At 58.6% G+C, this 91,436-nt stretch carries 77 protein-coding genes and 4 pseudogenes; 34 read left to right on the top strand and 47 right to left on the bottom strand.

Features of this window, described 5'->3' with window-relative positions; translation table 11 throughout:
* Positions 1-156 precede the first annotated feature (156 nt).
* From NKH13_RS26040 to NKH13_RS26030, 3 genes are all read left to right on the top strand, one after another.
* A protein-coding gene (locus NKH13_RS26040; RefSeq protein WP_352915419.1) for an IS630 family transposase occupies positions 157-1,105 on the top strand; the annotation gives its coding sequence in 2 pieces (ribosomal slippage) (positions 157-492 and positions 494-1,105; 948 coding nt in all).
* An 827-nt stretch (positions 1,106-1,932) separates the two neighbouring features.
* Positions 1,933-2,832 carry a 3-dehydrocarnitine:acetyl-CoA trimethylamine transferase BcoG gene (gene bcoG / locus NKH13_RS26035; protein ID WP_352915405.1) on the top strand — a complete coding sequence of 300 codons (900 nt, stop codon included), beginning with the start codon at positions 1,933-1,935 and terminating at the stop codon, positions 2,830-2,832.
* Between the two features lie 90 nt (positions 2,833-2,922).
* Complete coding sequence (locus NKH13_RS26030) at positions 2,923-4,440, top strand: carnitine 3-dehydrogenase (RefSeq protein WP_352915404.1); 1,518 nt, start codon at positions 2,923-2,925, stop codon at positions 4,438-4,440.
* Between the two features lie 362 nt (positions 4,441-4,802).
* On the opposite strand, the gene proX (NKH13_RS26020) is transcribed toward NKH13_RS26030, so the two are convergent.
* The 7 genes and pseudogenes from proX (NKH13_RS26020) to NKH13_RS25990 all read right to left on the bottom strand — a co-directional run.
* Entirely contained in the window at positions 4,803-5,813 is a 1,011-nt protein-coding gene (gene proX, locus NKH13_RS26020; protein WP_352915403.1) for a glycine betaine/L-proline ABC transporter substrate-binding protein ProX, read from the bottom strand.
* A gap of 140 nt (positions 5,814-5,953) precedes the next feature.
* A complete protein-coding gene (locus NKH13_RS26015; protein WP_352915400.1) occupies positions 5,954-7,186 on the bottom strand; it encodes an NAD(P)/FAD-dependent oxidoreductase in 1,233 nt (410 codons plus the stop codon).
* Positions 7,187-7,236: 50 nt separating this feature from the next.
* Positions 7,237-7,560 (bottom strand): 2Fe-2S iron-sulfur cluster-binding protein, encoded by a 324-nt coding sequence (locus tag NKH13_RS26010; RefSeq protein WP_352915398.1) that lies wholly within the window; start codon positions 7,558-7,560, stop codon positions 7,237-7,239.
* 120 nt (positions 7,561-7,680) lie between these two features.
* Complete coding sequence (locus NKH13_RS26005; RefSeq protein ID WP_352915395.1) at positions 7,681-8,520, bottom strand: sterol desaturase family protein; 840 nt, start codon at positions 8,518-8,520, stop codon at positions 7,681-7,683.
* A 178-nt stretch (positions 8,521-8,698) separates the two neighbouring features.
* Positions 8,699-9,547 (bottom strand): 3-methyl-2-oxobutanoate hydroxymethyltransferase, encoded by an 849-nt coding sequence (locus tag NKH13_RS26000; RefSeq protein ID WP_352915394.1) that lies wholly within the window; start codon positions 9,545-9,547, stop codon positions 8,699-8,701.
* A 323-nt stretch (positions 9,548-9,870) separates the two neighbouring features.
* Complete coding sequence (locus NKH13_RS25995; protein WP_352915393.1) at positions 9,871-10,809, bottom strand: LysR substrate-binding domain-containing protein; 939 nt, start codon at positions 10,807-10,809, stop codon at positions 9,871-9,873.
* A gap of 829 nt (positions 10,810-11,638) precedes the next feature.
* Positions 11,639-11,998, bottom strand: a pseudogene (locus NKH13_RS25990) (thiolase family protein); the annotation flags it as partial.
* 691 nt (positions 11,999-12,689) lie between these two features.
* Here NKH13_RS25990 and NKH13_RS25985 point away from each other — a divergent pair.
* Positions 12,690-15,665: an NAD(P)-dependent oxidoreductase gene (locus NKH13_RS25985; RefSeq protein ID WP_352915392.1), complete on the top strand. Its 2,976-nt coding sequence runs from the start codon at positions 12,690-12,692 to the stop codon at positions 15,663-15,665.
* Between the two features lie 1,179 nt (positions 15,666-16,844).
* Here NKH13_RS25985 and NKH13_RS25980 read toward each other — a convergent pair.
* From NKH13_RS25980 to NKH13_RS25965, 4 genes are all read right to left on the bottom strand, one after another.
* Positions 16,845-18,149 (bottom strand): amidohydrolase family protein, encoded by a 1,305-nt coding sequence (locus NKH13_RS25980; RefSeq protein WP_352915390.1) that lies wholly within the window; start codon positions 18,147-18,149, stop codon positions 16,845-16,847.
* Between the two features lie 173 nt (positions 18,150-18,322).
* Positions 18,323-18,685, bottom strand: a complete 363-nt coding sequence (locus NKH13_RS25975; protein WP_352915388.1) for a response regulator — start codon at positions 18,683-18,685, stop codon at positions 18,323-18,325.
* 441 nt (positions 18,686-19,126) lie between these two features.
* Complete coding sequence (locus tag NKH13_RS25970) at positions 19,127-19,504, bottom strand: SemiSWEET family sugar transporter (RefSeq protein WP_352915386.1); 378 nt, start codon at positions 19,502-19,504, stop codon at positions 19,127-19,129.
* A 379-nt stretch (positions 19,505-19,883) separates the two neighbouring features.
* The gene (locus NKH13_RS25965) at positions 19,884-20,066 is read right to left on the bottom strand and encodes a tautomerase family protein (protein WP_352915384.1); all 183 of its coding nucleotides are present in this window, start codon (positions 20,064-20,066) and stop codon (positions 19,884-19,886) included.
* Positions 20,067-20,533: 467 nt separating this feature from the next.
* Here NKH13_RS25965 and NKH13_RS25960 point away from each other — a divergent pair, with 467 nt between their 5' ends.
* From NKH13_RS25960 to NKH13_RS25950, 3 genes are all read left to right on the top strand, one after another.
* Complete coding sequence (locus tag NKH13_RS25960) at positions 20,534-21,295, top strand: SDR family NAD(P)-dependent oxidoreductase (protein ID WP_352915383.1); 762 nt, start codon at positions 20,534-20,536, stop codon at positions 21,293-21,295.
* 9 nt (positions 21,296-21,304) lie between these two features.
* On the top strand, positions 21,305-22,117 hold the full coding sequence (locus NKH13_RS25955; RefSeq protein WP_352915380.1) for an SDR family NAD(P)-dependent oxidoreductase: 813 nt from the start codon (positions 21,305-21,307) through the stop codon (positions 22,115-22,117).
* 160 nt (positions 22,118-22,277) lie between these two features.
* On the top strand, positions 22,278-24,320 hold the full coding sequence (locus tag NKH13_RS25950; protein WP_352915417.1) for a hydantoinase/oxoprolinase N-terminal domain-containing protein: 2,043 nt from the start codon (positions 22,278-22,280) through the stop codon (positions 24,318-24,320).
* Between the two features lie 175 nt (positions 24,321-24,495).
* Here the strand turns inward: NKH13_RS25950 and NKH13_RS25945 are convergent, their stop codons facing one another.
* From NKH13_RS25945 to NKH13_RS25910, 8 genes are all read right to left on the bottom strand, one after another.
* Positions 24,496-25,551, bottom strand: a complete 1,056-nt coding sequence (locus tag NKH13_RS25945; protein ID WP_352915378.1) for a GlxA family transcriptional regulator — start codon at positions 25,549-25,551, stop codon at positions 24,496-24,498.
* Positions 25,552-25,760: 209 nt separating this feature from the next.
* Positions 25,761-27,281: a trimethylamine methyltransferase family protein gene (locus NKH13_RS25940; protein WP_352915376.1), complete on the bottom strand. Its 1,521-nt coding sequence runs from the start codon at positions 27,279-27,281 to the stop codon at positions 25,761-25,763.
* Between the two features lie 315 nt (positions 27,282-27,596).
* Entirely contained in the window at positions 27,597-28,364 is a 768-nt protein-coding gene (locus NKH13_RS25935; protein ID WP_352915373.1) for an SDR family NAD(P)-dependent oxidoreductase, read from the bottom strand.
* A gap of 135 nt (positions 28,365-28,499) precedes the next feature.
* Entirely contained in the window at positions 28,500-29,552 is a 1,053-nt protein-coding gene (locus NKH13_RS25930; protein ID WP_352915370.1) for a quaternary amine ABC transporter ATP-binding protein, read from the bottom strand.
* Positions 29,553-29,627: 75 nt separating this feature from the next.
* On the bottom strand, positions 29,628-30,659 hold the full coding sequence (gene proX / locus NKH13_RS25925) for a glycine betaine/L-proline ABC transporter substrate-binding protein ProX (protein ID WP_352915367.1): 1,032 nt from the start codon (positions 30,657-30,659) through the stop codon (positions 29,628-29,630).
* Positions 30,660-30,678: 19 nt separating this feature from the next.
* The gene (locus tag NKH13_RS25920; protein WP_352915365.1) at positions 30,679-31,662 is read right to left on the bottom strand and encodes an ABC transporter permease; all 984 of its coding nucleotides are present in this window, start codon (positions 31,660-31,662) and stop codon (positions 30,679-30,681) included.
* Between the two features lie 316 nt (positions 31,663-31,978).
* Positions 31,979-32,989 carry a LysR substrate-binding domain-containing protein gene (locus tag NKH13_RS25915; RefSeq protein ID WP_352915364.1) on the bottom strand — a complete coding sequence of 337 codons (1,011 nt, stop codon included), beginning with the start codon at positions 32,987-32,989 and terminating at the stop codon, positions 31,979-31,981.
* Between the two features lie 364 nt (positions 32,990-33,353).
* Positions 33,354-34,274, bottom strand: a complete 921-nt coding sequence (locus NKH13_RS25910) for a GlxA family transcriptional regulator (protein ID WP_352915415.1) — start codon at positions 34,272-34,274, stop codon at positions 33,354-33,356.
* 227 nt (positions 34,275-34,501) lie between these two features.
* On the opposite strand from NKH13_RS25910, the gene NKH13_RS25905 reads away from it, so the two are divergent.
* From NKH13_RS25905 to NKH13_RS25890, 4 genes are read left to right on the top strand one after another with little or no spacing between them, the layout of a single operon-like run.
* Positions 34,502-35,206, top strand: a complete 705-nt coding sequence (locus NKH13_RS25905) for a GntR family transcriptional regulator (protein WP_352915363.1) — start codon at positions 34,502-34,504, stop codon at positions 35,204-35,206.
* 37 nt (positions 35,207-35,243) lie between these two features.
* The gene (locus NKH13_RS25900) at positions 35,244-36,731 is read left to right on the top strand and encodes an aldehyde dehydrogenase (RefSeq protein WP_352915362.1); all 1,488 of its coding nucleotides are present in this window, start codon (positions 35,244-35,246) and stop codon (positions 36,729-36,731) included.
* A gap of 1 nt (position 36,732) precedes the next feature.
* On the top strand, positions 36,733-37,623 hold the full coding sequence (locus NKH13_RS25895) for a dihydrodipicolinate synthase family protein (RefSeq protein WP_352915360.1): 891 nt from the start codon (positions 36,733-36,735) through the stop codon (positions 37,621-37,623).
* Positions 37,620-38,957, top strand: coding sequence for an NAD(P)/FAD-dependent oxidoreductase (locus NKH13_RS25890; RefSeq protein ID WP_352915357.1), 1,338 nt, complete (start codon positions 37,620-37,622; stop codon positions 38,955-38,957). Before NKH13_RS25895 ends, NKH13_RS25890 begins: the two co-directional genes overlap by 4 nt.
* 36 nt (positions 38,958-38,993) lie before the next feature.
* Here NKH13_RS25890 and NKH13_RS25885 read toward each other — a convergent pair whose 3' ends face one another.
* On the bottom strand, positions 38,994-39,482 hold the full coding sequence (locus NKH13_RS25885; protein WP_352915356.1) for a transposase: 489 nt from the start codon (positions 39,480-39,482) through the stop codon (positions 38,994-38,996).
* Between NKH13_RS25885 and NKH13_RS25880 the strand changes: the two genes are divergently transcribed.
* Complete coding sequence (locus tag NKH13_RS25880; RefSeq protein ID WP_352915353.1) at positions 39,445-39,708, top strand: hypothetical protein; 264 nt, start codon at positions 39,445-39,447, stop codon at positions 39,706-39,708. The genes NKH13_RS25885 and NKH13_RS25880 overlap by 38 nt on opposite strands.
* Before the next feature lie 558 nt (positions 39,709-40,266).
* On the opposite strand, the gene NKH13_RS25875 is transcribed toward NKH13_RS25880, so the two are convergent.
* The 5 genes and pseudogenes from NKH13_RS25875 to betI form a co-directional block, all read right to left on the bottom strand.
* Positions 40,267-41,613, bottom strand: a complete 1,347-nt coding sequence (locus NKH13_RS25875; RefSeq protein ID WP_352915352.1) for an ISNCY family transposase — start codon at positions 41,611-41,613, stop codon at positions 40,267-40,269.
* A gap of 237 nt (positions 41,614-41,850) precedes the next feature.
* Positions 41,851-42,888 (bottom strand): IS110 family RNA-guided transposase, encoded by a 1,038-nt coding sequence (locus tag NKH13_RS25870; protein ID WP_352754028.1) that lies wholly within the window; start codon positions 42,886-42,888, stop codon positions 41,851-41,853.
* A 285-nt stretch (positions 42,889-43,173) separates the two neighbouring features.
* Positions 43,174-43,549: pseudogene (locus NKH13_RS25865) on the bottom strand (transposase).
* A gap of 14 nt (positions 43,550-43,563) precedes the next feature.
* Positions 43,564-43,932: a transposase gene (locus tag NKH13_RS25860; RefSeq protein ID WP_352915351.1), complete on the bottom strand. Its 369-nt coding sequence runs from the start codon at positions 43,930-43,932 to the stop codon at positions 43,564-43,566.
* Positions 43,933-44,121: 189 nt separating this feature from the next.
* On the bottom strand, positions 44,122-44,718 hold the full coding sequence (gene betI / locus NKH13_RS25855) for a transcriptional regulator BetI (RefSeq protein ID WP_352915349.1): 597 nt from the start codon (positions 44,716-44,718) through the stop codon (positions 44,122-44,124).
* A 169-nt stretch (positions 44,719-44,887) separates the two neighbouring features.
* On the opposite strand from betI, the gene NKH13_RS25850 reads away from it, so the two are divergent.
* The 5 genes from NKH13_RS25850 to NKH13_RS25830 are packed head-to-tail and all read left to right on the top strand — an operon-like array spanning position 44,888 to position 49,420.
* On the top strand, positions 44,888-45,565 hold the full coding sequence (locus NKH13_RS25850; RefSeq protein ID WP_352915346.1) for a cysteine hydrolase family protein: 678 nt from the start codon (positions 44,888-44,890) through the stop codon (positions 45,563-45,565).
* Positions 45,566-45,593: 28 nt separating this feature from the next.
* Entirely contained in the window at positions 45,594-46,646 is a 1,053-nt protein-coding gene (locus tag NKH13_RS25845) for an ABC transporter substrate-binding protein (RefSeq protein WP_352915344.1), read from the top strand.
* Between the two features lie 3 nt (positions 46,647-46,649).
* Complete coding sequence (locus NKH13_RS25840) at positions 46,650-47,729, top strand: ABC transporter ATP-binding protein (protein WP_352915343.1); 1,080 nt, start codon at positions 46,650-46,652, stop codon at positions 47,727-47,729.
* Between the two features lie 4 nt (positions 47,730-47,733).
* On the top strand, positions 47,734-48,627 hold the full coding sequence (locus NKH13_RS25835) for an ABC transporter permease (RefSeq protein WP_352915340.1): 894 nt from the start codon (positions 47,734-47,736) through the stop codon (positions 48,625-48,627).
* Entirely contained in the window at positions 48,620-49,420 is an 801-nt protein-coding gene (locus NKH13_RS25830) for an ABC transporter permease (protein ID WP_352915337.1), read from the top strand. Before NKH13_RS25835 ends, NKH13_RS25830 begins: the two co-directional genes overlap by 8 nt.
* A 75-nt stretch (positions 49,421-49,495) precedes the next feature.
* Here NKH13_RS25830 and pyc read toward each other — a convergent pair whose 3' ends face one another.
* Both pyc and NKH13_RS25820 read right to left on the bottom strand, forming a co-directional pair.
* Positions 49,496-52,966, bottom strand: coding sequence for a pyruvate carboxylase (pyc, locus tag NKH13_RS25825; RefSeq protein WP_352915335.1), 3,471 nt, complete (start codon positions 52,964-52,966; stop codon positions 49,496-49,498).
* A gap of 1,186 nt (positions 52,967-54,152) precedes the next feature.
* Positions 54,153-54,263, bottom strand: a complete 111-nt coding sequence (locus NKH13_RS25820; protein ID WP_352915412.1) for a Fic family protein — start codon at positions 54,261-54,263, stop codon at positions 54,153-54,155.
* Positions 54,264-54,469: 206 nt separating this feature from the next.
* Here NKH13_RS25820 and NKH13_RS25815 point away from each other — a divergent pair, with 206 nt between their 5' ends.
* A complete protein-coding gene (locus NKH13_RS25815; protein WP_352915334.1) occupies positions 54,470-54,826 on the top strand; it encodes a hypothetical protein in 357 nt (118 codons plus the stop codon).
* 649 nt (positions 54,827-55,475) lie between these two features.
* Complete coding sequence (locus NKH13_RS25810; protein WP_352915331.1) at positions 55,476-56,726, top strand: M24 family metallopeptidase; 1,251 nt, start codon at positions 55,476-55,478, stop codon at positions 56,724-56,726.
* A gap of 63 nt (positions 56,727-56,789) precedes the next feature.
* Here NKH13_RS25810 and NKH13_RS25805 read toward each other — a convergent pair whose 3' ends face one another.
* Complete coding sequence (locus NKH13_RS25805; RefSeq protein ID WP_352915328.1) at positions 56,790-57,557, bottom strand: hypothetical protein; 768 nt, start codon at positions 57,555-57,557, stop codon at positions 56,790-56,792.
* 557 nt (positions 57,558-58,114) lie between these two features.
* On the opposite strand from NKH13_RS25805, the gene NKH13_RS25800 reads away from it, so the two are divergent.
* Entirely contained in the window at positions 58,115-59,539 is a 1,425-nt protein-coding gene (locus tag NKH13_RS25800; protein WP_352915325.1) for an ISNCY family transposase, read from the top strand.
* Between the two features lie 41 nt (positions 59,540-59,580).
* On the opposite strand, the gene NKH13_RS25795 is transcribed toward NKH13_RS25800, so the two are convergent.
* The 5 genes from NKH13_RS25795 to NKH13_RS25775 form a co-directional block, all read right to left on the bottom strand.
* A complete protein-coding gene (locus NKH13_RS25795; RefSeq protein ID WP_352915322.1) occupies positions 59,581-59,958 on the bottom strand; it encodes a hypothetical protein in 378 nt (125 codons plus the stop codon).
* Between the two features lie 718 nt (positions 59,959-60,676).
* Entirely contained in the window at positions 60,677-60,928 is a 252-nt protein-coding gene (locus NKH13_RS25790) for a hypothetical protein (protein WP_352915320.1), read from the bottom strand.
* A 468-nt stretch (positions 60,929-61,396) separates the two neighbouring features.
* Complete coding sequence (locus tag NKH13_RS25785; RefSeq protein WP_352915317.1) at positions 61,397-63,040, bottom strand: MFS transporter; 1,644 nt, start codon at positions 63,038-63,040, stop codon at positions 61,397-61,399.
* 671 nt (positions 63,041-63,711) lie between these two features.
* Positions 63,712-64,170, bottom strand: a complete 459-nt coding sequence (locus NKH13_RS25780) for a hypothetical protein (protein WP_352609043.1) — start codon at positions 64,168-64,170, stop codon at positions 63,712-63,714.
* A gap of 75 nt (positions 64,171-64,245) precedes the next feature.
* Positions 64,246-64,827, bottom strand: coding sequence for a hypothetical protein (locus tag NKH13_RS25775; protein WP_352915314.1), 582 nt, complete (start codon positions 64,825-64,827; stop codon positions 64,246-64,248).
* A 118-nt stretch (positions 64,828-64,945) separates the two neighbouring features.
* Between NKH13_RS25775 and NKH13_RS25770 the strand changes: the two genes are divergently transcribed.
* Positions 64,946-65,473, top strand: coding sequence for a helix-turn-helix domain-containing protein (locus NKH13_RS25770; protein ID WP_352915311.1), 528 nt, complete (start codon positions 64,946-64,948; stop codon positions 65,471-65,473).
* Between the two features lie 494 nt (positions 65,474-65,967).
* Here NKH13_RS25770 and NKH13_RS25765 read toward each other — a convergent pair whose 3' ends face one another.
* Positions 65,968-66,894 carry a LysR family transcriptional regulator gene (locus NKH13_RS25765; protein WP_352915308.1) on the bottom strand — a complete coding sequence of 309 codons (927 nt, stop codon included), beginning with the start codon at positions 66,892-66,894 and terminating at the stop codon, positions 65,968-65,970.
* A gap of 114 nt (positions 66,895-67,008) precedes the next feature.
* On the opposite strand from NKH13_RS25765, the gene NKH13_RS25760 reads away from it, so the two are divergent.
* From NKH13_RS25760 to NKH13_RS25735, 5 genes are all read left to right on the top strand, one after another.
* Complete coding sequence (locus NKH13_RS25760) at positions 67,009-68,001, top strand: NAD(P)H-dependent flavin oxidoreductase (RefSeq protein ID WP_352915305.1); 993 nt, start codon at positions 67,009-67,011, stop codon at positions 67,999-68,001.
* A gap of 52 nt (positions 68,002-68,053) precedes the next feature.
* On the top strand, positions 68,054-69,409 hold the full coding sequence (locus NKH13_RS25755) for an MFS transporter (RefSeq protein WP_352915302.1): 1,356 nt from the start codon (positions 68,054-68,056) through the stop codon (positions 69,407-69,409).
* 62 nt (positions 69,410-69,471) lie between these two features.
* Positions 69,472-69,852 (top strand): tautomerase family protein, encoded by a 381-nt coding sequence (locus NKH13_RS25750; protein WP_352915299.1) that lies wholly within the window; start codon positions 69,472-69,474, stop codon positions 69,850-69,852.
* Between the two features lie 111 nt (positions 69,853-69,963).
* The gene (locus NKH13_RS25745; RefSeq protein ID WP_352915296.1) at positions 69,964-70,860 is read left to right on the top strand and encodes an alpha/beta hydrolase family protein; all 897 of its coding nucleotides are present in this window, start codon (positions 69,964-69,966) and stop codon (positions 70,858-70,860) included.
* Between the two features lie 659 nt (positions 70,861-71,519).
* The gene (locus tag NKH13_RS25735; RefSeq protein WP_352915293.1) at positions 71,520-71,849 is read left to right on the top strand and encodes a hypothetical protein; all 330 of its coding nucleotides are present in this window, start codon (positions 71,520-71,522) and stop codon (positions 71,847-71,849) included.
* Between the two features lie 56 nt (positions 71,850-71,905).
* On the opposite strand, the gene NKH13_RS25730 is transcribed toward NKH13_RS25735, so the two are convergent.
* From NKH13_RS25730 to NKH13_RS25720, 3 genes are all read right to left on the bottom strand, one after another.
* Entirely contained in the window at positions 71,906-72,151 is a 246-nt protein-coding gene (locus tag NKH13_RS25730) for a hypothetical protein (RefSeq protein WP_352915291.1), read from the bottom strand.
* A gap of 206 nt (positions 72,152-72,357) precedes the next feature.
* Positions 72,358-72,600 (bottom strand): EamA family transporter, encoded by a 243-nt coding sequence (locus NKH13_RS25725; RefSeq protein ID WP_502914584.1) that lies wholly within the window; start codon positions 72,598-72,600, stop codon positions 72,358-72,360.
* 1 nt (position 72,601) lies between these two features.
* Complete coding sequence (locus NKH13_RS25720; protein ID WP_352915285.1) at positions 72,602-73,195, bottom strand: hypothetical protein; 594 nt, start codon at positions 73,193-73,195, stop codon at positions 72,602-72,604.
* A 213-nt stretch (positions 73,196-73,408) separates the two neighbouring features.
* Here NKH13_RS25720 and NKH13_RS25715 point away from each other — a divergent pair, with 213 nt between their 5' ends.
* Positions 73,409-74,008: a helix-turn-helix domain-containing protein gene (locus NKH13_RS25715; protein ID WP_352915283.1), complete on the top strand. Its 600-nt coding sequence runs from the start codon at positions 73,409-73,411 to the stop codon at positions 74,006-74,008.
* Between the two features lie 299 nt (positions 74,009-74,307).
* On the opposite strand, the gene NKH13_RS25710 is transcribed toward NKH13_RS25715, so the two are convergent.
* The 3 genes from NKH13_RS25710 to pdxR form a co-directional block, all read right to left on the bottom strand.
* Positions 74,308-75,258, bottom strand: coding sequence for a PDR/VanB family oxidoreductase (locus tag NKH13_RS25710; protein ID WP_352915280.1), 951 nt, complete (start codon positions 75,256-75,258; stop codon positions 74,308-74,310).
* Between the two features lie 6 nt (positions 75,259-75,264).
* Positions 75,265-75,756: an MOSC domain-containing protein gene (locus NKH13_RS25705; RefSeq protein WP_352915279.1), complete on the bottom strand. Its 492-nt coding sequence runs from the start codon at positions 75,754-75,756 to the stop codon at positions 75,265-75,267.
* A 159-nt stretch (positions 75,757-75,915) separates the two neighbouring features.
* Positions 75,916-77,412 (bottom strand): MocR-like pyridoxine biosynthesis transcription factor PdxR, encoded by a 1,497-nt coding sequence (gene pdxR, locus NKH13_RS25700; protein WP_502914583.1) that lies wholly within the window; start codon positions 77,410-77,412, stop codon positions 75,916-75,918.
* A gap of 83 nt (positions 77,413-77,495) precedes the next feature.
* Here pdxR and NKH13_RS25695 point away from each other — a divergent pair, with 83 nt between their 5' ends.
* From NKH13_RS25695 to NKH13_RS25675, 5 genes and pseudogenes are all read left to right on the top strand, one after another.
* Positions 77,496-78,728 carry a trans-sulfuration enzyme family protein gene (locus NKH13_RS25695; protein ID WP_352915276.1) on the top strand — a complete coding sequence of 411 codons (1,233 nt, stop codon included), beginning with the start codon at positions 77,496-77,498 and terminating at the stop codon, positions 78,726-78,728.
* A gap of 51 nt (positions 78,729-78,779) precedes the next feature.
* Positions 78,780-79,682, top strand: a complete 903-nt coding sequence (locus tag NKH13_RS25690) for a dihydrodipicolinate synthase family protein (RefSeq protein ID WP_352915273.1) — start codon at positions 78,780-78,782, stop codon at positions 79,680-79,682.
* A gap of 33 nt (positions 79,683-79,715) precedes the next feature.
* Positions 79,716-80,369: an FMN-binding negative transcriptional regulator gene (locus NKH13_RS25685; RefSeq protein WP_352915270.1), complete on the top strand. Its 654-nt coding sequence runs from the start codon at positions 79,716-79,718 to the stop codon at positions 80,367-80,369.
* Between the two features lie 395 nt (positions 80,370-80,764).
* On the top strand, positions 80,765-81,400 hold the full coding sequence (locus NKH13_RS25680; protein ID WP_352689102.1) for an FMN-binding negative transcriptional regulator: 636 nt from the start codon (positions 80,765-80,767) through the stop codon (positions 81,398-81,400).
* A 61-nt stretch (positions 81,401-81,461) separates the two neighbouring features.
* Positions 81,462-82,144, top strand: a pseudogene (locus NKH13_RS25675) (IS6 family transposase).
* A gap of 218 nt (positions 82,145-82,362) precedes the next feature.
* Here the strand turns inward: NKH13_RS25675 and NKH13_RS25670 are convergent.
* From NKH13_RS25670 to NKH13_RS25640, 7 genes are all read right to left on the bottom strand, one after another.
* The gene (locus NKH13_RS25670) at positions 82,363-83,385 is read right to left on the bottom strand and encodes a transketolase family protein (RefSeq protein ID WP_502909983.1); all 1,023 of its coding nucleotides are present in this window, start codon (positions 83,383-83,385) and stop codon (positions 82,363-82,365) included.
* Entirely contained in the window at positions 83,382-84,221 is an 840-nt protein-coding gene (locus NKH13_RS25665; RefSeq protein ID WP_352915407.1) for a transketolase, read from the bottom strand. Before NKH13_RS25665 ends, NKH13_RS25670 begins: the two co-directional genes overlap by 4 nt.
* Before the next feature lie 19 nt (positions 84,222-84,240).
* Positions 84,241-84,993, bottom strand: a complete 753-nt coding sequence (locus tag NKH13_RS25660) for an SDR family NAD(P)-dependent oxidoreductase (RefSeq protein WP_352915268.1) — start codon at positions 84,991-84,993, stop codon at positions 84,241-84,243.
* A 35-nt stretch (positions 84,994-85,028) separates the two neighbouring features.
* Complete coding sequence (locus NKH13_RS25655; RefSeq protein WP_352915265.1) at positions 85,029-85,922, bottom strand: amidohydrolase family protein; 894 nt, start codon at positions 85,920-85,922, stop codon at positions 85,029-85,031.
* 64 nt (positions 85,923-85,986) lie between these two features.
* Positions 85,987-86,949, bottom strand: a complete 963-nt coding sequence (locus tag NKH13_RS25650; protein WP_352915264.1) for a substrate-binding domain-containing protein — start codon at positions 86,947-86,949, stop codon at positions 85,987-85,989.
* Between the two features lie 22 nt (positions 86,950-86,971).
* Positions 86,972-87,976 carry an ABC transporter permease gene (locus NKH13_RS25645; protein WP_352915261.1) on the bottom strand — a complete coding sequence of 335 codons (1,005 nt, stop codon included), beginning with the start codon at positions 87,974-87,976 and terminating at the stop codon, positions 86,972-86,974.
* A complete protein-coding gene (locus tag NKH13_RS25640; protein ID WP_352915260.1) occupies positions 87,973-89,370 on the bottom strand; it encodes an ATP-binding cassette domain-containing protein in 1,398 nt (465 codons plus the stop codon). Before NKH13_RS25640 ends, NKH13_RS25645 begins: the two co-directional genes overlap by 4 nt.
* A gap of 261 nt (positions 89,371-89,631) precedes the next feature.
* Here NKH13_RS25640 and NKH13_RS25635 point away from each other — a divergent pair, with 261 nt between their 5' ends.
* Both NKH13_RS25635 and groEL read left to right on the top strand, forming a co-directional pair.
* Complete coding sequence (locus tag NKH13_RS25635; protein ID WP_352915257.1) at positions 89,632-90,582, top strand: LysR substrate-binding domain-containing protein; 951 nt, start codon at positions 89,632-89,634, stop codon at positions 90,580-90,582.
* Between the two features lie 115 nt (positions 90,583-90,697).
* Positions 90,698-91,436 (top strand): annotated as a pseudogene (groEL, locus tag NKH13_RS25630) (chaperonin GroEL); the annotation flags it as partial.

Here is a 91,436-nt window from a genome sequence, read left to right as displayed (position 1 = left end):
CAGATTAGCCCGCGGCTTCGTTCAATCCGGCTTGCAATGAGGTCCGACGTCGAGCCTGCGTGCCCCGGCTGTGCCCGGACCTCACAGAACCCTTCAGATTCCCGTGAGAGTGGTTTTGTGATTCAAGATGCTGGCTGGATCGGAGGCCAGCATCAGATGACGGCTCCCCTTTCGAACGATCTACGTGAGCGTGTTGTTGGCGCGATCGAGGCTGGCGAGAGCTGCCGCTCGGTGGCGGCTCGTTTTGGCGTGGCGGTTTCGTCGGCGGTGAAGTGGTCGCAGCGCTATCGGGCGAATGGGTCTGTGGCACCGGGTAAGATGGGCGGCCACCGCAAGCATGTTCTGGAGCCGCACCGGGCGTTCATCGTGGAACGGATCAACCAGACGTCGCATCTGTCGCTGCATGGGCTGAAGGACGAACTTGCGGCGCGCGGTGTGAAGGTCTCGCACGACACGGTATGGCATTTCCTGCGGCGCGAAGGATTGCGGTTCAAAAAAAACGCTATTCGCCCTTGAGCAAGCTCGCGCCGATGTTGCCCGCCGACGACAACGCTGGCGTTCCTGGCAGGCGGGTCTCGATCCGGAACGGCTGGTGTTCATCGACGAAACCTGGATCAAGACCAACATGGCACCGCTGCGCGGCTGGGGACCATGCGGCAAACGCCTGCGCGGCTTTGCTCCGCACGGCCACTGGCGCACGCTGACCTTCCTCGGCGCCCTGCGGCTCGACCGTCTTGCTGCCCCTTGCGTCTTCGATGGACCGATCAACGGCGAGAGCTTCCGGGCCTATGTCGAGCAGCAGCTCGTGCCAGTGCTCCAGCCCGGCGACATCGTCGTCATGGATAATCTTGGCTCCCACAAGTCGGCCGCCATCCGGCAGATGATCCGCGCCGCAGGCGCCAGGCTTTGGTATCTGCCGCCATACTCGCCCGACCTCAACCCAATCGAGCAAGCCTTCGCCAAGATCAAACACTGGATGCGAGCCGCCCAGAAGCGAACCATCGACGACACCTGGCGACACATCGGCCACCTCGTATCAACCATCGAACCCAATGAATGCAGAAACTACTTTGCAAACGCTGGATACGCTTCTGTCAAAATCTGAAACGCTCTAACGCGTTGGGCCGCAGCTGACGCTGGGTTTAGGGCCTCATTGGATTAGGCTACGATTCGACGAGGTTTTGTTCACTCATGGCATTTGCCCTGAGTGATTTGTTTTCGTGACCCCGTCGCGGCTTGCGTGGATCGCCCCTGGTCAAAAGTGTTCATCGCCCTGCATTGTGAGAGGAAGGCAGCATCGAGCCAGCCGCAGACGCCGATGAAGGGAAGCGAGTCGTGACCCGGCAAACATAACGCCCTCCAAATAATGAGAGTTATGCGAAGCATCCGCGCAACCGGCGGCCATCTCGGCCGTCTGTAGCGGACATGATCCGGTCCACTCTCGCTGACGATTGAAATCGACACACATATACCTAAGGCCTTTGTCAGCTTAGTGAAGTAAAACAACAACTTATACTGGTTGGCACAGATAGCGACATGCACATTCGCGGGCCTGGTTTCGAACCCCGCTCCCCACGAGATAGATGGAACATTTTAGCGCCTTACTTCCCCTGCGACCTTGACGGGCGTCACTTTTATATATAATGCTCATTCTATCCGAAAGCGATCGTCCCGGTTGGATTGGGCCGCTGCGATGGCAGCCCACTTGCACCTGCATTTTGTCGCAAATGACGCCTAAATAAGAAAAGGTGTTGAAGACAGTTGTTCGAAAAAGGGATCAGCGCCTTCCGATGCCGAGTTGACTCGGGAATCCGATCGCAAGCGACGTCCATAGATTGGCATAGAATTACGGGAAAAAAGTCTCAGCCCTCTGTGCGCCGCGATGCCTTGCATCCTCCGCTGCCACCTTGCACTCACCTAAGGAGAAGATTAATGCCCCTTTCTATGAATCGCGACGTTTTTATTACGTGTGCCTTGACCGGTGCAGCGGACACTGCATCCACGTCCCGCCACGTTCCGCGTTCGCCGAAAGAAATTGCAGCCGCTGCCGTCGAGGCTGCAAAGGCGGGAGCAGCAGTCGTGCATGTTCATGTTCGTGACCCTGAAACCGGGGCGCCGTCTCGAAAGAATGAATTATACAAAGAAGTCACTGACCGCATCCGGCAGGCAGATACTGACGTTGTGCTAAACATCACCGCAGGTATGGGCGGTGACATGATTTTCGGCAGTGTCGAACAGCCGTTTCCACTCGATTCCGCCACTGATCTTGTGGGTGTAACCGAAAGGTTCAGCCACGTTCTCGAGTGCGCTCCAGAGATCTGTACGCTTGATTGCGGGACGATGAACTTCAAGCTCGGCGATTATGTGATGGTGCATACGCCATCGACACTTCGCGCGTTGGCAAAGATGATGACCGACTTTGGCGTTCGCCCGGAGATGGAGGTCTTTGATACGGGACATTTGTGGTTCGCAAAGCAACTTGTCGAAGAGGGTCTGATTGAAGACCCTGTCTTGGTTCAGCTGTGCATGGGTGTCCCGTGGGGTGCTCCTAATGACCTCAACACTTTTATGGCGATGGTGAACAGCGTTCCCCCGACCTGGACTTTTTCAGTCTTTGCAATAGGGCGCGACGCATTGGCATATCCGGCAGCGGCAGTGCTAGCAGGCGGTAACGTGCGCGTTGGACTCGAAGACAACCTTTACGTTGCCAAGGGTCAGCTTGCAACCAACGGCCAGTTGGTCGAGAAGGCCGTTAATGTCGTCGAAAACATGGGTGGCAGGATTATCGGCCCCGATGAGGTCCGGCGGAAGCTTAAACTCACAAAGCGGTAAGTGCCTTCCTCCTCAGGAAGCGGGTCATCGCGACCTGCTTCCTGGCATGTTCGCCGCTCCAAGAAGACGCAATTCGGAACGTAAATCAAAATGGCTAAAATCAGCAGGGCGGCGTGTATTGGGGGTGGCGTCATAGGGGGAGCTTGGGCTGCTCGCTTCGTTTTGGCTGGCATCGATACGAGGATCTTCGATCCGCATCCCGAAGCCCAGCGGCTCATGTCCGAAGTCATGGCTAATGCGGAGCGTGCCTACGGGATGCTCACGAGCGCGCCCCTTCCCATCAAGGGCGCCCTACATTTCACCGATTCGCTCGAAGAGGCCGTGCAAGGTGCAGGATGGATTCAAGAGAGTGTGCCGGAGAATCTCGACGTCAAGCGAAAGGTACTCGTCCAAATTGACGCTGCCGCCGATCCCAAGGCCCTGATTGGCTCTTCGACTTCCGGCCTTATGCCGACCGATCTGCAGCTCGACATGAAGCACCCAGAGCGCATGTTCGTCGCTCACCCCTACAACCCTGTGTACCTGCTCCCGCTGGTCGAGCTCGTCGGCGGCGAGAAGACCCCGAGGGCAGTGCTTGAAGACGCAAAGACCAAGCTTGCTACGGTCGGCATGACGGGCTTGATCCTCAAGAAGGAAATTGAAGCTTTTGTCGGCGACCGCCTTTTGGAAGCCTTCTGGCGGGAAGCCCTGTGGCTGATCAAGGACGACATCTGCGATACGGAAACTCTTGATAATGTGATCCGCTACTCGTTTGGTCTTCGCTGGGCGCAGATGGGCCTCTTCGAGACGTACCGCATGGCGGGCGGTGGATCTGGCATGCGCGACTTTCTTTCAAAGTATGGTCCCAGCCTTTCCTGGCCCTGGACCAAACTAACCGATGTGGTCGACCTCGATGCTGCCCTTATTGAAAAGATCGCCGTCCAGTCTGACGCCCAGTCGGGGCAGCGTGGCGTGCGAGAACTCGAACGCATCCGCGATCAGAATCTCGTCGGCATCATGCAAGTGCTAAAGGCCGGCGATGAGGGGCGTGGCTGGGGTGCCGGGAAACTGCTGGCTGAGTTCGAGGCTCATCTCTGGAAGACGGCACCCAAACACCAGGCCAATCGACGTAACGAGGCATTAAAGCTTCTTGAACTGAAAGTTCCTGCTGCGTGGATCGACTATAACGGCCACATGACCGAATACCGATACACCCAGTCCTTCGCCGATGCTACCGAGGCGCTCCTTCAAATGATCGGCGTCGACACGGACTATGTAAAGGCTGGCCACAGCTACTTCACGGTGGAGAGCCATGTTCGGCTGCTTGCCGAGGCAAAGCTTGGGGATGCGCTGTATGTCCAGGCACAATTACTACCGTCGGACGGCAAGAAGATCCATACGTTTATGTGGCTGTATCGAGCTTCCGACGATACCCTATTGTCGACTTACGAGCACCTAATGCTCCATGTTTCGTCGAAGGAGAGTCGCTCCGTTCCCCCACTGCCTGAGGTAATGAGCAAGCTCAAGCCTCTCATCGACGCTCATGAAGTCCTCCCGGCTCCTGATGCGGCGGGACGCTCGGTTGGGCAGAGGGAAACTAAGGCCGTGATCGAGGGGCAATCTCGATGAGCGAAGCGGAAGCGGCGAGGCGCGGTATCACGCCGCTGGCGCGCTCGTGTCTTGAGCAACCGCCGGCTTCGGACCCGCAGATCATGGGTACCGGTCCGATACCGGCGTCGCGCAAGGCACGCCAAGAAGGGTCTACGCCAAGCTCTGCATGCGCCCAGGCCTAACAGAAGTGCACCCGCGACGGGGTTTGAACTCCTATCAAACTATCCATTCGATGAACGGCTGTTGAGTTAATTTCTGTCGCCGTAAAAGTGGGTCAGCTCATTTCTGAATAAATACTGGCTGTGATACTATCTTACTTATAAAAGGGCGAGTGCTTACGCACCCGCCCTTTCTAGTTTTAGCCACCAAGGATTTCAATTTCACTTCTTGGCTGCGGCATTTGCTTCTGCAATCCAGGCGTCCCACTGCGATTTGTGCTGCTCTTTCCACTGTTCGGCGTGTTTACGCACATCAGCTCGCGTATTCTGTCCGTCGTGTACGAGCTTATTCTCGCTGTTAACGTCGTCGAGCGGAACGGTCAGCAGCTCAAACCATCTCCGTGCCGGCGGGTTTTTGTCCAGGAAGGCCGTATTGGCGAGGACGTGTTGTGTAAACACCGGAAAACCAATGTTACCTATGCCGGCCACCTCGGTGACTGAATCAGCTTGATCTTCCGGAAGAGCGGTGGAGGTCACAGTCAACCATTCGACCTCGTGCCCTGGCCGCAGAACACCGCTTAGCCACAACGGCGTCCAGGAATAGTAGATTGTCGGCTTCCCCTCCTTGATGCGTCCGATCGCATCCGCAATGATGACTTCATAGCTGCCCTGAATTTGATGCACGGTATCCCGGAGGCCATAAGCATCCAGTTGATGATTGACAATTCGCTCGCAACCCCAGCCCGGATCACATCCGTATAAATCAGCCTTTCCATCGCCGTCGGAGTCAAACAGCTTGGCAATCGCCGGGTCTTTTAGTTGATTTATCGTCTTTATCTTGTAGGCGTCAGCGGTTTTTTTATCGATCAGATAACCCTGAATTGAGTTACCCACTATAGTGCCCACAGGTTGGAGGATCGCCTTGCCGCCCGCCTTCTCGTAGAACGCCTTGTGCAGCGGATCGTTATAGGCCGCGTAGAATGTTGCATCTCCGTTGGCTACCGCCAAGATGGCCGACTGCAGCTGCATAGAGGCCGATTCCTTTACATCGTAGCCAAGGTCTTCCAGACCGATGCTTACGAGTTCCTCCTGAAACCATTCTTCTACGTAGTTTTGATCGGCTGGCTGAACCGGCACTCCCTTGCCAGGCAGTTCATCTGCGACGGCTGCGCTTAGGGTGAGTCCATGTGCTATGAGCAGCAACGTCGCCGTCGTGAAAGAAAGAATTTTCATCGCCATTCCCCTTGTTGTTTTCACTTAGAAATCTCATCGGGCGTACTTCTAGGATAGCCATCGGCTAGGTGGTCCGGTCTGCCGATGGAGCCTGCACCCTGGCTGGTACGATCGCGAGAGCCGATCGGTGGGCGCGGTCATCAGGCGGCCTGAGATAATTTCACGGCGCGCGAAAGCAGCGACTTGACGTCTATGGACGCGTCGGCGACATATTCCGGCGAAATCGTCTGGCGTGACTCCAGGATCCGTTTTCCGGTCATGTAGGCCCGCGCGTCATTGATCGCATCTACCGCCAAGAGCCGATCCCCGCGGAAATACCAGATAGACCTGGAGCGTTGGTCGCCGGCTCGCTCGACAATTCGATCATGCCCATCATTCAGACCTGCAATCTGCAATTTGACGTCATATTGATCCGACCAAAACCAAGGTGTTGCCCCATACGCTTGCGACGCTCCGAGAATGTTTCGCGCCACCTGCTCTCCGTGGGCTATCCCGTGCCCCACGCTCTCAAGACGGATCTGGCGCCCTTCAAACGGGAAGGATGCGCATTCGCCCGCTGCCCAGATGTTCTGACCGGAAGTACGCCCCAGAGCGTCCGTCCAAATGCCGTTTTCGATCACCAGCCCTGCGTCCTCGGCGAGACGCGTTCTCGGCATGACCCCAATACCTACGATGACGAAATCAACGGCGAGTTCTGAGCCGTCTGACAGAAGGGCGCCGGAAACCCGATCCTCGCCGACGAGGCGATCGAGCCCAATGCTTTCCCGGATCACGACGCCGTTGGCCGAATGCAGCTCGCGAAAGAAGCTGGAAGTCTCCGCCGCCGCGACGCGTTGCAGAATTCGTGGGGCGGTTTCAATCAGTGTGACCTTTAGCCCAAGCTTTGCTCCGACCGCAGCAGCCTCAAGTCCGATATACCCGCCGCCGACAATGAGCAGTTTCCGTTCCGGACGGAACTCGGCCGCCATCGCGTCGACATCTGCGACGCTCCGGATCGTGTATACTCCATTCAGCGAACCGCCCAACACCTCCGGCAGTTGCCTCGCACTGGAGCCGGTTGCAATCGCAAGGTGCTCATAGTGGAAAATCTCTCCGCCTGCGCGTACCGTGCTGGTCGCGCGATCGATAGCGGTGACGCGCCGACCGAGCGTAAGGTTTATGTCATGATCCTTCCAGAAGAACGGCGCACGAAGAGACAGCCCATCTCGATCAATTTTGTCGAGCAGATATCCTTTCGACAGAGGCGGGCGCTGATACGGCGCAACCGGTTCTTCGCCGATTAGCGTTATTGCACCTGAATAGCCGAGCGTGCGCGCCTCCGCTGCGAGTGACGCTCCTGCTTGACCTGCACCAATGATTACAATGCCGGACATATCAACTTCCTCTGACCTAAGGGTCGGGCGAGCTGGCCGAGGGCGCGGTCTCAAGCCTGTCTTTCTGGCAAGTGCAGAATTAGTCCTTCGAGAGCATCGTTGACCTTGATCTGGCAGGTCAGTCGCGAGCGCGTGGAATCCGCCTTGTGGGCAAAATCCAGCATGTCCTCTTCCATCGGCTGCTTGGTAGGAAGTTTCGCGACCCAACTCGGTTCGACATAGGCATGACAGGTGGCGCAAGAACATGCCCCACCGCAATCAGCCTCGATCCCGGGGATACCGTTGTCGCGAGCCCCTTCCATGACGGTCGCACCGCGAGGGACATCCACGACATGCGCTTGGCCATTATGTTCAACGTAGGTGATTTTGATCATCGTGGACCTCCTCAGGTCTATGCGAGCGGACGGTACCGTGAGAGCGGGTGGCAGAGGCGACACTTTCTCCGGCGGCTGATGCAGTTTGCAGCGGCCTTGGAAGGCCGCGCTCGCGGCGAGCTACTTTTTTCGCATCTCTTTCATGCGTAGGCGTGTCCGCGCCGTGGCTTCTTCTGAACCATCGTGGAATGTGCCGAACCATGCGTCGAGAGGCACTTCCGTTCCACCGTAGTTGCACTCGAAGTAACGGTGATGCAACTGATGGAAAAAGTCGCCCACCGTTAGTCCCGCATCGCTGTCCTCTGTAGCCGTGACCGACTCATATCCTCCGTGGGAACTGACGGCTAAGAGCACTTTCTGCTGCAGATGGAAGAGGAAGTGAATGGGATGGGATGGGAGTACCAAATGGATGACAACCGAACTCATATAGATAACGTGCTCGATCGGGTGCATGGACATGCCGGACCATGGGCCGACATTTACGTTCCGATGGTGAAGGGAATGGACGTAGTTATAGAGCGGACCCCAATGGAGCAGGCGATGTATCCAATAGAAGTGGGTAAGGGTGTAGAACGGCATTAACACGAACCACAAGGCAAACCACACTGGATGAGTGCCGAAGTCCAGCATGGGCATGTAGCCGTTCGCATACGCCCACAGGCCAATGACCTCATAGGCTGTCCAAACCGTTACGCCGCTGGCGATGGACCAGAACACGTTGTCTAAGAACTGGTTATTGAAAGTGAATAGTGCGCTCTTCTTATGAAACGGACGGGCATCATATCGCAGCCGACTGCCCTGCATCTTGAATGTATAAAGATAGAGGTGCATGCCGCCAGCTACGAGTACCATCAGTCCAAGATTACGCAGGTAGACGAATGCAATCCAGTCAAAGCTAAAAGTTCGTGCGGTTTCCAAAGACGGCGACAGGTACAACCATGTCAGAACTGAGAAACCCACTACGATCAGTCGGTCCGATATCGGCAGCCAAGAATTCCATAAGAGCCTCAACCCATCGCCTGGTCCGCGCCTCAGATTGAACAGAGACCGATCCTCTAGCGGAAGGCTAGGATGATAATTCCATGTAGACTTTCCTGGTGTGGTTACTTCGGGCTTTCCTGCGTCATGTGTCATAGGGTCATCCTTCCAGCTGCGTGCCCAAAGGGGCCGGTTCGCTAAGCCGAGCACGGAACGCCTCAAGTTCATGAGGTTTCATGGAGATCGATACGTCGTCGTACGGAAAAGAGCCGTCACGCACGGCCGATTGGAACGCGCTCAGGGCCGCCATGCGTTCGCCCTCGATTTGCTCCTGCAAACGGCGCACGTTGCCGTACGCGTGGGCGTGGCGCGGTGGTTCTTTGGTCTCTCCGCAGATGTCCTCCGAGAAAAGGAAGGTGACATCTCCGCCGGATCCCGAGCCAATCGAGAAGGTGATCAGGCTCGTTTGCTTGTTGATCTCCTCAAGGACCTGCTGAGGAACGAGCTCGACCTCGACCGCGAACGCGCCGGCCTGTTCCATGGCGCGGAACTTGTCGACAAGCTTCAACGCCTCTTCTGCGGTGGTACCATAAGCCCGCAACCCGCCGATCCATGTGCTATAGGGCGGAACAAGTCCGACGTGACCCATTACTGGAAAGTCAAGATCGGCGAGCATCCTGATGGTATCAAGGCTGCGGGTCGTATAGAGTGCGTCTGCGCCTTGGTCCATCGCCCGCATAGCGCCTTTAAGTACGTCGGCTTCCGTCGGGTGATCGACGAGCATGAGCGCCGCGGTCACGAATGTATTGGGTGCGGCATCGCGCACCTCCTTCAGAGTTTGAGCGCGGGTGACGATCGTATCTATTCCCGCAGCAGCGGCCCGCGCCGCTTGTTCGCCATTCATCGCCGTCACTTCGGTCAATTGCAGCTTGCCTTTGTTCGCCCGCAAGTCTGCGACGGTCCAGTTTCGCTGAGCGGGTCGATGACCGAACGTGAATATGTTGCGCAATGTAGTGCTTTCTCGATGTAGCCGCGGGTCAATGCTCTTAGACTTCAGCTGTCACCGGTATTGCTAAAGCTGTTCCGGATCAAATGAAATTCAGTGCCCGCTTGCATTCCATACGAGAATGCATGGGCACCGACTAACCGGCCTTAATGTCTGAAAAAGCCCGCGCCGCAGGCGCCATGGTTCCGTGGGCGGTTCTTGCATTCCTACAACCAAGTCAACCATTCGGTCGGCCGATGTGTGAAAACGTTGAGCGAACGCAGCGCTACGCGGCGCCTGTAGTTCCTTTTAGAGAAGTACCAGCCCACTACATCGTCTTACGGTTCCTAGCGCCGCGAGCTTGCAGGAAATCCGGGAATGACACCGCCGTACTGACGAATCAGCCATTCTGCGAAAGGCTCGATTGGGAATTCCGGCGTCCGATCGGCGGGCCAAGCCAATTGATATTGGTCATCGGTTTGCAGGAACTGCGGGAGCGGAGTCACCAAGCGCCGCAATTCCAGCATGTTGCCAAGTTGGCGAAGCCAGCCCAAAGCCACGCCCTGGCCTGCGAGACAGGCTTGTATCGTGTTGTAGTAGTTGTTGAAGCCCATGGGTTGATGGTTCTTGGGTAGCTCCAACGAGAACTCCCGGAACCACTGCCGCCAGCCCACCCAAGATGGATGCTGCGCCTGCATATACAGCAGTTCACAATTCAATAGATCACCCACGCCCTGCAACGGACCGTTCTTGTCTAGGAACTCTGGCGAGCACACCGGGGTGAGAATATCAGGAAACAGCGGACGGGTTCTGAACCCGGCTAAATCGGGCTTGCCGAAGGTAAGTGCAAGATCAACCTGACCCGTCGGCTCGATGCCCTGGGGGTCCCAAGTCACTAGGAATATGTCGCGCCCGGGAAAGCATTCCCGCAGTTCGGCCAACCGCGGAAGAAGCATGAATGCACCATTTGCGGTCGAGGTAGACAACACTATCTGCTGCTTCGAACGCTCCTGCATTAAATCTTCGAGGACGTCGATGACCTGAGAGGTGGCAAGCGAATAAGCCTTAAGGAGCCGATGACCCGCTGAGGTCAGGGATATTTGCTTGTGGCCACGGATGAAGAGTGGTTGCCTGAGTCGATTCTCAAGCTCCATCATTTGTTTGCTGACGGAGCTTTGAGACAAGCCAACCTCTTCACCCGCGCGTGTGAAGCTTTCATGCCGAGCAGCAGCTTCAAAGGCCGGCAACAGTCGTTGAATGTTTCGATACAGCGCCTTGTTTTGCATGCAAATCCTACAATTGCCATTCAAGGTGTGACAACGATCCGCGGATTTAACCTAAGCTTAAGCGCCCACCGCCGCGGCTCTCATTCGCGTTACGTCAAGGGCGTTATCTTTTGTGCCGCCAAGATTCGTAGTTCGCGCCTCGATTGTCGAAGAGAGCGACTCAACAAGCGGCTCCGGCAAGCCTTTTAGCATCGTTACAAGACTGTCAGCCAGTCTGGTTTGCGCATTTGCCAGCATGGTCAACATGGCATTTTGTGTTCGGCACGAACCCTCATTCAGCAACTAGGCGCGGTGTTGTCCTCTCTAGCAGCCGACATAGCGCGCAGCACATCACTCTTTTGAAATTTTGGATTGTGTTACCATGCCCGGCAGGAACTCCGCCTAACTTCGTGTTGAAGCGTTTGATAAAGCCAGCTGAAGGAAAGTTCGGGCTCCATGCCCAATCAGCCGGGGTTGTACCGTCGCACCGATGTGAGTGTAGGCGGAGGCGATGGTAATGGGGCATGCTATGCGGCTCGCAAATGTCTCGGAAGGTAGCCAGGACGCCGTGGCACCCGCCGGTCCGCCTAACACTTTCATGCCGCATCCGTCGCAAAGCCCGTCTCAGCAGCGCGGCTTACCCTGGCCAGATCCTCGCCATTCTCGTCGATATAGATGCCATGATGAACCTGCCCCCGGATCGCGGGCGGTCTCTTCCAGCCTGTTCCATGATGAGGGGAATGTCCGGACATTCCCGGGAAAGGCGCAGTGCGACAATCTGGATTGACGCTGCGCTCTCACGTTGATTGCCGCGCTGTACCCGCCTCTGTTGACGATCGTTGCTTAGGTGCGCCCCGGAGTTCGTCCTCTGTGACGCGTTGGCAGCGGTCACCGTACCGTCCTTGTCGAAGGCCGGCTTCAGCTTTGTCATGGCATCGATGGTGGCACCGTGGCGGATGTATTCATCCTGGTCGACAATGGTGTCGCCCTTCCTGCCCCAGGCGGGGGTTTCCTTGGGCAGGCCGGCAATGATCGAGGCCTGGCGGGCCGGGTTCTGGCCTTGAGCGGCGGTCAGCACCTGGCCGAGGATAACCTCGTCGACCTCGTCGACCTCGGCGGCTTCAACACCGGCACGCGCCAAACGTTCCTTGATGACGGGGGCTCGCCCCGCTGTGCATCGGTGGCGGGATGGGTCGAAGCGTTGAACCAAGCGAACAGCGGAAAGAGGAGCAGCAGCGCCCTTCGTGATCCTGCTCGCGAAAAATGCCCGAGGCACTCGCCCGCCAGATGACGGGCGCACTCCGAATCCCAACGATCAGCATCGTGCCTCGCTGGCGGGCGATGGGCAGATCCTGGTGGTCCACCACAGTGCTGGGCATGTTGGAGATTTCCGACCGAAATCGTCAAGCTCTACGCCGAGCTCCACCACTCGGGTGAGGCGGCGGTCGCGGCCTACGCAGATGAGGTCCGCGAGCGCGGTTTTTCGGGACCCGTCAAGTGCGGGGGTCGTGACCGACATCACCGCAGCGCGCTTCCTGAGGCGCGCGCTGGAACGGCTGGCGGAGGGTTGGCTGAATTGCGACGACAGAGCAGGTACTCACCATGCCCTTCGCTAACCCTACCTCTAGGTCCACAAGACCGTCCGCGTCTGATATTGGCGCGGCTCGCCCCGCGCTGCGCATTAATCTGAACCACGATGTCTCAAATTGGTGTGTGTTTGTCGCAAGCATCGTAGCCACGTCCAAACGGACATCTACGATTTAGGCTCTTACGATCCGCTATCGGACGGGGAGTCAGAGCCACGCGCCTACCAAATTGGCGCGCGTCTTTAACCGAGCATTCCCCGTACGAGCCGAGCATCACGAACACAAACAACGTCTTACAGAGAGGACAACTCGCGCATGGCGACCATTGCTGAGATGAAGGAACAACTTGACCGCGAGAAGATCGCTACTCGCTCAGGTCCCCCAAAGCCGCCATCGAATCCCTTCTTCGGAGTAGGCCCAATCACTGACGCGACAATCGATGAGGTCGCCGGGAGATTGCGTCGCGTCGAATTCGATGCGTGGCTGGAAGCCAATTACCGAAAGCTTGATGACAAGGGCAACGACCTCGGTCCATTCACGACGGCCGAGATCGCACGCAGCATGCATCGAGGCTACCCCGCGGACAAGATTCTGACGGATATGATGCACTCCATCCATCAGTACTTCGAATTTCCCAAACAGAATCTGATGGCTATTGGACTTGGCGGGGGGCATAGCGGCTTTACGGTCGCGGTCATGCACCTCATGAACCCGAACAACATGAATCAGCGCGTTTTCGTGGACACGACGAAACCTGAAGCCGTCGAGTCCAGGGGCGCCGGATTCTTCAGACAATCCTGGGCGACACAGCTTCTCGAACTTCAGAAGTTTGCGCAGAACGGTCGAGCCGACAAAATTCAATTCGCCACCGTCGAGGGGTCCATTCCCACCGCAAAGGAACTCGAGGCACTCAGGACAACGCTGTTCTTCGGCGTGGGGCACGAAACTACCGGCGCCAACACCTATAGCCAGTCGGAGATCGAAGAGCTTCTGAAATGGCTCGATCGAGATCCCGAAAACCGCCATGCCGTCCTCGACGCAACGTCGATGTTGGGGGCGATGCCGTGGGGTGAGGCAGTCGTGCGGGAAGCTCTTACAAAATGCTGCGTATTCATGCCGTTCCAGAAGGCGATTGGCGGCATTTCAGGGTACTTCGTCGTTTCATTTACGCCCCAGGCATTGAAGCTTGTTGATAACAATCAGAACGATCCTGCTTGGGCCATTCCGCGCCAACTCAAGCTGGCTCCTCCTGTCGATGCGAAGCTCCCGGTCAGCGGCCAGAGATCGTTGGCCATTGGCCCGTTCTACGACGCGGAACAGCAGCGCATGCTTGGTGGCGTCATCAACACATACAGCGCGCTCGCCTTCGCCGAGACCACCTTTGGCCTTCTCCAGGCTGCCCGGCGGGTCGGCTCGGTGAGTGATCTGAACCGCCGCTCAGTAGAAAACCGCCGGGTGATCTCTGATTGGGTCGACAACAACTTGCTCCTTAAGTTCACTATCAGCGAAGCTGAAAAGCGCGGCGCTGCCGTTGTTCTTTTGAAGGTCATGGATCCTGATATCACTGACACACAGATACACGGCCGCATTATTGCCCGCTCGAAGCAACTTCTTGGCTACGAGGGCATCACGCATGTCAATGGTGAATACGAAAAAGGTCTGGACGCCGCTCGGTACGTAAACGCCTTCCCCGGCATGCCCGGCGACTACCGGTCCTGGATCGGCGGCATTCGCGATCCCCAGGACGTGCGCCTTCTTCTCGACAACCTCGGCTATGCCTACCGCAGAGCGAAGATTGCCGTCCTCGAGGAGGAACTGGCGGCGCGAGGTGAGCGGTTCGAAAACAGCCCCTCGGCAGTCGGCCTTGTCAGAAAGGATGATCCCGAACGCGCGTATACCGTCCTGGTTGCCGACCTGCTTGGCCTGCGCCTTGGTGAGGACTCGGCGCCGGACAGCAGTGAGATTGCGGCCTACATTCAGGAAAAAGGTGGCGAATTCCACTTTGGCGCCCTGCAAGATCGGAATGCTCTGCAAAAGGGAAGGATTCACTTCTTCTATCAGCCAGGGTTGAGCACCGAAGCTGAGCTGCTAGGCTGTACAGGCCATGGCGAGTACGACGCCCTCATCGCAGCAGCAACCTTCATTCCCAAGCAGTCTGTCTTTCCGCTCGGCGGTGTGCGGATTGGCGCCGGAACCGGAAACATGGGCTCCATCTCATGGGGTGGCCCTGACGGCGACGGTGGTGTCGCCCCGCTCATGAACACGCCGGGCATCAACAGCCGCGCTACGGCTCAAATGGCCATGAAGGCGCTCCTCAAAGTCGTTCCCAATATTTCCGTCGATGAGCTGCATGGAAGAGTCATTGCCGGGAATTTCGACACCGGGCGCGACCTGAAGGATTTCCCGACTGCAAAACTCGAAGGTCAGAAACTGGCTGTCTTGGGCTATGGCAACATCGGTAGGGAAGTCGCCAAGCTCGCATCAGCCTTTGGAATGCGCGTTTGCGTCTACGCCCGGGAAGCCCATCGCGCTTGGATCGAAGCTGAGGGCTTCGAATATGCCGATAGTCCGGTCAAGGCAGCGAAAGATGCAAACGTCCTCTCGGTACACGTCGGCCTTGGCCGCCTCGACAGGTCGACGGGCAAATTCAGCAATGCGGGCTTCGTGAACCAAGACGTGCTCTCTAGCCTTGCCAATGGGGCGGTGCTGATCAACTACGATCGGGGCGAGCTCGTCGACATCGAGGCTCTCGATGCCGCCCTGCTGAAGAACAAGATCAGCTATGTGGCGGTCGATGCCGATATCTTCAGCGACGCGAAAAAAGGTGCGCTGCGAGGGCCGCTCACGCCCTATCTGCCCTTGAGCGACCGGTATCCTGGCCGGCTCGAGCTCCTTCCGCACGTCGCAGCCGACACCGATCACCCGACCCGTGTTGCTGGCGCCAAGCAGGCCGTTGACCAGATTTTCGATGCGATCCAGTTCAAGGTGGTGAGAAACTTGAAGGGCGCTTTGCCGGCGGGATATGTCGACCTGGGCTCAACCGTCCCGGTGGGCGTTGGCAAGTCGACTTCGGCTAACCTCGGCGCCCTTGCGGACCAATCCGAACGGTTGCAGGCCCTGCGTCAGCTCTCCGAGCGGATCGCGGCTGTCATCGGCGGGATTGACTCGACGAAGGATCCGGAACGACGTGCGAGCATCATCGAGAGATACCACAGCGACCTCGCCCTCGATCTCCTCAAGCACCGTCGCATCCTAGAGGAAGCAGGTCTATTTGCTCCAGCGGTCGCTTGAAACCAACACGTCACATCCATAGGTTTCCCGACTGCTTATCCGATCATCGGTGGCCTTGACCGATTGCACGAGTGGGTGGTGGGTTCCTGCACCCATCCACCTAAGAAAAGGGTCAACTTCGCAGGATCCGCCACATCAAGGCCGAGCACAGGAGGACAATAGGGCGACGCCATAAACGCAATTCTCGCCGCCGCCGGCTACAACTTTTCGCTCCTGCGCTCAACTGGTACAGCCGGCTTTTGTAGCTTCTGATTGCCTTGCTCCACGCCACGCCGAAGTCGTACGCCGCCTAAATCCGATCATCGTTCACGGTCGACTCAGGATGAGATCCGTATCTTCCAGATCGCCGCGCTATGTAACTCGCGTCGCAAGGTCGGCATGCTTGAAAGGCTGCCCGGCGGGTAGCCTTCGACGCCCCCCACCCCACACCGATCGTCACGTGCTAACCATTCGGCCGGGCGGGGGAAATGTGGACGCAACCAACTACATGCAGTTCTGTGCGGCGATCGTCTGGAGGCATACAAGTGGAACGCCGACCAATGCGAACTGCAGTGGGCGCGAGCGACGGTTTCGGCGGTGACGGCAATCCTGAAGGATCCCGCCTATTAGCGGCATCACCTCTAAATGAACTACAATTTGCGAAAGACCATGATTAACCGCCAAGTGACCGCGTGACTATCCCGCTGCATTGCAGGCGAACATAATTGGCCGTTTATATCAATCCGACGCCATATCTCCCAGGTAGTAGTTAGTCTTTTTCCTTACAAACACGAAAATGATAACTATCGTGTAGAAAGCTGGCTCGTATATCTTTTACACGGTTATCACACCAACGGTCGGCCCGAAAAGCAGAACTACTATAAGGAATACAATGCACACAAGTAATGCAAAAACGGTTGCCTCGAGGTCTTTAAACGGCGTCGGGAATTCGTCTAACATAGGCTCTGTTCCGAGAAAGTGCCAGAATGTCAAATTACGATAACTTGACAATGGAGCTTGTATGAGTGCTCTGTGCTGCGCCGCGAAGGACGTACGTCAAGGTCCATCTGCCGCTCGCGGGTCCAAATCCGACGGGGCGGATGGCAATGGGCATGTAGTTCCAAGCATGTGATAGACCACTTCGTATAGCTGCAAAGCTACAATGCCCGGTGTTGACAGGCGCCGCGTTGAGGCAAAACGCTAAGCCGCCGTTGCTTTAGGGAACAATTCCTCGGCGTTTAACTTCATGAGGCGGGTAACCAGCTCTGGCAAAGCACCGCGGTCAATCCACCTTCGATCAACTAACGCTGAAATGGACTCTGCGATACCCCTGCGTGCGATCACACTATGGCCGACGACGTTCTCTGCAACGATGAAATCGCCCCCGAAAGTGAGAATCTTGTTAGCGGGCACCGACACGAGAAATTCTGTGAGGAAACGAACGCATGCAACCGGATTGATGATCCAGGCCCAACACAGGTCAACATAGGCATTGCTGTATTGCTTGCAAAGGGCAACGTACTCGTCCTGATAGGGATAGCCCATGTGCATAAGTACGAATCGAATATCTGGATAGGCATGCAGTAATCGGCAGACGTCGACCGCGTTTTCGCGCACTCGACTTAGAGGCATTGAATCGTTGGTGGCCAGGTATCCCGTGTGGAGTTTTACGGGAAGCCGGTATTCCTGGGCCTTTCGCAGGCAATAGTGAAAAAGGTAATCCTCGAGCGCCTGCGCGCCTTCGTGGCCAATGAACGGCCGCACTGCAATAAGTGTACTAAAGTATTGCTCCGCAACATGTCGGTCGACGTGCCGGAAGTTCAACGCTCTGTAATAGGCTCCTACGTACTTTATCGCAACAGCCTGAGGTCCGCACTTCTCGAAATAACGATCGATCGCCGCCAGCCAGTCATCGAATGAACCGATCTGAACGCTAAGTTCAGATTCTACGTTCTTGATGTCCGCGAGATTGCAACGGCTCAGCTCCATAATGCTGATGTCCTGCTTGAGTAGCGATGGTTGAGCGGTCTGCATGAATATCCGCTCCAAAGAGTTCACGTGGCATTCGGAAATCCGACAAACGTCCCTGAGAACGTGTTCGTAGAAGCCAGGCTTCTTTACTTCACGATATTGGCTGGAGAGCTGCTCAATGTGTTCGATGGCGAAGGATTTTACGCCGTAAAGTTTCTGGATCGTGATGGAGAATGTCTTCGCATAACCGGTATGTTGAACGCGTTCCCAATAGGGGTAAACTATCCTAAACTTATCAACCGCGGAGACCTCTGGATTATAAAATTGCCTCTTCTCCTCGGCGCCCATCCCCGCGCAATCGAGATCTTGCTGCAGGTAGTCTCTGAACAGTAACGACCAATCGTCGCAGGGAAGGAGTCGGTCAAAGACCGGAGAAAATCGGCGCGACTCCTCCACCAGATGCTCGTGAGTGTCAACGAGAACAGTCTCTGCTACTATGTCCTCGATCCACGTTGCGGTCTCGGTGGCGCTCATTATACATCCTTCTAATTTGTCAGGCCGATATCCGTGTTAGATTCAGGAAACAATTGTTCCATTAGCCGGCTAAACTTCTGTTCGAGGTTGACCTGTTGGTAGACAGTCATGGTGCCGGCAGTCTGCCCGCAATCGCCCGAGGCCTTCGAAGAGACCTGAGGTCTAAATGGTTTTCAAGCTGACATCAGCGAACCCATTACCTCTATCAAATAACCGATATCAACCGACTTCTCAAACCGATCGATTCCCTTTAAACTGTCAGGACAATCCGAGCTATTCAGACACGTGAGGAACACGAACGGTATTTGGCGTCGCACTAGGTGCTCGGCCGCGGCGAACGTTGCCTCGCCTTGCAGGTTCACACTGAGGACAGCACCGTCTATCGATGATGAGGACATGATGACGTCGAGAGTGTCCTCGATCGTATCGCACGGATGGATGACGTTCGCGCCAACCTTGACAAAAGCGTCCCTTAAATCGGACGCAAGTCTATAGTCGTCCTCTGCGATGAAAATGCTGCAATTGCGTAGCATCATTGAGAACAAATCCATCCGGGCTGAGTTGGAATTTGTACAGCCCTCGTACAGGTTCCGACTATGCTGCTCAGGCACGCGGAATGTCACAGTTATAAGCTAAAGGAAATGGCGCTCCCATTTCAAATGAGTATTAGTGGCTGGCCGGATAACCAGGAGTCATGACCAGGTTCGAGGTCGCACTGCGTGAGGCCGTTGCCGATGTCCATCGCGCCATGAACTTCAACCTGTCAGCCACATGACTTCTTGGCGCATGCAAACCGGCGGCGTTAAGCCCAAACGCCGGTTGGAAGAGCTTTGTAGAATCCTCCAACGCGACATGGCTCGCGCTGGCAAGAGTCGAACGAAAACGGCCGTCTATAGGAAAGCATCCGTTTCTCCCCGCACTTAACGAATCGGCGACCACTTCAGGTGCATGGGAAGCGGCCACTGAGGCGGTTCCCATCAAAGGTTGCGACGCGCATCTTTCGACCGGTTTGTCTTTGGATCGACCAGACGAGCTTGCCCGACTGACCGCTCGGCGCGTGGGGCGGCAGGGTCGAGAGCGTCCGCAACGGCATCCTTCTTCGCGCGGGGAAGAAGAGTCATGACGAGAATGAAGGCCGAAAGCGCCAGGATCAGTACGTTGGTAATGATAAGGGCCCATTCGTTCTTCAGGATACCGTAGGTCAACCACAAGGCAAATCCTAACACGTTGATGCCGTACATCAGTGTTGAAATGCTGCTCGTGTCCCGGGTTTTGATGATCTTCCAGGCTTGCGGGGCAAAAGCGGTCACCGAGCATAGAGCTGCGAGGTAACCAATAACCGTGACCCAATCCATGGTTTGATATTGCCAGCTGGTTATTCCGTTTAACCCCTTCGGGTGGTTGTCGCAGCAAGAGCGGCGCAGGCTAGTCGGCGGGCTCTTACGCAAGCCACCGCCACGCGAGCAAGGTCCGAAACGCTCAACTCCAGTGCGACATTCCGCCCAAGTCAGCGTAGCTTCGTTCTCTTCGCGGGCGGCACATCCAGAGCGATCTTTACAGTAAAACGCTGTGTCCGAGCGAGCTTGAGGGCTGATCCAGCTTTGCCACTCTGGGCCTCCTTGCCTCAAATTTGCAGAAGAAGACCTTCCTAAAAAATAGGCTATTCGCCAGCTGTCTTCTTTGCTTGGGAATAGAATAACTTCGGACCGAGGAGATTTCCTGGAGCAGGTTACATCACATACGCGACCACAGCTTGCCACCGGTCGCCCAATTATTTGGCTCATACTCATCAAAGACCACATGGATCTGTTCTGGTCGTAGGTTCATATTATCACAAAACAATTTTGTGATCTCAGCTACCAAGTGCGCCTTCTTATCGTCGTCGGCCTTGAATGTTTCGATATGAATAACGGGCATAGCCTACTTCTCCGGTACATACTGTGGAAATATTGTTGCAGGGCGCCCTCGGCGCACTTCGCTAAAAAACTCTGCAATGCGGGCACCATACATCGCTTTATCGATTTCCGAACCAAGCGGGGTACCAGACTTCATCAGTAATCTTACTTCCCAACTGCAACCCTCGAAAAAGTGGGCGTCGTTGCGGATCCGCCACGCAGAATGCTATGGTCATGAGTAATAGGCAGCGGCGCGCCTCACTTCAAATGAGTATTAGTGGGCGACCAGATAACCAGGAGTCATGACCTGCCCAAGGCTCCCAAGAGCCGTCACAAAGCCATTATCGATGACCGGCACGCCATGACTTCAGCTTGTCCGTCGCATGACTTTTTGGTCGCTTGCAAACTGGCATTATGCGGGCCTAGATCATTAGGCACGGTCGCCGATGATACCCGCTGGGCCTCCTCACTCTTACTGGGCAATCAGATATGACGCAATCCAACAAGGTGGTTATCGTTACTGGCGCAACCTCGGGGATAGGCGAGGCCGTCGTTGAGGCCTTTGCCGCGACGGGGGCTTCACTGGTGTTGGTCGGCCGCGATCGGGAGCGGGGCCAAAGAGCCTTGGAGGCAGTTAAGGCACTTAAGTGTCAGGCCGAATTGATGTTGGGCGATGTGGCCGACTCGGCATTTGCTGACCATGTTGTGACTTCCAGCGTAGCGCGATTCGGCAAAGTCGACGTCTTGGTCAACAGCGCCGGGATCATCCGGCGTGGAAGCGCCGTCGATACCACGGATGACGATTGGCGTCAGACATTCGACGCCAATGTCAACGGTGTGTTCTACTTCAGTCGCGCCGCAGTGAAGTCTATGAGGCAAACCGGCGGCGGCAGCATTGTCAACATAGCCTCGAATGTGGGGCTGGTTGGCTGTCCCGGGTTGGCTGCCTACTGTGCGTCGAAGGGCGCCGTCGTTCTGTTGACTCAAGCCATGGCTCTCGATCACGCCAGAGAGCAAATAACCATCAATGCCGTCTGCCCCGGCGCCGTTGATACGCCTATGCTTGTGTCAGCCCATAGTAAGCCGGTTACTGCGGCCGAAATTCTTCAAAGAAACGTTGATTCAATACCTCAGGGTCGCGTGGCGTCTCCGAAGGAAATTGCGAGCCTGACGCTGTTTCTCGCAGGCGAGGGAGCCAGGCACATCACAGGGGTTGCTATTCCAATAGATGGCGGCTTCACGGCAGGATAGGAGGAATTCTTGGGTAATCGGCTGTCAGGCAAAGTTGCCATCGTCACTGGGGGCAATCAAGGGATAGGGCGAGCAATTGCTGAGAGGCTCGCTGATGAAGACGCAATGGTTGTTGTGGGCGATCTGCGTGAAGACCGCTCCGCCGGTTCCAACGGCGTCGATAGGCTCACGTTTATGCCTCTCGACGTCACAAAGGAGGTCTCGATTCGCACCTTCGTTGATGGCGTCCTCCAGAAGTTTGGTAGGATCGACGTCTTGGTGAACAATGCCGGTCTGGTCTTTCATAAGTCCATCGACGAGCAGACTGCCGAGGATTGGGACCGACTCATGGCGGTCAATCTCCGCGGCCCGTTTTTAATGGCCAAGTATGTAGTCCCGGAAATGAGGCGCGTCGGCGCGGGCACGATCGTCAACATCGGATCGGTTGAGGGCTATATGGTCAACCCCTGGCATACTGCCTACGCAGCCACAAAGGCCGGCGTGCATGGCCTCACGCTGGGACTGGCAGTTGACCTCGGCCCGGATGGTATACGTTGCAACACCGTGTGCCCCGGTTGGATTGATACCGACCTCAATCGTGCGTACGTCGAGATGCACCCTGACCGAAGCCTGATCGAACGGGAATTGGGACAACTTCACCCGGTCGGTAGGACTGGCGTTCCAAAGGAGATAGCCAACGCGGTCCTTTGGTTGGCTAGCGAGGAATCCAGTTTCGTCAGCGGTGAAATGATCTCCGTCGACGGCGCGCGGACCAAAAAAATATCACTGCCCGCCATCCTGGACGAGGAGTATCGGGCCAAACTGACGAAGGCGCAGGCATAGTGGGGCGTCCGCGTCGGACGGGTTGCGAAAGAGGCTATCCCCCTGAGGGATCCCAAGTTGGAACGCGGGATCTTGTCAATCTTCCCACCCTTGCTGACGGGCAGGGAGGTCTCCGTCGACCAAGAGGTGGAGAAAACCAACAGCAGCCGCATTGCCGGAGATGAGAGCCAGGCCCAACAAGAAACCGCTCTTCCTCGGAATCGACACTGGCGGTACCTACACCGATGCAGTCCTGTGGTCCGAGACTGAAGGCCCTCAGCAAGGACCCAACAAGGGTAAGGTGCTGGCCAAGGCCAAGGCGCTGACAACGCGGCATGACCTCGCCGTTGGCATTGCCGGCGCCGTCGACGCGGTGCTGCGGAAGGCCGGCACCGATCCGGCCGCCATCAAGCTGGTCTCGATGTCGACGACGCTTGCCACCAATGCGCTGGTCGAGGGCCAGGGCGGCCGCGTCGCGCTGGTGATGATCGGCTTTTCCGAAGGCGACCTCGCCCGCGATGGGTTGAAGACCGCGCTTGGAACCGATCCGGTAATGTTCTGTCCCGGTGGCCATGATGTCCACGGGAACACTGCCGGGCTCGACCTGTCGGGTCTCCAAGCAGCCTTGCCGGAACTTGGCCCGTCTGTATCTGGCTTTGCTGTCTGCGCCTATTTCGCAACTCGCAATCCGGCGCATGAACTGGCGGCCCGTGATCTGATCCGCGAAAAGACCGGCCTGCCGGTCACCGCCAGCCACGAACTGTCGGCCAAGCTCGGCGGCCCGCGCCGGGCTCTGACGACGCTGCTCAACGCTAGGCTGATCTCGATGATCGATCGGCTAGTGGCGGCGACCGAAGGCTTCCTCGAAGCGCGCAAGATCGCGGCGCCCCTGATGGTGGTGCGCGGTGATGGCGCATTGGTTTCGGCGGCGTTTGCACGCCAGCGGCCGATCGAGACCATCCTGTCCGGCCCGGCCGCCAGCCTGGTCGGCGCCCGCCACATGACCGGGCTCGACAACGCCCTGGTGTCCGACATTGGCGGCACCACCACCGACGTCGCCGTGCTCGACAAGGGCCGTCCGCGCCTCGATCCGGAAGGCGCCACCGTGGGCGGCTTCCGCACCATGGTCGAGGCCGTCGCCATGCGCACCTTCGGCCTCGGCGGCGATTCCGAAGTCGCGCTGGAGGATGGTTCGCTCAACCCGAAGATCCTGCTTGGCCCGCGCCGCCTGGTGCCGCTGGCGCTGGCCGGCATGGCGCATGGCGAAGCAGTAACGGCAGAGCTCGAACGCCAGTTGCGCGGCCCGAACCCCGGCCGCATGGACGGCCGCTTCGCCGTCCGCACCGGTGTGCCGGACAGGCTCGCCGCCGGCCTCACTGCGCCGGAAGCAAAACTCTATGAGGTGATCGGCGCGGTGCCGCTGCCGCTCGACCGGCTGCTCACCTCGAACGCCCAGAACGCCACCTTGAACCGGCTAGTGTCGCGAGGGCTGGTGCATGTCGCCGGCTTCACCCCGTCGGACGCTGCCCATGTGCTTGGCAAGCAGGCGAACTGGGATCCCGTCGCCGCTCGCCTCGGCGCCGAATTGTTCGCGCGCAAGCGCGATGGCCGCGGCCAGCCGATAGCAGCCTCGCCGGAGGTGATCTCGGAGCGGGTGCTGGCGACGCTGACGCGCTGGTCGGCCGAGTACATTCTCGAGACAGCCTTTGCCGAGGATGGACTCGATGGTGCGGCGACCGTGGCGCACGCGCTGGTGCAGCGCGCCGTCGACGGCGATCCCGGCATCGCCCACCTGACCGTTGCGCTCGACCGGCCCGTCATCGGTCTCGGTGCTTCGGCGCCGCTGCACTATGCCGGCCTGCCGGCGCTGGTCGGCAATGACTGCGTGGTGCCTGAGGATAGTGACGTCGCCAATGCGCTCGGCGCCGTCGTTGGACAGGTCAGGGTCTCGGTCGAGGCACAGGTCAGCCAACCCAATGAAGGGCTGTTCCGTGTAACGTCTGGCGTGGCAGTGCGCGATTTCCTCGACGAATCGACGGCGATCGCAGCAGCAGAGGCCGATGTGCGGGCGATTGCGGCGCAGCGGGCTATGGACGCCGGCGCCGACAGCGCCGAGATCGAGGTCGCAACTGAATTCCGTGTCTCGACCGTCGAAGGCCAGCGCATGTTCATCGAGGCGCATGTCGTGGCCCTGGCCTCGGGAAGGCCAAGGATCGCAGTGTAGGCATTAAGGCGGCCTCTACGAAGCTTTCCGCGCAGCGCGCACGGACCTGTTCGGGTGTCATTGAACACGACATTGGGGACCTCGGGTGAGGGCTGACGCTTCTTGGCCTCGCCGGGCCTCCCTGAATAACGGTAGACGACTGGATCGCAACGATCCCTTGGGGCTTTCGTATTGTCTAGCCGAGGCCGGGTCCGACCCAAGCAGGCGTCGTCAATCGACACTGCTGAGGTGAAAGGCCATTAAAGGTTCTGAAGCACTTTGCGAAGTGTGAAGGGGACAAAAAACCGCAGGCCATCGCAATATCGATTATGGGCATGCTTGTGCCTTCGATCAGGCGCTTGGCATGATCTACACGGATCCGGAGATAATGGCGTACCGGCGGGATGTGAACGTGTGCTGCAAACAAGCGCTCCAGTTGCCGCCGCGACACGCCCGCCCGTCGAGCAACCTCGCTCATGGTCAGCGGGTATTCCACGTTCTCTTCCATAATCCGCATAGCCATCTGGAGCTTATCGCTCACCCCGCCAAAGGCGAGCCCCGTCGGCCCGGTCTGCCGGTTCGAACCAGAGCGCTGACCTTCGACAGTCGCGTAGCGGCAGACCTCCTGTGCTGTATACCCGCCCACATGGCTGGCGATGATATCGACGGCCAAGTCGAACGATGCCAATTCACCCGCACAGGTCGAAAACTGCCCGTCCTTTACGAATAGAGCGTCTCGGATATGCGGCTGCCTAAATACTTCCGTGAAGGCTGCCAGCCGCGACCAGTGTATCGTGCAGCGCGTGCCTGCCAGCAGCCCGGTCTGCGCGAGCAACCATGTGGCTGTTCCAACCGCGGACACCCCAACCCCGTGGCGTGCGATCGTTCGCAAGAAACTATTGAGCTGTGGCGTCAGGCGCCGCCCCACCGGCTCACCGGCGATAACAGCGACATGCTGCGGCCTCCGGGCGCCTAGACAGGAATTCAGTTCGTCTATGGTGACGTCAACGGCAACTGAAAGGCCGCTAGCACCCTCAACAGATCGTTCGTCGGGTCCCGCTATCCGCCATCGGAACAGAGTTTGCTTCGATACCGTATTGGCTATGCGAAACGGTTCAATGAAGGCGTGAAGCGCCAATTGCGAGAATCCTGGCAACACCAGAACCACCAAGTCGATCGGCCGGCCCGCCTGTGGCAAATTCTCCGGCATGGTCACCGACTTCATGGTGCTGATATCGGGGCGGGCGTTCATTACGATCCTTCCATGCGTTTTACAAAGGCTGCTCGGGCTGTTCTCGGACCCTAAAAAGGCCTTGGCGCGATTTTGGCTATCGTGGGCGTGCGCGCGATCCGTACTCGGCCTTGGTTCGGCGCGATTTGGCCACAGATCATCCATAGCCGTGCTTCGTTCCTGGCTGTGTCGACGCTGCTCGTCACAGCCGTCTCGTATCATCTTGCCGCCTAGAGGACAGCCTCCCCGATATCAAGTTCCCGACGTTTCATGAAGTCGAGGAGTGCTTCGTCGACTGCTTCGTCGATCGGAGGTGCTTGATAATCCTGCAGGGCCTGCACAGCCGCATCGCGTCCCCGAATGTTGGCATCCTTAGCGCCGGCGAACGACCATTGCTCGAAGCTGTCGTGGTTCATCAAGTCAGGCGTGAAAAAGGCCTTCTCGAAATTCTTCAGTGTATGTTCGGTACCAAGATAGTGACTGCCTGGCTCACTTTGGCGGATCGCATCGAGCGTTTCATCCATCTCGCTCATTACTATGCCTTGCCCAAGCTTATAGAACATCACCATCTGCTCTGCATCGAGCATGAACTTGCTATAGCTCTGGGTCAGAGCTGCTTCGAGATAACCGGTGGACGAAAGCACAAAATTCGCGCCGGCGATAAGCGCGCCGTACATATTGCGGGCCGCCTCATAGCCTGCCTGAGCATCAACGAGCTTCGAACTTGTGTTGCTGCCACTGCAGCGCCAAGGCAGTTTGTAGCGTCTCGCCAGTTGACCCACCAGCATGTTCATATGGCAAATCTCGGGTGTTCCTGCCATTGGCGCGCCGCTCTTCATTGAAACGGTCGCCAACCATTGCCCATAAATGCAAGGCGCACCTGGCCGGACCAATTGCGCAAAGGCAACGCCAGCAAGTGCTTCGGCATTAAGCTGCGCGACTGCAGCCACAGTGCTGGCCGGAGTGCTGGCACCACCAAGAACAAACGGGGCAAAGATCATGGCCTGATTGTTTGCCGAGTAAACCTTGACCGCATCGAGCATAGTCGCGTCCCAAACGAGAGGCGAATTGCAGTTGGCAAGCGACACCATCACTGTGTTGTTCTGAACAAATTCTTCGCCGAAGACAATCTTGGCCATAGCAACGGTGTCTTCTGCCCTCTCGCGCGAGGTCACGGCTCCCATAAATGGCTTGTCCGAGTATCGTATCAAACTGTAGTTCATGTGCAGGTGGCGCTTCGGAACGGCTATATCCATCGGCTCGCAAAGAACGCCCCCCGTCATATGCATAGCGGGAGCTTGGTAGGCGAGTTTCGCGAAGTTGACGAAATCCTCAATGGTCGCGTTTCGCCGCCTGCCTTCAAGATCAAGGACATTTGGCGAACCGTATGCTGGGGTAAAAATAGTCTTTCGCCCGCCGAGGGTGACTGTCCTGGCGGGATTGCGAGCATGGACCGTTATGTATTCAGGAGCCCTTGCCACCAGCTCCAGCAGCTGGTTTCTGTCGATCCTGACGCGCTGGTCGGTTACGTCGGCACCAGCTGCGCGCCAGAGTTCGATGGCCTCGTCGTCACGAAATTCGATGCCAATCTCTTCAAGTATTTGCATCGAAATGTCGTGAAGCCTAAGCAAGTCATCCGGGCTCAGCAAATCCATATAAGGCAGCCCGCGTTCCAGAACAGGCAAAAATGTTACCGTTCTGTCGGAACGCAACTTCTGCCGAGCGTCTCGGCCTCCAGATCTGGTGGACATTTCTTTAATCCCTGATTTAAGGCGAGAATATAGGCCAATACAAATGCCGGACCTAACAAAAAAAAGGAATGTAACTTATGAACTGAGGTTATGACCGCAACGCAAGCCGGCATAAAGCCGGTCCTGAATGCCTAGCAAAGCGAGGAGGTGTGGATCCCGGAGTGGCTCCCGCCGTCCACGACATTCGCAGTCTTTCCGTCGCTTTGACACGCGGAATGGTTCCTCAGAAGAACATGCCTACCATTGACCTTTCGCAGCCCTCAAAGTCAGTTTGTCGGGGAGGTTCGGCGGGCAGAATAGATAGATCACCTTGGCTCAATAAACCGCCTTGGCTCCCGCGACTTCGAGTGCGGTCCCCGCGATGAAGCGAGCGGCATCAGAGCTCAGAAAGTACACCGCATCAGCAATATCTTCCGGTGCACCGAGTCGGCCAAGCGGATTTGACTTGCTGAGTTCGGCAACCGCTGTGTCGGGATCAAACCCGCGATGGACAAAGCCCGAGCGAAGCATGGGTGTGTCTATCTCGCCGGGGCAGACTGCATTGATCCTGATCCCATCCCCTGCATGATCACGGCCGAGACATCTGGAAAACGTCGCTACGGCTGCTTTGCTCGCGCAGTAAGCTGGGTGGGTCGGCCCTGGATAAATACCCCAGGTCGAGGAGATATTCACGATCGAACCGCCGCCATGGTCCTTCATGAAGGCCACGGCCCGTCGGCAGGTGTAAAATATCGATTTCAGATTAATATCGAAAGTTCTTTCCCAGTCCTCGTCACTTGTCTCTAGGATTGTACCGCGCGTGATGACTCCGGCATTGTTGACAAGGGCGTCCAGCCGGCCGGTAAGGCTGATGGCCGTATCGATGAGGTCCTCGCAGTATGCTTTGCTTCTCAGGTCGCCATGCTTGGCCAAAGCAGTTTGGTCAATTCGGTTGAGTTCGTCAGTTGCGGCAATCAAACGCTCCTGGTTGGCGTCACCCGCGACTACAAAATATCCGTTAGCCGTGAACTTTCTGCAGATTGCCTGGCCCATACCGCCGGCAGCTCCGGTTACGACCACGGTTTTCTTTTCAGATTTCTTCATTGTTCGACCAACGAATCGGGGGGAGCGGGTGTTTAATTCTTTTGACCGTTGCTAGGCGCGAACCGCCTATACGCCTATCCAATGCAATTTCTTCCATTACGGCATAGATCGATCTATTGTCCGTGCGTAATCTATCTAAAGTCGATCATGCACGCCGCGCAGAAGTAGGGATGCAGTCACGATACCCACATCCACTCCGTTACCATCGACAACCACAAGCGGCATATTTCCATGGCGATGTGACAAGTCGAGCATTTCCTTGATCGGAGCGTCAAGGTTGAGCCGCGGGGCGTCTGGCAGAGCCATGCCCTCTCCGGCACTCGCAAATTCTGCGAGCGGCAACATCACTGACTCGGCCCTTAGGAGCTTCAATCGGCTGCTTCCCTGGACAAATTTTTCAACATAGGGGTCTTTCGGATTTCCGAGAATGTCATCCGCCGAACCGATCTGAAGCATTTTTCCGTCTTTCATGACACCAATATGGTGTCCCAGCCGAACTGCTTCATCCAGGTCGTGAGTGATGAAAAGCGTGGTTTTACCCAACTTCGTCGAAAGCTTTTTGAACTCGTCCTGTAATTCACGTCGTATAAGCGGATCCAGCGCCGAAAATGGTTCATCCATCAACAGAATGGCGGGATCGGCCGCCAAGGCTCGGGCAAGCCCTACTCTCTGTTTCATTCCGCCAGAAAGTTGATCAGGGTATCGGTCACCCCAGCCCGCAAGTTGGACGAGCTCCAACTTTTCCTCCGCAACCTCGTAGCGTTGTCGGACACTTGCCTTTCGTAGCTCCAGACTCAGAGCCACATTGTCGCGAACCGTTCGGTGGGGGAGGAGCGCCACATTCTGGAAAACCATCCCCATTGATCGGGCACGAAGCTCGCGCATCTCATTTTCTGACTTCAGATTAATATCCTGGCCGCCAACAATGATCTGCCCCGAGCTGGGTTTGATCAAACGGTTAACATGCCGGACCAGGGTTGACTTTCCACTTCCCGACAGGCCCATGACACAGAAGATCTCTCCGGCCTCCACCTTGAAGGACACACCGGCGACGGCCGCTACGCACCCATGTTTCTCGAGGAGAGCTTCTTTGGAGAGATCATCGCGTTGGATACTCGCTAGGTCGAGTTTCGGGCTCGTCCCAAAGACCTTCCAAACATCCTTGAATTCAATGGCATGCGCTTTCAAAGGTAAGCTCCAGTTGAGAGGTGTCGCCCGGCAGCGTAACGCTTGCCGGGCGAGCATGCGGTCCGAATTTCTTCGTTATTTAGCTGCCTGTTTCGCTGCAGCTATCCATTTGTTCCATTGGTCGAGGTGGGCTTTTTTCCAAGCCTCAGCATGACCGTGAATGTCTTCGTTGGACTTCTCACCTTTGTGAATAAGAAGGTTCTCGTCGTTGATATCTTGAATTGGGACCTCGACCTGCTCGAACCACTTATTTGCGACGGGGTTTTTTTCTAGGAATTCCGTGTTGGCAATCACGTGTTGAGTGTTCACGGAAAATCCCAGGTTTCCGATGCCTGGAACGGTCGTGTTTGCACCAGCCTGTTCGTCGGGCAACGCTGTGAACGGAACCGTTAGCCAGACGACATCTTTTCCGTGAACCAAAACCCCCTGTAGCCAGTTGGGCGTCCAGCTGTAATACAACGCTGGACTGCCGGACTGAATCCGTTGGATGACGTCGGGGAGCAGAGCGAAATACTCACCCTGCTTGTGCGTAACGGTATCCCGAAGGCCGTAGGCATCAAGGTTATGTTCTATGATGCGTTCGCATCCCCAGCCCGGATCACAGCCATACAGGTCTGCTTTACCGTCCCCATCCACATCGAACAGCTTGGCAATCTTCGGATCCTTCAACTGATCGATCGTCTTGATGCCGTATTTGTCAGCGGTGGCCTTATCGATAGAGTATCCCTGAATTGAGTTCTTTACGAGCGTCCCGACCCGGCGAAGCTTGGCATCGCCGCCAGCCTTCTCGGCAAAGGCTATATGCAGAGGATACCAGTGCGGCGTATAGTAATCTGCATCGCCGTTCCCTACCGCTATATGGGCAAGCGGAACCTGGGTTGCGGCAGGTTCGTTAACTGTATAGCCGAGGTCTTCAAGCCCTAATTTAACGACGTAGGCTTCGAATAACTCTTCCGCCTGGCCAAGATATAGCGGCCTAACGGTCACACCTTTTCCCGGAAGGTCCTCCGCAGAGGCGTATCCAGGTGACATTGCCAAAGTGCCAATCACTGTGACAGCGGCGGCAAACCGCGTAAAAGGCCATTCCGTTCTGAACCGATGGCTCATAGTTGCTCCCATTGTTTGGTTAGTTAGAAGTCCGTCGCCCGCCGCTTTCCAGCCCTCCACGCCCCGCCGGAGAGGGGTGAAAGGTCTTAACGACACCAGTGAACAGAGCAGCCGGACCGCGCTGGTACCAAACGATGTCGGCGTAGCGTCTGCGCTGAGAAATGGCGGATTGAGCCAGGCGATCTAGAATGATTGCGAGAAAGACAATCCCAATCCCGCCGGTTGCAGCCAGCCCGATATCGAGGCGACCGATACCCCGCAAAACCATTTGGCCGAGTCCCCCAACAGCGATCATGGACGCGACAACGACCATTGATAGCGACATCATCAACGTCTGGTTGATACCTGCCACTATGCTCGGAAGGGCCAGCGGCAGCTGGGCTTTGAAGAGGGTCTGACTTTCGGTAGCTCCAAAGGCATGCATAGCCTCCACCACTTCTTCAGAGACCTGCTGAATACCTAGTGTTGTCAGCCGGATAACGGGCGGAAGTGCAAAAACGATCGTTACAATCACCCCAGGCACGTTGCCGATACCAAACAACATGACCACCGGAACAAGATAGACGAATGATGGTATCGTCTGCATTGTGTCGAGGATGGGCCGGCATATAGCGGCCGCCCTGGCACTCCGAGCGGCAATTATCCCCACCGGAATACCGACGACGGTGCAGAAAAGAACCGCAGTGAAAACGAGAGATAGAGTCGTCATCGTCTCACCCCAGATGCCGAGAAAGCCGATAATCAGCAGCAGACCCGCGATCTGAACTGCCAGTCGCCATCCCGCTATCTGCCAAGCTACCAACGCGAAGCACAAGATTATGACGACCGGCGGGATGCCGTTGAGTGCGCTGTCAAATGCTCTCAGAAGCTGGTCAATGGGCCATTTCAAGGTTTGAAAAAATGGGCGGTATTGTTGTACAATCCACCCCAAGCCACCATCTACCCACTCACCAAACGGTATGTGCCAGCTTTTGAACGGGTCTAAAACGTCTTCGAGCTTCACAAAACTTCCTTTCAGCCAGGACCTGTAGGGAGCTAACCGCGGAGTGCCTTGGCGCTATATATTGTCGCCCCACATCACAGCCTCAACCCAATATTTCGTCCGCCTCATGGGAGACGGAATTGTACTTTTCGCGGCAACTGCCGCTGCCTACACGTTAAGGGACTCTTTGCGGAAACTGCATTGATAGGCTCCCATACTGAGCTAGGCCCTCCAGCCCAGCAAGAGGGTATTCCCTCTTAACGTTTCTAAAACGCTAGCCCCGGAGGAACTGCAAAACAACCGTATAAAAAGTGATGCACCGCAGGACTAAATGTTATCAGGCAGACGGCAGGCTTGGAGGTTCCGCTGATACCTCGCTTGGTGCAACGGCTCCCGCGTTGATGTCCTCCGCAACTGGCGCCGGGGGGACCGGATTGAGATCTGCGACCTGTGCCAGCAGCCAATTGCGGAAGACCTGGACGTCGTCTCGCTCAATCGCTGTATCCGGAATGACCAAATGATGTTTACGGCCGGTCAGATAGCTTTCATTAAGAGGCCGTATCAAGGTGCCTTCCTTGAGGTAATCGCTCACCAAATGGCGCCAGCCCAACCCGATGCCATAGCCTCTGATCACTGATTGCATCATCGTTGGATAATTGTTGAACGTGACGACACGTTTGAAGTCGGACGAGATTCCGAACTGTCCAAGCCAGTGCACCCAATCGAAGGGTGACCAAGGGTAGGCCGACCAGTGCTGATCGTCCATAACCAAGAGGACCTCGTTTACCAGATCCTCCGGAGTCAGAATACGCGGCGAGTGTGTCTGATAAGATTTACTGCAAACCGGGAAGACTTCCTCGCCGAAGAGTTCGGTGGCCGTGAACCCCGGGCGCGCCAAATACCCCATTACCACGGACACATCAAAACCATCCGTCGCCGGCGCCGGGCTGCGTTCGAGGGAGACCAGGTGCAGGTCGACCTCTGGGTTGTTCGCAACGAAATCCCCAATCCGATGACTCATGAAAAGCGTCGCGAACGACATCGGCATGCCGACGGTCAACCGTCGGGCTTTCTGTCCTCTCTTCACGTTATCAAACGCCGCTGCAATATGCGCCAGGCTGAGGGTCGCAGCCTCAAACAACTCCTGGCCGGCGGGAGACAACGACACCTTCTGGTTGCCGCGGTTGAAAAGCTGGGTGTCGAGGTGGTCTTCCAGCGTCAAGATATGCCGGCTCACTGCCGCTTGAGTGACCGAAAGCTCATTGGCAGCCTTGGTAAAACTCAAATGCCGGGCGGCAGCTTCAAATGCGCGCAATGCGCTTAGCGGAAGCCGTCGATAATTTAACATGGGAAACGATTACTCCGGCATCAGCTACAAGATCCCGCGTGCGCACCGACCATCTGGTCGAACGCGCGTCCCGTTGACGGAACAATCGGCTAAACGGCCAGGGCCAAAGCGCAAGCGAGCACGACAGGCTATTCGCCAGCAAACACCATGGAGCGTATCAAACAGTTTGTCTACAATATGTCTCTCGGTGAGTTCATCCTGCGACCCCCGCGATCCGATAGAAAGCTGGGCAGTTGTAGCCGCGTTTGCAGGCAGGGCGCTAAACACAAAATGGACCGAGCGCAACGCGTAATCGTGGTCATAGGAGTTACCGAGGTGAACGGGACGGGGCGCCATTCGACTCACCGGGCCTGCGCTGCAAAGCTCATTGTTGACAACTTTGCGAAGTTAACTCCGAGCGTCTCCAGACAGAAGGTGATTGACCGCAAGCCCTTTTGAAGACCTTTGCGAAGTGAGAGGCATTTTCGAAACCGGCCCCAATAGCGACCTCGATCAGAGGAGTGTCACTTTTCATGAGAAGTTGTTTTGCGCGCTCCAGCCGCATCCGGCGATACGCAACCGCCGGGGAGCTGTTGACTTCCTTGAAAAAGAGACGTTCGAGTTGTCGTCGGGAGATCCCCAACGTTGCCGCCAGCGTGGAAACCGACAGCGTGTTTTCGACGTTCTGCTCCATAAGGATTAGTGCAGCGCGAAGCCTTGGGTCATGCGCCTCCATCATCAGCGGCCGACGCGGTTGTACCCACTCTGCGTTCCGAACCTTGTCGATCTGCAGCACCTCGAGCGCGTTCCGCTCTGCCGCATTCCCAATGTGCCGTCGCACCAGTTCTGCCGCCAGATCGGCCGTGCTGCTGCCGCCCGCGCATGATCCCCGCGTCGTATCCAAGTTATAGATTCTGTCCGCCCGAACCTTTAGATCAGGAAATCGCTCCCGGAAATCGAGGTAATGAAGCCAGCTGACGCAGGTCTCGTGTGCGGCCATAAGACCCGCCTCAGCCAGAATGAACGTTCCGGTGCAGATTCCGATCAATCGCGCGCCCTTGGACGCAGCATCCCGAAGATATTTCAGGGTTTCGTTGTCGACCGACTGACCATCGGTCAACCGTCCCCCAACGACTACAATGTAGTCAAACTCCATCGGGTGGAGGAATGAAGACGTCGGCGAGACCTGGACGCCGCAGCTCGACGTGACGAGATGACGGCTGTGCGACAGCACCTCCCAGTCCGCCTTGATCCGACCTGACCTATCAAATTCATCGCTGGCCAGTCTGAGCGTGTCGATAAACATGGCGAAGGCGGTCAACGTGAAAGAACGGGCTAATATGAACCCGACGTTCAGCCGAACGGAGGGAGCCGGTCTGCTCCGCGGTGATGAATGAAACAACCGTTTTGCCTCCACCCGTTGGAACACCCTGCAACGCCATTGGCTTTCGCCGCGCGCGGCAGTATCGTCCATCTATCTTGACTCATGCTGTTTGTCTACAATATGTCTATCCTCCAAATTAGGGAGCCATTATGATCCGGGATGAACCTGCTGCCTCGACGGACCGAAAGGGTATTCTTGCTGAAACCCTGGTGCACCGTATCCTGACGATGCAGCTCGAGCCGGGCTCGATTCTCGACGAAGTCGCTCTCAGCGAGGAGTTCGGCTTGTCCCGTCCGCCGGTCCGCGAACTAATGAGACAGATGGCGGGCGAAGGCTATGTCGACCTTGAGGCCAACCGCGCTGCGCGCGTATCTATCATGTCGTACCAGACGCTTCGGGATTTCCTGATCGTCGCTCCGATGATCTATGTCGGAACGACGAAGCTCGCAGCTTTCAACCACAAGGCTGCGGATCTCGAAATCCTCAAGCGGACTCAGCAAAAGTTCCGGCAGTCCATTGCCGACGGCCACGTCGAGAACAGGGTGATCTTCAATCACCAGTTTCATCTGAACATTGGGAAGATGGCGCACAACCAGTATCTGCTTCCCAGTCTCAAAAAGCTTCTCATCGACCATGCCCGGATTGGAAAGATCTTCTATCGCCAAAACGGCGGCACGCGGATCCAAAAGGACCAGGAGACTGCCGCGCGGCAGCACGATCAGATGATCGAGGCCATCGAAGCCCGGGATGCAGAACGGGCGGGCGAATTGGTGCGCGCCCATCTCGAAGTTTTCAGGAGCGACGTGGCGCTCTACGCCGTGCCCAGCGGCATGCAGGGCGAACTCGATGGATAATATTGTCGGTGTCACTTTGACACGAGGGAGAACAGAAATGCTCAATAAAGTCGACTACAAGATGCAGGCGAAAGCACTGAAGCTGCCAACCAAGATGATCGTGAATGGGCTGCAGACAGCAGCCCTCTCGGGCAAAACCTATGCAACCTTGAACCCGGCTACTGGCAAGGTTCTGGCGGAGCTGCCCGCAGGTTCGGCGGCCGATGTCGACAAGGCCGTCGCTGTCGCCCGCCAGGCGTTTGAAGATGGCCGGTGGTCGAAGCTGACCCCGGCGAACCGCAAAAAATTCCTTCTGAGGCTGGCATCGATCATCGAGGAAAACGCGCTCGACCTGGCGCTGATGGAGAGCTTGGAGAGCGGCAAGACCATCAGCGATTGCATCAACATCGACTTGCCCGAGACTATCAACAGCCTCAGATGGCATGCAGAAGCCGTCGATAAGATCTATGACCAAGTTGCACCTGCCAACGACTCCTCTCTCGGATTGATCGTGCGTGAGCCTATCGGCGTCGTCGGCATTGTACTCCCTTGGAACTTCCCTCTTTTGATGCTCGCATGGAAGATCGGCCCTGCTCTGGCAGCGGGATGCACGATCGTTGTCAAGCCGGCTGAAGAGACGTCGCTCACCACATTGCGGGTAGCTGAGCTCGCGCTCGATGCTGGGCTTCCGGCTGGTGTTTTCAATGTCTTGACCGGTGATGGTCCGGATGTCGGCGAACCAATCGGCCGCCATCCCGACATCGACGCCATTTCCTTCACAGGCTCTACCGACACAGGCCGTCGCTTCCTGAAATACTCCTCCGAAAGCAATCTGAAGGAAGTGGTCCTTGAGATGGGCGGCAAGAATCCTTGCATCGTGATGGACGACGTTGCCGATCTTGACGCCGTGGCCTCCCACATCGGCAACGGTGCGTTCTGGAACATGGGTCAGAACTGCTCGGCCATCTCACGCGTTTTCGTCCACAAGGATGTGAAGGATCGCCTTCTCGAGAAATTGGCGGAGGTTGCCAAGACCTGGACCGTTGGAGACCCGCTCGAACCGGAGACCCGTATCGGTCCGCTTATCTCTAAGACGCATTTCGACAAGGTCAGCAGCTATCTGGGGGGTGATGGCAGGGTCGTCGCCGGCGGAAAGGTCTTTAACGGGACTACGATCGAGCCCACGGTTATCGAATTTGACCGCCACGACGGCAAGCAAGTGCGGGAAGAGATTTTCGGACCGATTGTATCTGTGATTGCTGTGAGTTCCCTGGCTGAAGCGGTCTCGTTCGCTAACGAGACCGAATATGGCCTGGCGGCATCCGTTTTCACCGCCGACGGCACCCAGGCGCTTCGGGCCGCACGGGCGATCAGAGCGGGGACCGTCACTGTGAACTGCTACGGGGAGGGGGACGCCGCCACCCCGTTCGGGGGTTACAAGCAATCGGGCTTCGGCGGTCGGGACAAGGCCCTCCACGCGCACGATCAATATTGCCAGACCAAGACGCTCTGGATTGACCTGAGTAGCTCAAACGGGGGTTTCTGAAATGTCATCATTTGTTTTCTCCGGCCTGAATATTGCGATCACCGCTCCGTTCGACTCGAATGGAGGTATCGATTTCGATCGCTTCCAGGACCTCATCGAGCGTCATTTGGCCACCGGCATCGACGGTTTCGTGTTCAGCTCCGGCACGGGCATGCATGTCTATTTGACGCCCGATGAATCGAGGTCGCTCATCGAACGTGGTGCGCGCATCGTCGCCGGACGGGCCAAGGTTATCGCTCAGACTTCGGCATTGCTTACGGCAGAGGTCGTGGAAAGAACGCAGTTTGCGAAGGACTCAGGCGCTGACGGTGTAATGGTCCTCCCGCCCTTCTTCGAAGGCCCTTCGGATGACAACAGCGTCTTCGACTTCTATGCCGAAGTCGCTAAGGTCGGACTGCCTATCATTGGATACAATGTGCCGCAGGCGGTGGGCGTACGCATAACGCCGGACCTGCTCCGCCGACTCTGCGAACTGCCTGAATTCCGCGCCGTCAAGGACAGCAGCGGCGACTTGGTCGCGCAGGTCAGGCTGATCGGCACCGGCTTGGATGTCATCAACGGCGCCGATCCACTCGTCCCGTTCTCCCTGTTCGCCGGTTGCTCAGGTCTGATCTGGGGCGGAGCGAACATTGCGCCGCGCACATGTGTGGCGATCGTCAAGGCCGCCCGTGAAAAAAGATGGGACGAGGTGCAGTCGCTTTGGCGGCTGCTGGAACCAATTATGTCGCTCCTTTGGGACGGCGACTATGTGCCAAGCGTGTATGCGGCCGCAGAACTCACTGGATATGGCTGCGGTACGGCTAGGAAACCTTTCCGGCCCCTTTCAGCGGACCGGATCACGGCGCTTCGGAACGCCCTGGGCGCACTGGTTGAGCAAGAAGCGGTGCGATGACTAGCAAGACCTTTCGCGCGCGTCGTCTTCCCGTCCATGGCGTGGAATCCGGCTGGTCGGCGTTACTTCCTCCGCGGGAGCCCACGCCGGCACTGGTTCATGCGATCACCGTCGATGTGCTCATCATTGGCGCGGGATTCGCCGGATTGGCAGCCGCCGTCAGATTGGCCGATCTCGACCCGAGCCTGTCTGTCGCCATCATCGATGCCGACGTCGTGGGGAACGGGGCAAGCGGCCGCAACTCCGGGTTCCTCATCGATTTGCCTCACGATATTTCGTCGGGCAATTTCGGGGTGGGCGCTGTCGCCAAGAGCCGTAACGAAATCTTGGTCGCGCGGACTGCCATTCAACACTATGCCCGTTTGGCGGAGCAGAATGGCTGGGACAGAGACGTGTTCGATCCTAGCGGCAAATACAGCGTGGCCATGACCGATGCGGGCACGGAGCATCTCGCAACCTACTCTTCGAAGCTCAAATCATTGGGCGAGCCGAACCAGCTTCTCAGTGCAGCTGAGATCGAGGACGTCACGGGCACAAGGACTTTCAAATCGGGGCTCTTCACTCCCGGTGCGGCCATGGTGCAGCCGACCGCCCTGGTGAGAGCCATCGCAGATTTGTTTCATGAGCCCGTCCGGCTATTCGAGAGGACGCCTGCCCTATCTATTGAAAGTTCATCGAGCGGCTGCACGGTGAAGACACCCAAGGGCGAGGTGAGGACCGCCCGGGTGATCCTGGCGACAAACGGCCACGCGGAGAGCTTCGGGTTCGGAAGCGGTGAACTTCTCCATATCTTTACTTACGCCTCGCTCACCGAGCGATTCAACTACTCCGCGCTGGGCGGATACCGGAAATGGGGAGCGACACCGGCCGCGCCGATGGGCACGACCGTGCGGCGCATCAATGGCCCCGATGGCGACCGAATTCTTATACGTTCACGCTACACATACCACCCGACGATCGAAGTCGGCGCCGCCTCGATCAAGAATGCGGCTGACCTCCATGACCGCAAGTTCGCGGACCGGTTTCCTGACCATCGTCACTTGAAGATGCAGTATCGCTGGGCGGGCGCAATGGCGCTCACGCGCAATTCGGTGCCCCTGTTTGGCCAAGTGGCGGACAGCGTTTTCGCCGCATGTGCCTGCAACGGCATCGGAGGGACTAAGTCCACCGCCGCAGGTGTCGCAATTGCCGAACACTTGCTTGGGCATCAGTCACAGCTCGGCGAAGTCTTCAGCGCATTCGACAAGCCGCATGCTTTGCCCCCGCGACCGTTCATCGATGTAGGCGCACGATTGAACCTCGCATACAGAGAATGGCGCGCGGGACGCGAATAGGCGTCCTGGGCCACACACGCACGCCTTGTGTCGGGATCATCGCAGCATTTCCAGCCCCTGCAAGATCCGCAGCAGGACACTGACGTCGACAGTGCGGTCAACGATCACACGCCGGCCGTTGGCGCCGACGATTTCCATCCGGCCACCGGTAGACACCGCTTGGCTGGTCGTAGCCGGTACTTCAGAGTGCGATCGCTCAGGAGCCGGCTCTTCCGGCTCTGCATCGTGCAGACCAGAACCGACAACGCCCATATCAATGAAGGCGATCGGTGAGGTCTCGGGCAACGGCTTGGATCGGCCCAATCGCCCTTGCCCGGCTTGCTTCATCCAGATGAACAAGTGGTTCGCGTTCATGTCGTGGCGCCGCACCACAACCGACACCGGATCACCGATCTCCTGCACCTCTCGCACGATCGCCAGCTTCTGCTCGACCGTCCAGGAGCGGCGCGTTCGCTGTCGGCCCGCATCCGTAGGCGGCCTTCGTCGTATGCATACGCCAGACGCCGCGCCCGACAGCGTTCTCACCTTCGCCGAGATCACTGCGCTCGACCAGATCGACGCGTCCCGAACGCGACCGCGCCCCCAACGGCCCACGCTCGCCGCCTACCTGCTGCAAATCGCCATGCTTGGCGGCTATCTCGCCCGCAAACATGATCCGCCTCCCGGCAACATGGTGGTCTGGCGCGGCATGACCCGCTTGCACGACATCGCCTTCGGCATCTCCATTGGATCAAGCCGACGACGTGGGTAATCGAAAGACGGTGACGGCCGGTGACGACTTGGCCGTATGTACTGCCTTCCCACCGGCCCGTAGGAACGCAATCTGTTGGTGATTATACGCTTGGCAGCAGAACCTGCTTCTTCAGAAGTGGCGTCAGCAGACGCCGCTGATCAATGGCTCTCTACAATCAGCACTTCTGACCTTTGATGCGCAGGACATCATAGAGGTGCTGGACATCGTCTTTCGTCGGCCGCGCTTTCGGCGGCATCGGCGGATGGTCTCGCAGGAAACGACGGTTCCGCGACCGAGCAGCATTTCTCGCATCGCGTAGGCTCGTATTGCAGCGGAGTAAAGCCAGACAGCATGGGCCGCGATTCGATCGGATAGCGGTGGCTAGCTAGTTTCCGTCCATAAACGCCGGTATTTCGCAGCATTTGCAATCGCTTGGATCCGACCGGAAGCGCCGTTGACGGGCATGGACAGGTCAGGAATAGTTGATGATCGACAAAATGCAGTGCTTGGCAACGATCGGACGCACGCCATTGCCGGCGGCTCTGCCGGCGGGACGGCTGCGATGCCGAGCTGATATCAGGTCGGCCTGAGGCGGGTGAAGAGGACGAGGTTGTAGGCCGCGACCGAGGACCAGACGTAGGTTTTGAAGTGATCAAGGCCGCGCCAAGTGCAGCGCGCCAGGCCGTAAGCGCGTTTGAGGCACGAGATGCCAGCTTCGATGCCGGCGCGAAAGTTGCGCAGCTTGCGATAGACCCACTTGCTTCTGACCATATCCTCGATCTTGAGGCCGGCTTTCTTGTGGAAGGCCATGTCGGAGACGCCCCACGCCTTCGCCGTGGCCAGGTTGTCGCGCGTGGCGAAGCCACCATCGGCTGCTGCCTGCCGTGGCGCCTGACCCCAAATGCCTATGTGACGCTCCAGCATCGGCAGCAATCGGTCGCTGTCGGCCGGGTTGCCTTTCTCGATCACCAGATCGAGGATCATTCCACTCTTGCCGGTGGTCAGGTTGAGCTTGTGGCCATACTCGGTGTCGCGGCTGCCTTTGACGATGATATCGGCATGCTCTTCGAACAGGCTGACCAGCTTCTCGCCGGCCGACACCGGCTCGCCGGCCAATACCCGCCGCTCGCTCTGTCTGATGATGCGTTCGACCAGCGGCCGATAGTGACGGACCTGGAGCTGCCACAGTGCGATGGACGGTGTGCTCGCCAGTACCAATCGCTCGCTCGCCTGCTCCAGATAAGTCAAGGTCGCACGGGCGATTGCGATCAGCTCGCGGTAGAGTTGGACCCGATTGGGTCGACCGCGCGTGAACTGGATCTTGCGAGCCCGCTTCTTGGCTGCGCGGCAATGATCGCGCCATGCTGAGCCGGCACCGCCGACCAAGGCGTCAGCCCGCTTCAGCAGGCGCACCATGACCCGCACGGCATCCCAAAGCAGGCTGCTGTCGCTCGGCTCGTGCATGAGTGCCGAGGTCACGGTGCTGTCCAGCCGCACGACTGCGCCATCTTCGAGCTTCGCCTGCCGAGCGCTCGACAGCAGTACCCGATTGACCTGCTCCCAGGTCTCGGACCGGATCGCACTGATGGTCCTTTGCAGCACCGACTTGTGCGGGCTCCATGACAAAGGCAGGCGAGCAAAGGCGCGAAACGAAGCGGAGTCCTCAAGATGGAACGCCAGCTCCTGGTAGCTCAGTTGCCGGTATTGCTTGAGGATCGCGCAGCGCAACACCGCTTCGGCAGGCAGGCCCTGCCGTCCGGTGGCCTTGACGTCGACCCGCACCAAATCGCGCGCCACCAAGCCAAGAAGGTCGCGATGCTCATCCAGCCATTGCGACATCGCCTTCAACTCGTGACCGATCTCGTGCGTGGCGAAAAGATCGAATATGCTGGCTTCTCTATTCGGCGGCTTGAGGTCAAGCACTTTCGAGCTTTCCGCTTCGCCGGCATGACGTCTTTCGCGGGTCTTGCTTCTCTTCGGGATCGGCGCCTTGGCCCTCCCAGTATGGGGAATCCGCAGAACGAGGTGGAACAATCTTGGACGCGTCCTGATGTACAATCGGCACCGCCAGCATAGCGAACTCACCTCATCCATCGTCCCGCGAAGGACGTTTTTCCACCGGCAAGTGGAACTTTGTTGTCTCCTTCTTAACGGCCCAGTTCAGACGGCGACCGGTGTGCTTTCCTTGGTCCAGCGGAACCGTGTGCCATCGCTCCACATGCGATGCATGATCACCGCTAGTCTACGGGCGAGCGCAACGATGGCCCGCTGCCGACCACGCCGCTTGGCGACGTTCATCGCCCAGGCCTTCAGCCAGGACCACTTCGTCACGCGCGTCAGTAGGACCTGCGCGGCTTCGTAGAGCAGCGTTCGCATCATATCGTCACCGCATAACGAGATCCGGCCGACCCGGCGGCTTTCGCCCGACTCATGGAGCACAGGTGTCAGACCCAAAACCGGTCCGACCGCTTTCGAATTGTGGAAGCGGGCAGGAATGTCGATGGTGGTGGTATAGGCCAGAGCCACGACCGGGCCTACACCTGGTGTCGTCATCAGTCGGCGGCAAACTTCATCATCCCGGACGATCGCCAGAAGCTTGCGGTGAAGGGTGGCAAAGTGCTGGCGCAGCTTGCCGCGAGCGTCGAGAAGCGGTTCGACGATTTCGGCCAGATCAGGCATGCCTTCAACCAGTTCGTGGATGCGTTGCTCGAATTTGACCGTACCGACGATGCCGACCTTGAGCCCGAAGTTGCGCAGCAGCCCGCGGATGTCGTTCTCGATGGCAATCGCCTTTTCCTGCAGCAGCTTGCGCGCCGTCAGCAACGCCCGACGCTTCTGGTTCGTCAGGGTCTTAACATGCACCGGGCGGAACAGGTTGACCCGCATCATCTGTGCGATGCCGCGCGCGTCATTGCGGTCGGTCTTGTTCACCTGCGCCTTCAGGAATGCCTTGGTGTGACGCGTCTCAATGCAGATCAACGGCAGGCCGGCTTTGGCAAGGCCCTCGAACAGCCATTGCGATAAGGGCCCGGCTTCAAGACCGATCCGCTCAAAGTTCCAGGCAGGATCCTTGAGCACCCGCGCAAGATCCTCCGGATGGCTGGGAACTTTCATCTCGCGGCAAACCGTGCCTGTTTCGTCGACGATACACACCGCCGTCTCTTTCACCGAGACGTCCAATCCTGCATGATGTTTCATGCTGCGCTTCCTTTCCTGATGCTTGTGGCTGTTTCGGACAGACCACGTTCTACCATCAGCTCGAAGCGCAGCACCTCCATGCCGCTCCGCCAAGATGGGGCGCAAGCCGAATACCCCATCTTGGACGGTGCGTTCTTGGCGCATTGTCGGCTCCGGCGGTGGCAAGGCTTTGGAATCAGTGGCATGATCCAAGATACCTGAAACCGCCGGGCCTTGCTCGCGCAAAGCCGCGATTCATCCAACAGAATCAATCGTTTGCCGTTTATGGACGGAAACTAGCTAGGGTCAGGACTCATTGATCCAGAAGATGAAGGCTGCAGCGAAGGCGATCGCCGACAGGAAGGTGTGAGCACATCGGTCGTACCTGGTGTGGATGCGTCGCCAGTCTTTGAGGCGTGCGAACATGTTCTCGATCCTGTGGCGTTGTCGGTATAGGACAGGATCGTAGCTGTGCTGAACACGATGCATGGGGCGGGATGCATGGCGTGATACCGCGCTCGACGAGCGCCTGGCGGAAGGCCGCTGAACTGTAGGCCCGATCGGCCAGCAGGGCGTTGGCGGTGGGCAAATCCTCGATCACTGCCGCAGCAGTCTTGTGATCATTGGCCTGCCCTTCGCTCAGATGCAGCAGCCGCGGGCGTCCCTTGCCGTCACAGACCACTTGCAGCTTGGTGGTCAGTCCACCTCGGCTGCGTCCGATACATCGGGATAGAGCCCCTTTTTGAGCAGGCTCGCCGCCGTGCGATGCGCTTTGAGATGGGTGGCATCAATCATCAGATTGTCCGTTTGACCGCCCTGCGCGGCCAGTTCCGCCAGAATGCGGTTGAACACGCCCAGCCGACTCCAGCGGATGAAGCGGTTGTAGATGGTCTTGTGCGGACCGTAGTCAGAAGGGACATCTCGCCAGCGAAGACCATTGCGGATCACGAACAGGATGCCGCTCAGCACCCGGCGGTCATCTACACGCGGCACACCATGCGACAAAGGAAAATAGGGCTCGATCCGGCGCATCTGCTCCGGGGTCAACATCAGCAAATCACTCAAGGCGGCACCTCCTGCCACCTTGAATCACCCAACAGATATCAATTCAACAAATTAATAGGTCCTGACCCTAGTCGGTGCACTCAAGGTCACGGGCGCGCTGCTACTTCAATTCTTACTGCTCAAAATTGGGAAAGCGTTCATTTTTCCAATCCTAGAAATACAAGGGGTCACTCGCAATGGTGATCGATTTCAGCATTTCTGTGCTCGGGAAACGTCGATCGCCCTCTGCAGATACCGTCGACATACTTTGCGCGCATCGTCCATCGTAAAGCTTTCCGGATCAATGAACTGACGGATCCAAAAGCCGTCAGCCAACGCGTAGAGTCCGAGATACACCTCTTCAGCTTCATCCGCCGGAAGGAGCTGCCGGAGCGAATGGAGAATGTTGGATCGAAAACGTCGATTGATCGTTCGCTGCAACGCGCCAAGCCTCGGGTGCCCCGGTATATGAGACCAGAATGCCCGCCATGCGAGAGCAGAACCCGGCCTGAGCTGTTCTTTCCGCAGGCTGACGTCGATGAAAGCCTCCAGCTTTTGCATAGCTGTCGGGTTTGGTGGGATCAGCCGACGCATCTCCGACACTTGATCTGAAATAAGACGGCGGAGTGTCGCCTCCAACAGCTCTTCCTTTCCGTCGAAGTAGTGATTGACGAGGCCCGGCGAGACCCCAGCCTGCTGAGCGATTGTCGCCAAGGTCGTGTCGGAGAGTCCGTGCTCAGCAAGAGACAAAATAGCCGCGTCGATAAGCTCGTTCCGTCTGTAGTCCCTCACCTTAATCCGCGGCATAACTTCTCCCAAGCTCCAGCTTAGCCCATCCGTGATAATTATTCTATCGAACAAAATTTTGTTTGACTCAACAATCTTAGCCGTCCACTATCCATTTGGGAATGCCGATTTGTAGCCAAATCGAACACGCAACGAGAATCTCAGCAGCCATTTAGAGGAGAGGGTACACGTGATTTTGCGCGAAGAATTCAAACGAACTGCGGTCATCGCCGTGGATCTGCAAAACGACTGTATCGAACCGGAAGGAGCCTCGCCGATCTACAATCGCGATGAGCTTATTCGGGAGGCTAAAACCGCTCTCGACGCGTGTCGCGCAGCAGGCCTGCCGATAATTTACACTCAACATTGGCTCGATCCTAGAGGAGTAGATGCGCTTGATATCGATCTCCAGAGCGATGGTCGACCGAAAAACGGCGTTGCGGATACTCCCGCTGCAGAGATTCACATCAACCTTAAGCCGGAGGCGCAAGATCTGCTTGTACGAAAGCAACGGTTCAGCGCGTTCTATAACACGAATCTGGAGCTTCTCCTGCGCCGACTCGATGTGGATCATCTTATCATGTTCGGCATCTGGACCGAGGCTTGTTTCGAAACGACAGTTTGGGATGCAATTTGGCGCGACTACCGCATCACGATCGTAAAGGATGCCTGCGGCACCCTAACCGAGCTCATGCACATGACCGCCATCCTTGACCTTGCCAATTGGCTCCACGCAGGCTCGGTTGTCACAGCAGACAATCTCAAAAACGCACTGGAGGGCGCACCGCACGAGGCTTGGCGCTTCGAGAGGCCGAGCGCATTTGCTTACACGCTGGAGAACGTGAGGTCTCTCTATAACTCGCTTTAAATTGCAAAACGAAACAAAGGGGAAAGCTATGCAGCGCAGAACGTTCATCAAAGCCACGGCCACAATGACGCTTGGCGCTGTAGGCGCGCTATCTGCGTCACTCCCGGCCTTCGGGGCGCAGGAACTGCGGCTTCTTACTTGGGAGGGTTACGCAGACGACGCGTGGGTCAAGAACTTTGAGGCCGAGTACAAAGTTCAGGTGTCGAAGACCTATGTGGGATCTAACGACGAATATATGGCGAAGCTGGCCGCGGGAGGTGCCGACTATGACTTAGTCGTAATCGTCAGCTCCCTCGCTCGACGAGCAATCGACGCCGGATTCGTCGAGCCTCTCGACCTGAGCCTGATCCCCAACTTCGAAAGCATTTTCCCGCGCGCGAAAAAGGTGCCCTTCATTGCCAAGGACGGTCAAATTTACGGGGCACCCACCTTTCTTTTCGTTTCTCCGGTTACAGTAAACGCGAAAGAGCTTCCAGAAGGCAATGACTTCGGAGTTCTTTTCGACCCAAAGAATGCTGGTAAGATCGCGATGTGGGACGACGTCTCCACTATCGGAGACGTGGCAAATTGGATGGGAATTAAAGACATCTGGAACATGCCCGACGATCAGCTCGCAGCCGTCCAAGCAAAGCTTATCGAACAGAAGCCGCTCGTTCGCACATATTGGTCGCAGGCCGGAGAAGCCATCGAATTGTTCACAAACAATGAAGTTATAGCTTCGAATTCCTGGAACTACATCACCAAAAATTTGAAGGAGAGGGGTGTTCCTGTTCGTGAATTCCTGCCCAAACCGCCTCTAGGCGGTATAGATTCGCATTTTGTAGTGAAGGGCAGTCGGAATCGTGAGTTGGCTCACCATTTCATCAATCATATTCTTAGCGCGGACTCACAGGGCAAGGAAGCGGATTTGTATGGCGTAACGCCTATGAATCCTGCGTCGAAAGCCCACATGGAGCCGGAGACGTGGGTCGCTCTCGGTCTCGACGACATAACTCGAGAGATCAACTCCATGATTTTCTGGGACGATATTCCGAGGCGCGCCCGCTACATGGAAGTGCTGAACGAAGTAAAGGCAGCCTGAGAGGTGGGATCGACTGCGCTACTGAAAAGCTCAGCTAGAGAAGGAGACGCCATCGTCTCCTTCGATCGGGTCGAGAAGCGCTTCGGTGGGTTCGTTGCGATCAGAGAGCTTTCCCTAGATGTTCGCCGCGGCGAATTTTTAACCCTGCTAGGACCTTCGGGCTGCGGCAAGACCACAACGCTAAGGCTGATCAATGGCTTTGAGCTTCCGACACGCGGGGCGGTTGCCATCAATGGCCAGGCCGTAAGCGATTTGCCTCCGTTCAAGCGCTGCGTGAACACCGTTTTCCAAAGCTACGCGCTGTTCCCTCACCTGACAGTTGAAGAAAACGTTGCTTACGGGCTGGTGATCAAACGCATGCCCAAGCGCGAGGTCAAGAGTCGCGTGCGGGACATGCTTGAGCGAGTTCGATTGAGCGATAAGGCTAAGCGCCGGCCGCGCGATCTGAGCGGCGGTCAAATGCAGCGCGTGGCGTTAGCGCGCGCCTTGGTGAATGAACCGGCTGTGCTCTTGCTGGACGAACCGCTTGGCGCTCTCGATGCAAAACTGCGACGTTCGATGCAATTCGAACTCCGGCGCATGCATCAGGACCTCGAACTGACAATTGTGTGTGTCACCCATGACCAAGAAGAAGCTCTCACCATGAGCGACAGGATTGCTATCATGAACTGCGGCGATTTGGTCCAACTGGGGACGCCCCGTGAGGTGTTCGAGCGCCCCAACAGTCAGTTTGTTGCCGACTTCATCGGGGGCTGCAATTTCCTTCCTGGATCTGTCGATGGCGCGGGCGTGCTCAAGCTCATGGATGGCACAGCGGTCAAGGACGGTGCCAGCGGTCCCCCTCGCATGGTCACGATCGCTATACGACCGCAGAGAATCAGTATTATCTCCCCCGAGGTGGCCTCTTTGACCGCCATCGTCCGCGATGTGGCATATCTTGGCACCATGCAGCGGGTAGTGCTTGAGCGCGGCGAGGTGAGCTTACACGCCGAGTGCCCCGAGAAGTGCGCGGAAATCCGCCGGGGAGGCTTGGTTGGCCTGCAGTTTGACCCAGAACATATCGCCGTGTTCGAGGAGGGCTGACTCTGTGGCAGTGCAGGAAGCCCTTACAGTTCCCGGCAGTCCCGCAAGGGCTCGATCGTGGAGTCAAACCCACATTCTTGTAATGTTTCTAGGCCCGGCAGCAGCCTACGCGCTCATCTTCCTGATCCTGCCCTACGCTAGCGTTCTCCGCTTCAGCGTCTGGTCAGTTGAAAACTACGCTATTAACCAGGAGCTGACCACGGCAAACTACTGGCGGATAGTGGAAAACCCTCTCTATCGCGCGGCGATTCGCAACTCCCTCTTAGTGGCTGTGATCGTGACGACCGCATCCGTCGTCGTCGGCTACGCCTTGGCGGTCTACATTGCATTCTTCGCCGGCCGAGCCCGATCAGCCCTGTACTTTCTTCTGATCATCCCGCTCTGGACAAGCTTTCTTCTGCGGGCCTTTATCTGGCGTATGATCCTCGGCCGTCAAGGGATTCTGAATAGTGCGCTTCTGTGGGTGGGAGTCGTCGACAAGCCGGTAGACGTCCTGCTCTTCAACATGTTCAGCGTTTGTCTGACGCTGACGTACGTGTTCATCCCCTTCGTCGCGCTTCCCGTCTACGCCGCTCTCGAGAAAATCCCAAAAGACCTAATTGAGGCCAGCATGGACCTGGGCGGAAGCGTATGGATCACGTTCCGACGAGTCATAATCCCACTTAGCCTCCCAGGCGTGGTCACGGGTGCCATCTTCACTTTCTGTCTAAGCTTGGGCGACTTCGTAGCTCCAACCCTGCTCGGCGGTCCGGACGTTCTCATGGTAAGCAGCGTCATCATAAATCAGTTCGGCGCCGCCTTTGACTGGCCCATGGGAAGCGCACTGGCCGTCATCGTAATCGTTATTGTGGCCACAGGTGTGGCGCTTGCCACACAACTGGAGCGACGCAATGGGTGAAGCAATGGGGCGCTGGGGCGGAGGACTTGGGAGTGTATTACGTATCCTGGGCATAACCTCGCTGCTATTCCTGTATCTGCCCATGGTGGTCCTTATATTCTTTTCCTTCAGTGCCGGGCGGACGTTCACCTTTCCTATCGTAGGATACACGACCCAGTGGTATGTTGCTCTCGCTGAGAACAGCGATCTACTGCGCTCCCTCAAGAACAGCTTTTTTGTGGCTGCCGGGGTTGTTCCGCTGACGCTGCTCCTTGGCATCCCCGCCGCGTATGCGTTAAGTCGAATTCCTTTTCGCGGCAGGGGAGTCCTGGAGCATGTATTCATGCTGCCCCTGATGATCCCGGGGCTGATCACAGGGCTCTCGATCCTGCTCCTATTGAAGGAATTCAATCTAGGGCTTTCCCTCTTTTCGGTGGTGCTGGGACATACCGTTGCCTGGCTGCCGGTGGTGATTGCGCAGGTAACTGCTCGTTTGCGCGGACTGGATCCGCGCCTAGAGGAAGCAAGTCAGGACCTAGGCGCTGGAACTATCGAGACCTTTCTTCGCGTCGTGCTACCGAACCTGACGACCGCCATAGTTGGCAGTGCGCTGCTTGTATTCATCCTGAGCTTCGACGAGATCGCTATCACCTTCATGCTCACAGGCACCGAGAATACCTTGCCGATGTACATTTGGGCCAGCTTACGGCGCGGGGTCAGCCCCGAACTCTGCGCGGTAGCCGCATTGATGGTTGCAGCGTCAATATGCCTGGTATTCGCGGGGCTGCGGTTTTCAAAATTAGAGGCAGAATAAAGGTTTTGATTTTGTCTGAAGATCCGAGGTTTCTGGTCGGTTGTAGACGGTGTGGGGGTCCGAGAGCTTCCAGTGTCACGGGCGTGCAGCCTCAGTAACAACGAGCAGATCCTTCGCGTCGATCTGGTCGCCGGCCTTGACCAACACCTCGGCTATGGTGCCGTCGCGTTCGGCATGCAACGCCGTTTCCATTTTCATCGCTTCGATCGACAGCAGCACGTCGCCAGCCTTCACCGCCTGGCCGGCAGCGACCGCAAGCGCCGAGACGACGCCAGGCATCGGCGCGCCGACATGCGCCTCATTGCCCGGCTCCGCCTTGCGCCGTGCCTTGGCAGCGGAGGCGCCATGCGCCCGGTCCGGCACCTTCACCCGGCGCGGCTGCCCGTTGAGCTCGAAGAACACGGTGACCATGCCCTTTTCGTCGACATCGCCGATGGCAAGGCAGCGCACCACCAGCGTCTTGCCTTTTTCGATGTCGACGAAAATCTCGTCTTCCGGCTTCATGCCGTAGAAATAGGTCGGGGTCGGCAGCACGCTGACCGGCCCGTAGGTCTCCTGCGCGGCGGCAAAATCGGAAAACACCTTCGGATACATCAGCCACGACGCGAACTCGAACTCACTGAGCTTGCGCTCGAGCTTTTCCTCGACCTCCGTGCGACTGGCCTTGAGGTCCGCCGGTTTGAGCAGCGAACCCGGCCGCATCGTGATCGGCTTTTCGCCCTTCAGCACCTTCTTCTGCAATGGCTTTGGCCAGCCGCCCGGCGACTGGCCGAGATCGCCGCGCAACATCGACACCACCGAATCCGGGAAGGCGATGTCCCTCGCCGGATTCTCGACGTCGGCGACGGTCAGGTCCTGACTCACCATCATCAGCGCCATGTCGCCGACGACCTTGGACGACGGCGTCACCTTGACGATGTCGCCGAACATCAGATTGACGTCGTGATAGGTCTGCGCCACTTCGTGCCAGCGTGTCTCCAGCCCGAGCGAGCGCGCCTGTTCCTTGAGGTTGGTGAACTGACCGCCCGGCATTTCGTGCAGATAGACCTCCGATGCCGGCCCCTTCAGGTTGCTTTCGAAGGCTGAATACTGGTTGCGCACCGCCTCCCAGTAGAACGAGATGTTCCTGATCCACTGCGGGTCGAGGCCCGGATCGCGCTCGGTGCCCTTCAGCGCCTCCACGATCGAACCGAGGCACGGCTGCGAGGTGTTGCCCGATAGCGAATCCATCGCCGCGTCGATGGCGTCGACGCCGCTCTCCGCCGCCGCCAGCACCGTCGCCGCCGACAGGCCGGATGTGTCGTGGGTGTGGAAGTGGATCGGCAGGTCCGTCGCCTCGCGCAGCGCCTTGAACAGCACGCGGGCAGCGCTCGGCTTCAACAGCCCAGCCATGTCCTTGACGGCGATGATGTGGGCGCCTGCCGCCTGCAATTCCCCGGCCAGGCCGACATAGTATTTCAGATCGTATTTCGCCCGCGCCGGGTCGAGTATGTCGCCGGTATAGCAAATCGCCGCCTCGATCAGCTTGCCTTCGGCGCCGACCGCATCCATGGCGACGCGCATGTTCTCGACCCAGTTCAGGCAGTCGAAGACCCGGAACAGGTCGATGCCGCCGGCAGCGGCCTGGCGGACGAAATGCTGGACGACATTGTCGGGATAGTTGGTATAGCCAACGCCGTTGGCACCGCGCAGGAGCATCTGCAGCACAAGGTTGGGTGCTGCCTCGCGCACCAGCGACAGCCGCTCCCATGGGTCTTCGGTGAGAAAGCGCATGGCGACGTCGAATGTGGCGCCGCCCCAGCATTCGAGCGACAGAAGCTGCGGCAGAGCGCGCGCATAGGTGCCGGCAATTCCGGCGATGTCATAGGTGCGCATACGCGTCGCGAGCAAGGATTGATGCCCGTCGCGCATTGTCGTGTCGGTGACCAGCACCTCTTTTTGTTCGCGCATCCACGCGGCGAATTTTTCCGGCCCGAGCACGTCGAGCTTTTGCTTGCTGCCTTGAGGCACATTGCCGTTGAGATATGGCACCACCGGTGGCGCCGCATCGGCCTTTGGCTGCGGCCGGCCGCGCGTCTCGGGATGACCATTGACCGAAACGTCGGCAAGGTAGTTGAGCAGCTTGGTCGCGCGGTCCTGCCGCTTCACACTGGCGAACAGTTCCGGCGTCGTGTCGATGAACTTGGTGGTGTAGGAATTGTCGGCGAAGCTCGGGTGATTGATGATCGCCTCGAGGAAGGTGAGGTTGGTCGCCACGCCGCGGATGCGGAATTCGCGCAGCGCCCGGTTCATGCGGGCGATGGTCTCGGCCGGCGTCGGCGCCCACGCCGTCACCTTTTCCAGCAGCGGATCGTAGAAGCGGGTGATGACCGCGCCCGAATAGGCAGTGCCGCCATCAAGGCGGATACCGAAGCCGGTGGCACCGCGATAGGCGGTGATGCGGCCATAGTCGGGGATGAAATTATGCTCGGGATCTTCCGTGGTGATGCGGCACTGCAGCGCGTGGCCGTTGAGCCTGATGTCCTTCTGCGCCGGCACGCCCGATTCCGCCGTGCCGATGGCAAAGCCGTCGAGGATGTGGATCTGCGCCTTGACGATGTCGATGCCGGTCACCTGTTCGGTGACGGTGTGCTCGACCTGGATGCGCGGATTGACCTCGATGAAATAGAATTTTCCGGTATCGGCATCCTGCAGGAACTCGACTGTGCCGGCGCCGATATAGCTGGTTTCGCGCGCAATCCTCAGCGCGTAGCCGCAAAGCTCCTCGCGCTGTGACATTTCGAGGTAGGGCGCCGGCGCCCGCTCGACCACTTTCTGGTTGCGGCGCTGGATCGAACAATCGCGCTCGAACAGGTGCACGGCATTGCCATGCGTGTCGCCCAGCACCTGCACCTCGACATGGCGGGCGCGCTCGATCAGCTTTTCGAGATAGACCTCGTCCTTGCCGAAAGCCGCCTTCGCCTCTCGCTTGCCTTCCATCACCTCGCGAGCGAGATCGGCCTCGGAGCGGATGGCGCGCATGCCGCGGCCGCCGCCGCCCCAGGATGCCTTCAGCATCACCGGGTAGCCGATCGTCTTGGCGAGTTCCTTCACCGCCGCCATGTCGTCCGGCAAAGGATCGGTGGCGGGTATCACCGGCACGCCGACTTCGACCGCGAGATTGCGCGCGGCGACCTTGTTACCCAGCCTGCGCATCGTATCCGGCTTTGGCCCGATGAAGATGATGCCGGCCGTGGCGCAGGCTTCGGCGAATTCCGGGCTCTCCGACAACAGGCCGTAGCCCGGATGGATGGCGTCGGCGCCCGAAAGCCTGGCGACGCGGATAACCTCCTCGATCGACAGATAGCTTTCGATCGGCCCCATATCCCTGGCCAGATGCGGCCCGCGCCCGACCTGGTAGCTTTCGTCGGCCTTGAAGCGGTGGAGCGAATATTTGTCTTCCTCCGCCCAGATCGCCACGGTTTTGAGGCCGAGTTCATTGGCTGCGCGGAAGACGCGGATGGCAATTTCGGAGCGGTTGGCGACAAGGATTCTTGAGCTCGGCATTCGACTCCTCCAAAGGATGCGCGTGAAGATGCCGTCTGCGTTGTCAGTGTACGCATTGAGCATGGATTAAGCTCAACCGCTTCACCATGAAGGCGACAGACGCTTCACCATGAAGGCGACAGAGACGCCCAAATGAACCGCCGCCGATTGCTGTGAATGCCCGCCGTCAACAAAACGAGCAATCCGTGCCGGCGGCGACGCCCTTCGCCGAATGCGACCATTGAACGCCGGCTCACTATAATCGCCATCGAAAAAGGTGACCGGCGCTGCTTGGGAGCTACTTGATAGCGCCGGCCAGGCGGAATCAAGGTCCGCCGTAGGCCCAGAATAGAGAAGCCATATTGTCAATCACGCAAGCACTCTGGCCTTAGCTCGCTTCTAAGAGGGTCATCAATGTGATCCTTGTATCGGGGGCCTCATCGATCTTTTCCCGCTCGCAAAAGGCGTGCACAACGCCGCGCACACACCGTGAAGCTAAGTTTTGTTCGTCACCGCACTCTCCCGGTCAGGTAATAACTATTTTGTTTGACGCGGCGGGCATGGATCGCTTCGTAGTGCTCTAAGGTGCAGCTCGAATTGCATCTGTCGAACCTCGGCAATGTGTGGGACCAGTGATCGCGTGGCTCGCAGCCTGATCATTCGATATTCAACATCGCGATCCTTATAGATAACGGGGGGCGGGACGCAATTTACTTTTTATCAGGGCCGGGATAACAATTACTCATGTCGAAGGATGTATTGACGGCTTTCGTTGAAGTGCGCTGCGCGAATTTGAATTTGCTGCACGGCATTTTACCAAGGCTACTTGGCGGCGATGCGTTTTGTTAAGGTCACACCCCAGAGACCAGGGTGGGATTAGGGGGACCATCAAAACGTCGGACTAACGATCAATCCTTATGAGGATCACACCTTTGATCGGCACCAAAGGTTTGCGCATAGATCGCCTCGATCCGCCCTGCCTCGTCATTGGTCAGAGCCGCAAATTCCTTTTCGCGGGCGCGGTTCGACAGGTGGCCACCGTTCTGGTGAAGGAAACGGAAAGAGCAGACCGATGCGCCGGAATTGATCGTAGCACTGTAGAAAGCGGTTTCGTCGGGGAGGTCTCGCTCGATCGTCCTCTGAACGCGGCATATAGGTATTCAGCGTGCGGGGTTGCATCGAAGATCGGTAGGATCCCCGGTGTCATTCAGCACCCGGACGTTGAATTGCGGCGTCGGTTCCCATTTGACCAATGGCGATGAATGCGGCCGTTTCCGTCCTCAAACGGATGGATGTAGACAAAGCCGAAGGCGAGGATTGCGGCGGCGATGACGGCACCAAGGTTTTTAGTGGGCGCATCATTCTCGTGCGCAGTCTGCTAGAGGGCTGCGCGGCCAGGAGATGGATGCGCTCGGCATACAGCTCGCTGCTGAAACTGGTTTGGGATCGATGAACGCCGCTGAAGGCGATCATGTGCCTGGCAGCTAGCCGCGCCGGTTCACGCTCGCCTCCGGTCGCTTCGCCATGATCGATGACGAGCTGGACTTCTGGCTCGTGCCTTGGTCGCCATCGCTCCATAAACAACTCGGCGATCAGGTCGTTCCGCGACCGGCGTGGATTGGAGTCTCGGAAAAAGCGTGGGCTTGGACTGTAGGCAGCGGGGCAGCAGGACGTTCTCTGGGATACCTCGGGATGTCCAAAGCCAGCGGGGGCGCTCGCAAGCTAGCTATTTGCGAGCAGATTGGCGACTTCGGATCCGCAAAACCGCGCTTTTTTTGCGCGAGGCGCATCGGCACCGATCGCGCCAGTGGTTCACAGCCGAAAAACCCGCCACTCTTGAGGGCAAGAGCGGCGGGTTTTTTGCAGAGCTACTCGAACTGAATACGCGTTCCCACTCATATTAGCTGTGGATAATTTAGCCCGCATCAATATGCAAAATTCCGGCATCTAAATCGATCCGAATTCGCGTTGCAGCGGGCTCGGAGGTTCCGGGCCGAAATCGCTGTTTTTTCGCTGTGTGGGGAACGACTTCCAGTCTCGGTCCAGGGCGACGAATTGAGGGGCAGCAATGGTGGCTGGCGAACCAAACGACGTGCGCGTCAAACACGCCGGTGGGGGATGGGTCGTTCATATTGTTGAGGACGGCAAACTGACAGCTCATCGGTTCAAGTCACAATCTCCCGCCGAGAATTTCGCCGATTGCCAACGAGCCAGACTCGGCCTTGCTGGCAAGCCACCGATTGACGTGCGCTGGCATCTAAAGCGGATTTAGGGAAACCTTGGCCTGCTGGTGCCCCCCTTTGTCGCCGGCGGAGAAACACATCTTCGAAGGGCCATTACAACGCTAATTGCGGCCGGTCGGCAGGCCATACGGTCATGGTTGGCGCCGCTGCGACCTTTGCAAACTCGAAGGGTCATGACTCCTGGTAATGCGCCCGGCGACTAATACTCATTTGAAGTGCGGACCGCCGCTGCCTAAGCTGCCGACGGACGCATTTCTGCGTGGCTGAGAAACAGGCTAGGAGTTTCCATGTCGGCTTCCAAAGTGGGTTCGCCAAGTGCGGACGGGTCCGTCCTTCATGACAACTGGAGCGACCTGCGGCAGTTCCGACCAATGCCAGACATCGACTTCAAAAGGCTTGATGGATATCGGAAGGCGCGCCTGAGAACAGCAATGCGAGAGGCTGGCGTCGCGCTGTGCGTTTTAGTCAGCCCTATCACCATTCGGTATGCGATTGACTACAATGTCTTTCCCCTGTTTCAGTCGCATATTCCTGCCACCTATGTTTTTGTTCCTGTCGATGGTCCAATCGCCCTTCACCTAGCCGCTGACAGCAACGGATCTTCAGCTGATACTGTAAGGCCAGGCAGGCCGATTTCATTCTTTGAGGGTGGTAACGAACTGCTCGACGCCGCGAAGCTCCTCGCCGACGATATTGAAGCTTTCTTGAGTGAAATCGGCACCACTAACCGGAAGGTAGCGGTTGAGTATGTCAACCCCAGCGTCACCCAGGCGCTGCAGCAGCGCGGGTTGGAGGTTGTTGACGCGGTCAATATCGTCGAAGGGGCGCGAGTTATCAAATCAGAAGACGAGATAGCGTGTATCCGCTGGGCTTGTGCGGTGGCCGAACACGGCATTGCTCGCATGCAGCAAAGCATGCGTCCAGGCGTAACGGAGGTACAACTTTGGGGCATTCTCAACTATACCAACCTCGCCAACCAGGGCGGCTGGCATGAGGGGCGCATGCTCGCTTCGGGTCCACGCATCAATCCTTGGCTGCAGGAGGCTACGCAGCGGGTCATCGAACCGGGAGACCTGGTGGGGTTCGATACCGACATGGTTGGGCCGTTCGGATATTTCTGCGACGTTTCGCGGACATTCTACTATGGAAAGAACCCGCCAAGCGCGCGGCAACGCAAATTGTACCAACTGGCGTATGAAGAATTGCAAACCAACATGCAACTTATCCGGCCAGGGGTCAGCATGAAGGAGCTGCAAGCTTCGGCTTGGCCGGTGCCGGAGGAATTTCGCGAGCAGGCTTATCCGTGTGTTATCCACGGGGTCGGCATGTGCGATGAATATCCGCAAGTCAAACCATCATTTCGTGGTCCGGTCGCGTATGACGCGACGCTCGAAGCAGGGATGGTCATCTGCGTTGAAAGTTATATTGGCGCCGTCGGTGAGCGCGACGGCGTGAAGCTGGAGGAACAGCTGCTTGTCACCCGCGATGGGTTTGAACTCCTCTCAAACTATCCCTTCGATGAACGGCTGTTGAGTTAATTTGTCGCCCGTGAAGAAAGCCATTTCGGCACCGGCGTTGAAGGCGAGCCCCCGTTTCCGAAGCTATTCCGGGGAGCTGCGGAGGTCAGGCTGATCGTGGCTGGACCGGTTGCAAGCAGCACCAGGAAGAAGGCAAACAAACAGCCAGTTGAGCAAGAGGCTGAAGTTGTAGCTGACGGCGGCGAGCATGGCGTTGTTGGCGTCGCCTACGGTGAAGACCAGGAAGTTGCGGCCCATGCGGTGGTCCTGCTTGAGATGGCCGATGAGGCCGCGCCTGTAGCCGGCGACATGGACCTTGAACATCTTGTCCTTCGGCGCGTTGTAGCCGCGATAGCTGGCATGGGCGACGATCATGCCGAGATTGGCGCCTATTGCGGTTTCGATGGCGGGAATGACGGTGGCCAGCGTGTGGCCGTCAGGGGCGCTACGGAATGGATTGCGCTGCGAGTTTGGATCGAACTGGTCCCAAAGATCCTCGATGACAAGGGCCGGAAGTGCCCTGAGCGGAGCTCTGGTCCATGGAGGCGTGTGGCTTAGCTGCCCATACAGGCGCTCGCGGCGTCGCAACCCTGCCTCGATGTTGGAGACCTCAGCAGCCGACGAACTGCCGCGCAACCGCATGGTGTCGCCGACAAACCTGACCGCCGTTCGCCAGGCGCCCGATCGGTCTGCTCCTGAGATCAATCCATCATTGCGCAGCCTGCCGAGAAAGCCAGCCAGCACCTGCTCAAGAGCATCGAGGTCGCCCGCTGCCAGGACACTATCCAGCCGATCCGTTCCTAGCTGCGCCGCCGCCGACGCATAGAGGCGGTCGAGAGCGCCAAGATGCACTTGCTGTGTTCGATCGGACGCCCGGGCATGGGCCATTTCCACCCAGATCGTCGGTCAATAGCGAGGCCGGCCGTGTTGGTCTGTCTGGACCCAGCCAGCCAACGACGGAGGCAGCGATGGATGACGCAGCTTCAAACACGGCATGTCTCGAAGGTAACTTCAAACCGCAACGAAAAACACCGCCTCGTTGCAATTTCCCCAGCCTAGCGGTGTTTACGGGCCGCTACGCTCCTCTATGAGGAGCTCCGCTTCGCGGCCCCCAAACACCTCATTCAACGCTGAGATTGGCATTGACGAAGCGGTTTCCTTGCGAAAAAAAGGATGCGGACGTGCCAAGCGTCCCGCAACCCCAATTGCAACACTTCTGGAACTGCCTCTAAGTTCCATAACATAGGTTACGCGACTTTCATCTGTAGCAGCTATTTAGTAATGCGACAGTTGCCCCAGTTAGAGATGCGACACTTCCCGCTTCCGAGGCTGGTCAACATGAAGCTGGAAGGGAAGGCTGGCGACTTCACAGAGCCTGGCGTGAGAGCGGGCTTATTGCGGGAGCCGTCATGCCTTTGGTCACCTTGTCGCAAAAAGAGCTGCATCGTCTCGAAGCCATCCAGAAGATCCGCGGCCGACGGCTGAGCGTCGTCCAGGCGGCGGAGCTTCTTCATCTCAGCCGCAGTCAGGTTCACCGGCTGTTGCAGGCCTATGACCAGGACGGCGCCGGCGGGCTGGCGTCGAAGAAGCGCGGCCGGCCGAGCAATCGGCGCCATGATGAGGACTTTCGCAACACCACACTGGATCTCGTGCGCGATCGCTACCGGGACTTCGGCCCGACGCTTGCCAGCGAGAAACTGCTTGAGTGGCACCAGATCGCCGTCAGCACAGAGACGCTACGCAAGTGGATGACGGAAGCTGGCATTTGGACATCGCGCCGGGAGCGCAAGAAGCAGCTTCACCAGCCACGGGGTCGGCGCGACTGCCTCGGCGAGTTGGTTCAGATCGACGGCTCGCACCATTGGTGGTTCGAGAGCCGCGGCCCTAGATGCGCCCTGCTCGTTTACATCGACGACGCGACGGGCAAGCTGCTGCATCTGCGCTTTGCTGGTTCCGAGAACACGTTCGACTACCTGATCGCCACCAAGGCGTATTTGCAGGAATGGGGCAAGCCGATCTCCTTCTACAGCGACAAGCATGGCGTGTTTCGCACGACGCATGGTTCGGAGAAGGATCGAACGACTGGCCTGACGCAGTTCGGACGCGCGCTCTACGAGTTGAACATCGACATCATCTGCGCCAACACCCCGCAGGCCAAAGGCCGTGTCGAGCGGGCCAACCAGACGCTGCAGGACCGGCTTGTGAAGGAGCTGCGCCTGCGCGGCATCAGCACGATCGAGGCGGCCAATGCCTTTGCGGCGGAGTTCGCCGCCGACTTCAATGCGCGCTTTGGCAAGGAACCACGCAATCCGAAGGACATGCACCGTACCCTCGCGGAGCATGAGAACCTGGATAGCGCCATGTGCCGCAAGGAGTTCCGCACGCTGTCGCAAGCGCTGACACTGCGCTACGACAAGGTGCTGTTCATCCTCGATCCGAGCGCCTTTGCGAAGAGCCTGGCCGGCAAGAAGGTTATTGTCTGCGACTATCCCGACGGCCGGCTCGAGATCATGGCGGGCAGTACGCCCCTACCCTATAGAACTTTTGACAAGCTGCGCTCGGTTCACAGATCGGAGATCGTGGAGAACAAACGCCTGGATGAAGCGCTTGCAATGGTGGCCGAGATGCAGGCCGGCCGTGAGCTGACACGCAGCCAACACGGGCCGCGCCGCACGGGCCAGGCGAACCACATGTTCGGCATTCCCGACGGCAGCCAGGGCAACGGTTATGTGAAGCGCGGCACGAAGCCGGGACGTCGGACGGATTTTATGAACGATCCCGATGTTATCGCCCGACGCGCACAGGCGCTGGCAAGGCTGGAAGCTGCGGAATGAGATTTCGCAATAATGACATTGCCCAATGTCGTAGAGGTTGGCTAACGGATTTTAGGACAATGTCCTTTCTGGCCGCTGTTATACCAGACAAGGCGGGCTGGCGGTTCGCCGCTGACGGTTTGCAGGGTTGCCCCGCTCTCACGCAGCTGCCTCCGGAAGCGCGAACCGTTGCGGGCTCCCCACACGGCTAGATAAGCCTCTTCGGTCGCTTCATCGCGGTAGTAAGCCGAGCCCCCAAAGGCAGCTTCAAGCCCCTGCTCGCCTTTCATTCCACCACCGCCAAACACCGAGACGACGAGATCAATCGGCGCAGCGGTCACGACCGTCTCGCTCTTGGCCAATTGACGAGCACGGAAGACGTGTATCGAAATGGGTTGGCTCACCATCGCAAGCTGCCATGGCAGGTCGAATGTCCGCAAGGGGCAGGACCCCATTCATGTCGTGATCGGGCTCTCAAAGCTAAAGCCGAAGGAGCCTCATTGGAACGCTCCCGATCGGGCTGCGCAACCCCGACCAGCTGACGCCCGATCGGGCGCTCTCGTCGGTACCAGGCCGAGCTGCTTCCACGTCGATGCGACATTTCAACTTTGCAGGGTGTCAGACCCCTGCCCTTCGACTGTCGCATTTCTAACTTGCTGGCGGTGTCGCGTCTCTAAATCGCTTTGACATCGACTATTGATAAAAGTATCTCTTTGTATTGCCCAAGCATCCGCTTGCCGAAATACCGTTTTTTGAATATTACGCAGAGCAATTTCCGACGAACCCAGTCCCACCGAAACGTCTTGACGTCTGAACGAACTAGTCGAACGCTCTAAGCTCTCCGAACTAGGGCGCCAACAGTCAGACAATCAACGATGAAATGTCTCGGAGCAACGTGAACCGTTGCGTCGCGCGAAATGCCTTCCAGGCACCCAAGGATCGTGATCATCTATGTCGTACTTTCCTGAACCTGCCGGAGCTTACCTGCTCCGCACTTCGCCGTCCGGACTTGAAACACTGCCTGCTCTGCATCCGTGCAAAATCCGCGATGGCGGCTCGATTCCTGGGCCAAGATGCCATTTTCGGGTGGCAGTTTCAGCGCCACCCTTGAGCGGATCATGCCGCTGATCTCTTAGATGTCTCATCGTCGTGCCCCGCTTAAGCCGGCCGGGCCTCCCAACCGCCGGCGATAATGACCATCGCCTCTGGAGAATTGTTCTTATTGTCGACGGCTTCCACCGTCTTGCCGTGCTGTACTCTTTGCCAATGGCCGGCACGCGGCCGAGCGATGTCATGGGCATCGCAAGCCTGCGCGACGTGCTGGTCCCTGACGCCATGCAGTCTTGCGATCTCGACCATTGGTTTCGACCAGACCAGCCTATGAAGCTCGAGGCGCGTCATTTTCAGCATGTTTCTTTCCGCTCAGTCGTGAGCAACGCCAGCCAGCCTGCCGACACGTTCGACGTGGTCCCCTGCCTTACCTGCATCGTGTGAAGGTTTTGCGGGTTCGCTCGGGCCGCGCCATGCCCAGCCTACCTCCCATCACGCCCAACAGCGAAGCATCCGATCCTAATTCGTGAAGCGTCGAGAAAACAAAAATTTGCTTGGTAACCAAGTTTCTGCGGCGCCGACTTTTCCTGGATGCGAGAGCCAAACAGCCCCACCCACTGGGAATGCTTGCTGCCTAGACCTCGCTCCGGCCGGCCGAGCGCCCTTTGCGGTGTCGGCGGTCAATCCGGACGTTCCGACGGCAACGTCACCGAATTCGCTCTTCCCCTCAATGCCAGTTGTCCATCCCAGCGCCATCGCTTCCTCGCAAAACAAAGCGAAGGTGATGGACCGCTCAGGACTGACGACCAGCTTCCAACTGCGGAGGCGTTACGGACGGGATACAAAGGGCACGGGCTGGATTTGGCTGCCCGGGGCCGGTCTCGTCGACCGCTCGATCGAGAGTGCCTGACGCGGAGGACAACCACCCACCTGCAGAGCGGCAAGGCGCTCGCTTACCTCCCTGTCAGTGACCGTCAGCCGATGGTTCAGACGAAGATAGTCCGTCCACGTCGGCGTGCGGAATGTCTCGGTCCAAAGTGTCGGCTTCTGAAGGTCGCGCTGGAGGGTCCAGTCGCGCGCACCGGCACGGCTCTGAACGCGGCGCCTTTCGCGCATGCAGCGCAGAAATTCCTCGATGTTCTCCTCGGGGATCGAGTACTCCACCTTGACCACAATTGGGCCGCTCCTGGGCTTCAGATCGAGGGCCAGATCTGGTGGCGTGAAGTCGAAGGCCCCTTGATCCGATTCTTCCCATAGCTCTATCGGCAAGAGCTTACCCGCTGCTGCAACCAGCAACAGTGCCGCTGCAGCACCTTCCAACGCCCAGGTCAGGGAATAATTCTGCGCGACAGTACCCCAGATCCAACTGCCCGCTGCCATGCCGCCGTAGGTCAAAGCGTAATAGATCGACAGAGTGCGACCGACGACCCACCTTGGGCTTGCCAACTGCACACACACGTCGGTTCCGGTCCAGGTGACAACCCAGCCTGCGCCACCGATTGCAAGCGCGATCGCCGCTACAGCCACCGATGATGTGAGAGCCAGTAAAAGGCAACACGTTGCGCAGGCAACGGACGCGAGCGTGATCAATCGATTTTGGGACGTGATGCGTCTCAAATAGCTGTTGCTAATGCCGGCGATCAAGGCGCCTGTGCCGAAGCCGGCCAACAGGACGCCGTAAACAATTGGCCCGCCCGCCAGTTGGTCGCGAACCAGGAGGGGGAGCAAAGCAAGAATCGAGATGCTCGACAGCCCGAACAGGGTAGCACGCACAATCGCCACTCTGATCTCCGAGGAAATCGCCGTGAAGCGCATGCCATCGTGAATGGCCGTCGTCATCCGCTCACGCGGAAGAGGCGAAGAGCGAACTTGCCATTTGGAGCGGAGTACTGCGCTCAACGGGACCAGGTCGCTCAGCGCCGCGAAGACGAAAGCCGACAGCGGTCCCAGCAACGCCAAAATCACACCGCCCAGCGCCGGTCCTATGCTCCGAACAACGTTGTACCCCACCGACATCAGCGTTACCGCAGCGGGTATCTCGCGCTTTTCCAGGATGTCCCCGACGGAGGCGTGCCAGGCTGGATCGTTCAAGGCAAAGCCGCACCCGGCCAGGAAACTAAGTCCCAGGATCAGCCAGGGACTGACAAAGCCCAGCCCCACAGAGAGCGCCAGCGCCGTGGATGCCGTCGCAATCAGGCAATGGCCGGCAAGCATCACCCCGCGGCGGCTGAAGCTGTCTGCAATCGCTCCAGCAACAATCGACAAGAAGAAGGCGGGCAGCGTCGATGCCGCCTGTACGAGCGCAACCATCAGATCGGAGGCCGAAATCGTTGCCATGAGCCAGCTTATGGCAACGCTTTGCACGAGCCAGCCAAGGCTGGATATCTGCGTGGCTGTCCAGATCGAACGAAAGACCGGATTCTGAAGCGGGATCAGTGTGGCTGCCGTAAAGGGGCGGGAATCTCGACGCATGACTTCTCACCTCCACCACGTAGTTCTTTCGCTCACTCACCTGCTGACAGCGGTGCGCCTGCGCCCAGCTGCATCGCAACAAAGTTAGATATCGCGCTCGCAACAAAGCCGATGTCGCATCAACGGTGCCGATGCGCGATGTGTGTGCCGGTTGGCGTCAGTTGGCCTGGGTCGCGCCGCCCGACGGGGTGCGGTCTGCCCTGCGACTCTTAGCCTTGAGCGGTGCTACCGCGCGGATGGCTGAGTTGTCAAACTGCCGCGGTGCTGGCAGCGCCCATAGCATCGGCTGGACGATTTCAGGCAGGCCAACGATGACACGCAACTGGGGAACAGCGAAGCATCGCGCAGCCTTATATGAAGCGAAGCAGAGCCAGTCAGCACGGCCACGGCTTCGATCGGACGCAGTGGTTCTTGGGGGTCGGCGGACTTGCGAATGTGGACCACCTTGGGTGGCCGATTTCGCTTGTCGTCGCTCTGGGGCGGGGAGTGAAAGAGTGATGCAGCGTCTGTCTGCCGCAAGGCTCGGGGACCTTTTGGCGGGAGACCTGTGTTGTTTGGCGGGCCCTCGACGATCGAACCACTTGCCGGCCGCACGGAGCAAGTCAATATGGTGCTTCGCAACACGCCTCTTGGCATGGTTGCGAACGTACTCACCTCCCCTCTCGGCGCACTCACTTGTGCGGCATGCAATAAACCCCCTCGGATTGCATCAGTACCGCGCCACCCTTCAACTCGCTCAGGGCGCCGACCCAGGCTTCCGAATAAGTGCGGCTGGCATCCACGGCCGACAGCCAAAGAACGCGATTGTCGGCCAGTTCGACTTTAACTTCCTGCTGCAAAGGGCTTGCCTGCACGGTCTGTTGATAGTGACGCTTGATCCTGACATTGCCAGCTGCGAACTCGGCTTCGTTGCTGCCGTAGTTCAGCACAAATCCAGAGCGGTCCTCAGTCACTGTGCAACCGCCATCACGCTCGCATACAATTTTGGCAGCGGTCTTGCAGTCCCATTTCAGTGAAGCGGGCCACATAGGATTGTTCACGCTTGATCGCGGCTTGTCGCTCTGACCAGCCGCCGTCAACACTGCGCCTGTGTTCAAAATCACAGTGGACAGGAGAAGCGCCTTGAACACTACAAACCTCCTTGAATTGCGACAATAGTACCTCGTCCTGCGTGATCGCCCGGCTCATGGTATGTTGAGATTGAATCAGCTTCTCTGGCGCACGCCGTTCGCGTCATCATACTCGATGAACCAGGGCTTTCCGCGCATCGATCGAGGGATGGTGTAGTAGGTGGGGCCATTACCAAGGGAATGCCCTCGTTCGTTCCCCACGGTCTGGATTTTTGCCGTCACCACCTTACCGTCGATTTCGATTTGGACCTGACGTGATCCGTCTCCATGATGTCCGCCGAGGGCGTTGTTTTTGAAGACGACGGGCAGCGAGAACCTATCGGCCGCGATGCGGCAGATGTTCCGTTCTTGACCTAAGCCCGGCCGATCGGATTCGGAGCTGCCAACTGCTTGCCAGCCAGACGGACAATCCTCATACTTCTCAAATCTCGCCGCGCTGGAGTTGGCTTGCGGACATGTCGGCCAATTAAAACCCGGGGCTTCCATCGCCGCAATCAACTTGTAAATTGGCGGATGGCACGAGGGGGTGCCTTGCCAGTCGCCGGAAAGACATAGGAGGACCTGACAGCCCCATTCCGACGCTTTTGATTCGGATGGAAGAGCCGCTGTGCCCGCGATGGCGACGGCACCCACCAAAAGAAATTTGAGTATGGTCATAGCCTTTTCCTCGCTGCGGATTTTGACAGTTTACTATGGATGGTCCGAGCGAAAAAGGATAGGTCGAAAAGGCAGGTTTGTGCGACTACATCGATTTATGAAACGAGACGACGGAGGCGTGGTCAACAACCCGTTGCGCGCCAACATTGCTTTGACGCTTGAGCGGGAGCGAGCCAAACGTGGCCTATCCCATATGCACATGGCCGAGCTGTTTCGGACCGCCGAGGGCGAAAAACTCGCCTACCGAACGTACATTCAGACTGTGCGTCAGAAAAATAACGTCACATTGACGACGCTGCAGATCATGGCAAACGGCTTGCAAGTGTCCTTTGCAGGACTGCTCGCCGGCGGCAAGAAAGTTCCGGAATGGGCGCATCGGTTGGACGACAATGCGATCCGCAAGCGGCTGGCGCACATCATCGATTTTGAGCGACAACGACGTACTTTGCACCGCTATGAGATGGCCGAACTCATCGGTGTGGCGGAGGCGACATTCACGAAACTGGAGCGCGCGAGCGGCAACATCAGCGTGGACACGATTGCCGCGATCGCCAAGGCGTTGAAACTGGATCCAGCGACCTTCCTCTTTTCCGAAAAGATCCCGCTTGGCAGAGCCGACACCTCGCCGCCCCACGAGTGTTCCTAAGGGCCTATAGTTCGCTCCAGCCGGCGCCGCTCCTACGCCCCTGCCGGTTACCCGGCGGCCGACTAGGCGAGAACGCCCGGCTGAAGAAGCTGCTGGCCGAGCAGGTGCTCGACAATGCGATCCTGAAGGATGTCGCCTCAAAAAATGTATGGTCCGCCCCGTACCTGCAACAAGATCGGGGTCAACGCCTTTGCCATCGGCCTTGCTCGCATTCTTGACCTGGTCGGCGAAACCCCTGCACCGCCTCCGGATTGGCCTTCGCGATGATCCCGTCGAGCACGGTGCCCGCTTCTGCCTCGGTTTCGCGGACGTGCTGGCTGCTGCATGTGCATCGGCAAGCCCAGCAAGAAAACGACGCGAGATCGTTTTGCTGAAGCTCGACATATGATCCCAAGCCCATGGTCCGATCGGTCGTTTGCTGTCTGGCAAACGATGCCACTCGATCTGCAATCAGGATCCGCAGATGATCGCGCACCTGTCTTGCAGAGCGTCTCTTACGCCTGCTGCAGGTATCGAACCGGCTCCGGCCTTGCCGACTGAGGCCGTGAATGCGCCTCAGAGGCCACGGTCATGAAAGCCTGTAGTGCCGCAGAAAGATACTCGTCGCTCCGCGTTACGAAAACAGTCGTCGCCAGCCGCAGATTGTCAGGAAGCTGGTGTATGATGACCCGTCCGTCGGTTGCCGCAGCCTGAACAACCCCGCGAGGCAGCATGGCCACCCCTATCCCGGCGGCGACGCAGCCGATGATCCCGTCCATGGTTCCCAGTTCCATCCAGCGGATATTCGTTACTCCACATATCGCCAGGAACGTGTCCATGCGCCGGCGATAGGAACAGCCTGATCGAAAGGCGAGAACCTTCAGGATCGGCGATGTAGCTAACGCCTGCAGATTCGTAAGCTCGCCAATCCGCAGCGATGAGATGACAACGAGCTCCTCTTCGATAATCGACAGGCTCTGCAGTTCGGGATGAGTGATGGGGCCGGAGACGAACGCGCCATCCAGCTTGCGGGCGACGACCTCGCTGACGAGCTGTTCCGTCGGTCCAGCCTCCATAAGGACGTCAACTTCGGGATAGTCTTCAGAATAGCGGACCAGGATGGGCGGAAGACGAAGCGCTGCAGTCGTCTCCATCGAGCCGATCCTGAGTAAACCGCTCGGCGTACCCCGATCCGTGACGACGCGCTTGGCCTCGTCCAGAAGTTCTCCGACGCGCTCGGCATAGGGAACGAGCTGAATGCCGGTGGCCGTCAGTGTGACCCCTCGCCTGGAGCGATGAAAGAGTGTCGCGCCGATTTCTTCCTCCAGCGATTTTATTCGTGCGGTGACGTTGGATTGGACGGTGTGCAGCACACTGGCCGCCCCTCCAATACTGTTTGCTCTCACCACCGCCTGGAAAAACTTGAGATCGACGCTGTTCATCAGCCATCTCCTTTTCAGATGAAAAACATCTGATCTAATCGTTTGTCATTGGTCAAGTGTCACCATAGCGTCAAAGAAAAATAACCGGGACATTCGCTAACTGGGAGACGGACGATGACGATACGAACGCGTCTGACAGAGTTTTTCAAAATCGAGCATCCGATCATCCTCGCACCAATGACCCCGGCGGCCGGTGGCGCGCTTGCGTCCGCGGTCGCCGACGCCGGCGGTTTGGGCCTTTTAGGTGGGGGATATGCTGATCGCCAATGGTACGAAACAGAATCGTCGCTGATTACCAATGAACGCGTTGGCTGCGGGTTCATCTCCTGGGCGGTCGAGTCCGACCTTGATCTGTTTGACCGCGCGCTTGCGGAGCGTCCAACCGCAATGATGCTGTCCTTTTCCGATCCGGTCAGGCTCGCGGCACGGGTCAAGCAGGCGTGCGTTCCGCTGATTTGCATGATCCACACGCTCGAACATGCGCGGCGTGCAATCGACGTTGGCGCCGACGTTCTTATCGTTCAGGGAACCGAAGCAGGCGGCCACGGCCTGGTCGCCCGGTCGACCATGCCCTTCGTCCCGGCGGTCGTGGATCTGGTGGCAACGATTTCCCCGTCCGTCATTGTTGTGGCAGCTGGCGGCATTGCCGACGGTCGGGGCCTGGCCGCTTCGCTGATGCTCGGGGCGGACGGGGTCCTGATGGGAACCAGATTCTGGGCTACGCGCGAGTCGCTCATCCATCCGGCTGCAAAGGACAAGGTTGTCGCTGCATCTGGCGACGAGACAATCCGGACATCCGTCTACGACATCATCCGTCAGAAGGCTTGGCCCGCTGGCTACACCGGTCGACTGCTCAAGAACGGCTTCATTGACAAGTGGCACGGCCGAGAAGACGAGCTGCGCACCTTGCATTCCGAAGAATTGTCGAAGGTCGAAACGGCCTGGGTCTCCGGCGACTATGACACGGCCAACGTGACTGTCGGCGAGGCGGTTGGCCTCATTAACGATCTGCCGTCGGCAAGGGACGTCGTCCGCCGGACGGCGGGCGAGGCAAGCGAAAGGCTTGGCCTCTACGCTCGATCAGCGCCGCATCGCGAGCTGACGTAACGGCCACGAAGAAAAGGCCTACTCCTACAAAAATAAAAAAGGGGACTGCAACATGCGACAGCTGCGAGAAAGGGACGACTCCGTCCGCAAACCAAGCATCTGGACCGTCGTTCTGGCATCAAGCGCAGGCACGGTCATAGAATGGTATGACTTCTATCTCTACGGAAGTCTGGCGATCTTCTTTTCAACGCTTTTCTACCCTGCAAATGAACCGACGGCAGCTGTGCTGATCAGCGTCGCAACCTTTGCTACAGGCTTCGTAGTGCGCCCATTGGGGGCCCTGCTGTTTGGCAGCATCGGCGATCGCTTCGGACGCAAGAGCACCTTCTTGATGACGCTTATTTTAATGGGCGTTGCGACCGCGCTCGTCGGCATCTTGCCAACCTTCGAGACCGCGGGATATTTCGCGCCGATCGCGCTTGTGGTCCTTCGGCTGATCCAAGGGCTGGCGATCGGTGGCGAATACGGCGGCGCCGCCGTTTACGTTGCAGAACATGCACCGGCGAACCGGCGTGGGTTCTTCACGAGCTTTATCCAGACAACGGCAACCGTCGGCTTTTTTCTGGCGATCGTCGTCGTGCTTACGTGCCGGCTGTCGCTTGGCGAAGAACTCTTCAAGCAATGGGGCTGGAGAGTTCCGTTTCTGCTGTCATCGGTTTTGATCGTCCTGTCTCTTTATCTGCGCCTCAAGCTGAGCGAGTCGCCGGTCTTCGAGGACCTTCGCAAAGGCGGAAAGACCGCAAAGAGCCCGATCCGTGAGAGTTTCGCCACCGGTCATGGTGCCCGCTATGCAGCCTTTGCGCTGTTCGGCGCGACCGCCGGCTTGGGTTGCGTGTGGTATACGGGTCAGTTTTATGCCCTGTATTTCTTGCAAAGCGTGCTGAAGCTGGACTTCCTGAGAGCGAACCTTTGCCTTGCCGCTGCTTTGGTGATCGGAACGCCCCTCATCGTTTTCTTCGGCGCCTTGTCCGACCGGATCGGCCGTCGCAAGTTGATTGTCACCGGCTTCATTCTGGCAGCCGCGTTCTATGTTCCGATCTATCAGGGCATCGCCGCCGCCGTCGCTGCCCAGAACTTTGTGCTTGTCACAGCCCTGATCGTCGCCCAACTTGTCTTCGTCGGGCTGGTCTACGGACCGATGGCAGCCTTCCTCGTCGAGCTCTTCCCGGCGAAATTGCGCTACACCTCGCTCTCGCTGCCCTATCACATCGGCACGGGCGTGTTTGGCGGCTTTGTTCCCCTCATCAGCCTGTCCCTGGTTGCTTACACGGGCAACATCTATGCGGGTCTGGCCTATCCCATCGCGATCGCACTCATGAGCGCGGTCGTGAATGTGCTCTGCTTCCCCCGAGCCTTGGCTACCGATAGCGAACAGGTCATGGCCGCCCTGCCGGCGGAAGTAATTTAAGTGCAGGCAGGGAGCGGGCTGCCGTTCCCTAAGCCCCTTCCCACTATCGTAGAGGACGGACAATGCCGCTGACCAAAATCAACTTGCTGAAAGGCAGATCGTCAGGCGAGCGTGACAGGCTACTCGACTGCATCCATGAGGCGGTGGTCAAGGCTTTCAATGTTCCGACTGCAGATCGTTACCGGGTTCTCTATGAGCACGAGCCAACCCATGTCCGCGTCGAAGACACCGGCCTCGGTATAACCCGGAGTGACAATCTTATTGTCATCGAAGTGATCTCTCGGCCCCGAACTACTGACGACAAACAGGCCTTCTATCGCTTTGTAACTGCCGGACTTTCGGAGACGTGCGGGATTGACCCCGCTAACGTGGTCATCAGCCTGGTCGAAAATGCCGACGCGGATTGGTCCTTCGGACAGTTCATCACCGGCGAACTTCAATAAGATTCGCGCCCCTTCCGGCAAGCGCACACACCGACCCGCCCTCTGTTTTTAGAACGATAGTGGGCGGCAAGTACGACCCTTGTTTAGTAGATCATTATCATGGAGGATAAAATGAAGCAGCTCTATCAGACCATTGCCGTGTCGCTCGGCATATTGGCAACGGCATACGTATTCCCGGCAGACGCCAAGGAGACCATCGTCAAGGTCCAAGTCGAGGGACAGACAATCGTGGGCACGCTGGTCACACCAGATGATGTGGCGAAACCTCCCGTCGTCCTGATGCTTCACGGTTTCACCGGCAGCCGCAACGAATGGAGTTCGGAGGCGGTGAAGGAAGGCCTGTTTGGGCGTGCTGCACCCGTGCTCGCGAAAAGTGGTATCGCATCGCTACGAATCGATTTTCGCGGTAGCGGCGAGAGTACCGGCAAATTCGAAGACATGACTGTCGAATCCGAGGTAGCGGACGCACAGGCGGCGCTCGATTTCCTATCGACCAATGACAGCATCGATGGCAAGCGGATTTCAGTGATGGGAATGAGTCTGGGCGGTGCGGTCACGACAGCGGTCGCCGGCCGGACGAAAACTCCCTTAAAGTCCGTCGTGCTCTGGAACCCCGGCATCAATCTTCCGGCAGCGTTTATTTCCATATTTGGCGAGAAGCAAATGGCGGAAGCTGTGACAGCGGGCGACAAAGTCTATCCGGCCAAGCGCGTCGGCGATGGGAAGGAAATCCGCTTGAAAGGCCGCTTCTTCGAGAGCCTATACGCAGTGCAGCCTGCCGGCGAAATCTCGCGCTACAAGGGGCCGCTGTTCCTGGCGGTCGGAACGCGCGATAGCATCGTGTTTCCCCAACCCGTGCTCGCCAAGTCACTGCTGTCTTATCACGACGGTCCGGAAGAACTGTGGGCGGAACCCGTTGATCATGGTTTCGGCGTTGAACAAAGTGCCAAGACGGTGGACAAGCTGATCTCAGCGACGGTCACCTTCCTGAAGTCCAACGGCGAATAATCTGCGCCTCAAACGGCGCTTGTTCGGCCGCCAATTCCGCCGGAATTGGCGGCGGCTGTCCGAACCTGCATCAGCATGTGAGCACCGTCTGGAGACCAGCGCATCTGCTGCTTCGTGACCATGCGTTTGGCGATCACGGAATTGACCGCCGACTCGGCAAGGGTCGTGGCCACTCGAAGTCCGGCTTGGTAGCGCTTTCCGTAATTCGACGTAGGTGAGGAGCTGAGACCCGAGGCTGTGGAGACGCAACATTGAGAGCTCGCCTTCTCTTTGCGAGGCATTCAAGCTTGCCAAGAGCTGCTGCAGGGCGTGGCCCCCCCCCCCCCCGCGACCGTGCCACAGAAGCCACTTCACAGCTCTGATGTCCCTGCCGATGGTCGGAAGCGTTTCAGCGAGACCAGACTGGGATCGGATCACGTGATCAGCGATCTGCTGCATGGGCTGGATCTTCATGGCGATGTGCGTCCGAGATCACGGTGACGTCCCCAAAGCCGCGATACCCCTCTTCCCCAAGAGCGTGGAGCGCTCGATCACGTATCAGGTTGGTCAGTGTTGGCGGTGACAAAATAGCAACCTCCGACTTGGCCCCGACCTCCGCGACCGCATCTGGCCACGACGAGCTCGAAGTTTCGCGCTGAATTGGGATCGGCGCTGCGAACGTGCGCCGTATCGATGCTGATGACGAACTCTTTGCGTCGATCGCCAGGAAGCTGCATTTCGAGCTGATGTCGTTCCTCCATCTTCATTCTCGCGCGCCAGGTTTCCTCAGTGATCTGGTCATCGAGCCGCTCGCCGACTTTGATGGTCCGCTTTCGCACGGTCGCATGCGTCTCGGTCGGTTCGATGGCAGGAATTCGGCGAGCACGCTGGCGGCCTGCCGGTACGGCATCATGCTTCCCAGTCGCGCCGTCAGTTCCATCAGATCGGACGTTGCCCGATCCGGACAGATTTCCTTCAGCGGCGCGAACGCGGCTACCATTCCTGGGTGACATCCCTGGCACAGCATCCAACGTGGATTGCGAACCTCCACAGTACCAAAGACCGTTCAAATTCGGCGCATCGTGTAGTTCTTGACCAGCCGAAACGCGTGGCAATCGGGGCAGCCCCGGCGAAAATGCGCATAGGTCTCCGCCTCGTGGTTCACGGCCGCGCTCTGCAGGGCCGTCATGATTTTCTTGCCCTCCTCGATCGACAGGCCGATATCACCGTCGAGCAAGCGCTCGTCGCTTTTCTCAATCCGAACTTCTCGGCGACAGACATCGCCAAGCGCGCTTTTGCCCTCGTCGTCCACTCCATCACGTCACTTTCTCCGCAACAAAAGCGATGGTGATGGACCCGCCGGTGCTAACAATTCGTGGCCAACCCCGGAGAAGTTAGCGGTCTCCACTCGATCTCTCTACCGGAGCAAGCAGACCGTCTGATGGCGGCCCTCGGCAAGGATCGACAGGTCCAGCGGCATGTGTATTGCTTGACTCTCGAACTGCGTGGAGCCCCTCCTTAACTGGATTTGAGAAGGAGGACCGCGGGAATGGCCATAAGCAGCCCGATGCCTTGTGGTATCGATGGTCGCTCGCGCAGAACGGCGACGGCCAACAGAATGGTAGCGACCGGATAGAGTGAGGCGACGGCGGCGGTCTCGGCCAAGCCTCCCGTGGCAAATGCAAGCATCAGCAGCACGTTCGCAGTTCCATCGAGAAGGCCGGCGCAAACAGAGACACCCAGGCTACGTGGTTGCAACACCTCACTTCTTCCGCGTTTCAAGGCCACAGCTGTAACCAGTACAAAGGCTGTTGCACGAACAAGCAGGACTCCCCAGATGCCCCCCCGCCGCGTCTACTCTATCAAGGCCGATGTAGAACAAGGCCAAGCCAAACCCAGCACCGATAGCAACAGTAATGACCGATCGGTTCCGGATGCTCTCGTACAAGCCACCACTCAACCCCGATAGAAGAGCCGAGCTGAGGCCGGCAGCCCCCAGTCCAAGAAACAGATATCCGGTGACCGCTTTGCCGGTCAGAATGTCTACGACAGTCGGGACAGCAATCGCGACGACGGCGGTGATCGGCGCGACCTGGGTCATCTGTCCCTCGGCCAGCGCGCGATAGAGAAGCGAGACACCGACCGCAAAACCTGCGCCAGCCGTCAAACACCAGGCCAGCGGTAGCGTAGCGGGGGGCCTGCCCTCGAAGCATGCCGCAACGACCAACACCAGCAGGCCCGCTGCCAGCGCCACCAACACGACCCGGCGCCAATCCGAACCGCGCGCCGCGACACCGCCAAGAAAATCTCCGGCGCCAAAAGCTGCTGCAGCCAAGCTTGCGGCCGTGACACTCATATGCTGCACCCAATGGGCAGAATGGGTTTCGATGGTCGATGTGCATCTGCCGCCCTTACGGTCTGAGATGCATTTGGCTGCAAAACAATTGCTGTGTCGGCGGTCAGGAGGGGCATCTTCATCAATCCTTGAGCAGATGAGATGGCATGGTTGAACTGCCCCACACCGGTCACTATACTGACCGTAGTCGAATCGTCAGGAGAGGTCAATATAATGACCGCAAACGCGGCAGCCATAGCGAGCGAAAGAGAGTTGGGAACAGCGCTCTCGTCCAAAGTGCAGCATCTGCGGCGACTGAAGAATATGAGTCTTGATGCACTTGCAAAGCGCGCGGGCCTATCGAAGGGCACTGTCGTGGCCATTGAGCAGGGAAAGGCAAATCCGAGCATCGGAGTCCTGTGTCGACTGGCTCTCGCGTTCTCTTTGTCCGTCACGGACTTGTTGAGTGAGCCTTCGCAAGACATCACAGACGATCCGATCGAACGGACCAATCCAGCAACGCTTTGGAAAACGCCGCAAGGGAGCGAGGCGAAACTCGTGGCATCAACCTCAGGCCGAACGATGTTCGAGATGTGGTCATGGACCATTGCGCCCGGCGATGTCCATTGGTCGGACGCCCACAGCCGCGGCGCTCGCGAACTTGTTTCGGTCTTACGGGGAAGCCTCAAGGTCACTGTCGGCTCGGACACCATGATCTTACAAGCCGGCGAAGCTGCGCGGCTCCTCACCGATCAGCCGCATTCGTATGCGGCTGCCGACGATCATGCCGTTGCATTTTCTATGGCTGTGCTCGAACGCAGCGAGGAAACTTGACCTACCAGCACGAAGGCCTTCGGGATAATGGCTGCCTTGCACGGCTACTCAGCTGGCACCCTCATCCGGCAACCGCCAAGGAAGCGCCTTCAGACATCGGATCTGGATGTCGGCACTGACAGCCTGGGCGGCATGCACGATGGCATCGAGGCCGTGGGGCGGTAGAGGTCTGAGATTGGGCCGGTCTGGCCGAAATGCTCGACCCGAAGCGCCTTGACGCTCGATCTCGTCCAGATATGCAAGTTTCGGCGCCATCGAACTCCCCGAAAATCAGCGGCCGGACCGAGCATCCCGGGTCGTCAAAGATCGAGCTTCAGCACGCCGCTCGCGCGTGACACGCAAGGGATGAAGCGGTGGCCGCGTGCGTCTTTGGACAGAACGGAATCCCGATGAATTGGCTGTCCACTAGACATCCCGCACTCGCAGGTCCCGCAAACCCCGTTTTCGCATGAGGCCAGCAAGGGCACACCGGCCGCGCGCAGGGCCGCGAGCGCCGTGGTCTGCGCCGAAACCTCGACCATCCTGCCCTCACGCAGTTCTATGACGAATGGTTCCGGTGGTGCGCCATCAAATTCGGGAGGCTGGAAAGTTTCGAAATGAACAGTACCCTCGGGCCAGTGTTCGGCCGCGCGCCCCACGGCGGCCATGAATCCGGGCGGTCCGCAATAGTAAACCTGTGCCTCGGCCGAACGGTTCGCCAGCAGCGCGGCGATGTCCTGCCGGGTCTGAGGCTCGTCGTCGAAATGGAGCCGCACATTGCCGCCAGGAAGATCGCTCCCGATCGCCGCCAAGAGTGGCGTGAGCGCCCGGCTGCGGGTGAAATAGTGCAACTCGAAGGGCTTGGCCTGCCGGGTGAGCGCGCGCGCCATGGCCAGAATCGGGGTGATCCCGATCCCCCCTGCCAGCAGCAAAGTCGGCCCCTCGCCTGGCTTGAGCGCAAAATGGTTGCGTGGCGCGGAGACAGGCAGTGTGGAGCCGACGGCAATGGTTTCGTGGATCCACGCCGAGCCGCCACGGCCGTCATTCTCGCGCTTCACCGCGATGGTGTAGCGGCCAAGCTCGGTCGGGTCGCCGCAAAGTGAATACTGACGCACCTTCCCTTCAGGCAGATGGACGTCGACGTGAGAACCCGCTTCGAACGCCGGCAGCACAGGTTTGCGTGGGTGTGTCAGGTCGATGACCAGCACGTCGCCCGGCTCCTTGCGGACGGCGGTCACGGTCAGCTTCATGATAATACGCGGCGAGGCCATGGCGTTTCACTCGTCGATGGGCAAGATCAGATCACCGGGGCGGATCACGCCCCCGACCTCGATTGTGCAGTTCAGGCCGGAGCGGTTCAGAAGCCCCTCGTAGAGACCCGGAAGCCCGAGCAACTCCTCGATATACTTGCACGGCACATTCATCCGGGCGGCCCTGAGGATCGTTTCCCCGACCCGGAAGCGTTTGCCGACAAGATGCCTAAGCGGAACGCCTCGTGTCGTCAGATTGCGCCGGTGATCTTCGGGTGCGAGCTTGGCCTTGAAGCCCGGAATCCTGGGTTCGCCCTGCGCGATGGCGTCCAGGACTTCGGCTTCGATCAGCGTCACTTCGCGAACGTCGGGACGCGCCGAATAGGTCCCCGTCCCCAGGTAGTAGCGGTCTCCGACAATGCCTTGGCCGGCAATAAGCTGCGCCTGCGCCAGCTCCTCCATTTCATAGGAGGCGGCAGGCGCGATATGGATATGAAGCAGCTTTCCTCGCCAGGTCATCATCGCTCTCGGAAGTTCGTCTCGTGGAAACCTGCTGCAAAACTGGCCTGATCAACAGCGCCAGTTGCATGGCATTTTCCCGGTCCAGTTGGCTGTTTGGAAAGAAATACGGGGGCCCCTCGGACCGTTTTCAGCGCCAGCTTTCGACGTCCCCCCGTCTCAGTTGTTCCGCACCGGCATCGCGTCTTGCAACTGCTTGACAACCTCGCGCAGGACCTCAACGCCCTTCCCGATCTGCCGAATGCTCAAGGCGGCATAGCCCATGACAAGTCCGACGCGATCGGTGCGGCCTTCGTCCGATGGCCGTTCGTAGAGCGGCGAGATCAGGTGTAGCCCCAGGCCAGCGTCGCGGGCGGATTCGACCAAGGCCGTTTCCCGCGATCGTGGCAGGTCATTGAACCAAACCGCGACGTGCAGTCCCGCATCTGCTCCCTGGACAGTGATGCGATCCCCGAAGCTGTGCTGCAAGGCACCCAACAACGTTTCCCGACGCTCGCCGTTCAGCCTGCGCACACGGCGCACATGGCTTTCGTAGCCGCCGCTCTCGATCAACGATGCCAGCGCTTCCTGTTCAGCGACCGGCGAATGCCGGTCTGCGAATTGTTTGGCGGTTGCGAAGACCTCCTGCAATTCGGGCGGGACGACGAGGTAGCCGATGCGCAGCATCGGCGAGAGCGTTTTGGAGATCGTGCCGAGGTAGATGACAGCCCCGTGGTCCTCGAGACTGTGCAGCGGAGGGACCGGATTGATGTCGTAGCGATATTCGCTGTCGTAGTCGTCCTCGATCACATAGGCATTGTTGTGCCGCGCCCATTCCACAAGCTGATGGCGGCGCGCGATCGGCATGACGCCGCCCAGCGGAAACTGATGCGATGGCGTCACATAAGCCAGTCGTGCCCCGATCCCCGCCAGCAACTCGGTCCTCATCCCGTCTTCGTCGACGATGACCGGGATGGGTGAGGCACCCGTACTGGCAAAGACCTGACGCGCCATCCTGTAGCACGGATCCTCGATGACGAAACGGTCGGCGGGATCGAGAAGTAGGCGCGCGCACAGATCAAGGCCCTGCTGCGAACCGTTCACAACTATGATCTGTTCGAGGTCGCAGCTCAGGGTCCGGGCGCGCCAGAGATAGCCCTGAAGCGCCTGGCGAAGCCGGCGCGAGCCGCGAGGATCGTCATAGGCAAGACGCAGCGGGCGCTGCCCCATCGCCTCGTTCATCGCGCGTTTCCAGACCAGTGAAGGGAAATCCGACGGCGCCAGGTCGCCATAGCGGAAATCGACCTTCAGCCCAGTCGGCAGATAATCTGGCCAGGGTGACGTCGCGCGCAGCCGCTCGCCATATGCGGACAGGTGGATCGGGCCGACCCGTTGCGCGTGAGTGCGGCCCGTCTCATGGCCAATCAACGAAGACGCAACGCGAGGTCGTGCGCCTTGACGGACTTCGATGAAACCTTCCGCAGCCAACTGCTCGTAGGCGACCGTGACCGTGGTTCGCGAAACGCCGAGATCGTTTGCCAGGGCCCGGGAGGATGGCAGCTGACTGCCGGTTTCGTAGACGCCGCCGAGGATTTGCTCGCGAAGGGCCTCGTATATCTGGCGTGCACCCAACGCGGGCGAGCGCGCTGAGGAACCGGCACTAGAAGACTGGACCATCTCTTTCATCGCCAACTGGATATTTCACATTAGCCAGTTTGCCGTCAATCTTTTTCGAAACCAAGAAAGATCTCAGAGGCCGAATGACCCGCTCCCATCAATCCGAAACCGATGCTCCAACGGGGTCGCTCAACCACACCGGTCCCGGATTTGCCACCCGGGCGATCCATCATGGCTACGATCCGGCCGGCTTTTCCAATGCCGTCCAGCCGCCAGTGTTCCTGACCTCAACCTATGGCTTCGAAAGCGTGGCAGCAAACGAGGCCGCCGCCGCCCTTGGCGGACGGCTCTATGCGCGCGAATACAATCCGACGACGGAGATCCTCGAGCGACGGCTCGCCAATCTGGAAGGAGCCGAGGCAGGTTTGGTCGTTGCCTCGGGGATGGCGGCCTTCGGCACGCTGATCCTGTCGCTCCTGTCCCAAGGCGATGAACTCATCGTCCACAAGACACTTTATGCGAACACGCTTGCCATGGTCGAACAAGCGGTCCCCCGCTTCGGCATCAAGGTTGTCGCGGTCGATCTGTCCGATCCCCAAAATCTCGATGCCGCGATCACCGAGCGGACGCGGCTGGTTTTCTTCGAGACGCCGGTGAATCCGCTGAGCCGCATCCTCGACATCGCGGCAATTGCCGAGCGCGCTCACGAGCGCGGTGTAAGGGTTGCAGTCGACAGCACCTTCGCCTCGCCCGCGCTCCAGCGACCGCTTGAGCACGGGGCGAACATCGTGCTCCACTCGCTGACCAAGTACATCAATGGTCATGGCGATGCCCTTGGCGGGGCGCTTCTCGGCGACGCGCAAACACTCCGCACGCTGCATGAAACCGGCCTGCGCTACATCACCGGCGCAGCGCTCTCGCCCATGTCAGCTTTCCTGATCCTGCGCGGTCTGAAGACGCTGACGCTGCGTATGGAACGGCACAGCGCCACGGCCCTTGCGGTGGCTCGGGCGCTGGAAGCGCACCCGGCGGTGGCATTTGTGAGTTATCCCTTCCTCGACTCGCACCCTGATCAGGTGACGGCGCGAAAACAGATGTCCAACGGATCGGGCATGTTGGCCCTTGGCCTCCACGCTGGATACGAAGGAGCGCGCCGGATGATGGACCGGCTCAACCTGATCACTCGCGCCGTCAGCCTCGGCGACGCCGACAGCCTTATCTATCATCCAGCAAGCCTCACCCGTGCTCGGCAGCCGATCCGCAAGGATGCGCATCTGGCCGATGGAGTGGGCGAGGACCTCATGCGTCTCTCGGTGGGTCTTGAAGACGCCGATGACCTTATCGCAGACCTGCGGCGGGGTCTGGACGGCTTGTGATGACCTTCGTGTGGCCACCCTTGCGCTCACGCATGAACCTGGAGCCTTGCCATGGCATTCCTGAGCGGTCTTTCCGCGTTCCCCATCACGCCGAGCAATCGTGACGGCCGTGTCGATACCGTTGCCCTGCGCAGGCTGATTGCTCGGCTTGGCGCCGCTCAGGTGGATTCCATCGGTCTTCTCGGCAGCACCGGTACATACATCTATCTGTCGCGCGAGCAACGGCGGCGGGCGCTCGCCGAGACCTTGGACGAAACCGCGGGGCGAATGCCGGTCGTGGTGGGTGTAGGCGCGTTGCGCACCGATGAGGCCGTGAGGCTCGCGCAAGACGCCAAGGCCCTTGGAGCTGCCGCGGGGCTGCTTGCCGCCGCCTCCTACACCCCGCTTACCGATGACGAGGTGTTCGAACATTTCTCCACTGTAGCGCGCGAAAGTGGCCTGCCGATCGTGGTCTACGACAATCCAGGAACGACGCATTTTCATTTCAGCCCGGCCCTTGTCAGCCGCCTGGCAAAGGTGGGTGGGATTGTCGCCATCAAAAATCCAACAGACAAGAGCGATGCGATCAAGAACCACCTGGCCGAACAGAGGCGCACGCTGCCGGAAGGGTTCTCGATTGGCTACAGCGGCGACTGGAACGCTGCCGAGGCCATGATCGCCGGCGCCGACACATGGTACAGCGTCCTCGCGGGCATCTTGCCCGAGGTCTGCATGAAGATCGTCACGGCGGCGCAGCACGGCGATGCGGCCGAAGCGCGACGGATAGATGCCGCGCTAGCCCCGCTCTGGAGCCTCTTCAAGGAGTTCTCAAGTCTTCGCGTCGTCTATGCACTTGCCGATTTGCTCGACATTTGCAGTGCCGAACCCCCGCGTCCCATCCTGCCTCTGCCCGCGCCAGCTAAGCGCCGGGTCGCCGCAGCACTGGAACGCTTGGCATCCGATGCCCGCCGGTAAACACCAACCCGGCGGCCCGTGAAAGGAATTGTCATGTATGTACCCGCACATTTCGATGAACCGAGCCGAGAAGTCCTTTACCAACTGATCGAGAACAACGCGCTTGGCGTGCTGATAACCCATGGCCAGAGCGGGCTCGACGCCAATCACATCCCCTTCGAACTGGACGCGTCACAGGGAGAAAACGGCACCCTGCGCTGCCACGTCGCCCGCAACAATCCAGTTTGGCAGGATGTGGCGACCGGCGATGAGGTGCTCGTGGTTTTCCGTGCCGGCGACGCCTACATCTCACCGCAGTGGTATCCGAGCAAGCAGGAGTTCCACAAGCAGGTCCCGACCTGGAATTACATTGTCGCACATGCATATGGGCGTATTACAATCCACGACGACGAACGCTATGTCCGCCGCAATGTCGCCAAACTGACTCACAGGCACGAGGCGACCCAAGCTGTCCCGTGGAAAATGGGGGACGCACCCAGGGACTTTATCGACACGATGGTCAAGGCAATCGTGGGTTTCGAGATCGAGATCACCCGCCTTGTCGGCAAGGCCAAGCTCAGTCAGAACAAGGAACTGCGCGACATCCGTAGCGCTGGTGAGATGGTCAACGCGCAAGGGGATCATCCGATTGGTCAGGCGATGCTGGCCGCCGCAGATCGGAAGTCACAAGGGAGCCGACAAACATGAGAATTACCGCGGATTGCGGCGGTCGGGGCGGCTAAGTGGTTGTCAAGCTATCTGGGGAGAGCAGCTCAAATCGATACCGTGAAAAGCCAGCAAAACTTGGGATTCCTAGACGACTTTGCGCGACAGAACCAACGGATTTCTGAGGCATGTCGTTCACTCAACACCTAGGGCCGGATCTCGTCGACTCACGCCCGAGTGGTTATTAGCTTGGCGCTTACCTATCCAGGTGCAGTGTAGAAAAACGTCAAGGTTATCTGACGGTCATTTCCTGCAACGCCAAAGCGGGCGCGGAAAATCTTCGCCTGAAGCAATAGACAGGCAAGGAACGACTCATTGATGAAGCTCCCGACGAACCGAAGCCTTGAATTTATGCCATCTGATACAAAGGACGCACCGTGTATATACCAACGCACTTTGACGAACCGAAAGTCGGCATCCTTCATAAACTGATTAATAGTCATCCTCTCGGCATTCTATTCACAGTTGGAAAAAGCGGTATGGACGCAAATCACATCCCCTTTCTCCTTGATCCCGAGCAAGGATCCTTGGGAACGCTTCATGCCCATGTCGCACGATCGAACCCCATCTGGCAGGACGTCGTTGACAACGATGAGGTGCTTGTCGTGTTCCGAGCCGCGGATGCCTACATCTCGCCAACCTGGTATCCAAGCAAGCACGAGACGCAACGGCAGGTTCCTACATGGAATTACATGGTCGCTCATGCCTTCGGGAAGGTAGTTATCCACGATGATGAGCGCTATGTACGCGGTATGGTAGCGCGCTTGACGCGCATTCACGAAGCATCCCAAGAAGTGCCGTGGAAAATGACCCATGCTCCGCGAAACTATATCGATGCGTTGATAAAGGATATCGTCGGATTGGAGATTGAAATCACGAAGCTCATTGGCAAATCAAAACTTGGACAGGACGAAAGCGCTCGGGATATGCGTGGTGCGGGAACTCGTCTCAGAGCCCAAGGCGATGTTTTGGTTGGTGATGCCATGATTGATCGCGCGGAGAGCGATAAATAGGGTGTTGTCACGTAAACCCTGCGTCAGCATTTGCGGCATAGGGACGGCGGCATGATGATGCCTGCCCATCAGCTACAAGCGCCATCGTTTCCCGCCGCAGATCATCGCCCAGCGGTCTGGCTCTACTACCGGTTCCCCTTGAGCCTGCGTCTGGTCGAGGAAATGCTGCTGGAGCGCGGCATCGTGGTCTCCTACGAAACGATCCGCCGCTGGGGCAAGAAGTTCGGGCCCGATTATGCTCGCCGCTTGCGCCGCAAGCAGCCGAGCCGCGGTGACATCTGGCACCTGGATGAAGTCGCCATCACATTGCTGGCCGAAAACACTGGCTATGGCGCGCCGTCGATCAGGACGGCTATATCCTCGACGAGATCGTCCAGAACCGCCGCAACGCCAAGGCGGCCAAGCGATTGCTGACGCGCCTATTGAAGAAACAGGGTGTCGCGCCGAAGCGCATGATCACTGACAAGCTGCGCTCGTATGGAGCGGCAGGTGATGCCGGACGTCGAGCACCGGTCACACAAAGGATTGAACAACCGCGCCGAGAATTCCCATGTGCCGCTGCGAAAACGAGAGCGGGTGATGCAAGGCTTCCGATCGCCAGGACGCCTGCAGTATTTCGTCTCGATCTTCTCGGCTCTGCGCAACCTCTTCGTTCCACCTCGCTCAAAACGCTCCGCTCTCACCACACATATTCACCGCCTGCAGGCCATGGCGGAGTGGGAAGCCGTGACCGTGATCAGCTGACAACAGCGCCGCAGGTCTCAGCGCGTGCATAGCCAGACAACGTGACATCCCCCCTGCGGGCGTTCACGTTCCGCTCAGCGCGCCGCCACGATCCCCTTGCGGCGATTTCGCTGCTGAAACGGCTCTATGCCGAGAAGCGGCGGACCCTTCCGGATACCGTCAGCCTGTCAAAGGTTCAAGTAGATGGCTCAACTGTTGCATGGGACAGCTCTTACTTCTCATTCGCTCCAGGTGCGGACGCGGCGCACGAGCTCGGACGTTGAGATCCCGTAGCGATCATGAAGCGTCGGCAGCGCGCCAGCGTCGAGGAACTCATCGGGCAGGGCGATCTGGCGAAAGACTGGGGTCACTCTCTCGCGCATCAGTAGCGCGGCAACGCCTTCGCCAAGGCCACCAATGATGGTGTGGTTCTCCGCCACCACCACCAGCCGTCCCGAACGGCGCGCGGCGGCAAGTATCGTCTCCTTGTCCAGAGGCTTGATCGTCGGAACGTGCAGAACGGCGCAGCCGATCCTGTCGGCTTCCAGCGCCTTCGCGGCCTCCAGCGCGCGCATGGTCATCAGGCCGCTGGAAATGAACAGTACGTCCGCACCCTCGCGCAGCATTCGCGCCTTGCCGATTTCAAATGTATAGTCGTATCCGTCGAGCACGACAGGAACCTTACCGCGCAAAAGCCGCATGTAGACCGGTCCGTTGTAGTCCGCGATCGCCTCGGTAGCCTGTTCGATGTCGAGCGCGTCGCAAGGGTCGATGATCGTCAGGTTCGGCATGCCGCGGAAGATCGCGATGTCCTCGGTCGCCTGGTGGCTGGGGCCATAACCGGTCGTCAGCCCCGGTAAGGCGCAGACGACCTTCACATTGAGTTTCTCCTCGGCTATCGCCATGCAGATGAAATCGTAGGCACGTCGCGATGCGAAGACGGCGTAGGTCGTGGCGAAGGGCGTAAAACCCTCCCGCGCCAGGCCGGCGGCGGCGCTCATCAGCACCTGCTCCGCCATGCCCATCTGATAGAAGCGGTCCGGATGCTCCTGTGCGAAGATATGGAGATCGGTGTATTTCGCGAGGTCTGCCGTCAGGCCAACTATTCCGGGCCGCTGATGCGCCAGTCTGGCCAGTGTGTGCCCGAACGGCGCGTTGCGCGTCGGAACGCCATCGGGCGCGATCGACGCGATCATCGCCGATGTGGTCTTGCGCTCACCGGCATTGGCGGCGTGGCGCGGTGCGAACTTTGACAACCTCACTGCGGACGTCCCTTTTCCAAAGCTTCGAGCGCCAGCGTCCATTCGTGCGGTTCGACGCGGATGAAATGCGTGATGTCGCGGGTTTCCAGGAACGGCACGCCCTTCGCCATACGGGTATCGCAGACAATGACGCGCGGGCGAGGTTCCTTAAGTTCGCGTGCCTGGTCGAAGGCCACCCGTACCGCTTCGAGGTCGTTGCCGTCGACGCGCTGTGCGTACCATCCGAACGCCTCGAACTTGTCGGTTACCGGCTCGGAGGAAAGCATGGCCGTCGATGGACCATCGGCCTGCTGGTTGTTGAAGTCGACGATCGCAATGAGATTGTCGAGCCTATGGTGCGCGGCCGACATCGTGGCTTCCCAGGTCGAGCCCTCGCCGAGCTCGCCGTCGGACAAAAGATTGTAGACGAAACTGTCGCTCTGCTTGCGTTTCAGTCCCAGGCACATGCCGACGGCAATGCCAAGGCCATGACCGAGCGAGCCGCCGGTGATCTCCATGCCGGGCGTGTATGCCGCCATGCCGGACATCGGCATGCGGCTATCGTCGCTGCCATAGGTCTCGAGTTCTTCCTCCGGAAGAACGCCCGCTTCGATCAGCGCCGCGTAAAGCGCAATCGCATAGTGTCCGATCGATAGCAGGAAGCGATCGCGTCCCTCCCACAACGTGTCCTCCGGCCGGTAACGAAGAGCATGGAAATAGGCGACGGCAAGCACGTCGGCGACACCCAGCGCCTGTCCGACATAACCTTGGCCCTGGACTTGACCCATCCGCACTGCATGTCGCCGGATACGATAGGCTCGTTCGGCGAGGCTGACATTGCTGCCGGCGCGCGGCATCTCAAGATCCGTTGTCCCCTCAGCCATGGATCAGCATCCCGCCGTTGACGTCGATCACGGCGCCGGTGATGTAGCTGGCCAGATCGGACGCCAGAAAGAGATAGGCGCCCGCCACGTCGCGGGCATCGCCCAGCCGGCTGAGCGGGATACCCTTGATGATATCGGTGCGCATGGCGTCGGTCAGTTTGCCGCCGGTGATGTCGGTCTGGATCAGGCCAGGCGTAACGCAGTTGACGCGGATGCCGTCAGGCCCGAATTCGCGTGCCATGGCCTTGGCAAGCCCGAGCACGCCTGCCTTGGCAGCCGAATAGTGCGGGCCACCGAAGATGCCGCCGCCGCGTTGCGCGGAAACCGACGACATGCAGATGATCGAGCCGCCGCCATTTTCGCGCATATGCGGGATGAACGCCTGGCTGAGATAGAGGACGCCGCGCAGATTGACATCGAGGATGCGGTCCCAGTCGGCCGGGCCGATGTCCAGTGTCTTTACCGGCTGCGTGATCCCGGCAATGTTGCAGAGCACGTCGACCTTGCCGAAGGCTTCAGTCACTTCCGCAGCAGCCTTCTTGCAGGCATCGAGGTCGGCGACATTGCAGGCGAGGCCAATGTGCTCGGCGCCGAGCGACACGGCTGCGTTGCGGGCTTGCTCCTCATCGAGGTCGAGTATTGCAACGCGTGCCCCGTGCTCCGCCATCAGCGTTGCGGTGGAGCGGCCAATTCCCCGAGGGCTGGCTGCACCCGAAATAACCACGGCCTTGCCCTTCAGCAACATCTCGAACTCTCCTGCTATTTCTCTTTGCCGATGATCTAGAGTCGGTAGAACCGGGCGGCGTTGTCATGGAACAACGCGAGCCGCTCCTCGTGCGGGTAGGCGATCGTGATTTCCTTGAAGGCGTTCACGATGGCGTCGAAGCTCGAGAACAGCTTGTCGACCGGGAAGTTCGTCGCGAACATCGAGCGGCCGACGCCGAAGGCTGCGATCGCTTCCTCGACATAGGGACGGATCGTCGCCACGGTCCATTTCCAGTCGCCCATGCCCAGGCCCGATATCTTGCACGCGACATTCGGCGCTTGCGCCAACTGGTGCATGCCTTTTTTCCAGGCGCCAAAATGCTCGGGGCCGTCGACCTGCATGCCGGTGTGGTTGAGAATGATCTGGACGTCGGGAAAGTCGCGCGCGAGCTCGAGGAACTCGCCCATTTGTGGGTGGTAGAGCTGCAGGTCGAAACTCAGCCGGCGTTTCGCCAGTTCGCCAAACCCCCGTCGCCATTGTGGCGTCCGGCTCACTTCCGGTCGCGCCTGATAGGTCTTGGCCGGGTCGGGATGGTAATTCATCGACTGCCGGATACCCCTGAAGTTCGCATACTCCATGTGCCGGTCGAGAAGGTCGCCCACATCGGGTTTGGAGAGGTCGGCATAGCCGACGATGCCGTGGGGGAAGCCCCGTTTGTTCGCGATCTCTTGCAGCCAGCGGGTTTCCCCGACCGGATCGCTGGGATCAAACCCCACATCCAGATGCACGGATTTCACCAGGTTCTGGTTCCTGGCGTCTTCCAGGTAGTCGTCGAGAAGGTAGCTTTTGCGGATCGCCTCGTAGTCGCCGAAGGCCGACGGCTTAACCCCGTCGGTTAGCCACGGATAGTAATTGGCCTCCAGGTCCCACAGATGATGGTGCGGATCGATAAACGGCAGCTCGGCCACGGTCGGTATTCCTCGCTCGGGGTCTGGACCCGCCGGCCTGGCCGGCGGGTCCATTAGGTGGCGGTCAGTTGCTGGGCGGGAACACGCGAGCGATGACCTTCTTGGCCTCCGGACTGTCGACCTTGTCGGCAGTCACGAGAGGCATGACCAAGGCCATGTCCTGGGTCACCGGCGCGCCCGTCAGCGCATTGTAGACCTGCTGGGTGCCGTCGATGCCCTGGCCCACCGCCTCCTGGAAGAAGATGCCCTGGATCGCTCCCTTCTTGAGCAGCGCGATCGTGGTTGGCGAGCCGTCGGCGACGGTAATGCCGATCTTGCCGGTCAGCCCCCGGGTCTCGACCACCTTGGCGGCGCCGGTCCCGGCTTCGTCATACATGCCATAGATGGCCTTGACGTCGGGATTGGCGGTCAACAGGTCGTTGGCCTGGGTGACGGCTTCGTTGATGGTTAGGCCGCGGGTCTCCAGCATCTGGACGAAATCGCAGCCGTCGGCGACAAACGCCTCCTTAGCGCCCTTGAGGTACTTCTGCGCATTCTCCCGGTCCTGCGGCAGGGATAGCATGCCAACCTTGTTTCCACCACGCTCCTTGGCGAGCTCGCAGGTGAATTTCCCCTGCGCCTTGCCGGTCTCATAGTTGTTCGCGGTGACCGAGGAGGTATAGTTCGTGAGGCCCGACTGTGGCCCGATGCCGGCAAAGGCGATCGGCACCTTCTGCTTCGCCAGATAGTCGAGCAGCGGCGGTGTCGACGTCGAACTGACGGGCCCGATCACAATGGCCGAGACACCTTTGGTCACGGCTGTCCTGGCATTGTCCATCTGCTTGGCGGGCGAATTCTCCGACGAGTACTCGACATAGTCCATGCCGAGTTCCTTGGCCTTTTCCTTCACGCCGTAGCCGACCCATTGCCAGTATGAGATGTCCAGCGATGGGGCGATATAGGCTACGGTCTTCTTGTCTTCAGCGTATGACGCGTTGGTTAGTGCGGCCGCCGCCAATGTCGCAAGCAGGATTGTCTTCATTTTCATCTTGGTTCCTCCCGTTGATGATCTAGATGCGGTTCTTGTTGCTGAAGCGGTCGATCAGAACCGCGAGCAGGATTGCGGCGCCTGTGACGGAGCCTTGCCAGAAGCTGTTCACGCCGATGAGATTCACGCCGTTCTGGATGCAGGTGATCATCAGAGCGCCCAGCACAGCGCCAATGGCACTGCCTGTTCCGCCAAAGAGGCTGGCCCCGCCGATGACGACGGCGGCAATCGCCTGCAGCATAAGGCTGGCCCCTGCCGTCGCTTCGGCGTTGAGGATGTAGCTGACGGTCAACAGCCCGGCGAAAGAAGCAAGCAGGCTCGATACGACATAGGCCGCGAACTTGATGCGCAGCACCGGGATGCCGAGCAGCCGGGCTGCAACTGCCGACGAGCCGACGGCATAGAACCAGCGTCCCACCACGACCTTGCGCAGGATGTATTCCAGCACGACCATCAGTATAATGCAGAACAGAAGATGGTTGGGTATGCCGGGAATGATTTCGCCCGAATTCAGGAGCCAGAAATCCGGCGCGCCGATCGGCATCGAACGACCATTGGTGACGATGAAGGCCAGGCTGCCCGCCACCGCGTAGGTGATGAGCGTGACGACGAAAGGCGCGAGCCCGACGACCGTGACCAGAAGCCCATTTATCGAACCAAACACAAGACCGACCGCCAGGCCGGCAGCACTCGCGGTCAGTCCATCAGCGCCACTGGCCATCGCCAGCGCAGTCACCATTCCGGTTAGGGAGAAAATTGAGCCGACGGAAAGATCAATGCCGCCCGTGACCACGACCAGCAAAACTCCGAGTGACATGATGATGAGAGGCGCGGCGGCCTGGATGATGTTTTGGACGTTGCCCATGCTGAGTGCGGCGGGCACGAACATGCCGACGGCCAGCAGCAGGACAACGATTGCCCCGGCAATCGCGGCTTCCGTGCGATAGGATAAAAGAACTGCTGGGACGCGGGACCTGGTGACCCGGCCTTTGTCGTTTGTCGTGGCGCCGTTGGTTGCGTCGGTCATGCCGCCATCCCCGTCAGTTCGGCGAGCCCGCCTTCGGTGTAGCGTTCTTCAGGCAGAAATCCCTTTGGCCGCCCATCGGTGTCGAAGGCGAAAATGGCGTCGCAAAGCTCGAGCAGTTCGACGTTCTCGGTCGACCACCAGATGATGATCGCGCCGGCGTCTGCCATCTCCCGGATCAGGGCGTAGATGTCGTGCTTGGTGCCGATGTCGACGCCTCGGGTCGGCTCTTCCAGCACCACCATTTTGAGCGGCAGTCCAAGCCAGCGTGCGACGAGAAGCTTCTGCTGGTTGCCGCCGGACAGCGAAGCCGGCAGATCCCAGATCGAGCCGGCTTTCAACTTCAGCGCCGAAACGAGATCACGACATTCCTGCCTTTCGGCTGCCGCAACGATGCGCCGCTTCTCGCGCACCCTGCGCGCTGCAAGCACGTTGTCGACGATGGGAAGCTGCGAAAGGATGCCCTTGGTAGCTCGGTCGCCTGAGACGAAGCCGATACCAGCGCGCGCCGCTGCCGCTGGAGACGAAAAGCGGTCCGCAAAACCCTCGCCGGAAAGGCGCCAACCGGCTCCGGGTCCCGCGCCGACAAGGGGAGCAATGAGACCGGTCGGACCCACCGGTGCGCCGGCTAGACCCAGGATGGTGCCGGTCGAAAGCGCTATCCGGACGTCGTCTGGACCCAGCAGCTCGATTGGTGCGCCCTGTTGGAGGCCCTTTTGTGGGCTTCGGTGCGTTGCCGGATGCTGCGCCGGTTGTCCCATCTGCTGGACGATCTCGGCGTCGCTAAGCGAGGCAAGGGGCGTTGCATTCGCGATCGTGACGCCATCGCACAAGATCGTGCAGACATCGCATAGCTCGCGGATTTCCCGCATACGGTGCGAAACAAAGACGATGCCCATGCCTTCCTCGCGCACCAACCGCTTCAATACCGAGAAGAGTTTGGCCGTCTCGCCGGCGGTGAGATTGGCCGTGGGCTCGTCAAGGAGCAGCACTTCGGCTCCGGTGGAAAGGGCACGAGCGATCTCGACGATCTGGCCTTCGTGGAGGGACAATTTGCGTGCTGGCAGATCAATGATCTCTTCGCCGATCGCTGGGTCGATCAGGCGCAGGGCATCAAGCGCAATTTCGCGCATGCGGCGACGGCTGATCTGCGACCAGCCCGACCTTGCATGCACAATGCCGATGTTTTCGGCGACCGACAGCTCGGGCAACAGCGCCAGCTCCTGATGCACCACAGCGATGATCGGACTGACGCGGCCGGCCTTGGAGGAGGCAAAGCCAATGTCGCCGGCATCGCGTGAGGTCAGCCCCGTGATGATGCGGATGAGAGTGCTTTTGCCGGCGCCGTTGCCGCCTAGGAGCGCGTGGATTTCGCCGGCCCGAACCTGAAAACTCACCCCCCAAGGACCTGTGTCGCGCCGTAGTTCTTCTCGACATTGGAAGCTTCGATCAGGAGCTTCCTGCTCAATGCCTGTCCAACTCCCGGCACATTGCCGGCACTACCTAAGCTTTGGGCTGAACCCGCTTCCATTCTGCATCTCCTCCCGAGACCACCAGATCATGCGACCGATTGACATTCGGCTCAATTCTCGTTTCTTAACATTCTGTGTAGCTGAGCTTAACTGACTGGATCGATGTCAAATCTCAAGTTCAATTCCATGACCCATTTTGAGGCGGTTGCGCGGCTTGGCGGCGTGGCCAAGGCTGCGCAAGAATTGCGGGTGACACCATCGGCGGTTAGCCAGCAGTTGCGGCTGCTTGAACACCAACTCGGGGTGCGGCTCTTTCAGCGCGAAAAGCGCCATCTCTCCCTGACGATCGACGGCGAACGGCTGTACCAGACCACCACCCAGGCGTTCGAATCTATACGCGAGGTGCGAAACGCCATCGTGCGGCAGCATGAAAGCTCCCAGCTCAGCATTCGCGTCAGTCCTTCTTTTGGCGAGAAGTGGCTGGCGCCTCGATTGGCCGAATTCAGCAAGGACTATCCAAGCTGGAATTTGCGCGTCGACGCCACGCCCAATTTCTCGGACTTCGAAACGGAGGTTATCGATCTGGATCTGCGTTATGGCGACGGCGGCTGGGCCGATCTCTACTCGAACTGCGTCATCAATGACCTGATCCTGCCGATGTGTTCGCCTTCATACCTTGCCGAACTGCGTGCACTTTCGGCCGATCCGCGCGAACAGATTCGCCGTGCGAGACTGATCGACAGCGTGAAGGCCTATTTCCGGTGGGATTATTGGCTGCCGCGCAACGGTATCCTGGGCGCCCGCATGACTTATCCCTATCGCTTCGACCGGTCGTCGATGTCTGTCCAGTTGGCGAAGGATGGGGCGGGCGTGGTCCTGGAAAGCACTTCCATCGCATTCGAGGACCTGGCGTCGGGCTCTCTGGTTCCGGTCTCGACCGAGTTCGAGGTCATCGAGTTTCCGGGATACTGGCTGGTCTGTCCTTCGCGGCATATGAACCGACGCGCGGTTCGCCTGTTTTCTGAATGGGTGTCACGGGTAGGAATACGCGATACTGATCTGGCACGCCGGTTCTTGACCGAGAAGGACCATCGCATATCGTTCGAACGTCGGCCACACTTCGGCGCGTCGACATAGCACTTTGGAAAGGCACGCAGCACAAAGCAGGCTGCTAGGTGTTTGATCCCGAGGAGGCGCTGCTAGTCGATCCGAGAGCAATCGAATTTCAGCCACGACGAAAACCCATCCAGCAGGCAAGATGATCGCGGAAGCGATGCAGAAGGTCGGCAACGAAGGCGTCATCACGGTTGAGGAAGCCAAGACCGCCGAGACCGAACTCGAAGTCGTCGAAGGCATGCAGTTCGACCGTGGCTATCTCTCGCCCTACTTCGTCACCAACGCCGACAAGATGGTTGCCGAGCTCGAGGACGTCTACATCCTCCTGCACGAGAAGAAGCTCTCCAACCTGCAGGCGATGCTGCCGGTTCTCGAAGCCGTCGTGCAGACCTCGAAGCCGCTGCTCATCATCTCGGAAGACGTCGAAGGCGAGGCTCTGGCCACGCTGGTCGTCAACAAGCTGCGTGGCGGCCTGAAGATCGCCGCCGTCAAGGCGCCGGGCTTCGGTGATCGCCGCAAGGCCATGCTGGAAGACATCGCCATCCTCACCGGTGGCCAGGTCATCTCGGAAGATCTCGGCATCAAGCTCGAGAACGTCGGCCTCAACATGCTCGGCCGCGCCAAGAAGGTGTCGATCTCCAAGGAGAACACCACCATCGTCGACGGCGCCGGCACTAAGGCCGAGATCCAGGGCCGCGTTGCCCAGATCAAGCAGCAGATCGAAGAGACCACGTCGGATTACGACAAGGAGAAGCTGCAGGAACGTCTCGCGAAGCTGGCGGGCGGTGTTGCGGTGATCCGCGTCGGCGGTGCGACGGAAGTCGAAGTCAAGGAAAAGAAGGACCGCGTCGACGACGCCCTCAACGCGACCCGCG

Source organism: Mesorhizobium sp. M1348 (assembly GCF_040317925.1).
Classification (GTDB): domain Bacteria; phylum Pseudomonadota; class Alphaproteobacteria; order Rhizobiales; family Rhizobiaceae; genus Mesorhizobium.
This window is presented reverse-complemented; position numbering and strand designations above follow the sequence as displayed.

Excerpts from the sequence above, each read along its gene's own strand:
- bcoG (WP_352915405.1), top strand. The coding sequence starts at position 1,933 with ATGCCCCTTTCTATGAATCGCGACGTTTTTATTACGTGTGCCTTGACC.
- NKH13_RS26030 (WP_352915404.1), top strand. The coding sequence starts at position 2,923 with ATGGCTAAAATCAGCAGGGCGGCGTGTATTGGGGGTGGCGTCATAGGG.
- proX (WP_352915403.1), bottom strand. The coding sequence starts at position 5,813 with ATGAAAATTCTTTCTTTCACGACGGCGACGTTGCTGCTCATAGCACAT.
- NKH13_RS26015 (WP_352915400.1), bottom strand. The coding sequence starts at position 7,186 with ATGTCCGGCATTGTAATCATTGGTGCAGGTCAAGCAGGAGCGTCACTC.
- NKH13_RS26010 (WP_352915398.1), bottom strand. The coding sequence starts at position 7,560 with ATGATCAAAATCACCTACGTTGAACATAATGGCCAAGCGCATGTCGTG.
- NKH13_RS25995 (WP_352915393.1), bottom strand. The coding sequence starts at position 10,809 with ATGCAAAACAAGGCGCTGTATCGAAACATTCAACGACTGTTGCCGGCC.
- NKH13_RS25985 (WP_352915392.1), top strand. The coding sequence starts at position 12,690 with ATGGCGACCATTGCTGAGATGAAGGAACAACTTGACCGCGAGAAGATC.
- NKH13_RS25980 (WP_352915390.1), bottom strand. The coding sequence starts at position 18,149 with ATGAGCGCCACCGAGACCGCAACGTGGATCGAGGACATAGTAGCAGAG.
- NKH13_RS25975 (WP_352915388.1), bottom strand. The coding sequence starts at position 18,685 with ATGATGCTACGCAATTGCAGCATTTTCATCGCAGAGGACGACTATAGA.
- NKH13_RS25970 (WP_352915386.1), bottom strand. The coding sequence starts at position 19,504 with ATGGATTGGGTCACGGTTATTGGTTACCTCGCAGCTCTATGCTCGGTG.
- NKH13_RS25965 (WP_352915384.1), bottom strand. The coding sequence starts at position 20,066 with ATGCCCGTTATTCATATCGAAACATTCAAGGCCGACGACGATAAGAAG.
- NKH13_RS25960 (WP_352915383.1), top strand. The coding sequence starts at position 20,534 with ATGACGCAATCCAACAAGGTGGTTATCGTTACTGGCGCAACCTCGGGG.
- NKH13_RS25950 (WP_352915417.1), top strand. The coding sequence starts at position 22,278 with ATGAGAGCCAGGCCCAACAAGAAACCGCTCTTCCTCGGAATCGACACT.
- NKH13_RS25945 (WP_352915378.1), bottom strand. The coding sequence starts at position 25,551 with ATGAACGCCCGCCCCGATATCAGCACCATGAAGTCGGTGACCATGCCG.
- NKH13_RS25940 (WP_352915376.1), bottom strand. The coding sequence starts at position 27,281 with ATGTCCACCAGATCTGGAGGCCGAGACGCTCGGCAGAAGTTGCGTTCC.
- NKH13_RS25935 (WP_352915373.1), bottom strand. The coding sequence starts at position 28,364 with ATGAAGAAATCTGAAAAGAAAACCGTGGTCGTAACCGGAGCTGCCGGC.
- proX (WP_352915367.1), bottom strand. The coding sequence starts at position 30,659 with ATGAGCCATCGGTTCAGAACGGAATGGCCTTTTACGCGGTTTGCCGCC.
- NKH13_RS25915 (WP_352915364.1), bottom strand. The coding sequence starts at position 32,989 with ATGTTAAATTATCGACGGCTTCCGCTAAGCGCATTGCGCGCATTTGAA.
- NKH13_RS25910 (WP_352915415.1), bottom strand. The coding sequence starts at position 34,274 with ATGTTTATCGACACGCTCAGACTGGCCAGCGATGAATTTGATAGGTCA.
- NKH13_RS25905 (WP_352915363.1), top strand. The coding sequence starts at position 34,502 with ATGATCCGGGATGAACCTGCTGCCTCGACGGACCGAAAGGGTATTCTT.
- NKH13_RS25900 (WP_352915362.1), top strand. The coding sequence starts at position 35,244 with ATGCTCAATAAAGTCGACTACAAGATGCAGGCGAAAGCACTGAAGCTG.
- NKH13_RS25895 (WP_352915360.1), top strand. The coding sequence starts at position 36,733 with ATGTCATCATTTGTTTTCTCCGGCCTGAATATTGCGATCACCGCTCCG.
- NKH13_RS25890 (WP_352915357.1), top strand. The coding sequence starts at position 37,620 with ATGACTAGCAAGACCTTTCGCGCGCGTCGTCTTCCCGTCCATGGCGTG.
- NKH13_RS25880 (WP_352915353.1), top strand. The coding sequence starts at position 39,445 with ATGCATACGCCAGACGCCGCGCCCGACAGCGTTCTCACCTTCGCCGAG.
- NKH13_RS25870 (WP_352754028.1), bottom strand. The coding sequence starts at position 42,888 with ATGAAACATCATGCAGGATTGGACGTCTCGGTGAAAGAGACGGCGGTG.
- betI (WP_352915349.1), bottom strand. The coding sequence starts at position 44,718 with ATGCCGCGGATTAAGGTGAGGGACTACAGACGGAACGAGCTTATCGAC.
- NKH13_RS25845 (WP_352915344.1), top strand. The coding sequence starts at position 45,594 with ATGCAGCGCAGAACGTTCATCAAAGCCACGGCCACAATGACGCTTGGC.
- NKH13_RS25830 (WP_352915337.1), top strand. The coding sequence starts at position 48,620 with ATGGGTGAAGCAATGGGGCGCTGGGGCGGAGGACTTGGGAGTGTATTA.
- pyc (WP_352915335.1), bottom strand. The coding sequence starts at position 52,966 with ATGCCGAGCTCAAGAATCCTTGTCGCCAACCGCTCCGAAATTGCCATC.
- NKH13_RS25815 (WP_352915334.1), top strand. The coding sequence starts at position 54,470 with ATGATCGATGACGAGCTGGACTTCTGGCTCGTGCCTTGGTCGCCATCG.
- NKH13_RS25810 (WP_352915331.1), top strand. The coding sequence starts at position 55,476 with ATGTCGGCTTCCAAAGTGGGTTCGCCAAGTGCGGACGGGTCCGTCCTT.
- NKH13_RS25800 (WP_352915325.1), top strand. The coding sequence starts at position 58,115 with ATGCCTTTGGTCACCTTGTCGCAAAAAGAGCTGCATCGTCTCGAAGCC.
- NKH13_RS25790 (WP_352915320.1), bottom strand. The coding sequence starts at position 60,928 with ATGCTGAAAATGACGCGCCTCGAGCTTCATAGGCTGGTCTGGTCGAAA.
- NKH13_RS25785 (WP_352915317.1), bottom strand. The coding sequence starts at position 63,040 with ATGCGTCGAGATTCCCGCCCCTTTACGGCAGCCACACTGATCCCGCTT.
- NKH13_RS25775 (WP_352915314.1), bottom strand. The coding sequence starts at position 64,827 with ATGACCATACTCAAATTTCTTTTGGTGGGTGCCGTCGCCATCGCGGGC.
- NKH13_RS25765 (WP_352915308.1), bottom strand. The coding sequence starts at position 66,894 with ATGAACAGCGTCGATCTCAAGTTTTTCCAGGCGGTGGTGAGAGCAAAC.
- NKH13_RS25760 (WP_352915305.1), top strand. The coding sequence starts at position 67,009 with ATGACGATACGAACGCGTCTGACAGAGTTTTTCAAAATCGAGCATCCG.
- NKH13_RS25755 (WP_352915302.1), top strand. The coding sequence starts at position 68,054 with ATGCGACAGCTGCGAGAAAGGGACGACTCCGTCCGCAAACCAAGCATC.
- NKH13_RS25750 (WP_352915299.1), top strand. The coding sequence starts at position 69,472 with ATGCCGCTGACCAAAATCAACTTGCTGAAAGGCAGATCGTCAGGCGAG.
- NKH13_RS25745 (WP_352915296.1), top strand. The coding sequence starts at position 69,964 with ATGAAGCAGCTCTATCAGACCATTGCCGTGTCGCTCGGCATATTGGCA.
- NKH13_RS25720 (WP_352915285.1), bottom strand. The coding sequence starts at position 73,195 with ATGAGTGTCACGGCCGCAAGCTTGGCTGCAGCAGCTTTTGGCGCCGGA.
- NKH13_RS25715 (WP_352915283.1), top strand. The coding sequence starts at position 73,409 with ATGACCGCAAACGCGGCAGCCATAGCGAGCGAAAGAGAGTTGGGAACA.
- NKH13_RS25710 (WP_352915280.1), bottom strand. The coding sequence starts at position 75,258 with ATGGCCTCGCCGCGTATTATCATGAAGCTGACCGTGACCGCCGTCCGC.
- NKH13_RS25705 (WP_352915279.1), bottom strand. The coding sequence starts at position 75,756 with ATGACCTGGCGAGGAAAGCTGCTTCATATCCATATCGCGCCTGCCGCC.
- pdxR (WP_502914583.1), bottom strand. The coding sequence starts at position 77,412 with ATGGTCCAGTCTTCTAGTGCCGGTTCCTCAGCGCGCTCGCCCGCGTTG.
- NKH13_RS25695 (WP_352915276.1), top strand. The coding sequence starts at position 77,496 with ATGACCCGCTCCCATCAATCCGAAACCGATGCTCCAACGGGGTCGCTC.
- NKH13_RS25690 (WP_352915273.1), top strand. The coding sequence starts at position 78,780 with ATGGCATTCCTGAGCGGTCTTTCCGCGTTCCCCATCACGCCGAGCAAT.
- NKH13_RS25685 (WP_352915270.1), top strand. The coding sequence starts at position 79,716 with ATGTATGTACCCGCACATTTCGATGAACCGAGCCGAGAAGTCCTTTAC.
- NKH13_RS25665 (WP_352915407.1), bottom strand. The coding sequence starts at position 84,221 with ATGCCGCGCGCCGGCAGCAATGTCAGCCTCGCCGAACGAGCCTATCGT.
- NKH13_RS25660 (WP_352915268.1), bottom strand. The coding sequence starts at position 84,993 with ATGTTGCTGAAGGGCAAGGCCGTGGTTATTTCGGGTGCAGCCAGCCCT.
- NKH13_RS25650 (WP_352915264.1), bottom strand. The coding sequence starts at position 86,949 with ATGAAAATGAAGACAATCCTGCTTGCGACATTGGCGGCGGCCGCACTA.
- NKH13_RS25645 (WP_352915261.1), bottom strand. The coding sequence starts at position 87,976 with ATGACCGACGCAACCAACGGCGCCACGACAAACGACAAAGGCCGGGTC.
- NKH13_RS25635 (WP_352915257.1), top strand. The coding sequence starts at position 89,632 with ATGACCCATTTTGAGGCGGTTGCGCGGCTTGGCGGCGTGGCCAAGGCT.